The 112596-nt window shown below is 70.7% G+C and carries 104 protein-coding genes and 4 tRNA genes (1 of these 108 cut by a window edge); 42 read left to right on the top strand and 66 right to left on the bottom strand.

The window, feature by feature from the left end:
* Both ACZK5D_RS03760 and ACZK5D_RS03755 read left to right on the top strand, forming a co-directional pair.
* Positions 1–742, top strand: partial view of a LacI family DNA-binding transcriptional regulator gene (locus ACZK5D_RS03760; RefSeq protein ID WP_463664330.1) — the 3' portion only. It extends 284 nt beyond the left edge of the window; only the last 742 of its 1026 coding nucleotides appear in the window; its start codon lies off the left edge, out of view; the stop codon is at positions 740–742.
* A gap of 56 nt (positions 743–798) precedes the next feature.
* A complete protein-coding gene (locus ACZK5D_RS03755) occupies positions 799–1413 on the top strand; it encodes a dihydrofolate reductase family protein (RefSeq protein WP_463664329.1) in 615 nt (204 codons plus the stop codon).
* A gap of 25 nt (positions 1414–1438) precedes the next feature.
* Here the strand turns inward: ACZK5D_RS03755 and ACZK5D_RS03750 are convergent, their stop codons facing one another.
* On the bottom strand, positions 1439–1939 hold the full coding sequence (locus ACZK5D_RS03750) for a DUF427 domain-containing protein (protein WP_463664328.1): 501 nt from the start codon (positions 1937–1939) through the stop codon (positions 1439–1441).
* Between the two features lie 146 nt (positions 1940–2085).
* Here ACZK5D_RS03750 and ACZK5D_RS03745 point away from each other — a divergent pair, with 146 nt between their 5' ends.
* The 6 genes from ACZK5D_RS03745 to ACZK5D_RS03720 all read left to right on the top strand — a co-directional run bounded on the left by ACZK5D_RS03745 (position 2086) and on the right by ACZK5D_RS03720 (position 9031).
* The gene (locus ACZK5D_RS03745; RefSeq protein ID WP_463664327.1) at positions 2086–3588 is read left to right on the top strand and encodes an APC family permease; all 1503 of its coding nucleotides are present in this window, start codon (positions 2086–2088) and stop codon (positions 3586–3588) included.
* Between the two features lie 104 nt (positions 3589–3692).
* The gene (locus ACZK5D_RS03740; RefSeq protein ID WP_458996199.1) at positions 3693–4496 is read left to right on the top strand and encodes a DeoR/GlpR family DNA-binding transcription regulator; all 804 of its coding nucleotides are present in this window, start codon (positions 3693–3695) and stop codon (positions 4494–4496) included.
* Positions 4497–4505: 9 nt separating this feature from the next.
* Positions 4506–5954 (top strand): FGGY family carbohydrate kinase, encoded by a 1449-nt coding sequence (locus tag ACZK5D_RS03735; protein ID WP_463664326.1) that lies wholly within the window; start codon positions 4506–4508, stop codon positions 5952–5954.
* 17 nt (positions 5955–5971) lie between these two features.
* On the top strand, positions 5972–7372 hold the full coding sequence (locus tag ACZK5D_RS03730; protein ID WP_463664325.1) for an NAD(P)/FAD-dependent oxidoreductase: 1401 nt from the start codon (positions 5972–5974) through the stop codon (positions 7370–7372).
* Positions 7369–8625, top strand: coding sequence for an NAD(P)/FAD-dependent oxidoreductase (locus ACZK5D_RS03725; protein WP_458996196.1), 1257 nt, complete (start codon positions 7369–7371; stop codon positions 8623–8625). The genes ACZK5D_RS03730 and ACZK5D_RS03725 overlap by 4 nt, the downstream gene beginning before the upstream one ends.
* A gap of 28 nt (positions 8626–8653) precedes the next feature.
* Positions 8654–9031 carry a RidA family protein gene (locus tag ACZK5D_RS03720; RefSeq protein ID WP_458996195.1) on the top strand — a complete coding sequence of 126 codons (378 nt, stop codon included), beginning with the start codon at positions 8654–8656 and terminating at the stop codon, positions 9029–9031.
* Positions 9032–9065: 34 nt separating this feature from the next.
* Here the strand turns inward: ACZK5D_RS03720 and ACZK5D_RS03715 are convergent, their stop codons facing one another.
* Genes ACZK5D_RS03715 through ACZK5D_RS03705 form a run of 3 tightly spaced genes read right to left on the bottom strand, consistent with a single transcriptional unit; the run spans position 9066 to position 10688 of the window.
* Positions 9066–9407 (bottom strand): cupin domain-containing protein, encoded by a 342-nt coding sequence (locus tag ACZK5D_RS03715; protein WP_458996194.1) that lies wholly within the window; start codon positions 9405–9407, stop codon positions 9066–9068.
* A 52-nt stretch (positions 9408–9459) separates the two neighbouring features.
* Positions 9460–10134, bottom strand: coding sequence for a hypothetical protein (locus ACZK5D_RS03710; protein WP_463664324.1), 675 nt, complete (start codon positions 10132–10134; stop codon positions 9460–9462).
* A complete protein-coding gene (locus tag ACZK5D_RS03705) occupies positions 10131–10688 on the bottom strand; it encodes a GNAT family N-acetyltransferase (protein WP_463664323.1) in 558 nt (185 codons plus the stop codon). The genes ACZK5D_RS03710 and ACZK5D_RS03705 overlap by 4 nt, the downstream gene beginning before the upstream one ends.
* A 111-nt stretch (positions 10689–10799) precedes the next feature.
* On the opposite strand from ACZK5D_RS03705, the gene ACZK5D_RS03700 reads away from it, so the two are divergent.
* Complete coding sequence (locus ACZK5D_RS03700) at positions 10800–11426, top strand: hypothetical protein (protein ID WP_463664322.1); 627 nt, start codon at positions 10800–10802, stop codon at positions 11424–11426.
* On the opposite strand, the gene ACZK5D_RS03695 is transcribed toward ACZK5D_RS03700, so the two are convergent.
* Positions 11394–11472: transfer RNA gene (locus ACZK5D_RS03695), tRNA-Gln, on the bottom strand. The genes ACZK5D_RS03700 and ACZK5D_RS03695 overlap by 33 nt on opposite strands.
* 171 nt (positions 11473–11643) lie before the next feature.
* On the opposite strand from ACZK5D_RS03695, the gene ACZK5D_RS03690 reads away from it, so the two are divergent.
* The 4 genes from ACZK5D_RS03690 (at position 11644) to ACZK5D_RS03675 (ending at position 14990) form a co-directional block, all read left to right on the top strand.
* A complete protein-coding gene (locus ACZK5D_RS03690; protein ID WP_463664321.1) occupies positions 11644–13017 on the top strand; it encodes a hypothetical protein in 1374 nt (457 codons plus the stop codon).
* Positions 13018–13178: 161 nt separating this feature from the next.
* Positions 13179–13748 (top strand): DNA-3-methyladenine glycosylase I, encoded by a 570-nt coding sequence (locus ACZK5D_RS03685; protein WP_458996189.1) that lies wholly within the window; start codon positions 13179–13181, stop codon positions 13746–13748.
* A gap of 258 nt (positions 13749–14006) precedes the next feature.
* On the top strand, positions 14007–14219 hold the full coding sequence (locus ACZK5D_RS03680) for a hypothetical protein (protein ID WP_463664320.1): 213 nt from the start codon (positions 14007–14009) through the stop codon (positions 14217–14219).
* Between the two features lie 39 nt (positions 14220–14258).
* Positions 14259–14990, top strand: a complete 732-nt coding sequence (locus tag ACZK5D_RS03675; protein WP_458996187.1) for a TetR/AcrR family transcriptional regulator — start codon at positions 14259–14261, stop codon at positions 14988–14990.
* On the opposite strand, the gene ACZK5D_RS03670 is transcribed toward ACZK5D_RS03675, so the two are convergent.
* Genes ACZK5D_RS03670 through rsmI form a run of 5 tightly spaced genes read right to left on the bottom strand, consistent with a single transcriptional unit; the run spans position 14957 to position 18950 of the window.
* The gene (locus ACZK5D_RS03670) at positions 14957–15442 is read right to left on the bottom strand and encodes a MarR family winged helix-turn-helix transcriptional regulator (RefSeq protein ID WP_458996186.1); all 486 of its coding nucleotides are present in this window, start codon (positions 15440–15442) and stop codon (positions 14957–14959) included. The two genes, ACZK5D_RS03675 and ACZK5D_RS03670, sit on opposite strands and share 34 nt — an antisense overlap.
* Positions 15439–16338 carry a 4-(cytidine 5'-diphospho)-2-C-methyl-D-erythritol kinase gene (locus ACZK5D_RS03665; RefSeq protein ID WP_463664319.1) on the bottom strand — a complete coding sequence of 300 codons (900 nt, stop codon included), beginning with the start codon at positions 16336–16338 and terminating at the stop codon, positions 15439–15441. The genes ACZK5D_RS03670 and ACZK5D_RS03665 overlap by 4 nt, the downstream gene beginning before the upstream one ends.
* Positions 16339–16379: 41 nt before the next feature.
* Positions 16380–17243, bottom strand: coding sequence for a 16S rRNA (adenine(1518)-N(6)/adenine(1519)-N(6))-dimethyltransferase RsmA (gene rsmA / locus ACZK5D_RS03660; RefSeq protein WP_458996184.1), 864 nt, complete (start codon positions 17241–17243; stop codon positions 16380–16382).
* Positions 17236–18102 (bottom strand): TatD family hydrolase, encoded by an 867-nt coding sequence (locus ACZK5D_RS03655; RefSeq protein WP_458996183.1) that lies wholly within the window; start codon positions 18100–18102, stop codon positions 17236–17238. Before ACZK5D_RS03655 ends, rsmA begins: the two co-directional genes overlap by 8 nt.
* Positions 18099–18950, bottom strand: a complete 852-nt coding sequence (gene rsmI, locus ACZK5D_RS03650; RefSeq protein ID WP_458996182.1) for a 16S rRNA (cytidine(1402)-2'-O)-methyltransferase — start codon at positions 18948–18950, stop codon at positions 18099–18101. The genes ACZK5D_RS03655 and rsmI overlap by 4 nt, the downstream gene beginning before the upstream one ends.
* Positions 18951–18975: 25 nt before the next feature.
* Here rsmI and ACZK5D_RS03645 point away from each other — a divergent pair, with 25 nt between their 5' ends.
* On the top strand, positions 18976–20529 hold the full coding sequence (locus ACZK5D_RS03645) for a dolichyl-phosphate-mannose--protein mannosyltransferase (protein ID WP_458996490.1): 1554 nt from the start codon (positions 18976–18978) through the stop codon (positions 20527–20529).
* A 21-nt stretch (positions 20530–20550) separates the two neighbouring features.
* Here ACZK5D_RS03645 and ACZK5D_RS03640 read toward each other — a convergent pair whose 3' ends face one another.
* A complete protein-coding gene (locus tag ACZK5D_RS03640; RefSeq protein ID WP_463664318.1) occupies positions 20551–21633 on the bottom strand; it encodes an FAD-dependent oxidoreductase in 1083 nt (360 codons plus the stop codon).
* 86 nt (positions 21634–21719) lie between these two features.
* Here ACZK5D_RS03640 and ACZK5D_RS03635 point away from each other — a divergent pair, with 86 nt between their 5' ends.
* Both ACZK5D_RS03635 and ACZK5D_RS03630 read left to right on the top strand, forming a co-directional pair.
* A complete protein-coding gene (locus tag ACZK5D_RS03635) occupies positions 21720–23159 on the top strand; it encodes a uracil-xanthine permease family protein (RefSeq protein ID WP_458996180.1) in 1440 nt (479 codons plus the stop codon).
* 34 nt (positions 23160–23193) lie between these two features.
* Positions 23194–23679, top strand: coding sequence for a flavin reductase family protein (locus tag ACZK5D_RS03630; RefSeq protein WP_458996179.1), 486 nt, complete (start codon positions 23194–23196; stop codon positions 23677–23679).
* 15 nt (positions 23680–23694) lie between these two features.
* Here the strand turns inward: ACZK5D_RS03630 and nhaA are convergent, their stop codons facing one another.
* Together nhaA and ACZK5D_RS03620 are read right to left on the bottom strand one after the other, a co-directional pair.
* The gene (gene nhaA / locus ACZK5D_RS03625) at positions 23695–24969 is read right to left on the bottom strand and encodes a Na+/H+ antiporter NhaA (RefSeq protein WP_458996178.1); all 1275 of its coding nucleotides are present in this window, start codon (positions 24967–24969) and stop codon (positions 23695–23697) included.
* A gap of 218 nt (positions 24970–25187) precedes the next feature.
* Positions 25188–25784: a hypothetical protein gene (locus ACZK5D_RS03620; RefSeq protein ID WP_458996177.1), complete on the bottom strand. Its 597-nt coding sequence runs from the start codon at positions 25782–25784 to the stop codon at positions 25188–25190.
* Positions 25785–25850: 66 nt separating this feature from the next.
* Here ACZK5D_RS03620 and ACZK5D_RS03615 point away from each other — a divergent pair, with 66 nt between their 5' ends.
* Complete coding sequence (locus ACZK5D_RS03615; protein ID WP_458996176.1) at positions 25851–27041, top strand: MarP family serine protease; 1191 nt, start codon at positions 25851–25853, stop codon at positions 27039–27041.
* A 39-nt stretch (positions 27042–27080) separates the two neighbouring features.
* Here ACZK5D_RS03615 and ACZK5D_RS03610 read toward each other — a convergent pair.
* The 3 genes from ACZK5D_RS03610 to ACZK5D_RS03600 all read right to left on the bottom strand — a co-directional run bounded on the left by ACZK5D_RS03610 (position 27081) and on the right by ACZK5D_RS03600 (position 29360).
* Positions 27081–27153, bottom strand: a tRNA-Ala gene (locus tag ACZK5D_RS03610).
* An 80-nt stretch (positions 27154–27233) separates the two neighbouring features.
* Positions 27234–27980 (bottom strand): hypothetical protein, encoded by a 747-nt coding sequence (locus ACZK5D_RS03605; RefSeq protein WP_463664317.1) that lies wholly within the window; start codon positions 27978–27980, stop codon positions 27234–27236.
* Positions 27981–28064: 84 nt separating this feature from the next.
* Entirely contained in the window at positions 28065–29360 is a 1296-nt protein-coding gene (locus ACZK5D_RS03600; protein ID WP_463664316.1) for a molybdopterin molybdotransferase MoeA, read from the bottom strand.
* 18 nt (positions 29361–29378) lie between these two features.
* Here ACZK5D_RS03600 and ACZK5D_RS03595 point away from each other — a divergent pair, with 18 nt between their 5' ends.
* From ACZK5D_RS03595 to mscL, 4 genes are all read left to right on the top strand, one after another.
* The gene (locus tag ACZK5D_RS03595; protein WP_463664315.1) at positions 29379–29960 is read left to right on the top strand and encodes a 5-formyltetrahydrofolate cyclo-ligase; all 582 of its coding nucleotides are present in this window, start codon (positions 29379–29381) and stop codon (positions 29958–29960) included.
* 41 nt (positions 29961–30001) lie between these two features.
* On the top strand, positions 30002–30274 hold the full coding sequence (locus ACZK5D_RS03590; protein WP_463664314.1) for an FmdB family zinc ribbon protein: 273 nt from the start codon (positions 30002–30004) through the stop codon (positions 30272–30274).
* Positions 30275–30328: 54 nt separating this feature from the next.
* On the top strand, positions 30329–30949 hold the full coding sequence (locus ACZK5D_RS03585) for an SAF domain-containing protein (protein WP_463664313.1): 621 nt from the start codon (positions 30329–30331) through the stop codon (positions 30947–30949).
* A gap of 166 nt (positions 30950–31115) precedes the next feature.
* Entirely contained in the window at positions 31116–31484 is a 369-nt protein-coding gene (mscL, locus tag ACZK5D_RS03580) for a large conductance mechanosensitive channel protein MscL (protein ID WP_458996170.1), read from the top strand.
* Positions 31485–31543: 59 nt separating this feature from the next.
* On the opposite strand, the gene ACZK5D_RS03575 is transcribed toward mscL, so the two are convergent.
* The 13 genes from ACZK5D_RS03575 to ACZK5D_RS03515 form a co-directional block, all read right to left on the bottom strand.
* Positions 31544–31885 carry a hypothetical protein gene (locus tag ACZK5D_RS03575; RefSeq protein WP_458996169.1) on the bottom strand — a complete coding sequence of 114 codons (342 nt, stop codon included), beginning with the start codon at positions 31883–31885 and terminating at the stop codon, positions 31544–31546.
* Positions 31878–33257, bottom strand: a complete 1380-nt coding sequence (locus ACZK5D_RS03570) for a UTP--glucose-1-phosphate uridylyltransferase (RefSeq protein ID WP_463664312.1) — start codon at positions 33255–33257, stop codon at positions 31878–31880. Before ACZK5D_RS03570 ends, ACZK5D_RS03575 begins: the two co-directional genes overlap by 8 nt.
* 56 nt (positions 33258–33313) lie before the next feature.
* Positions 33314–35917, bottom strand: coding sequence for a multicopper oxidase domain-containing protein (locus ACZK5D_RS03565; protein ID WP_463664311.1), 2604 nt, complete (start codon positions 35915–35917; stop codon positions 33314–33316).
* Positions 35914–37017 (bottom strand): DUF8744 domain-containing protein, encoded by a 1104-nt coding sequence (locus ACZK5D_RS03560; RefSeq protein ID WP_463664310.1) that lies wholly within the window; start codon positions 37015–37017, stop codon positions 35914–35916. The genes ACZK5D_RS03565 and ACZK5D_RS03560 overlap by 4 nt, the downstream gene beginning before the upstream one ends.
* A complete protein-coding gene (locus tag ACZK5D_RS03555; RefSeq protein WP_463664309.1) occupies positions 36977–37387 on the bottom strand; it encodes a hemerythrin domain-containing protein in 411 nt (136 codons plus the stop codon). The genes ACZK5D_RS03560 and ACZK5D_RS03555 overlap by 41 nt, the downstream gene beginning before the upstream one ends.
* Positions 37388–37434: 47 nt before the next feature.
* Positions 37435–37716 carry a DUF2249 domain-containing protein gene (locus ACZK5D_RS03550; protein ID WP_463664308.1) on the bottom strand — a complete coding sequence of 94 codons (282 nt, stop codon included), beginning with the start codon at positions 37714–37716 and terminating at the stop codon, positions 37435–37437.
* 62 nt (positions 37717–37778) lie between these two features.
* Positions 37779–38468, bottom strand: coding sequence for a sirohydrochlorin chelatase (locus tag ACZK5D_RS03545; protein WP_463664307.1), 690 nt, complete (start codon positions 38466–38468; stop codon positions 37779–37781).
* Positions 38465–39610, bottom strand: a complete 1146-nt coding sequence (locus tag ACZK5D_RS03540) for a uroporphyrinogen-III synthase (protein ID WP_463664306.1) — start codon at positions 39608–39610, stop codon at positions 38465–38467. Before ACZK5D_RS03540 ends, ACZK5D_RS03545 begins: the two co-directional genes overlap by 4 nt.
* Positions 39611–40006 carry a nitrite reductase small subunit NirD gene (gene nirD, locus ACZK5D_RS03535; RefSeq protein WP_463664305.1) on the bottom strand — a complete coding sequence of 132 codons (396 nt, stop codon included), beginning with the start codon at positions 40004–40006 and terminating at the stop codon, positions 39611–39613.
* Complete coding sequence (nirB, locus tag ACZK5D_RS03530; RefSeq protein ID WP_463664304.1) at positions 40003–42603, bottom strand: nitrite reductase large subunit NirB; 2601 nt, start codon at positions 42601–42603, stop codon at positions 40003–40005. The genes nirD and nirB overlap by 4 nt, the downstream gene beginning before the upstream one ends.
* Before the next feature lie 107 nt (positions 42604–42710).
* On the bottom strand, positions 42711–44195 hold the full coding sequence (locus tag ACZK5D_RS03525) for an FAD-dependent oxidoreductase (protein WP_463664303.1): 1485 nt from the start codon (positions 44193–44195) through the stop codon (positions 42711–42713).
* A complete protein-coding gene (locus tag ACZK5D_RS03520; RefSeq protein ID WP_463664302.1) occupies positions 44192–46291 on the bottom strand; it encodes a molybdopterin oxidoreductase family protein in 2100 nt (699 codons plus the stop codon). Before ACZK5D_RS03520 ends, ACZK5D_RS03525 begins: the two co-directional genes overlap by 4 nt.
* Before the next feature lie 3 nt (positions 46292–46294).
* Entirely contained in the window at positions 46295–47701 is a 1407-nt protein-coding gene (locus tag ACZK5D_RS03515; RefSeq protein WP_463664301.1) for an MFS transporter, read from the bottom strand.
* A 225-nt stretch (positions 47702–47926) separates the two neighbouring features.
* Here ACZK5D_RS03515 and ACZK5D_RS03510 point away from each other — a divergent pair.
* Positions 47927–48002: transfer RNA gene (locus tag ACZK5D_RS03510), tRNA-Arg, on the top strand.
* A gap of 123 nt (positions 48003–48125) precedes the next feature.
* Here ACZK5D_RS03510 and ACZK5D_RS03505 read toward each other — a convergent pair.
* The 8 genes from ACZK5D_RS03505 to ACZK5D_RS03470 form a co-directional block, all read right to left on the bottom strand.
* Complete coding sequence (locus tag ACZK5D_RS03505; RefSeq protein ID WP_463664300.1) at positions 48126–49139, bottom strand: dihydroorotate dehydrogenase-like protein; 1014 nt, start codon at positions 49137–49139, stop codon at positions 48126–48128.
* Positions 49136–52711 (bottom strand): pyruvate:ferredoxin (flavodoxin) oxidoreductase, encoded by a 3576-nt coding sequence (gene nifJ, locus ACZK5D_RS03500; RefSeq protein WP_463664299.1) that lies wholly within the window; start codon positions 52709–52711, stop codon positions 49136–49138. The genes ACZK5D_RS03505 and nifJ overlap by 4 nt, the downstream gene beginning before the upstream one ends.
* The gene (locus ACZK5D_RS03495; RefSeq protein ID WP_463664298.1) at positions 52708–54345 is read right to left on the bottom strand and encodes an NAD(P)-binding protein; all 1638 of its coding nucleotides are present in this window, start codon (positions 54343–54345) and stop codon (positions 52708–52710) included. Before ACZK5D_RS03495 ends, nifJ begins: the two co-directional genes overlap by 4 nt.
* Positions 54346–54469: 124 nt before the next feature.
* Entirely contained in the window at positions 54470–54829 is a 360-nt protein-coding gene (gene trxA, locus ACZK5D_RS03490; protein ID WP_463664297.1) for a thioredoxin, read from the bottom strand.
* A gap of 116 nt (positions 54830–54945) precedes the next feature.
* Positions 54946–55701: a class I SAM-dependent methyltransferase gene (locus ACZK5D_RS03485; protein WP_463664296.1), complete on the bottom strand. Its 756-nt coding sequence runs from the start codon at positions 55699–55701 to the stop codon at positions 54946–54948.
* On the bottom strand, positions 55694–56383 hold the full coding sequence (locus ACZK5D_RS03480) for an iron-dependent transcriptional repressor DtxR (protein WP_463664295.1): 690 nt from the start codon (positions 56381–56383) through the stop codon (positions 55694–55696). Before ACZK5D_RS03480 ends, ACZK5D_RS03485 begins: the two co-directional genes overlap by 8 nt.
* A gap of 50 nt (positions 56384–56433) precedes the next feature.
* Complete coding sequence (locus ACZK5D_RS03475) at positions 56434–57570, bottom strand: N-acetylglucosamine-6-phosphate deacetylase (RefSeq protein ID WP_463664294.1); 1137 nt, start codon at positions 57568–57570, stop codon at positions 56434–56436.
* Between the two features lie 57 nt (positions 57571–57627).
* Positions 57628–58620, bottom strand: a complete 993-nt coding sequence (locus ACZK5D_RS03470) for a hypothetical protein (RefSeq protein WP_463664293.1) — start codon at positions 58618–58620, stop codon at positions 57628–57630.
* Between the two features lie 36 nt (positions 58621–58656).
* On the opposite strand from ACZK5D_RS03470, the gene ACZK5D_RS03465 reads away from it, so the two are divergent.
* Positions 58657–59277, top strand: coding sequence for a hypothetical protein (locus ACZK5D_RS03465; protein WP_463664292.1), 621 nt, complete (start codon positions 58657–58659; stop codon positions 59275–59277).
* 4 nt (positions 59278–59281) lie between these two features.
* Here the strand turns inward: ACZK5D_RS03465 and ACZK5D_RS03460 are convergent, their stop codons facing one another.
* The 5 genes from ACZK5D_RS03460 to nagB all read right to left on the bottom strand — a co-directional run bounded on the left by ACZK5D_RS03460 (position 59282) and on the right by nagB (position 66455).
* Positions 59282–62683 (bottom strand): pyruvate carboxylase, encoded by a 3402-nt coding sequence (locus ACZK5D_RS03460; protein WP_463664291.1) that lies wholly within the window; start codon positions 62681–62683, stop codon positions 59282–59284.
* A 139-nt stretch (positions 62684–62822) separates the two neighbouring features.
* Positions 62823–64364 carry an NCS2 family permease gene (locus ACZK5D_RS03455; RefSeq protein ID WP_463664290.1) on the bottom strand — a complete coding sequence of 514 codons (1542 nt, stop codon included), beginning with the start codon at positions 64362–64364 and terminating at the stop codon, positions 62823–62825.
* 62 nt (positions 64365–64426) lie between these two features.
* A complete protein-coding gene (locus ACZK5D_RS03450) occupies positions 64427–65197 on the bottom strand; it encodes a DUF3027 domain-containing protein (RefSeq protein ID WP_463664289.1) in 771 nt (256 codons plus the stop codon).
* Positions 65198–65581, bottom strand: a complete 384-nt coding sequence (locus ACZK5D_RS03445) for a cold-shock protein (protein WP_463664288.1) — start codon at positions 65579–65581, stop codon at positions 65198–65200.
* 82 nt (positions 65582–65663) lie between these two features.
* On the bottom strand, positions 65664–66455 hold the full coding sequence (nagB, locus tag ACZK5D_RS03440) for a glucosamine-6-phosphate deaminase (RefSeq protein WP_463664532.1): 792 nt from the start codon (positions 66453–66455) through the stop codon (positions 65664–65666).
* 173 nt (positions 66456–66628) lie between these two features.
* Between nagB and ACZK5D_RS03435 the strand changes: the two genes are divergently transcribed.
* Entirely contained in the window at positions 66629–67462 is an 834-nt protein-coding gene (locus ACZK5D_RS03435) for a hypothetical protein (protein ID WP_463664287.1), read from the top strand.
* Between the two features lie 6 nt (positions 67463–67468).
* On the opposite strand, the gene ACZK5D_RS03430 is transcribed toward ACZK5D_RS03435, so the two are convergent.
* From ACZK5D_RS03430 to groL, 3 genes are all read right to left on the bottom strand, one after another.
* On the bottom strand, positions 67469–67975 hold the full coding sequence (locus ACZK5D_RS03430) for an NUDIX hydrolase (protein ID WP_463664286.1): 507 nt from the start codon (positions 67973–67975) through the stop codon (positions 67469–67471).
* Positions 67968–68678 carry a copper homeostasis protein CutC gene (locus tag ACZK5D_RS03425; RefSeq protein WP_463664285.1) on the bottom strand — a complete coding sequence of 237 codons (711 nt, stop codon included), beginning with the start codon at positions 68676–68678 and terminating at the stop codon, positions 67968–67970. Before ACZK5D_RS03425 ends, ACZK5D_RS03430 begins: the two co-directional genes overlap by 8 nt.
* Before the next feature lie 165 nt (positions 68679–68843).
* Positions 68844–70475 carry a chaperonin GroEL gene (gene groL / locus ACZK5D_RS03420; protein ID WP_463664284.1) on the bottom strand — a complete coding sequence of 544 codons (1632 nt, stop codon included), beginning with the start codon at positions 70473–70475 and terminating at the stop codon, positions 68844–68846.
* Between the two features lie 244 nt (positions 70476–70719).
* Here groL and ACZK5D_RS03415 point away from each other — a divergent pair, with 244 nt between their 5' ends.
* Positions 70720–71187 (top strand): hypothetical protein, encoded by a 468-nt coding sequence (locus tag ACZK5D_RS03415; protein WP_463664283.1) that lies wholly within the window; start codon positions 70720–70722, stop codon positions 71185–71187.
* A gap of 3 nt (positions 71188–71190) precedes the next feature.
* On the opposite strand, the gene ACZK5D_RS03410 is transcribed toward ACZK5D_RS03415, so the two are convergent.
* Positions 71191–71466, bottom strand: coding sequence for a DUF3263 domain-containing protein (locus ACZK5D_RS03410; RefSeq protein ID WP_463664282.1), 276 nt, complete (start codon positions 71464–71466; stop codon positions 71191–71193).
* 127 nt (positions 71467–71593) lie between these two features.
* On the opposite strand from ACZK5D_RS03410, the gene manA reads away from it, so the two are divergent.
* The 3 genes from manA (at position 71594) to ACZK5D_RS03395 (ending at position 73540) form a co-directional block, all read left to right on the top strand.
* The gene (gene manA, locus ACZK5D_RS03405; RefSeq protein ID WP_463664281.1) at positions 71594–72772 is read left to right on the top strand and encodes a mannose-6-phosphate isomerase, class I; all 1179 of its coding nucleotides are present in this window, start codon (positions 71594–71596) and stop codon (positions 72770–72772) included.
* Between the two features lie 40 nt (positions 72773–72812).
* Positions 72813–72888 (top strand) — tRNA-Thr (locus ACZK5D_RS03400).
* Positions 72889–72934: 46 nt separating this feature from the next.
* Complete coding sequence (locus tag ACZK5D_RS03395) at positions 72935–73540, top strand: class I SAM-dependent methyltransferase (RefSeq protein WP_463664280.1); 606 nt, start codon at positions 72935–72937, stop codon at positions 73538–73540.
* Between the two features lie 6 nt (positions 73541–73546).
* Here the strand turns inward: ACZK5D_RS03395 and ACZK5D_RS03390 are convergent, their stop codons facing one another.
* A complete protein-coding gene (locus ACZK5D_RS03390; protein ID WP_463664279.1) occupies positions 73547–75637 on the bottom strand; it encodes a beta-galactosidase in 2091 nt (696 codons plus the stop codon).
* Positions 75634–76407, bottom strand: coding sequence for a DedA family protein (locus ACZK5D_RS03385; RefSeq protein WP_463664278.1), 774 nt, complete (start codon positions 76405–76407; stop codon positions 75634–75636). The genes ACZK5D_RS03390 and ACZK5D_RS03385 overlap by 4 nt, the downstream gene beginning before the upstream one ends.
* Positions 76408–76614: 207 nt before the next feature.
* Between ACZK5D_RS03385 and ACZK5D_RS03380 the strand changes: the two genes are divergently transcribed.
* From ACZK5D_RS03380 to ACZK5D_RS03370, 3 genes are all read left to right on the top strand, one after another.
* Positions 76615–77709 carry an ABC transporter ATP-binding protein gene (locus tag ACZK5D_RS03380; RefSeq protein ID WP_458996123.1) on the top strand — a complete coding sequence of 365 codons (1095 nt, stop codon included), beginning with the start codon at positions 76615–76617 and terminating at the stop codon, positions 77707–77709.
* A gap of 100 nt (positions 77710–77809) precedes the next feature.
* Positions 77810–78982, top strand: a complete 1173-nt coding sequence (gene metB, locus ACZK5D_RS03375) for a cystathionine gamma-synthase (RefSeq protein ID WP_463664277.1) — start codon at positions 77810–77812, stop codon at positions 78980–78982.
* 9 nt (positions 78983–78991) lie between these two features.
* Positions 78992–80377 (top strand): DUF4032 domain-containing protein, encoded by a 1386-nt coding sequence (locus tag ACZK5D_RS03370; protein ID WP_458996121.1) that lies wholly within the window; start codon positions 78992–78994, stop codon positions 80375–80377.
* 12 nt (positions 80378–80389) lie between these two features.
* On the opposite strand, the gene ACZK5D_RS03365 is transcribed toward ACZK5D_RS03370, so the two are convergent.
* Positions 80390–81112: a DsbA family oxidoreductase gene (locus ACZK5D_RS03365; RefSeq protein WP_463664276.1), complete on the bottom strand. Its 723-nt coding sequence runs from the start codon at positions 81110–81112 to the stop codon at positions 80390–80392.
* 77 nt (positions 81113–81189) lie between these two features.
* Here ACZK5D_RS03365 and cysS point away from each other — a divergent pair, with 77 nt between their 5' ends.
* The 3 genes from cysS to ACZK5D_RS03350 all read left to right on the top strand — a co-directional run bounded on the left by cysS (position 81190) and on the right by ACZK5D_RS03350 (position 85110).
* Positions 81190–82629 carry a cysteine--tRNA ligase gene (gene cysS, locus ACZK5D_RS03360; protein ID WP_463664275.1) on the top strand — a complete coding sequence of 480 codons (1440 nt, stop codon included), beginning with the start codon at positions 81190–81192 and terminating at the stop codon, positions 82627–82629.
* Positions 82630–83583, top strand: coding sequence for a 23S rRNA (guanosine(2251)-2'-O)-methyltransferase RlmB (rlmB, locus tag ACZK5D_RS03355; RefSeq protein WP_463664274.1), 954 nt, complete (start codon positions 82630–82632; stop codon positions 83581–83583).
* A gap of 90 nt (positions 83584–83673) precedes the next feature.
* Positions 83674–85110 carry a glycine hydroxymethyltransferase gene (locus tag ACZK5D_RS03350; protein WP_458996117.1) on the top strand — a complete coding sequence of 479 codons (1437 nt, stop codon included), beginning with the start codon at positions 83674–83676 and terminating at the stop codon, positions 85108–85110.
* 7 nt (positions 85111–85117) lie between these two features.
* Here ACZK5D_RS03350 and ACZK5D_RS03345 read toward each other — a convergent pair whose 3' ends face one another.
* Genes ACZK5D_RS03345 through ACZK5D_RS03330 form a run of 4 tightly spaced genes read right to left on the bottom strand, consistent with a single transcriptional unit; the run spans position 85118 to position 88528 of the window.
* Complete coding sequence (locus ACZK5D_RS03345) at positions 85118–86794, bottom strand: DUF2207 family protein (RefSeq protein WP_463664273.1); 1677 nt, start codon at positions 86792–86794, stop codon at positions 85118–85120.
* A gap of 42 nt (positions 86795–86836) precedes the next feature.
* On the bottom strand, positions 86837–87310 hold the full coding sequence (gene ispF, locus ACZK5D_RS03340; RefSeq protein WP_463664272.1) for a 2-C-methyl-D-erythritol 2,4-cyclodiphosphate synthase: 474 nt from the start codon (positions 87308–87310) through the stop codon (positions 86837–86839).
* Entirely contained in the window at positions 87307–88023 is a 717-nt protein-coding gene (ispD, locus tag ACZK5D_RS03335; protein ID WP_463664271.1) for a 2-C-methyl-D-erythritol 4-phosphate cytidylyltransferase, read from the bottom strand. The genes ispF and ispD overlap by 4 nt, the downstream gene beginning before the upstream one ends.
* Positions 88024–88042: 19 nt before the next feature.
* Positions 88043–88528 carry a CarD family transcriptional regulator gene (locus ACZK5D_RS03330; protein ID WP_458996113.1) on the bottom strand — a complete coding sequence of 162 codons (486 nt, stop codon included), beginning with the start codon at positions 88526–88528 and terminating at the stop codon, positions 88043–88045.
* 167 nt (positions 88529–88695) lie between these two features.
* Between ACZK5D_RS03330 and ACZK5D_RS03325 the strand changes: the two genes are divergently transcribed.
* A complete protein-coding gene (locus tag ACZK5D_RS03325) occupies positions 88696–89187 on the top strand; it encodes a hypothetical protein (RefSeq protein WP_458996112.1) in 492 nt (163 codons plus the stop codon).
* A 9-nt stretch (positions 89188–89196) separates the two neighbouring features.
* On the opposite strand, the gene ACZK5D_RS03320 is transcribed toward ACZK5D_RS03325, so the two are convergent.
* Positions 89197–89874, bottom strand: a complete 678-nt coding sequence (locus tag ACZK5D_RS03320) for a response regulator (protein WP_458996111.1) — start codon at positions 89872–89874, stop codon at positions 89197–89199.
* Positions 89875–91050: a sensor histidine kinase gene (locus tag ACZK5D_RS03315; RefSeq protein ID WP_463664270.1), complete on the bottom strand. Its 1176-nt coding sequence runs from the start codon at positions 91048–91050 to the stop codon at positions 89875–89877.
* Positions 91051–91247: 197 nt separating this feature from the next.
* Here ACZK5D_RS03315 and phoU point away from each other — a divergent pair, with 197 nt between their 5' ends.
* The 3 genes from phoU to ACZK5D_RS03300 all read left to right on the top strand — a co-directional run bounded on the left by phoU (position 91248) and on the right by ACZK5D_RS03300 (position 93586).
* Positions 91248–91913: a phosphate signaling complex protein PhoU gene (gene phoU, locus ACZK5D_RS03310; protein ID WP_458996109.1), complete on the top strand. Its 666-nt coding sequence runs from the start codon at positions 91248–91250 to the stop codon at positions 91911–91913.
* A gap of 97 nt (positions 91914–92010) precedes the next feature.
* Positions 92011–92760, top strand: coding sequence for a phosphoglyceromutase (locus tag ACZK5D_RS03305; RefSeq protein WP_458996108.1), 750 nt, complete (start codon positions 92011–92013; stop codon positions 92758–92760).
* A gap of 88 nt (positions 92761–92848) precedes the next feature.
* The gene (locus ACZK5D_RS03300) at positions 92849–93586 is read left to right on the top strand and encodes an SDR family NAD(P)-dependent oxidoreductase (protein WP_463664269.1); all 738 of its coding nucleotides are present in this window, start codon (positions 92849–92851) and stop codon (positions 93584–93586) included.
* Between the two features lie 7 nt (positions 93587–93593).
* On the opposite strand, the gene ACZK5D_RS03295 is transcribed toward ACZK5D_RS03300, so the two are convergent.
* From ACZK5D_RS03295 to ACZK5D_RS03265, 7 genes are all read right to left on the bottom strand, one after another.
* Positions 93594–95048, bottom strand: coding sequence for an AI-2E family transporter (locus ACZK5D_RS03295; protein WP_458996106.1), 1455 nt, complete (start codon positions 95046–95048; stop codon positions 93594–93596).
* Between the two features lie 76 nt (positions 95049–95124).
* Entirely contained in the window at positions 95125–96285 is a 1161-nt protein-coding gene (locus tag ACZK5D_RS03290; protein WP_463664268.1) for an iron-containing alcohol dehydrogenase, read from the bottom strand.
* A gap of 80 nt (positions 96286–96365) precedes the next feature.
* Positions 96366–97220, bottom strand: a complete 855-nt coding sequence (locus ACZK5D_RS03285) for an SGNH/GDSL hydrolase family protein (RefSeq protein WP_463664267.1) — start codon at positions 97218–97220, stop codon at positions 96366–96368.
* Between the two features lie 330 nt (positions 97221–97550).
* Positions 97551–97910 (bottom strand): biotin/lipoyl-containing protein, encoded by a 360-nt coding sequence (locus tag ACZK5D_RS03280; RefSeq protein WP_458996104.1) that lies wholly within the window; start codon positions 97908–97910, stop codon positions 97551–97553.
* A 19-nt stretch (positions 97911–97929) separates the two neighbouring features.
* On the bottom strand, positions 97930–98190 hold the full coding sequence (locus tag ACZK5D_RS03275; protein WP_463664266.1) for a hypothetical protein: 261 nt from the start codon (positions 98188–98190) through the stop codon (positions 97930–97932).
* Between the two features lie 13 nt (positions 98191–98203).
* Positions 98204–99760, bottom strand: a complete 1557-nt coding sequence (locus ACZK5D_RS03270) for an acyl-CoA carboxylase subunit beta (RefSeq protein WP_463664265.1) — start codon at positions 99758–99760, stop codon at positions 98204–98206.
* Positions 99761–99770: 10 nt separating this feature from the next.
* Positions 99771–101261 carry a methylmalonyl-CoA carboxytransferase subunit 5S gene (locus ACZK5D_RS03265; protein ID WP_463664264.1) on the bottom strand — a complete coding sequence of 497 codons (1491 nt, stop codon included), beginning with the start codon at positions 101259–101261 and terminating at the stop codon, positions 99771–99773.
* Positions 101262–101647: 386 nt separating this feature from the next.
* On the opposite strand from ACZK5D_RS03265, the gene ACZK5D_RS03260 reads away from it, so the two are divergent.
* The 3 genes from ACZK5D_RS03260 to ACZK5D_RS03250 are packed head-to-tail and all read left to right on the top strand — an operon-like array spanning position 101648 to position 105704.
* A complete protein-coding gene (locus ACZK5D_RS03260; protein WP_463664263.1) occupies positions 101648–104041 on the top strand; it encodes a glycoside hydrolase family 3 C-terminal domain-containing protein in 2394 nt (797 codons plus the stop codon).
* Positions 104042–104062: 21 nt separating this feature from the next.
* Positions 104063–104686, top strand: coding sequence for a hypothetical protein (locus tag ACZK5D_RS03255; protein ID WP_463664262.1), 624 nt, complete (start codon positions 104063–104065; stop codon positions 104684–104686).
* Positions 104687–104699: 13 nt separating this feature from the next.
* Positions 104700–105704, top strand: coding sequence for a glycosyltransferase family 2 protein (locus ACZK5D_RS03250; protein WP_463664261.1), 1005 nt, complete (start codon positions 104700–104702; stop codon positions 105702–105704).
* Here the strand turns inward: ACZK5D_RS03250 and ACZK5D_RS03245 are convergent.
* A complete protein-coding gene (locus ACZK5D_RS03245) occupies positions 105697–106998 on the bottom strand; it encodes a sensor histidine kinase (RefSeq protein WP_463664260.1) in 1302 nt (433 codons plus the stop codon). The two genes, ACZK5D_RS03250 and ACZK5D_RS03245, sit on opposite strands and share 8 nt — an antisense overlap.
* On the bottom strand, positions 106995–107708 hold the full coding sequence (locus ACZK5D_RS03240; RefSeq protein ID WP_463664259.1) for a LytR/AlgR family response regulator transcription factor: 714 nt from the start codon (positions 107706–107708) through the stop codon (positions 106995–106997). Before ACZK5D_RS03240 ends, ACZK5D_RS03245 begins: the two co-directional genes overlap by 4 nt.
* 89 nt (positions 107709–107797) lie before the next feature.
* Between ACZK5D_RS03240 and glf the strand changes: the two genes are divergently transcribed.
* Positions 107798–108937 (top strand): UDP-galactopyranose mutase, encoded by a 1140-nt coding sequence (glf, locus tag ACZK5D_RS03235; RefSeq protein ID WP_463664258.1) that lies wholly within the window; start codon positions 107798–107800, stop codon positions 108935–108937.
* Positions 108938–109054: 117 nt separating this feature from the next.
* Here the strand turns inward: glf and ACZK5D_RS03230 are convergent, their stop codons facing one another.
* The gene (locus ACZK5D_RS03230; protein ID WP_463664257.1) at positions 109055–112012 is read right to left on the bottom strand and encodes a glycoside hydrolase family 3 C-terminal domain-containing protein; all 2958 of its coding nucleotides are present in this window, start codon (positions 112010–112012) and stop codon (positions 109055–109057) included.
* A gap of 51 nt (positions 112013–112063) precedes the next feature.
* Positions 112064–112474, bottom strand: a complete 411-nt coding sequence (locus tag ACZK5D_RS03225) for a hypothetical protein (protein ID WP_463664256.1) — start codon at positions 112472–112474, stop codon at positions 112064–112066.
* Between the last annotated feature and the right edge of the window lie 122 nt (positions 112475–112596).

The raw sequence follows: 112596 nt of genomic DNA, 5'->3' as shown, positions 1-112596 counted from the left end.
CGCCGGCGGCCCGGGGCCCGACGCCCCCTTGCGCGCCATGCTCGACCTGTGCGACCGCCAGATCGACGGCCTGATCGTCGCGAGGGCGACCGCCGTGGGGCGGCTCGAGGAGTTGCGACGCAGGGGGGCGCACCAGTCAGTGGTGATCATCGACGCGGCGGCACCCCTCCCCGGCTACGCCACCGTCGGCCCTGAGTCCGCGCAGGGGATGGCGATGGCGGTGGGGCACCTCCTCGGCTCGCATCACCACAGGAGCGTCGCGCTGGTCATCGGCGACGACGTGGAGCCGGACGCCGACGGTCGCGAGGCCGGCTGGAAGCTGGCGCACGCCGAGCGAGGCCTCGTGCCGGGCCGGGTGTCGCGCACCGCCTTCACCCGCGACGGCGGCTACCGGGCAGGGCTCGAGCTTCTGCGGAGCGAGGATCCTCCCACCGCAGTGGTCACGAGCTCCGACCTGCAGGCGATCGGCCTGCTCACCGCCGCCGGCGAGCTCGGGCTCCGGGTGCCTGAGGATGTCGCCCTCGTGAGCTTCGACGGCACCGAGGAGACCCGGTTCTCGGCCCCGCCGCTCACCACGGTCCGCCAGCCCGTCGCCACCATGGCCGCCGCCGCCATCGACCTGGTGATCCACCAGCGGCCCCCCGCCCACGAGACGTTCCCGATGGAACTGGTGGTCCGCCGATCGTGCGGATGTGCGCCTCAACCCGCGATCTCGGGCGCGGAGACGAGGCGCCAGGGGTAGGCTCGGCCGGGTTCGACCGGGCATCCACCCACACCGCCGCAGAGGGGATCAACGACATGGCCAAGCTCATCTCCACCCTGTTCATTTCGGCCGACGGTGTCGCGGAGATCGACCCGGCCTGGCATTTCCCCTACTTCGACGACAACATGGGCCGCGCCGTCGGCGAGGACTACGACACCTCGGACGTCCTCCTCATCGGGCGCGTGACCTACGACAGCTTCGCGGGGGCCTGGCCGGATCGGGAAGCGGCGGGCGGAGACGACGCCCCCTTCGCGAGGCAGCTGGGCGACGTCAGGAAGGTGGTGGCGACGCGCCAGGCGCCGACCTTCACGTGGCGCAACTCCGAGGCGATCGGTGGGGACCTGATCGAGGCCGTGACGAGGCTCAAGTCTAACGAGTCGGTCCGCGGCATCCTCATCCCAGGCTCGATCTCGGTCGTCCAGCAGCTCCTCGCCGCGGGCCTCGTGGACGAGCTGCGGCTGCTGGTGCACCCTGTCGCGGCGCGCCAGGGGCGGAGGCTGTTCGACGACGGCGCTGAGCCCTACCACCTCAGGCTGCTGGCCACCGAGGTGTACCCGACAGGCGTGATCCGCGTCATCTACGCGCCCCAGACCGCTCCCGCCCCCGTCGGCTACGACGAGGTGACGGACAAGGTCCCCTCGGGCTCGTAGCGACGGCGCGGCGCGGAAGGCGTGGTCACCAGCCCCTGGATCCAGGCACACCCTTGAAGGGCCCGGTCACCGACGAGGTGATCCAGCCCCCGTAGAACCCGCCCGGCTGGGGCACGACACGCTCCCCTCCCACGTAACAGGCGTCCATCGCGCCGGCGTAGAGGGCGACATGGTCCGCCAGCTCCGCGAAGGGCTCGGCCGGCGTCGGGTAGAACCATGCCGCGGCGGGCGCGTTGCGCCCGCCCCCGGAGACGTCGAGGTACCGCGCCGCCCCCTTCCACTCGCAGAAGGATCCACCGGGGGCCGGGCGGAGCGATCCCTCGACGAAGCTGGACCGGGGCAGGTAGTACGTGGGCGGGTGGCTGGTCTCCAGCACCTGCCAGGACTCCGACGTCCGGCAGATCACCTCGCCTCCCAACACCACCTCGATCGGCAGGGTGCACCGACGCAGCAGTGGCGGGCGGGGGTAGTCCCACACCGACTCCTGCCCCGGGCCGATGGGATCGGGTCGTGGCCTGAACGACATGGATCGACGATAGCCGCGGCTCCAAGCCCGACTCTGCCCGCTGTTGACAGAACATGCCCACTTAGGTGACACTGAAGCCCGTAACGATCACTCTCGGGCATATTCGGGCGGTCGTGTCGTCAATGTTGATGGAAAGGAGCCACTCCGTGGCCAATGAAACGTCGAGCCCTCCGGGGCCGCCCCAACTCGCAGACGAGAACGTCTCCGAGTTCGGCTACAAGCAGGAGATGAAGCGCGAGCTGGGATGGTTCACATCCTTCTCGGTGGCGTTCGGGTTCGTGTCCATCGCCACGGGCATCTTCACCACCTACGCCGCGGTCATCCAGACCTCAGGGCCGCGGGGCATCTGGACCTGGGCTGTGGCTGCCCTCGGGCAGTTGGCGGTCGCATTCGTGTTCGGCGCACTCGCTGCCCGGATCCCCGTGAGCGGCTACTCCTACCAGTGGGTCTCGCGTCTGGCGAACCCGATCCTCGGCTGGATCATGGGCTGGGTCTCCTTCACCTTCCTGGGCGTCGTGGTCGTGGCGGTCGACTACACGATCGCTTCGGCCATCACCCCGGTCCTGTTCAACTACGAGGGCAACAACTGGAACGCCTGGCTCATCACGGCAGTGGTGATCCTCGTCCAGGCGGTCCTGGTGGCATGGTCAACGCGCGCCACGCAACGGGTCAACAACGTCGCAGTCACGATCCAGATCATCGCGATGATCACGCTGACGGTGCTCCTGCTGGGCGTGGGACTCGCGACGCGCAACTTCGACGTCGACCTGCTGTTCACCACTGGTCATGTTCCGGAAGAGGGCTACTTCTCGGTGGGCTCGCTCACGTCGGCGGGGCCGTGGGCACTCGGATTCCTCCTGGGCGCGTTCACCATCGTCGGCTTCGAATCGGCCGCGAACCTGGCCGAGGAGACCCGCGACCCGGCCCGCGTGGTGCCGAAGGCGATGTGGCAAGCAGTGCTGTCGCTCGGCGTCCTCGGCATGCTCTTCCTCATCGCGGTGACCGGCAACGGCGTGAGCGCCGAGGCCCTGGCAGGTTCGGGCCAGCCTGTGGCGGAGGTGATCACCAACGTCCTCGGTCCTGTCGTCGGCAAGGCGCTGCTGGTGATGGTCGTCATCTCCATCTTCTCGTGCGGCCTGGTGATCTCCATGAGTGGGGCGCGTCTCGTGTGGGCGATGTCCCGAGACCAGCGGTTCCCCGGGTGGCAGCTCATGAACTCGATCAACCACAGCAGCGGAACGCCCCTCAACGCGATGCTGTTCATGATGGTGATCGCCCAGGCGATCCTGGCGATCTTCTCCTTCACCTCAACCGACGCGATGTTCGCCCTCTTCTCGGCCGGCACTCTCCTTCCGGCGCTGATCTATGCGGGCACGGTGCTGCTCTACATCATCAAAAGGAAGACGCTGCCGCCGTCGATGGGCTTCACTCTCGGCAAGTGGGAGATCCCGGTTCTGCTCTCGGCCTCCGCCTGGCTGATCTACGAACTGCTCATCTTCCGCGATGAAGCCTTCCGGGAATCCTGGAGCTACGTCCTCATCATGTTCGCCGTCGGTGCCGTCTATCTCGCCTACCTGCTGCTGAGGCACGGGCGCCACGCGCTCAAGATGCCCGACATGCATGACATCGACAAGGAACTCGACACATGACACAACCGGGCAGGTCCGTTGACCGAATCTGACTGTTCCTACGTCAGACTGGGAACCAGTAGCCGCTGGCCGGATCGCTGGCCAGACCAGCCGAGAGGACCATCATGCTGCCCACGACACGACAGGCCAGGATTCTTGCCGAGCTCACCGAGGCCGGCGAGGTGCGCACCGAGCACCTCGCCGAGGCGCTGGACTGCTCGGTCGAGACAGTGCGCAGAGACCTGGCCGTACTTGAACGGCAACGACGAATCCGCCGTGTGCATGGCGGCGCCGTCCTCTTCACGGCAGATGCGGTCCAGGAACCGACCTTCGACGAGCGCAAGGACATCGCCGCAGACGAGAAGCGCGCGATAGCCCACTACCTCGTCTCGCAGATCGACTCGACGGCCCTGGTGTTCCTTGACCTGGGCACCACCGTCGCTGCTGTGGTGGACGCCTTCCCGGCATCCTTCCGGGGCACGGTGGTCACCACCTCGCTGCGCGTCGCCTATGAGCTGGCCCGCCTGGAGCATGCACGGGTGCTCCTCACGGGGGGGCAGTTGCGGCGAGGGGACCTGTCGCTGTCGGGCAGCAAGGCCGCCCGCTTCCTCCGGGACCTGAACCCGGATGTGGGGATCGTGTCGGCGGGGGGCGTCTCCGTCGAGAAGGGCATCACCGACTTCGAGATGGAGGAGACCGAGCTCAAGCGCATCGTCCTGGGCAACGCCCGCCGCAGCTACCTCGCCGTGGACTCCTCCAAATTCGGCCAGGTGGCACCCTACGCCGTCGCCCAGATCACTACCCCCACAAGCATCGTCACCGGCGAAGGAATCCCAGCGGCCGTAGCCGCCCGTCTCCGCTCGCTGGGCGTCGACCTCCGCATCGCCACCGGCAGCGGCGCCGATTCCAGACCAGAACCAGAAAGGTAGACCACAGACATGGCCATCCTCGCGCTCGACCAGGGCACCTCAGGATCAAAGGCGATCGTCGTCGACGAGGACGGCGTCCGCGCCGTCGTCGAGAAGCCCATACATCCCAGCTACCTGGGTGACGGCGGTGTCGAACAGGACCCGCTCGAACTCCTGGACTCGATCATCGAGGTCGGCCGCCAGGCCATCGAACAGGCCAACGCACCGATCGAGGCCGTGTGCCTTGCCAACCAGGGGGAGAGCATCCTCGCCTGGGACCCTGAGACAGGCCGGCCGCTGACGCCCATCCTGGTCTGGCAGGACTCCAGGGCGGCCTCCATCTGCGCCGAGCTGTCGATGCACGCCGACGAGGTGCACGAGTTGACCGCCCTGGTCCTGGATCCCTACTTCACGGCTCCGAAGATGGCCTGGCTCCGGAGAAACCTCACCACCGAGGGCGTGGTCACGACGACTGACACGTGGATCGTCCACCGACTCACCGGCGAGTTCGTCACCGACACCTCCACCGCCTCCCGCTCCCTCCTTCTCAACGTGGACACGCTCCAATGGGAGCCCCGCCTCCTGGACATCTTCGGGCTGGCGGACGAGCAGCTGCCACGCCTGGTGGCATCCGACGAGATCGTCGGCACCACCTCAGTCTTCGGGCCGCAGGTACCCGTCACGGGACTCATCGTGGACCAGCAGGCCGCCCTGCTCGCGCAGAGCTGCCTGACCCCCGGATCCGCGAAGTGCACGTACGGCACGGGCGCGTTCCTCCTCGCCAACATCGGCGAGCGGCCAGTGCGCTTCGACAACGGACTCACCACATCCGTCGCTTGGACGCTACGAGGGGCCACGACCTACTGCGTGGACGGGCAGGTCTACACCGCGGCCTCCGGCGTGCGGTGGATGCAGCGCCTGGGGCTCTTCGACACGCCGGACCAGATGGACAGCATCGCAGCGCCGTCGTCCGAGGGAGTGTTCTGCGCCCCTTCGCTGGCGGGACTCGCCGCACCGTGGTGGCAGCCGAACGCGACCGGCTTCGTGTCCGGCCTCAAGCTCTCCACCGGCAAACCCCACATCATCCGGGCATTCCTGGAGGGCATCGCGGCCCAGATCGCCGAACTCTCCGACCTTGTCTTCGGCAGCATTGACGCCGATCTGGTCGCCATGCGCGCCGACGGCGGCCTGACGCGCAGCTCCGTGCTCATGCAGGCCCAGGCCGACCTGCTCCGCGTGCCCGTCGAGATCTATCCCTCCGCGCATGCCACACCCATGGGCGCCGCAGCCGCGGCGCGGATGGCGCTCGATCCGCGGCTGACCCTCGCAGAGGCGCCCTTCCCCTGGAAGGCCTCTGCCACCTACCAGCCCCAGATGCCCGACAACGACGCCGAGCGCTTCAGGAAGCACTGGCGCGCGTCCGTCGACGCCCAACTCGCCCTGGACCAGGCCTGGGCCGCCTCGAACGCACCCGAGTGAGACAGGAGCAAGGAACCATGACAACCACACCACACGACTCCGTCTTCGACTTCGCTGTGATCGGCGGAGGCGTGGTCGGCGCCGCCATCGCGCGAGAGCTGGCAGGAACGAGCCGATCCGTGGCGATCGTCGAGGCCCGCGACGACGTGTGCGAAGGCACCTCGAAGGCGAACACCGCGATCCTCCACACCGGCTACGACGCCAGCCCCGGCACCCTCGAATCAAGGCTCGTGGCGGAGGGTTACCACCTCACGCTCGACTACGCCCGGGCCACCGGGGTGGGGGTGGACGTCACCGGCGCCGTGCTTGTGGCATGGGACGACGAGCAGGAAGCAGCCCTGCCCAGTCTCAAAGAGAAGGCCGTGCGGAACGGCTACACCCTGACCGAGATCATCGACGCCGCGCGAGTCTACGAGCTCCTACCCCACCTCGGCGAGGGCGCGCGAGGAGGCTTGACCGTACCCGACGAGTCGATCATCGACGCATGGTCGCTGCCGCTGGCACTGGCCACCGACGCCGTGAACCGCGGCGCGGTCCTACTCCTCAACAGGGCCCTCACCGGAGTGACCCACACCCCCGAGCTCACCCTCCTCGCCACCACCGGAGGCGAGGTCCGGGCCCGTTGGGTGATCAACGCCGCCGGCCTGGGGGGTGACACCATCGACCAGCTCTTCGGGTACGACCGCATCCACATCCACCCCAGGAAGGGCGAGCTGCTGGTCTTCGACAAGCTCTCGGCTCCACTGGTCGACCGGATCGTCCTGGCCGTCCCGTCGGCCAAGGGCAAGGGTGTGCTCGTCAGCCCGACCGCCTTCGGCAACGTCATGCTCGGCCCCACCGCAGACGACATGGAGGACCGGACGGATACGTCGACCACCGAGGACGGGTTCGCCTTCCTGCGGGAGAAGGGGGCCCACATCTTCCCCGAACTGCTCAGCGAGGAGGTGACCGCCTCCTACGCCGGGCTGCGTGCCGCGCACGACCTCAAGGACTACCTCATCGACCTCGACGCCGAGCATCGATACGTCATTGCCAGCGGCATTCGGTCAACCGGGCTGACCTCCGCCATGGCGGTGGCGAAGCACATCGTGGCGATGCTGAGCGGCGCGGGTGAAGAGCTCGTGCCGCGTGCGGACCTGCCCGAGCCACCCTCCATGGCGCCGCTCGGGCAGAGCCAGCTACGCCCCTTCGAGAACGACACGCTCATCCGCCGAGACCCGGAGTACGGCAAGGTCGTCTGCTTCTGTGAGCGGGTCACCAGGGGCGAGATCCGTGATGCCTTCGCCACCCCCATTCCGCCCACGGGCATCAACGGGCTCCGGCGCCGGACCCGCGTCATGAACGGACGCTGCCAGGGCTTTTTCTGCGGCGCCGAAGCCACCGCCCTGGTCGAGCAGCACAAGGAGACGAACCGATGACCACCTACTCCCGCACTGTCACCCCCAGGGTCGCGATCGTGGGCGCCGGCCCCGCAGGTCTCACCTGCGCCGCGGAGTTGGGCCGCCGCTACGGCTCGAACGTGCTCCTCATCGACCGCGAGAAGGATCTGGGCGGCATCCCGAGACACTCCGACCACCCGGGCTACGGGATCCGGGACCTGCACCGCTTCATGTCCGGACCGGCCTATGCGCGCCGATTGGCCGCCGATGCACGCGCCGCCGGCGTCACCGTCATGACCGAGACCCAGGTCACCGGCTGGACCGACGACGGCCTCGGCCTGGCCGCCACCTCCGCCTCCGGCAGGATCCTCATCAAACCGGACGCCGTCGTTCTGGCGACGGGGGCACGGGAGCGGCCCCGCACAGCCCGGCTCATCCCCGGAGACCGTCCCGCGGGCATCCTGACCACCGGCCAACTGCAGAACCTCGTCCACCTCCACCACCAGAAGGTGGGCACCAGGGCAGTGATCGTGGGCGCCGAGCTGGTCAGCTGGTCGGCTGCTCTCACACTCAAGGAGGCGGGGTGCGCCACCGTCGCCTTGGTCTCGCAGTACGCCAGTCCCGAGTCCTACGCCCTCTTCACCCACCCCGGCAAGCTCTTCTTCGGAACCAAGGTCATCACCGACTCCAAGGTCGTGCTCGTTGAGGGCCGGGGTCGGGTCCGGGCTGTCGTCATCGAGAACCAGGCAACCGGCGAGCGCCGGAGCATCGAGTGCGACACCGTCGTCTTCACCGGCGACTGGGTGCCCGACCACGAGATCGCCAGGCTCGGCGGACTCGACATGGATCCCGCCAGCAAGTCCCCAGTCGTCGACTCGTCACTTCGCACCTCGCGCGACGGGGTCTTCGCCATCGGCAATCTCCTCCACCCCGTTGAGACCGCCGACTGCGCCGCCCTGGACGGACGGCACGTCGCCGAGCAGGTCACGCGCTACATCGACGGGCAAAGGCCTCGAGAGAGCGCGGTGCGCCTGCTCGTGGACAAGCCTCTCCGCTGGGTGGCGCCGAATCTGCTGCGCGAAGGCGACCCCCTCCCCGCCCGGAATCGGCTGGTCCTCTGGACCGACGAGTTCAAGAGAAGCCCCGTCGTCGAAGTGAGGCAGGGCGGGCAACTACTCAGCAGGACGCGGCTCTCCTGGCCGGCCGCCCCGGGTCGAGCCTTCCGCATCCCCAGCAGCGTGCTCGAACATGTGGACCGTCGCGCCGACGACGTCCGCATCAGCATCGTCTGATCCGCCCAAACCGAAAGGACCACCGACCATGACCCACCGACAGAACATCCCCTCAGGCTCGCCCCGCGAGCCCGTCCTCGGCTACTCCCGCGCAGTGAGGGTGGGCAGCCTCGTGTTCGTCGCCGGGACCACCTCCGGTGGCGTCGGCGAGACAGCTGCCGACCAGACCCGTGAGATCTTCAACCGAATCGAGAAGGCGCTCGCAACCGCCGGCGCCACCTTGAACGACGTCGTGCGCACCCGGGTCTTCCTCACCGACATGGCCGACTTCGACGCCGTCGGGGCGGTGCACGGGGAACTCTTCCGCGACATTCTCCCTGTCACGTCCACCATCGGGACGACCGCGCTCGCATCGCCCGACCTCCTCGTCGAGATCGAAGTTGATGCGGTCCTCGACCCTGTGTAGCACGGATCGGCGTGCGGCCTCGGAGAAGGTGGGGTCAGGCGGCGGTGTCCACCATGACGAGCGTCATGCGGCAGGCAGTCTCCGCGACCAACGCGTGCGAGGCTCCCGGCGCAAGATAGACGATGTCGCCCTCCCCCATCGCGTGCTCGGCGCCGTCGACGGTGAACCGCATCCGGCCGCTCACGAGTTGGACCACGACAGCCCGTGGGGACGTGTGCTCCGTCAACATCTCCCCCGCGTCGAACGTGAACTGGACCACACGCATCAGGTCGTTGTTGACCAGCACGCGCGACGTCGTCGATTCAGCCACCACAGGTAGGGCGCCGGCCAGGGCCAGGTGGGCGGAGGATTCGGTGACAGGTGTCGGTTTAGCCATGCGTCGAGCCTACGCCGCTGGACTCCACCGATGAGTGGTCAGACGGCAGGCCTCACCGCTGCGGCCGGGTTCTGGTGAAGACGTTGGCGAGCAGGACGAAGACGAGAGGTCCCGCGACGCCCCAGCCGAGGATGCCGATCAGGATGCCTTGGTCCGGCGAGACCGCCAGCCACGCCAGACCGGCCAGGCACAGGGCGCCGCTGAGCCCCATGACGACCCGGAGCACCCGCTGAAGCGGGTCACCGCCGAAGATCGGCGCGGCTAGCAGCATCGACACCCCGAAGAACCAGTCCCACACGAAGTTGTCCAGCACGAACGCCGGCGCAGGCCACCGATAGGGAAGGAACAGCGCACGCCACGACTCGTCGAACAACTCCGGCGAGCTGCTCACCAACAGAAGCAGAACGTTCACACACGAGGTGACCGTGACGCACGCGACCATCAGGCACAGAGCAGCGAGCCCGTAGATCCTGCGCTCCGGGTCCGCGACATCGTGCACCACCACCATCGTCAGCACGAGGGAGGGCCCCATCAGCACGACCAACAGGGCCATGACGGCCAGGAAGGGCCCACTCTCGACGACCCTTCCCCCCTGCAGAAACGCGATGCCCGACGCGACGGCATAGACCTGGTAGATCGCGAACGTCGTCCAGGCGGCCGCGGCACCGAGGACTCGCGCCCGGGGTCCTTGTCGACGTTGAGAAGCAGATCCGGGCCGTGCGGTCATGTCGCGGTCCGGCCGGCGCGCCACTCCGCATCGCTCATGGCATAGACGAGGTTGTCGTCCCAGGCCCCGCGGCACCAGTACGACCTGGGCGCGAACGACTCGACGTGCATCCCTAACCGGTCGAGCAGCTTGGCCGAGCGGACGTTGTCCGGCGAGAGCTGACCGATAACACGATGGCACCCGAGCCGCTCGATGAGGTCGGCCACCACGGCGGAGGCGGCCTCGAACGCGTACCCCTTCCGCTGGTGCTCGGCCCGCAGCGTGAAACCGATCTCCGCGACACCGCCGTGCCCATCCAGCGAGACGTACAGGTCTCCGACGAGTTCTCCGTCGTGCTCAAGTCCGATCTGACGGGGCTCGCCGGGGATGATGTCCGTCCAGGTCGACTGGGCGGCGACGAGACGCTCCACGTGTTCCCGCGACACCGGAAGGTCCCAGTCCTGCAGCGCCGCCACCTCGGGGTGGTTGCGGTAGGCGAGGATGACGTCCACGTCGTCCTCCCGCAGCGGTCGAAGAACCAGGCGCTCGGTGCGGAGGGGGTAGGGGGAGCTCACGCCTCCAGCATCGCCAACGGCGGGCGCCTGGGCAAGGGGGCTGCGGCTCCCCCGCGGACGCGCCTGGGGAATCCGGGTGTCCAACGGTGGACGGCGTGCGACGATCGGGGCATGACCATCCAGGTCGCGTTCTTCCGGAACATGAACCTCGGCCAGGCGCGGAGCCGATCGCCACGCAGTTCCGAGCTGCTGGACGCGTTCGCGGCCGCCGGCGCCACCAGCGCAGTGAACTTCCAGACCAACGGCACCGTGATCTTCTCCGGCCCCGAACCGACGGCACTCGCGCGGGCCGTCGTCACCCGACTCACCCCATCCACCGGCTACGCCGACCTCGTCGTCGTCCGTCCCGCCGACTGGCTGATTGACACGGTCAGGCACCTCGACCCCGGCCTCCCCGCCGGGGAGGTGGCCCTCTTCGACGCCCCCAGCCTCCCAGAGCTGGTCCTCCCCCACCGCGAAAGCGTCCCCACCGGCGAGCTCATCGTGCACGCACTCGCCTCCGGCCACGCGGTCACGAGCACCACCGGCAACGGAATTTCCGCCGGACCGGTGCTCACCAGGCTGATCGGCGTCCCGGTCACCTGCCGGGGGATCCCCACGATGCTGCGACTCGTCGCCCGGCTGAAGACCCTGGCCGCGCACGACGAGGAGGCCCAGCAACCACCAGAGGATGCGATGGGAATGCCGGTCCAGGACGGGTCTACGCTCCCCGGGCAGGAGTCGAACCTGCTGCGCTAATCCTGATTCAAAGTCAGGCGGGCCCTACCGAAAGACCAACCGGGGAACGGCCCCGAAGGGCCTTGGCCGAGTCTATACAGCCGCGGCCCGGGGCGCCCACCCGTTGGGCGCCTGGCCGCCGCAGACCGGCTCCGTCCTCGGAAAGACCTCCGAAGAAAGTGTTGTCCGAGGTCCTCGATCTCTCGAGATTGTCGTTCGCATGTTCTATTATTGAGCCATGAACACAGCCGAGGCCAAGCACATCGCGGACCAGCTCCGGTCCATCCGGATGGCCAAGCGCCGCACCGAAGCCGAAGAGCTCAGACTCATCACCCAACTCGCCGTCGGCTACCACCTCGAGGCGGAGTCGGACACACACGAAGCGCTGTACGAGCAGGATCTCCAGGTCGGCGGCGCGGGCTGCCCGCTGATCTCCGAGTGGTTCGGCCTCGAACTGGCGGGGCTGCTCGGCTGCACGTCCAGGCAGGCGGTGGGGCTGGTCGGGCGGGCGTTGAACCTCCGCTACCGGCATCCCACCTTGTGGACGGCGGTTCAACAGCTGCAGGTGGATCCCCACCGCGCCGCCGCGGCGGCCGGGCGCTGCGAGGGCCTGCCCGCCGAGACCGCCGAGACGGTGGGCACGCGGTGGCTCAAGCTTCAGCACCGGCTCAGCTGGACCGCGTCGATGAACCTCATCGACCGCCTGATCGTCGAGGTGGCTCCCCACATCGCGGCCGAGGAGGAGCGCCGCGCACTGGAGGCCAGGCACGTGTCGATCTACGCCTACCGCGACGGGTCCATGCAGGTCTCCGCCCAGCTGGACGTGCTGGACGCGAAGTACCTCGACGCCGCCGTCGAGCAGATCTCAGACATCCTCGCAGAGAACCCGGAGGGCGCCCGGGTCACGAAGACCGAGCTCCGCGCCAGGGCCCTCGGCGTGCTGGCCCATCCCGCCTACGCGCTGGCACTCCAGCAGCGGCACGCCCAGCAGCCGGCGCTCCTCGACGGCGGCCTCCCCACCTGCGTCCCGGCAGACACGACGGCGGAAGCGGACGCCGAGCGGCACCGGCCGAACCCCGCCGCGTGCGCGGGGCACGTCTGCGGCGCCATCACCGTCCCCCTCGACGAGCTGCGCCCCCGGACGGAGGTGTTCGTCCACATCCCGGCCGCCGCAGTGGCCGGCCTGACCGGGGCGGCGCGGGTGGAGCGGGCCGGCTCGCTCACCGTCGCGACGCTGGGCCTCCTGCTGGGGGACAAGCGGGTGGCGGTCCGGCCCCTCATCGACCTCCCCGAGATCCGTGCGGAGGACCAGTATCGGCCCACCGCGAAACTCCGGGAGGCGGTCATCCAGATCTTCCCCACGGAGGCGTTCCCCTACTCCCAGACCCACTCCCGCGGCCTGGAGCAGGACCACACCGCCGCGTATCGCGCCTCCGGGCCCGGCGGCCAGACCAGGGTGGGCAACCTCGCGCCCTTGGGCACTCGAGTCCACCGGGTCAAGACGGCCGGCCACTGGCGCGGGGACCAACCCACCCCGGGTTGCCTCATCTGGCGCAGCCCGCTCGGCTACCGCTACCGAGTCACCCCCACCGGCACCTCCCCGCTCAACTAGCCGCTCGCCCAAGGCCCCGAGCCCGCCACCGCACCGGTGAGCGGGCCGGTGGAGCGCGCCTGAACGACCCTGGTTATCCCCAGCCCCGCAGGCATCTGGGAACTCGGCACCCGTCCTGCCCAGAGTGGGGGCAGACTCAACCACTGAGAAGGAGAACAACCATGGACAAGGTGCGGTGCTTCGGGGCGGCCGACGAGCTCTACCGGGCTTACCACGACGAGGAGTGGGGGCGCCCGGTCGAGGACACGCCGGATGAGCGGGCGCTGTTCGAGCGGGTCTGCCTCGAAGGCTTCCAGGCGGGCCTGTCCTGGCTCACCATCCTCCGCAAGCGCGAGGCGTTCAGGGCCGCGTTCGCGGGTTTCGCTCCCGCCGACGTGGCGGGCTTCGGAGACGAGGACGTCGAGCGGCTCATGGCGGACGCGGGGATCGTGCGCAATCGCGCCAAGATCCACGCCGCCGTCGGTAACGCCCGCTCCCTGTTGGAGCTGCACGACGAGGGCCTACGCCTGCATCAACTCATCTCCGCGCACGCCCCGGAGCCGCGGGAGCGGCCGCCGCTCAGCTTCGCCGACGTCCCTGCCCAGACGCCTGGCACCGTCGCACTGAGCAAGGAGCTCAAGAAGCGAGGCTTCCGATTCGTGGGGCCCACCACTCTCTACGCCTTGATGCAGGCGGTGGGGATGGTCGACGACCACATCCAGGGCTGCTGGCTGGCCAGGCCCACGACCTGACCCCTACCAAAGCCGGGCCCGGACGCGCCGAAGGCCGGCCCCTTGACGGGGCCGGCCTTCACGGTGGGGTTGGAGTCACTTCTTGGACTTCTTGGACTTCTTCGACTTCTTGTCCTTCTTGTCCTTCTTGGACTTCTTATCCTTCTTCGCCATGGTGTCACCTCCTGTGCGTCAATGTCTCGTTGACACCAGAGTCAACCATCGCTTGACGCTTCTGTCAAGTACCCATTGACGCGTGTCGCGGGATACGATGCCACCATGGCGGAGAAGAGTCAGGGAGACGCGCGGGCCGCGGCGCTCGGCGCCCTGGACGCCGCCCGCCTCGCGAGGGAAGCCGCGGACATCGCCGAGTCCCTCGCCGTCCGCGAGGCACGCAGAGCAGGGGCGTCCTGGTCCCGGATCGGCGAGCTCTACGGCTTGACCAAGCAGGGCGCCCAGCAGCGGTTCAAGCGGGCCACGGACCCGGACTGACCCCTCGGCAAACCGCGCCCACTGGGCGGTCGTGCGAGAATGGCACCCGTGTCCACCCGCCAGCCCGCCCGCGCACGCCGATCCCGCACCCGGATGACGGCCTCCCAGCGCCGCGAACAGCTGCTGGAGATCGCCCGCGAGCTCTTCGCCGAGCGCGGGTACGAGGGCACGTCGGTCGAGGAGATCGCCGCGCGCGCGGGGGTGTCCAAGCCCGTGGTCTACGAGCACTTCGGCGGCAAGGAGGGCGCGTACGCCGTGGTGGTGGACCGCGAGACCCAGGTGCTCCACACCTCCATCCGGAGCGCGCTCACCACGCCGGGCGCCGGCTCCCGCGAGCTGCTGGAGCGCGGCGCGATGGCGCTGCTGGACTACATCGACGGCTGCCCCGACGGGTTCAGGATCCTCTCGCGGGACTCGTCGACGGGGCAGCCCAGCGGCTCGTTCGCCTCCATCCTCAGCGACATCGCGGCCCAGGTGGAGGACATCCTGGCGGGCGAGTTCGAGCGCACCGGCCACGACCCCCAGTTCGCCGGCCTCTACGCCCAGGCCCTCGTCGGGCTCGTGGCGCAGACCGGTCAGCAGTGGCTGGAGAACCGTGAGCCGTCGAGGCAGGTGGTGGCGAGCCACCTCATCAACCTGGCGTGGAACGGCATGGCGCACCTCCAGACGGAGCCCCGCCTCATCATGGAGGCCAAGGACCGCCGCAAGGGTGAGGCCGAGGACGGCGACGAGCGGCCTCAGGCGGAGCCGAGCAGCAGCCGCCTCAAGTAGTCGGTCATCTCCGCGCGGTCCGCGGGATCCCACTCGGCCAGCAGAGCCTCCTCGAGCAGGACGAGCGAGACCAGCGCTGCGTCCACCAGCTCCAGGCCCGCAGGGGTGAGGGTGACGAGCATCCCGCGCCCGTCGTCGGGATCCGGGATCCTGGTCACCGCGCCGCGGGCCACCAGCCGGTCCACCCGGTTGGTCATGGTCCCGGACGTGACGTGCGTCTCCCGCAACAGCTGACCCGGGGAGAGCCGGTAGGGCCTGCCTGCGCGGCGGAGCGCCGCCAGCACGTCGAACTCCCACCCCTCGATGCCGTGCGCCGAGAACGCGCGCTTGCGATGCCCGGCGAGGATGCCCGCGAGCCTGTCGATCCTCGACCAGATGTGCATGGGCTCGAGCACCAGATCCCCACGCTCACGCTCCCAGGCCGCGACGACCTGATCGACCTCGTCGCTCATCCGAGCACCTGGGCGCCCGCCACGGGCCCGTAGGCGCGGCGGACCGCGCGCACCCCGCTGAACACGCTGAGCGTCTCCGCCAGTTCGTGGCTGTGGGCATCGGAGCCGGCAAGGAAGGCGCACGTGGGCCCGGACCCGCTGACGATCGCCCCCAGCGCGCCGGCCGCCAGGCCGATCTCGAGCGTGCGGGCGAGGGTGGGCTGGAGGGAGATGGCCGCGGGCTCGAGGTCGTTGACCAGCGCCGCCCCCACCCCCTCGGCATCACCGGCGCGGAGGGCCTCCAGCAGCGCGACGGGGATGGCCGTGTCCTGCGGGCTGCTGATCCGGTCGAACTCCTTGAAGACCGCCGGGGTGGACAGGCCCGCGTGTGAGAGGGCGAGCGTCCAGTGGAACGTTCCGCTGGACATCACCGGGGCCAGCAGGTCCCCCCGCCCGGTGCCTATCGCGGTCCCTCCCATGAGGAGAAACGGCACGTCCGAGCCGATCGCGGCGGCCAGCTCGTGCAGCTCCTCCCGGCTGGCCCCCACCTCCCACAGCGCGTTGCAGGCCACCAGCACGGCCGCGGCGTCCGCCGAACCGCCTGCCATGCCGCCGGCCACGGGGATGCGCTTGCGGACCAGGAGGGTGACGCCGACGTCGCGCCGGCCGAACCGCTCGGCGAGCAGCTTCGCCGAACGCATGGCGAGGTTGGTGTCGTCGACGGGGAGGAAAGCGGCCCCCTCACCCTGGAAGGACAACCGGAAGACCCCGGCGGGGGCGGCCTCGGCCGTCACCTCGTCGCCGAGCGACACAGCCTGGAAGACGGTGCCCAGCGCGTGATAGCCCTGCTCGTCGGTCCCGCCGACCCGCAGGGCGAGGTTCACTTTCGCCGGCACGCGAACCCTGACCGCCGTCACGTCTTGAACCTAGCGCATCGCGCGGCGCCCCCAGACGTTGTTCAGCGCGGCCCGGCCGACAGCTGCTCCGCGATGGCCGCGAACGCGGCGACGTCCAGCATCTCCCCGCGCAGCTGCGGGTCGATGCCGGCCGCCTCGATCGCCGCCGAGGCCGCGGCCGACGACCCGGCCAGCCCCGCCAGGGCGGCCCTCAGCATCTTGCGCCGCTGCGAGAAGGCCGCGTCGATCACTGTGAACGTGTCCTCACGGGTGGCGGTGGTCGCGGGCGCCGGCCGCCGCGTGATCCGGACCAGCCCGGAGTCGACGTTCGGGACTGGCCAGAACACCTTCGGCGGCACCGTCCCGACGCGCGCGGCCTCTGCGTACCAGGCCACCTTCGCGCTGGGCACGCCGTAGACCTTGCTGCCGGGTGGCGCCACCAGGCGGTCGGCCACCTCCAGCTGCACCATCACCAGCCCGTTGCTCCATCCGGGGAACAGCTCGAGCATCCTCAGCAGCACGGGCACGGACACGTTGTACGGGAGGTTGGCCACCAGCGCCGACGGGGCCGGTCCTGGGAGGGCGTCCACCTGCAGCGCGTCGGCGCCCACCACCTCCAGGCGCGAGGCCGCCTCGTCGCCCATCCGCTCCGCCACCGTGCGCCGAAGCCTTTCGGCGAGCCGGTCCTCGATCTCGACGGCCACCACCCGCGCCCCCTGCTCGAGCAGCCCGAGCGTGAGCGACCCGAGCCCGGGCCCGATCTCCAGCACCACGTCGGCGGAGGTCACACCGGAGAGGGCCACGATCCTGCGGACCGTGTTGGGGTCGACGACGAAGTTCTGGCCCCGCTGCTTGGTGGGGCGCAGGTCCAGCTCCGCGGCGATGCGGCGCACCGAGGCCGGATCCAGCAGGCCGAGCTCAGGCATGGGTGCCCCACCGCCCGTAGGCCGCGTCGGTGTTCGCGACGATCTGATCACAGAAGGTGCCCAGCTCGACCCCGAGCAGGTCGGCCAGGAACCGGACGGCGTGCGGCAGCAGGTAGGGGGCGTTCGCCTTGCCGCGCTGGGGCGCAGGGGTGAGGTAAGGCGCGTCGGTCTCGACGAGGATCCGGTCCAGCGGCGTGGCCAGCGCGGCCTCCCGCAGCGCGCCCGCCGAGCCGAACGTGACCACCCCGGGGAAGGACAGGAACGCGCCGCGCTCCAGGCAGCGCCCGGCGAACTCCGCATCGCCGGAGAAGCAGTGCATCACCACGCGCTCCGGGAGGCCCTCGTCGTCCAGCACCCGCAGGATGTCGTCGTGCGCGTCGCGGTCGTGGATCATCAGCGTCCGGCCGTAGGCCTTCGCCCATCCGATGTGCGCCCGGAACGAGACCTCCTGCGCCTCCCGCCCCTCGGCCTCCCTGGTGCGGTAGTAGTCCAGTCCCGTCTCCCCCACGGCCACCACCTCGGGAGCCGCCACGAGCGGCTCCAGGTCGGCCAGCACGGCGAAGAGGCCCGCCGCGCCGTCGCGGAGCAGGACGCGGGCCGCGTCGTTGGGGTGCAGCGCCACCGCGGCCCGCACCGTCGGCTCCCGCTCGGCAAGCTCGATCGCCGCCCGCGACGACTCCACGTCGCAGCCCACCTCGATCAGCCGCGACACCCCCACCTGGGCGGCCAGCCGCAGGGAGTCCACAACCGGCAACCCGGAGTACTCGTGCGTGGACCACAGGTGGGTGTGATTGTCGACGACGGGGCGCGGCAGCGCCTCCGGCAGGGGTGGCAGGCCGAGCGTCTCGAGGGGACTCACCTGGGGCTCTCCTTATCGGCCAACGCCGCTGCGTACAGTTCCTTGCGGTTCGCGCCCGTGAGCTTCGCCACGTCCGCCACCGCCTCCGACAGTCTCGCACCACCCGCCCGCGCGCGCCGAACGAGCTCGAGGGCGTCGTCGGCCGAGGCGGTCGCGGCCTCGGCTCCCGCGATCACCACCGTCACCTCGCCGCGCACCCCGTCGGCCGCCCACCGCGACAGTTCGGCCAGCGGACCCCGGACCACCTCCTCGAACGGCTTGGTGAGCTCCCGGCAGACGGCCCCGCGGCGCTCGTCGCCCAGCTCGCGGGCGGCGTCGCGGAGGAAGTCCTCCAGCCGGTGGGGCGCCTCGAAGAACACCATCGTGCGCTCCTCGCCAGCCAGCGCGGCCAGCCGCCGCCCCCGCTCCCCCGCCTTCCGCGGCAGGAACCCCTCGAAGCAGAAGCGGTCCACCGGGAGGCCGGAGACCGCCAGGGCGGTCAGCACCGCCGACGGCCCGGGCACGGCCGTGACCCTCAGGCCGGCCTCGATACAGGCCACCACCACGCGGTAGCCGGGGTCGCTCACCGAGGGCATCCCGGCGTCGGTCACCAGCACCACGCGCTGCCCCGCCGCGACCGCGTCGACCAGCTCGACGGTGCGCGTGGCCTCGTTCCCCTCGAAGTAGCTGACCACCCGCGCCGACGGCGCAATGCCCAGGCGTTTGGTGAGCAGCACGAAGCGCCGGGTGTCCTCGGCCGCGATGACATCCGCCGAAGCCAGGGCGTCACGGAGGGTCTGGCTGGCGTCGTCGGAGGACCCGATGGGTGTCGCAGCCAGGATGAGGGCGCCGTCGGGGAGGGGGTGCATGAGGTCAGCCTATGATGCATGAGTGCTGACGACGCTCCAGGCTCTCGACGACGGCCGGTTGCGTGACCGCACAGCCGGCTGGATCGTGACGCTCAGCATCACGCTGCTGGCGTTCCTGCTGCGCTTCCACAACCTGGCGAAGCCGCACGGGATCATGTTCGACGAGACCTACTACGCCAAGGACGCGTGGGGCATCCTGCAGTCCGGCTTCGAGCGGCAGTGGGTCGACGGCGCCAACGACATGATCCTGCGCGGGGACCTGTCGGGCATGAAGGAGCAGGCCGCCTACATCGTCCACCCGCCGGTGGGCAAGCTGCTGATCGCCGCCGGCGAGGCCATGTTCGGGATGAACCCGTTCGGGTGGCGGTTCATGGCGCTGATCTTCGGCACGCTGCTGGTGTTCTTCACCATCCGGATGGCCAGGCGACTCTCACGCTCCACGCTGATCGGCGGGGTGGCGGGGCTGCTGCTCACCTTCGACGGACTGGCCTTCATCATGAGCCGGATCGCCCTGCTCGACATCTTCCAGGCGACGTTCGCGGTGGCGGGCGTCGCCGCGCTGGTGGCGGACCGCGACTGGTTCCGGCACAAGCTGGCGGACCACCTGCGCGCCAAGGGCCTGCCGGATCTCGACGGCTCCTTCGGCCCCCTGATGCTGTGGCGGCCCTGGCGCGTCGCCGCGGGCGTGATGTTCGCCCTGTCGGTGTCGACGAAGTGGAACTCGCTGTTTCTCATCGCGGTGTTCGGGGTCGCGGTGGTGTTCTGGGACCTGGGCGCGCGCCGCCTGGCCGGGGCGGGCCGCGCGCAGTGGTGGTCGCTGGCCGTGGACGCGCCCATGGCGTTCGTCAACCTCGTCGTCGTGGTGGTCCCCATCTACATCGGCTCCTGGTTCCGGTGGCTGGGCACAGAGGGCGGCTACTACCGCGACTGGGGCGCGGACCACCCGGACGATCCGATCGTGCAGCGCTTCGGGGAGGCCCTCGGCGCACTCTGGCACTACCACGTCGAGATGTACCGCTTCCACACCGGCGACGGGATGATGGTCGACGCCACGCACTCCTACGAGGCCCACCCCGCCGGCTGGCTCTTCCTGCAGCGCCCCATCGCGATCTGGGCCGTCAACGACATCGAGCCCGGCACCGACGGCTGCGAGGCCGTGGGCACCACCTGCGTGAGCATCGTCAACGGCATCGGCACACCCCTGCTGTGGTGGGCGGCGGCGCTGGCCCTCGGTGCCGGCCTGGTCTGGTGGCTGATGGGCCGCGACTGGCGCTTCGCGGTGCCGCTGCTGGCCGTGGCCGCCACCTACCTGCCGTGGTTCCGCTATGCGGGACGACCCCTGTTCTTCTTCTACGCCATCATGATCATCCCGTTCAGCGCCACGGTGCTCGCGATGGCCCTGGGCAAGATCCTCGGCCCGGCGCACCACCCCCGACGGCGGGTGCGGGCCATGACGGTGGGCGTGTTCCTGGCGCTGGTCATCCTGAACTTCGCGTTCTTCTACCCGGTGCTGACCGGCGAGGTGATCACCCGCCCCGCCTGGCTGATGCGGATGTGGTTCGGCAACGCCTGGATCTGAGCGGCCCGGACCTGACGCGTCCTACGGCCTGTGCGGCCTGAGCATCCGGGACCCGTAGGCCCTCATCCGGCTCAACCGGGGCAGCGCGATGGCGGAGGACCCGTCGCCGAGGAGCAGGCCGGCCAGGTAGTAGCCGCTCGCGGTCCCGTTCATCAGCTCACCGCGGCCGTTGCCGCGGGCGTAGTAGCCGCCGGGGATCGCCGAGGCGCCGACGACGGGGCGCCCGTGGTCGCTCGGATCGATGGCCATCCGGGCGGTCTCCACGTCCGTCGCGCCGAGGGTGTCGGCCGCCCACCGGCGCAGGCCGGCCGTGGCGCCGTCGATGGCGGAGAGGCCGGCCTTCTGGCCCACAACCAGGGCCGACTCCCCGACGGGGCGGATCATCCAGGCCGGGCCCGTGGCAAGCAGGCTGATCTCGGCCAGTGGCCTCGAGGGCGTGCAGCGCACGATGGGCACCCACTGCGCGGGCCCGATGCGGGCGGCCCTGCCCCAGGGGCTGACCCCCAACGTGTCGACCACCGCCACGCCGCCCACCACCCCGACGTCGCGGACCCAGGCCAGGTTGTTGCGGAACCCGATGCGGGTGACGCCCTCCTTGCGCGTCAGGTGCGTGACGGTGACGCTGTGCACCACCTGCGCGCCGGCGGCCACCGCCGCCGACCGCAGAGACTCGGCGTAGGCCAGCGGGTCCACCGCGAGCGCGTCGGTCAGCAGCGCCGCGCCGTCGGGACCGATGAGGACCTGCGCCTCCATGCCGGCCGCCCGGAAGTGGCCGGCCACCTCGCGGGTATCCCGCTCGTCGCCGCCCGGCAGCGAGCGGTCCCGGAGCGGCAACGTGAGCGCCGCCGGATGGATCTGCCTGATCTCGGCCATCGCGGCCACGTTGCGCCGCGCATGCTCGAGCACCGCCGCCGGCCCGTACGCGTGCCCCATCGCCGCCACCGTCGACGCGTGGCCCACCGCGGCCACACCGTGACCGATGGCCGCGCTGCGGAACTCCAGGTTGGGATCGAGCACCAGGACGTCGTAGCCCTCCGCGGCGAGGCGTCTGGCGACCGTCAGACCTGCGACGCTCGCCCCCAGCACCACCACGTCGTGCGACATGGAACCACCCTAACCCGTGGGCGGGACCGGTGGCCGGGGCACGCGGCGCAGGCAGTAAAGTCTGGCCGACGAAAGGAATGCGCCCCATGTGGAAGCTGCACAACAACGGAATCCTCGCCCCGGACGCGGTGGTCAAGCCGACAGAGAGGCTCACCTGGGGCCGGACGATCGGGCTCGGCGCGCAACACGTGGTGGCCATGTTCGGCGCCACCTTCGTGTTCCCCCTGCTCATGGGCCTCAACCCGCAGCTCGCGGTGATGATGTCCGGCGTCGCGACGCTGGTGTTCCTGTTCGCCGTCAAGCACCGGGTGCCGAGCTACCTGGGTTCGTCGGCCTCCTTCGTGGGCGTCGCCACCGCCGTCTACACCGCCGGCGGTGACCCGGCGGACCTCACGGGGGCTCTGTTCGTCGTGGGCCTGACGCTGTTCATGGTGGGCCTGATCATCCACTTCGCCGGGGCACGCGTGATCCACAAGGCCCTGCCGCCGGTGGTCACCGGCGCGGTCGTCATGCTGATCGGGTTCAACCTGGCCCCCGTCGTCGCGTCGGTGTACTGGCCCGTCGATCCGTGGCTGGCGTTCACCGTGATGCTCATCGTCATCGCGCTCAGCATCGGGTTGCGGGGCTTCATGGGCCGCATCGCCATCTTCCTGTCCCTGGTCATCGGCTACCTGTTGAGCTGGGTGTTCGACGCGGTCCTCGGGCCGTTGCAGAAGGTCGCGGCAGACGGCACGGTCACCGAGCAGCTGCGGGTGGACTGGAGCGGCGTTGCCGACGCCAGCTGGTTCGGGCTCCCGCCCGTCTCGGACCTCGCCAACTGGAGCTACGGCGCCACCACCAACGTCGTCGGCTTCCACCTGCCGAGCTTCTCCTTCGCCGCGATCATCGTGGCGCTGCCCGTGGTGATCGCGCTCATCGCCGAGAACACCGGCCACGTCAAGGCCGTCGCCGAGATGACGGGTGAGGACCTCGATCCGGTCATGGGCCGGGCCATCGCGGCCGACGGCGCGGGCTCGATGATCGCCACCCTGGTCGGCGCCGGACCCACCACCACCTACGCCGAGAACATCGGCGTCATGGCGGCCACCCGCGTCTACTCCACCGCGGCCTACGTCGTCGCTGCTCTGGTGGCCATCCTGTTCGGCTTCTCCCCGAAGTTCGGCGCCGTGATCTCGGCCACCCCCGGCGCCGTCCTGGGCGGCATCACCGTGGTGCTCTACGGCATGATCGGCCTGCTCGGCGCGAAGATCTGGAAGGAGAACCGGGTGGACTTCGGCAACCCGCTCAACCTGATCCCGGCGGCCGCGGGCATCATCATCGGCGTCGGCAACGTCTCCCTGCCCTTCGGCGGCGGCTTCGAGCTCGGCGGCATCGCGCTGGGCACCATCGTCACCATCGGCATCTACCACCTGGCGCGGGTCATCGCGCCGCGCGAGATGCGCGAGTCCGCCGACGGCGCCTCCCTCATCTACGACGCCCCCGGCATCTACGTCGACGAGGACGACGCGGCGGATCCGCGCAGCTGAGCCGCACTTGCCCCGTGGCGATACGGTGGGGCCCGTGGATGACCTGCTGACCTCGTTCCGCGACGCCATGGCGCGCGTGGCGGCTCCCGTCACCGTCGTCACCACCGCCATCGGCGGTGCGCCCACGGGCACCACCGTCTCGGCGTTCGCCTCCCTGTCGATCACCCCGCCCATGGTCCTGTTCGCGCTGGACAACCGGGGCGGGATGATCGAGCGGGTGCGCGCGTCGGGCCGGATCGGGATCAACATCCTCGCCGCCGATCAGGCCGAGGTGGCCGTGAGGTTCGCGCGCCAGGACCTGCCGGACCGGTTCTCCGGCCTGGCCTGGCGCGAGGACCACGGCCTCCCCCGCATCGAGGGGGTGGCGGCCTGGGTGCGGTGCGACGAGCTGACGTTCGAGCCGGGCGGTGACCACACGATCATCCTGGGCACGGTGGCCGCGGCCGAGGTCACCGGTGACGAGTCCCTGGCCTACCACATGCGGCGGTTCCAGGGCCTCTCGCCCGCGCCCCGCGACTGACGCCCCGTCGGGGCCTCAGTGGTCGGAGACGTCCCGCGCGTCGCGGATGGGCGCGCTGTCCATGTCCGGGACGCCGTCCTCGTTCATGTCGCGGCTGCGGAGCTTCCGCGCGTCCCAGCGCAGGAAGACCGCGGCCAAGGCGGCGGCCAGGAGCGAGGCGAGGAGGATGGCCAGTTTCGCCCCTGCCGTGTGCCCGGCGTCCGGGAAGGACAGCTCGGCGATGAGCAGCGACACGGTGAACCCGATGCCGGTGAGGAACCCCACCGGCAGCAGGTCCCGCAGGCCGATGCTGTCCGGCAGGCGAAGCGGCGTGAGCCGGGTCACCAGAGCGGTCACGCCCAGCACCCCCACCAGCTTTCCCACGACCAGGCCCACGATGATGGCCGGCACCACCGGCTGCGCCAGCACGCTCGCCGGCCCGTCACCGTCGACCAGCGAGACGCCGGCCGAGAAGAACGCGAACAGCGGCAGGGCGATGCCGGAGGAGAACGGCCGCACGGCATGCTCGTAGTGATGCGTGCGGGTCTCAGTCTCCCCGTGTACGGCGATGGCGGGCACCATGAAGCCGAGAAGCACGCCGGCGATCGTGGCGTGCACGCCCGACGCGTGCATCAGCCCCCACGCAGCCAGCGCCAACGCCAGGAGGAGCCAGGGAGCCGGCTTGCGCGAGCGCACCACCACCGCGAACAGGGCGACGGCCACCAGAGAGGCGCCGAGCCAGATGAGGTCCAGGCCCGCGGTGTAGAACACGGCGATCACGATGATCGCGAGGAGGTCGTCGACGACCGCCAGTGTGAGCAGGAACGTGCGCAGGGCACGCGGCAGGCCACGCCCGAAGATGGCCAGCACCGCGATGGCGAAGGCGATGTCCGTGGCGGTGGGGATTGCCCACCCCTGCAGCGCGGCCGGGTCCCGGAGCGCGGTGACGACGGCCACATAGATGAGGGCAGGCACGATCATGCCGCCCACGGCGGCCAGGACCGGCACGGCGGCCTCCCTGGGCCTGCGCAGGCTGCCCGCGACGATCTCGTGCTTGAGCTCCACGCCCACGATGAAGAAAAACACGGCCAGGAGACCGTCCGCCGCCCACTTGGCGAGCGAGAGGTCGAGATGCAGGGCCTCGGGCCCGATGACGAAGTTCGAGAGCGACTGGTAGGCCTCGCGCCACGGCGAGTTCGCCCAGACGAGCGCCAGCACAGCGGCGATCAGGAGCAGTACGCCGCTCGTGGTCTCCAGCGTCACCCAGCGGCGCAGCCGGTCCCGGCGGGTCAGCTCGGACGGAGTGGTCATGGCTCTCCTTCGGTCATAGCCGTGGCGGCACGCGCCGACCACGACGTCGACCAGGCTTCCCGACACACCGAGGGCCAAACATACCCGAGAAAGAGTGGTGTGCCGAGCCGGGAGCGCCTCTCGGCGCGGGGCCGCTCTGAGCGGCTAAGTTTGGAGCCCGGGGCTACCGCGGCTCGGCACGCGACGAGAATACCCGTCGACGGCCGAGGGTCAAACACCTACTCCAATTCGCCGCTGCGCCAGAGGCGGGCGCTCCACGCCAGGTCCTCGGCGAGGTGCATGAGCCGATCGGTGGCCACGTCGTCGCCGGCCTGAAGGTTGCCGCGGCCGGCCGACACCACCCGGGCGAACGCCGCCGCCCGCTCCAACGCCAGGCCGAAGTCGCCGTCGAACACACCCCGGAGGATGTCGTCGGCCACGCGGCGCACTTCGTCGGGCCCGGTGGGATCCGCACCCGCGACGGCGTGGTTGGGCTCGGAGAGATGGGTCCCGGCGGAGTACTGGCGGGCCGCGCCGTCGGGATCACGCTGCACCCACTCCCGCAGCACGTACAGCCGGTAGAGCACCCCCGGCAGGGACCGCGCCGGGCGGGTGGACCACAGGTCTGCCAGGGTGGTGATCCCCACCTCGTCGACCACGTTGATCAGCCGACGGGTGACCTCCGGGTCCGTGCTGTGGCGGCCGGCGCCGAGCAGGGCCGCGGCGGACTCGTGGGCCGCGTGGAGGTCGGCGACGGGATCGACGCCCTCCCCCATCGCGTCGATGACCGACGGCTCCCGGAAGGCGGGGCGGCGAGGCTTGCGGGGCTCTGACACGTTCCCCAGGCTACGCGGCCGTGAAGGTGGCACTCTGGGAAGCGCCACGACCACACGGGAGCCCCCATGCACTGGATCCTCGACGCAGTCATCGTCCTGATGCTCGTCACGTACGCCGTGCGCGGGTGGCGCAGCGGCCTGGTCGCCGGCGCCTTCTCGCTCGCCGGCACCGTCCTCGGCATCCTCGGGGGCCTCTGGGCCGGCCCACGGATCGTCGCCGCCTGGGGCACCGGATGGCCGGTGCTGGCGCAGTCGCTGGCCCTCATCGGCGCGGCCTTCGTGGGCGCGGGCATCGGTGAGGGCGTCGTCGGCTCCATCGGGCGTCGGATCCGCGGCCACCGCCGGCCCCACGCCGTCGACGCCACCCTCGGCGCGGCCGGTGCGGTTCTGGTGTCCGCCCTGGTGATCGGCATCCTGGCCGCCGCCATCAAACCCATCGCCCCGCCCACCTGGGCGCGCACCATCGACGACTCGGTGGCGCTCGGCGTCATCAGACGGGCCCTTCCCGCGGAGGCGGCTCGACAGGCGTCGCGGCTGACGGAGGTGCTGCACGCCGCCGGCCTCCCCCGCGCGTTCAGCGGCCTCTTCCCCGAGCCCGAGCTCCCCGTCCCGGCCCCCGACGACGCCACCGCCCAGTCGGCCGGCGTGCAGGCCGCGGCGGGCAGCGTCCTGCTGATCTCCGCCGCGGTGCCCGAGTGTCGCGGCCCGCTCGCCGGCAACAGCGGCAGCGGCTGGGTGAGCGCCCCCGAGCGGGTGGTCACCAACGCCCACGTCGTGGCCGGCTCGGACGCGGTGGCCGTACAGGTGGCCGGCCAGGCCCTGCGGGCAACGGTGGTGGCGTTCTCCCCCGACCTGGACCTGGCGGTCCTGCACGTCCCGGGCCTCACCGCACCGCCGCTCGAACGGTCGGCGCCGTTGGCCCCCCAGGACCCGGTCGCGGTCGCGGGCTTCCCCGGGGGCGGCCCCTACACGGTCACCTCCGGCCGCGTGCGCGGCACCGTCGAGGCGCGCGGCGACGACATCTACGGGGCCTCCGTCGTGGACCGGGAGATCTACGCACTGCGCGCGCACGCTGAGCCGGGCAACTCAGGGGGCCCTGTGCTCAACGAGGCCGGCCAGGTGGCCGGGACGGTGTTCGCCATCTCGCTGGTGGACGCCGAGACCACGTACGCGCTGACCAACGCCCAGGCGGCCGCTGTCATCGACGGCGCCGCCTCGGCCACCGCCGAGGTCAGCACCCAGGGCTGCACCCCCTGACAGGGCATGAAAAAAGCCGGTCAGGTGACCGGCCCTAAGTGGAGCTAGGGGGATTCGAACCCCCGGCCTTCTCATTGCGAACGAGACGCGCTACCAACTGCGCCATAGCCCCTCAAAGCATCACGAATGCTAGCACCGAGCCGAGCCGGGGGCCAAGTCAGCCCCGTGGGAGGCGGCACCCAAGGGGCGGCGCTACTCGCCGATCGCGCGCGGGCGGAACGGGGCCTCCTCGGCCTCCGCCAACGCCGGCGCCGACGGGTTGTCCGCCGTCGGGATGACGGGCGAGGACGGGCTCAGGGGCGCCGACAGGTCGATGGTGCGGACCGTCCGCGGGAGGAGGGGCTGCTGCACGTAGGTGGGCGGCGCCACCGGGATGGGGTCCCACAGCGCGCTGAGCGTGGTGGGCATCGAGAGGTCGATGGAGATCTCGATGTTCTCGGTGGCCTCCCGGTCCGACAGGTCGATCGTGACCGTGTCCTCGTCCTCGGAGAAGCCGGCCTTGACGGCCGCGGACCGGGCGTCGAGGCTGCGGTGCATCGCCACCACCGAGATCCTGGCCACGGCCAGGAAGGCCCCGATGAGGCCCGCCGGGACGAGCAGGGTCCACCACGGTGCAGCACCGAGCGCCGCCAGGACTCCGGCGACCGCCAACGCGGCCACGAGCACGGCCACCACCGCGAGACGACGGCGCGCCGCCTGGCGGGAGATGAGTCGGAGCTCGAGCAGGTCCGCCCGCCGGGTGAGAGGCGTGGACACCTCGACGCCGGTCTCGCTCTGCGTGTCGGTCGCCTCCCGGTGGAGGATCCGGACCGAGTCCGAGAAGCGCTCCGTGGGATCCCCCTCCAGCTCCGCCTCCGCCGCCTGGGCGTTCATGACCCAGGGCAGGCCGAGAGCCAGGCCGACGACGACGACGATGGCGATGAGGATTCCGGCGAGCACGGGACCCACGTTAAACAACAACGCTGTGATTTACTCCCGCCGTCGCGGCGAGTCGGCGGATCACCCGTCAGGAAGTTCCGGGCGTCACTCCTCGTCGAAGAGCCATACCTTGACGGCTTCGCCCGCCCTGACCTGCTCCACATGCTCGTCCAGAACGATCAGGGCGTTCGACTGCGCCAACTCGGACAGCGCGTAGGTCTCGGTGACCTGCGAGACGTGGCGGATGCTCCCCTCCGTGGTGACCCGCCCTCGGAGCAGGTGCAGCTGGCCGCGGTGCGAGCGCAGGCCGGTCGACGCGAGGGCCCGCACCGCACGGTGACCGGTGCGCGCTCCCATCAGCTGCATGATCAGCGGCCGTGCGAAGGCATGGAAGGAGACGTACGCGCTGACGGGATTGCCGGGGAGCATCAGCATCGGCACCCGGTCCTCACCGATGACCCCGAACGTCTGCGTGCGCCCCGGGGACATCGCGACGTTGACCGAGTCCACCATCCCCAGCTCCTCCATCACCGTCACCACTGCCTCGTAGTCCTCGCGGCGGCCGCCGGTGGTGGAGATCACCAGGTCTGCCCGGATCAGCTGATCCGTGACGGCCTCGCGGATGGCCTCGGGGTCGTTGGAGTGGACGGCGACGCGGAACACCGTCGCACCGGCGGCCTTGGCGGCGGCCGCGATCATGAAGGAGTTGGCGTCGGTCACCTCCCCGTGCTGCACGCTGCTCGTGGGATCGATGAGATGTTCGCCGGAGCTCACCACCACCACGCGGGGGCGGGGGCGCACCATCACCTTGTCGATGCCCGCGCTGGCCAGCAGCCCGATGGCGCGGTCGTCGAGCACGTCGCCCTCGCTGAGCAGCCGGGTGCCGAGGCGCAGATGCTCGCCCGCGGCCCGCACGTACTCCCCCTCGTTGACCCGTTCGATGAGCCGCACGCGCCCGTGCTCGACGGTGCCGAACGTCGCCGGCAGCACGGCGGTTGCCCCCCGCGGCAGGACGTCGCCGGGGGCAACGGAGGCGGCGCCCCCCTCAGGGAGGCGACCCACACCCAGATCCACGATCTCGAGCGGAGGCGCCAGGTGGCCCTCGTCGTCGAGGAGTTCCTTGGCGCGCACGGCGTAGCCGGCCACCTTCGCGGTGCTGTTGGGCGGGACGGCGATCATCGAGTCGATGTCCTCGCACAGCACCTGGTCCCACGCCTCAAGCAGCGACATCCCGAAGGGGCGCAACGGCTCGACGAGGCTCAGCAGGTAGTCCGTGTGGTCCGAGACGCTGCGCAGCCCGGAGGCGTCGAGCGTTGGCGGGTCCGGAAGCCGTGGCTCCTCCACCACCGCTTCCTCCTCACCGGGGACGGGCTCCTGCTTCTTCCGGGCGAACCAAGCCATGGCGCCTACGATAGGCCAATGACCCTCTCGGCCCGCAAGGACGCGCTGCGCGCGAGGATCTCCGCCGCCCGGGCGCGGGTCACCCCCGAGCAGTGGCACTCTGACAACGCCCTACGCACCACGCACCTCCTCGAGATGGCCGATCGGCTACCCACGACGACGGCGTCGGTCTACGCGTCCCGGGCCGGCGAGCCGGGCACGCGCGCGCTCATCGACGAGCTCGTCACGCGCGGTTGGGCGGTCCTGATCCCGAAGCTCACCCCCGGGGTCGCATGGGCGAGATTCGACGGATGGGACTCGACCGTCCCGGGCTGGGGAGGCATCCCCAGCCCCGTGGCAGCGCCCCTGGCACCCGAGGTGCTCGGCGAGGCCGGGCTGATCGTCGTCCCCTGCCTGGCGGTGGGCCCGGACGGGTCGCGGCTGGGGACCGGCGGCGGGTGGTACGACCGCGCGCTGCTGCACCGGGCGCCGGACACCCGTGTGGTCGCGGTGGCGCGCCACGTGGAGGTGCTCGACGATCTCGCGGCCTTGACCCTCCCCCACGACATCCCGGTGGATGGATACGTCACAGAGCGCGTTTCGGTCCGGTTGCCGCGCTGATCTACCATGGAGCGAGTCGTCTCCCACCGGAGGATCCCTGTATGCCCACTTACCAGTACCGTTGCACCGATTGCGGCACCGATCACGAGGCCGTGCAGAAGTTCACCGACCCCGCGCTGACGGACTGCCCGGCGTGCGAAGGCGACCTGCGCAAGGTGTACAGCGCCGTGGGCGTGGTGTTCAAGGGCTCCGGCTTCTACGCCACTGATTCCAGGGCCGCCAAGTCCGCGGCCTCCGGCCCCGCCAAGGCCAGCCCGAAGCCTGAGCCGGTCAAGGCGGCGTCGGCCCCGAAGGCCGAAGCCAAGTCCGCCTGATCCCTCCCCTGTGGACAGCGGGAGATCGGCCCCTCCGCTGACGATCAAGGGGGCATGAAGCCCCTCCTCGCCCGCATCGCGGCGTTCGTCTCCTGGCACCGGCGCGCCGTCGCGGCGCTGCTCGCCGCACTGTCCGTCGTGTTGGTCGCCGGCTGGCTCGCCGAGCCGGACGGCCCAGGCGTGCCCGTGCCGGTCACCGCCGTCGAGCTCGCGGCCGGCCACACGATCTCCTCCACCGACGTCACGGTGAAGGAGCTGCCCGCCCACCTCCTGCCCACTGGAACGACGCCCACGCTGGATCAGGTGGTCGGCCAGGTCACGGCCGTGGGGCTCGCGCCGGGCACGCTGCTCCAGGCCGGGCTTCTCGCCACCGGTCAGGGAGTGGCGCCCGGACGTGCCGTGGTGCCCATCTCGCTCCCGGACGATCAGCTGCGCTCGCTGCTCCGCCCCGGGGATCCGGTCACGCTGGTGGTCACCTCCGCCGAGTCGGCTGAGGTGCTGACGCGCGATGCCCGGGTGGCGGCCCTGCCCGCCGCCCCGGGCGGCTCGGCGTTGGCGGTCGCGGGCTCCGGATCGGACGGTTTGGTCCTCGTCGACGTCCCCGCCGGCGAGGCCCCCATGGTCGCGGCCCTCGGGCAGAGCGGACAGCTGAGCGTCGTGCTCGGCGCGCTCTAGGGGTATCCGGTTGCCCCTCTCCGGATGACCGGCTAGAGTTCCTCACGGCCTCTTGGCCCTGATCGGGCGACCCCCAGCGCGGTCTGCCAACTACGGATCCCCCGTCGTCACCACCTCGTCGACGGGACATCTCCGCCCTGCGGACAACGAAGAGAAGGAGCACCTCGTGAAGGGCTTCAAGGAATTCCTGCTGCGCGGCAACCTCGTCGAGCTTGCCGTCGCATTCGTCATCGGCGCGTCGTTCGCCACCGTCGTCACCGCCTTCACCACCATGTTCATGGACGTGCTGGGCAAGCTCGGCGGAACCCCGGACTTCTCGTCCTGGAACCCCGGCGGCGTGTCCGTCGGCCCGTTCCTCACCGCCCTGGTGGCGTTCGTCATCGTGGCCGCCGTCGTCTACTTCGGCGTCGTCCTGCCCTACACCAAGGCCAAGGAGCACTTCGCCAAGGCCGAGGCTGAGGCGGCCCCGGCGCTGACCAAGTCCGAGGTACTCCTCGAGGAGATCCGCGACGCCCTGGTGACCCACCGCAGCTGAGTCACACCCTGCACGCACAGGGGCGCCGTCCGCATGGACGGCGCCCCTGTTGCATTCCCTCACCAGTGGGGCGGGCGGTCCTGGACGAGGCGGCGCTCATCGGGGTCGAGGGGGCGTCGCGCCGACGCGGACGGGGTGAGCCCAGTGAGGCCCAGCGCCCGACGGGCCTCCGCGAGGGCTGCGTCGAAGCGGGCGAACCCGAGGGCGCGCCGTGCTTCGAGGGGCACCGGGAACGGCCAGGGCTCGCGACGCTCCTGGCGCTCGGCGCGCACCGTGGCGAGCACCTCGGGGCTGTAGCCGAGGCCGGCCAGCTCGGCGGAAAGCGCGAGGGGGGAGCTCAGCTCCAGTTCCCGGCCGGTCAGCGCTAGGCCGATCGCCCGGGCAAGGGCCGCGTCACCCACCGAGGGTGGCGCCGTCCGGCACCGTCTGCGGCGAGCCCTCGTCCGCCAGCACCGCGCTGCCCACCACGGTGACGCCGGCGCCGAAGGTCCAGTCGCCGTCGACCCTGAGCGAGGTGGCCCGTCGCAGCGACGGCGCCACGGGGATCCGGGCCAGGAACTTGTCCACCTTCTTGTAGAACCGGGAGTCCAGGCTGATCTCCGGCGAGGCGGACGTGGTGGCCACGAGGCGGCCCTCGTCGGTCAGGTCGTAGACGTCCGAGCGCAGCAGCAGCAGCTCGTTGGTGGTCTTGACCGGGAGGAAGCGGTCGCGGCCCACGCAGATGGCCGTGGCCCCCTCGAACACCTCGATGGCGGCGCCCATGGCGGACTCCACCTGGATCACCGGCGTGGAGTCGCCGTCGGAGGGGTCAACGGTCTTCTCGTTGCGGATGAGGGGAAGGCCCAGGACGGAGTTGCGCTCGGTGAGGGTGTCGCGGAGGACCTGCAGGTCGAACCAGAGGTTGTTGGTGTGGAAGAACGGGTGACGGTGCTCGTCGGTGAAGAAGTCCATCTCCTCGGGCGCGGTCTGGGCGGTGTCGCGGAGGATGAGCTGGTTGTCCGCCTTGCGGACGGCCAAGTGGCCGCCCTTCTTGTCGTTGATGGTGCGCCGGCACACCTCGGCGGCGTAGGGGGCTCCGGACCGGGCGAACCAGCCGGCGATGGTCGCGTTGGGTGCGGCGCCGAGATTGTCGCCGTTGGACACGCAGGCGTAGCGGAAGCCGTGCTCCAGCAGCTGGTCCAGCACCCCGGAGCCTTCGAGCGCCGGGTAGAGGTCCCCGTGTCCGGGCGGGCACCACTCGAGCGTAGGGTCCGCCGGCCACTCGACGGGGGTGAGGTCGTCGGCGCGCAGCTTCGGCTCCTGGTTCTGCATGAAGCTCAGCGGCAGGCCCTCGACGGGGAGCTCCGGGTAGCGCTCCAGGTGCTCCAGGGTGTCGGCCTCGGTGCGGAAGGAGTTCATCAGCAGCAGCGGCAGCCGGGCGTGGTAGCGCTCGCGGGCGGCCAGCACCTGCTGGGTGATGAGATCGAGGAAGTTGAGGCCGTCGCGCACCTCGAGCAGGGTCTTGGCCTGGTCCAGACCCATCGACGTGCCGAGGCCGCCGTTGAGCTTGATGATCACCGTCTGGCCGATCGCCTCGCGGGCCTCGGCCTCGGTGATGTCCACGTCCGCCAGCATGGGCGGGTCGAGGAGGGGCTCGATGGTGTCCTCCCGGATCACGCCGGTGGCGCCCGATTCCAGGAGCTCGTAGAAGCGGGAGAAGACCTCGATCGCCGGGGCCGCGACCCCTGCGTCGATCATCTTCCTGCGGGCGGCGTTCAGGCCGGCTTCGGACACAGCTGTTCCCTTCGTAGCGGTTCGTGATCGATCCTAGGCCAGCACCCGCACCCCGGCTATGACACCTCGACGATCCCGTGCGCCCCGCGCTCGGCGTCCACCATCACGTGGCTGACCACGGGGTAGCGCCCGGGCTCCGGGAACTCCAGCTCGACGAAGCCCCCCTCGGCAGGAGCCAGCGCCAGCGCCTGGGCGCCCCCTCCGGCGCCGCCGAAGGCATCCATGCCGTCCTTGAGCAGGTAGCCGCCCTCGCGGTAGACGGTGTCGAACTGCCCGCCCACGATGTGGAAGCTGGTGGCCCGGTTGGGCCCGGCGTCCAGCACCCAGAAGCGCACCCGCTCCCCCACCCGCGCGACGAAGGGCTCCTGGTCGTACTGGTTGGCCACGCCGTTGAACACCACCCGGTCCGGCTGCTCGGCGGAGACGGCATCCGCGTCCACCTCGGTGGCGGCCTCGGCCGTGGCGGCGTCGTCGGCGACGAAGACCTCGGACTGGACCACCACGTACTCGCGATCCACCTCCGGCAGCCCGCCCTCCGGCTCGACGATCACCGCCCCGTGCATGCCGGCCGCGATGTGGGCGCTCATCGGCATGGTGGAGCAGTGGTACATCCACACGCCGGCCCGCTGGGCGGTGAACCGGTAGGTCAGCCGCTCCCCCGGGGCGATCGTGCGCATGGGGCCCTCGGGGTTGAGCGCGGAGGCGTGGAAGTCGATCGAGTGCCCCATCGATCCGTCGTTGATCAGCGTGATCTCGAAGGTGTCGCCCACCCGGCCCCGCAGCGTCGGGCCGACGCCCTGGCCGTTGAAGGTCCACCGCCGCTGCCACACCCCGGGGGCCACCTCGAGGGGTACCTCGGTGACGCGGAACTCGTAGCGCCGCACGGTCTCCTCCGTCAGTGGCGGGGCCACGGGGTCCACCACGGCGCCGAGCTCGGCGTCCGGATCGACGGCGTCGTGGCCGTGGTCCGCGGCGTCCGTCGAGGGGGCCGGTTCCGCGGCCGGGGATCCCGCCACCACCACGTCGAACGTCATGCCCATCTGGCGGTGCCCCACGACGGTGCACCAGCCGGCCATGCTCTGCCCCACCACGCCGAGATCCAGCTCGGCGGACTCCCCGGGCGCGAGCCTGTCCGTTCGGGCGGGGCCGATCATGAGGTCGTGGACGGTGGTGGGGTCCTCGTTGACGAGCTCGATGATCACCCGGTCCCCCGGCTGAGCCTCGACGCGGGAGGGCACGAACACCATGTCGCGGGCCGCGACCCTCACCCGCACCGTCTCGCCGGTGGCGGCGACGGCCGACGAAGGCGAAGCCGCCGTCCCCAGGGTGGCCACGCCCGCGGCGGCAGGGTCGAGGCCGACGCCCACGCTGAGCGCAATGGCCAACGCGGCGACCCCTGCCACGAGTCCGTCGCCGGTGAAGGCGCTGCGGCGCTCCATCAGCTCGGGGGCGGGTTCGCCGGCCGCGGCCCTGCGCCGTTCGGCGACGGAGGCCCGGATCCCGCGCACCATCAGCGGGAGGAAGGCGGCGAGGGCCACGAGCACCAGCAGCGAGACGGTCACCTTCACCCACCCGGGCAACGGCGCCACCCAGGCGAGCAGACCCCCGTTGATGACGACGAGCCGCACCGTGGCGAAGCGGTCGAACTCCGCGGCCCCCGCCCGAACCACGCGCGGGCCGCCGCCGATGACCGACGGCAGCAGGTACGACAGCGCGCCGGTGACCAGTTGGAGCAGGAAGCCCACCACCCACAGGGATGCGAGCATCGGGTACCCGGACGCCAGCTCCACGTCGTCGGAGCCGCCCACGTGGACCGCCGTGGCCAGAATGGCGACGCAGGCCCAGACCGCCCCCGCCAGGATCGACGCCGAGGCGAACTCGCGCGGCGGCTTCGCCCTGAGCGGCCTGACCAGGCAGCGCCCCCACCAGATCAGCGCCCCGGCGTACAGCACCAGCCCGGCCACCGACACGGCCCGCACGCCGGTCAGGGAGCCTAGGATCACCACGCCGATAGCTGCGAGCAGCGCCGGCAATGCCTGCCTGGCCAGCCGCTCCGCCCGGTCGTCCATCCGCGTGCGCAGCACCGTCGGCCAGAACGTGACGAGGGTGCCCACCACGGTCAGCCCGATCCAGCCGAGCAGCATCGTCATGGTGTGTGCCACCAGCAGGGCGGCGTGCCAGCGATCGTCAAGGCCCCAGGCCAGCGTCGCGCCGAACCCGGCGCCGACGGGAAGGCAGGCCGCGGCCGCGATGTAGTAGCGGATGCAGACCCGGAAGCGTCCAGGCAGGGCGCGCCGGAGGTCGCGCACCAGGATTGCGCCGTGCCACAGCACCGCCGCCGACACGACGGTTGCCCCGGCCGCCGCGAGCCACCACTGCGCCGTCGGCACGCCGACGAACACCAGCAGCGCACCGGCCGCCAACGCGCCGAGCCGAGTGTCGGCCAGGCGTCGGGCGGCGTCGTCGTCGCGGGTCTTCAGCAGCGCGGCGGTGAAGTGCGCGCTCCACACCATCACCGAGTGGGTCATGGCGCCCAGCGCCACGAGGTGCACCATGAGCCAGGTGGACTCCGGGATCCACCGGTGGGTCACGGCCACCACGACGGCGGCGAGCAGCCAGACCACCAGCAGGTAGTCCCTGAGTGACCGGCGCCGCCTCACCCCCGCACCGCCGATGCCACGACGGTCAGCGCGAACGCCAGCAGCGCGAGCACGGTCACGGTTCCTCCGGTTCGGTACAGGGCTCCGACGGCGAGGAGATCGCCGGCGATCCGCGCGCCCATGCCCAGGTGCAGCAGCCCGAGCGGCAGCCACATGCTGGGACGGTACGGCAGGGGACGGCCGATCACGGCCGGGAAGATGGTGGGGGCGTGCGCCATGATCATGGACACGCCGAAGCCGAGGAACACGCCGTGGATGGTGGCGTCGTAGTGGCCGCTCGCCACGGGACGCCCCACGACGAGCCAGATCAGGCCTGCCACGCCCAGCCACACGTTGCCGGCCAGCAGCGCGGCGGCGTTGAAGCGGCGGAACCCGTCGGCCCGGATCATCCTGCGGCCCACGTCGTCGCGGATCAGCCAGGCCGCCGTGAGGACGCACCCCAGCCCCAGCACGCGGAAGCCGACGCTCGGGAGCGCGACTGCCAGCGCGGCGCCGAGGGCCACCGCCGTCGCGAGCGCCAGCAGGGTGGGAATGGCGCTGGCGCCCATGGTGAGCTGCGCCAACTCTGCCCGCTCGGCCGCGATGGTGAGCACCACGAAGGCCACCAGCAGCGGCAGGGCGGCCGCGACGTCGGCCAGCACCAGCGCGGCAGCGGCCAGCGGTACGAACAGGGCCCCCAGCGCCTGCGCGGCGACCAGCGGGAGCGGTGCGCGCAGCCACAGCGCGACGGCGACGCCGAGGAACGCCAGCCCGCCGTCGAGGAGGAGCAGCCGGCCGAGCATGGGTGGCGCCCCCACGATCAGGGCCAGCGATCCCGCCGCGAGCAGCGCCGGGGCGAGGTAGGCCACCGGCCGGCGCAGCGCCTGCGCACGCTCGAGCGAGATGAGGCTGCCCATGAAGCCGAGCGTCATGGCCGGGCCGTGCAGGTCGGCCAGGCGTTCGGACTCGACGGGGGCCCAGAGGCCGAGCCTGAGCAGCGCGGCGTTGAGGCCCGCCAGCAGCGACACCCCGGCGAGCGCGATGATCGCGATGCGGAGCCTGGTGGTGGCCGTCGGGGCCTCAGTGGCTGTGCGCGGTGCCGGTGGCGTGGTCGTGGTCATGCGTGGTGGTGTCGATCTCGGCCCACTCGGCGCCGTCGAGGCCCAGCGCGGCCGCCGGGAAGAGGCCGTTGTCCTCCTTGTCGATGTGGGCGCGGAGGGCATCCTCGAAGGTGTCCATGAGCGAGTGCTCGCCGTCGGCGATGGCGGCCAGGAGCTCGTCGAGGGAGCGGTGCTCGCCGCAGAGCGCGTTCACGTGGTCGGAGAACTCGTCGCGGCGCTTCATCACGCTGAAAAGGCCCACCTCCTCGGACCGGGTGTGCGGACCGAGGAGGAGGGCGAGGTCGCGGGCGCGGGCGGGCACGTCCCCGCCGTCGGCGACTGCGCGGCGGAGCCCGCCGCACGCGTTGACGATCTCGACGTGTTCGTTCATGAACCGGCCGATGACCGTGATCGAGTCACACCCGCAGTAGCTGCACATCAGACGCGCGCTAGCTTCAACTTCCAGGCCTCGGGGCCCTCCTCGACGTAGCTGACCTTGATCGCGTCGCCGTGGCGGTCGGCGATCTGGTTGAGCAGCGGCACGGGGTTGTGCGGGGCCACCAGGACGAAGGCGGCACCGGGCTGGAGGCCGTCGACGACGCCGTGGATGGCGGCGTGGCGCACGGCGTGCGGGATGGCGCGGGCGTCGAGCTCGGGGAGGGACTCGTCATGACCGCCGCAACCGCAGCCTGACTTGGGGGTGAGGGAGATCTCTGTCATGGCCTACAGATTACTACAAAGACTTTGTATCAAATAACCCGGGGCCGCGATCCGGACGAGCATCAGCCCTCGAGACAGAGGCACCCTGAGAGGTAGCGATCCACCACCACAGACACCAGTCCCGGATGCGCGCCGAGCGGCTGCGCCACCACGTCTCCCCCCGCCCGGGAGAGCTTCCGTTGGAAGAACCCGGGACCGATCAGGTAGGACGCCACCGCCACAGGTCCAGACGCACGGGCGGCCTCGACTGCCTCCGGCACCCTCGGCTCCGCCGCCGACAGGAACCCGACCGTCACCGGCCCGGCCCAAAGCTCCTGCACCCCGCGACCCACCCCGTGGCCCACCTCCGCGGCCTCGGGGCGCGACGAGCCGGCCACGGCCACCACGACCGCGCCCCCCTCCGGGGCGCCGGCCTCGCGGAGCCGGTCCACCAGCGCGGCCTCCAGGCGCGGGTCCGGCCCGAGGGGGCCGGTGGAGAGCACCAGGCCGGGGTGGCCCGCGACCGCCTCGGCCACGTCCACCTCGGTGTGGAAGCCCAGCGTCAGCAGCACGGGCACCACCACCACGCGGTGGCCCGCCGCGACGAGGCGGTCCACCACCACGTCGAGCTTCGGGTCCTGCACGTCCACGTAGGCCACCTCGACGGTGACGTCCGGCAGCCTCTCGGCGGCGGCCGCGGCGATGGCCAGCACGACGGCCTGGCCGTCCGGGTCGTCGGTGCCGTGCGCGCAGACCACGAGGGCCGGTCTCATGCGCTCACCTCCAGCCGGTATCCCCGCCGCGGCACGGTGCGCACGAGCGAGCGGTCTCCCATACTGTCACGCAGCCGGGCCACCGCGACCTCCGCGGCGTGCGGGTCGTTGGAGCTGCCCGGCAGCACGGCCAGGATCTCCTCCCGCGAGACCACTCCGCCCTTGGCCTCGACCAGCGAGCGGAGCACCGCGAACTGCACCTGGCTCAGCGGCAGCGCGCGCCCACCCAGGCTCGCGGCCGACCGCCGCAGCCACAGCACGCCCGCCGGCGTGGCCACCTCCGCGACGCCGCGGGCCGACAGCGCGGCGGTGAGCTCACGCACCAGCGCGCCGAGCCGGAACCGGTCCGGGATCAGCGGGTCCAGGCCGAGTTCGACGAGGGGCGCCGCCGTGACGGGCCCGACGGTCGCGGGGAGGACGGGTCCCGCCATCGCCTCGATCACGGCATCCCTCAGCCCCTGCCGCTCGCAGGCGGCAAAGAACTCGAGCACTCCGTGCGCGGACGTGAACGCCACCGCGTCCACCTCGGCCGCCGCCACCAGGGAGACGGCCCGGGTCACGGCCTCGGGGTCCGGCGAGGGCCCCCACCGGTACACCACCAGGGACGTGACGCGGGCGCCCAGCGCGTGGAGGAGCTCGTCGATGCCGTCGCTGCCCGCGCCGTGGTGCTGCACGGCCACGTGCAGGCCCGCGACCCCCTCGCTCTCGAAGAGTTCCTTGATCTCGGCGGCCGTCTCCGAGTCCGCGACCCAGTCCGCGGTCAGCCCCGCGCCGTGCACCGCGCCCTGCGCCTTGGGCCCCCGCGCGATGATCCTCGCGCCCCTGAGCACCTCCAGCAGCTCCTCGGCGCACCCGGCGGCGTCGGCGGCCTCCATCCAGCCGCGGAACCCCACGCCCGTGGTGGCCACCACCGCGTCCGGGGGATCGGCGATCAGCGCCCGGGTGTGCGCGATCAGCTGCTCGTCGTCGGCGTGCGGCACGATCGACAGGATGGGCGCCCGGATGATCTCCACCCCTCGGCGCTCGAGGGCCGAGGCCAGTTCGGAGGCGCGCCGCTTCGCCGTGAGGACGACGCGGCAGCCGGCGAGCGGGTGCACGCCGGCTGCAGCCGTGGAACCGATGGCGGTCACCGTGGCGTCCATTCAGCCCGCCCTGGCCAGGCCCTCGGCGGGCCGGCGGAGCGGGGCCTCCTCGGTGACCTGCGACCCGACGAACACCCGGCCGTCGAGCACCGCCACCGCCCAGGTGCCCAGCGCCTTCGTCGGATCGGACAGGCACACGCCCGTGCGGAGGTCGAAGGCCTGCTTGTACATGGGAGAGAAGAGTACGGGCACGTCCTCGCCGTCCACCAGGGACGAGCCCACCAGTCCACGGGCCATGACGTTGGCGCGGGCGAAGGGGTCCCACATGCCGACTGCGGCCACGCGGTCGTCGTGGAGCCGGACGATGGCCACCTGGCGGCCGTCGATCAGGGCGGCGACGGGCCTCTCCGGGAGCAGGTCGTCGAGGCGGCAGACGGGTTCGGTAGTGGTGATCATCGCGCTCCTCCAATGGGGATGGTGGGTCCGGCGACCAGGACCGGCCGCCGCTCGGAATCGACCAGCTCGACGCCGGACTCGCGGTCCGCGTCGGTGGCGGGGCGGACCTGGCCGCGCTCGCCGACGTACTGCAGGTTGTCGTCGACGGCGTCCGCCGCGTTGACGAAGCCCGCGAACCGGGCGAGCTTGACCGGGTCCTCCAGGACGTCACGCCACTCGTCGCGGTAGCCGTCGACGTGGCCGGCCATGGCGGCGTCGAGGTCCGCGGCGATGCCGAGGGAGTCCTCCATGATGACCTTGCGGACGTGGTCCAGGCCGCCCTCGATCGACTCCAGCCACACGGCAGTGCGCTGCAGCCGGTCCGCGGTCCGCACGTAGTACATGAGGAAGCGGTCGATGGTGCGCACGAGCTCCTCGGTGGTGAGGTCCTCGGCCAGGAGGACGGCGTGGCGCGGGGTGAAGCCTCCGTTGCCACCCACGTAGACGTTCCACCCCTTGTCCGTGGCGATGATGCCCACGTCCTTGCCGCGGGCCTCGGCGCACTCACGGGCGCAGCCGGAGACGCCGAGCTTGAGCTTGTGCGGCGAGCGGAGCCCTCGGTACCGCAGCTCCAGGTCGATCGCGAGGCCGACGGAGTCCTGGACGCCGAAGCGGCACCACGTGGAGCCCACGCAGGACTTCACGGTGCGCAGCGACTTGCCGTAGGCGTGGCCGGACTCGAAGCCGGCGTCGACGAGCCGGCGCCAGATGTCGGGCAGCTGGTCGATCCGCGCGCCGAACATGTCGATGCGCTGGCCGCCGGTGATCTTGGTGTAGAGCCCGAAGTCTCGGGCGATCTGGCCGATCACGATGAGTCCGTCCGGGGTGATCTCGCCGCCGGGGACGCGGGGCACCACCGAGTAGGTGCCGTCCTTCTGGATGTTGGCCAGCACGTGGTCGTTCGTGTCCTGGATGGCGGCCTGCTCGCCGGCGAGGATGTGCCCGTTGCCGAGGCTGGCGAGGATCGACGCGACGACCGGCTTGCAGATGTCGCAGCCGCGGCCCCGGCCGTGGCGCCCGATGATCTCGGAGAAGGTGGTGAGCCCGGTGATCCGGACCACGTCGAACAGCTGGGCCCGCGACAGCTCGAAGTGCTCGCACAGTGCGTTGCTGACGACCGTGCCGGACTTCTCGAGCTCCGCCACCATCAGCTTGCGGACCAGCGGCAGGCAGGAGCCGCAGCTGGTGCCGGCCTTGGTGCAGGCCTTGACGCCGGCCAGGTCGGTGCAGCCCTCTCCGGTGACGGCGCAGCGGATGGCGCCCGCGGTCACGTTGTTACAGGAGCAGACGGGGGCGTCGTCGGGCAGCTCGCCCTGGACCGGGGCGCCCTCCGCCCCGGCGGGCACCAGGTAGGCGGCCGGGTCGACGCCGAGGGGCCGGCCCAGCAGGGGACGGAGGCCAGCGTAGGCCGAGGCGTCGCCCACCAGGATGCCGCCCAGCAGGGTGCGGGCGTCGTCGGAGAGCACCAGCTTCTTGTAGACGCCGGCGATCGGGTCGGTGTAGACCACCGACAGGGCGCCCTCGGTGGTGCCGAAGGCGTCGCCGAAGCTGGCCACGTCCACCCCGAGGAGCTTGAGCTTGGTGGAGAGGTCGCCGCCGGTGAAGGTGCCGGAGCGGCCGAGCATCTGATCGACCGCCACCTCCGCCATGGTGTATCCGGGGCCGACAAGGCCCCAGACGCGGCCCTGGATGCAGGCCACCTCGCCGATGGCGTAGATGTCGGGGTCCGCGGTGCGGCAGGTGTCGTCGACGACGATGCCGCCGCGCTCCCCCACCTCCAGGCCTGCGTCGCGGGCGAGCTCGTCGCGGGGGCGGACGCCGGTGGCGAAGATCACCACGTCGACGTCGATGGAGGAGCCGTCGTTGAAGACCATCTTCTCCACGGCGATGCGGCCCTTGATGGCCGAGGTGGCGGTGCCGACGCGGACGTCCACATCCATGGCCTCGATGAGGCGCTTGAGCGACTCGCCGCCGCCCTCGTCCACCTGTAGGGGCATCAGCCTGGGCGCGAACTCGACCACGGTGGTGTCGGCGCCGAGCTTCTTCAGCGCGCCGGCGGCCTCGAGGCCCAGCAGGCCGCCGCCGATGACGGCGCCCCGGACGCGACGCTTCGGGTTGCGCTCCTGCAGGGTCTCGACGTAGCCGCGGAGCGCCGCGACGTCGTCGATGGTGCGGTACACGAAGCAGCCGGGCAGCTCACGGCCGGGCACCGGCGGCATGAACGCGTAGGAGCCTGTGGCGAGCACCAGTGAGTCGTAGGCGTGCGACATGCCGTTCTCGGTGATGACGGTGTGCGCCGCCGGGTCCACGGAGACCACCTTGGCGCCGCGGCGCAGCTTGACGTTCGGGTCCTGCCACAGGTGCGCCTCGCCGAGGTTCAACAGCTCGGGGTCGCGGTTCTCGAAGTAGCTCGTCAGCGCCACCCGGTCGTACGGGGGGCGCGGCTCCTCGGCCAGCACGGTGACGCGCCACTCGCCGGCCTCGTCGCGGGAACGCAGCGCCTCGACGAATCGGTGGGCGACCATGCCACCCCCGACCACCACACACAGCTTGCTCATATCGGCCTCCAGGGGTCTTGTCAGGATGTGTTCCTCGGTGTCTACGACGCTAGGCGTCGAACTTTCCGGGGCTGGATCAGTCACGTTTCGGCTGTGCAACAAGCCACTCACGCGACGGTGACCCGCTCGAGTGAGGTTCGCGGGGTGCCTGCGGCGCCGAGGGCGGCGACCAGGCTGCAGACGTCGGAGGTGCAGCTTCCGCAGCCGGTGGAGGCGCGGGTCGCCGTCGCGACGGCCTCGGGGGTGTCGGCTCCGGCCCTGACGGCGTCGGTGATGGCCGCCTTGGTCACGGCGTTGCAGCGGCACACGAGCGCGGCATCGGGCAGGTCGGCCACGGACATCGCCGGGGCCGCGCCGGCGAGCGGGCGGGCCAGCAGTGCGGCCGGGTCGTCGGGGACGGGTGTGCGGGAGTCGAACGCCACGGTCAGGTCCGCCGCGACCTGGGGATCTCCGACGCACGTGGCGCCCACCAGGAGTCCGTCCGCGACGGCGACCCGCACGCGTCGCCGCCCGACCGGGTCTGTGAGGGAGAGCACCCGCGGTGCGCCGGGCGCGAACTCGTCGGCCGGGAACTCGCCCATGGTGACCGCCTCGAGGCCCTCGGCCTTGACCCGGAACACGCCGGAGTCGGCGCCCAGCACTGGGCGGGGCCCGGACCGTCCGCTGATCTTCTCGGCGAGGTGGTGCGCGAGGACGCGCGCCTGCTCCCAACCGGGGCCGACCAGACCCGGGCAGCCCTGCGGGGTGCGGGCGCAGTCGCCGATGGCGTAGATGGCGGGGTCGTCGGTGCGGCAGGTGTCGTTGACGAGGATGCCGTTGCGCACCCACAGCTCGGCCGCCTCCGCCAGGCGGGTGCGAGGCCTGACCCCGATCGCCACCAGCAGGAGGTCGGCGGGGATGTGCTTGCCGCTGGTCAGCCTGACCGAGGCGAGGCTGTGGTCGCGGCGGCGCTCCATCCCGGCGACGCGCACGTCGACCAGGGTGGTGATCCCACGGTCCATCAGCCCGGCGCGGACGACGGCGCCGCTGGCGGGGTCGAACTGGCGGTCCAGCGGGGCCGAGCCGCGGTGCACGATGGTGGCGTCGCTGCCGGCCTCGGCGAGCGCGACGGCGGCCTCGATGCCGAGGACGCCTCCCCCCATGACCACCACCCTGGCGCCGGCGGCCGCGGCCGCGCGGACCCGGTCCGCGTCGTCCCAGGTGCGGAGCGCCGCCACGCCCGGCATGGGGGTGCCGTCGGCGCGGACCACGCCGTCGACGGTGGGGAACACGGGCTCGGCGCCGGTGGCCAGCACCAGCGTGTCGAACGGGTGCTCCTCCCCCGCGGAGTCGACCACGACGCGGTTGCGGCGGTCGATCCCGGTGGCCTTGCGGTCGCGCAGCATCCGCACGCCCCGACTCTCGGGCAGAGTCAGCCCGGGCAGGTCGGCCCGGCCCATGATCACATCGGGCAGGAGGATCCGGTTGTAGGCGGCGTGCCCCTCCTCGCCGAGGACGGTGACCTCGACGTCGTCGAGGCGGTGGGAGGCCAGGTCGGCGAGGAAGCGGTGCCCCACCATGCCGTGGCCGACGACGACGATCCGGTGACTCATGCCGCCTCTCCGATCCGTGTCAGCCGCACTGCCGCGACCTTCAACTCGGGCATGCCCGAGATGGGGTCGGTGGCGGCGTTGGTGACCCGGTTCACCGCGCCGGCGTCCGGGTAGTGGAACGGCATGAACACCGTGTCGTGACGGATGCCCTCGGTGAGCCGGGCCACGGCCTCGCAGCTGCCGCGGCGGGAGTGGACGGCCACGCGGTCACCCGCCGCGACACCCAACCTCTGCGCCAGCAGCGGGTGCAGCTCGACGTAGGCCTCCGGCTCCACGCTGTTGAGCGCGGGCACGCGGCGCGTCTGGGCGCCGGACTGGTAGTGCTGCAGGACGCGGCCGGTCACCAGGTACAGCGGCAGCTCCGGGGTCAGCTCGTCGTCGGGCGGGGTCTGGTCCACCGGGTGGAGGACCGCACGCCCGTCAGGGGTCTCGAAGCGCTCGAGGAACACCCGCGGGGTGCCCTCGTGGTCCGGGGCGGGGCAGGGCCAGTAGAGGGCGTCACCGTCTCGGAGGCGCTGGTGGCTGAAGCCGGCGTAGTCCGCCACTCCGCCGGCGCTGGCGCGGGTCAGTTCCTCGAACACGACGGCGGGGTCCGGGCTGAACGGCACCGGGCTGCCCAGGCGCTCGGCCAGCTCGCTCCACACCTCCAGCTCGGTGCGCACGCCGACGGGGGGCAGCGCGGCCCGGGCGCGCAGCAGCAGGCGCCCCTCGAGGTTGGTCATGGTGCCGGTCTCCTCCGCCCACTGCGTGACGGGCAGCACCACGTCGGCCAGGGCCGCGGTCTCGGAGAGCACGAAGTCACTGACCACCAGCAGGTCGAGGTCGCCCAACCGCTCAGTGAGGCGCAGCACGTCGGGCAAGCTGACGACGGGGTTGGCGCCGTGGATGAGCATGGCGCGCGGGCCGCCGGGAGTCGCCAGGGACTCGAACAGCGCGACCGCCGGCTTCCCGGGGCCGGGCAGGGAGTCAGGGTCCACGCCCCAGACTGCCGCGACGTGCGCGCGGGCCACAGGATCGCTGATCGAGCGGTAGCCGGGCAGCTGGTCCGCCTTGAGCCCGTGCTCGCGGCCGCCCTGGCCGTTGCCCTGGCCGGTGAGGCAGCCGTAGCCGGAGCCCACCCTCCCGGGGAGCCCCAGGCAGAGGGCAAGGTTCACGGCGGCCGTCACGGTGTCGGTGCCGTGGGCGTGCTGCTCGGCCCCGCGGCCAGTCAGCACGTAGGCCCCCCTGCCGCCCCTGGCGGGGCTTGCATCCGCCAGGATCCTTGCGGCGGCGCGCAGCTGCGTCACCGGCACCCCCGTGACGCGCTCCACGCGCTCCGGCCACCACGCGGCCAGGCTGGCGCGCAGCTCGTCGACGCCGTTGACCCGCTCCTCGAGGTAGCCCAGGTCGACGAGCCCCTCGCTCCACAGGATCTGGGTGAGGCCCAGCAGCAGCACGAGGTCGGTGCCGGGCAGCGGGCTGAGATGCAGGCCGCGCCCGTCGCCCGTCAGGGCCGCCGTCGGCGTGCGGCGGGGGTCGACGACGATCAGCCCGCCCGCCTCCTGCGCCCCGGACAGGTGGGTGCAGAACGGCGGCATCGTCTCGGCGGGATTGGACCCCACCAGCAGGATGGCGCCCGCCCCGTCGAGATCGGCGAGCGGGAACGGCAGCCCGCGGTCCAGACCGAAGGCCCGGCGCCCACCTGCGGCGGCCGAGGACATGCAGAAGCGGCCGTTGTAGTCGATGTTCGGCGTCGCGAGCGCCACCCGGGCGAACTTGCCGAGCGTGTAGGCCTTTTCGTTCGTGAGCCCGCCACCCCCGAACACCGCCACCGACTCCGGCCCGTGCTCCGCCCGCAGGCGAAGCAGCGTGTCGGCGACCAGCGTCAGCGCGGTGTCCCAGTCCGTGGGCACAAGTTCCCCGTCGCGGCGCACCAGGGGGCTGGTGAGCCGGTCAGGGGTGGTAAGCACCTCGGCGGAGGTCCACCCCTTCTGGCAGAGCCGTCCCCGGTTGGTGGGGAACTCCAGCGGGGTGACCGTCGGGGTCACCCCCGGTTCCGCGGGCGCCACGTTCATGGCGCACTGGAGCGCGCAGTAGGGGCAGTGGGTGGCGGTCATGCGTCAGACCTTCAGCGCGGCCAGGCGTGACCCCCGGCGGAGGTACACGAACCAGGTGACGCCCAGCATGAGGAGGTACACGGCCACCATCACGCCGAGCGCGGCCTGCAGGTCGCCGGTGATGGTGCGGGAGAGCGCGAAGCCCTGCGGGATGAGGAAGCCGCCGAACGCGCCCACCGCGCCGGCGATGCCGATGCAGCCGGCGGCTGCCCGGCCGGCCGCGGTCAGCGAGACCGGGTCCCCCCCGGCGGTGCCGGAGAAGACCGCCGGGATCATCCGGTACACCGAACCGTTGCCGATGCCGGTGAACACGAACAGCCACAGGAAGGAGAGGAAAAAGATCGGGAAGGACTGCGCCTGCAGGCCCACGATGCCACCCACGGCCCCGATGGCCATGGCGACGAACGAGGCGCAGGTGACCACCGCGCCGCCGATGCGGTCGGAGAGGTATCCGCCGAACGGACGTGCCAGGGAGCCCACGAGCGCACCCATGAAGGCCAACGAGATGGTCACGGCGGGGAACAGGTTCTTGAGCAGAGTCGGGAAGGTCGCGGAGTAGCCGATGAACGAGCCGAAGGTGCCGATGTAGATGAACGACAGGATCCAGGTGTGCGGGTGGCGCAGTGCAGCGGCGTAGGCGCGGGGGTCGGACTTGGCGTTGGACAGGTTGTCCATGCTGCGCCAGGCGAGCACGGCTGCCAGGAGCGCCAGCGGGATGAACATCAGCCCGGCGCGGTCCAGGCTGACCCCGGCGCCGATGGTGATGACGATCGGGACGGCGAGCTGCACGGCCGCGGTGCCGAGGTTGCCACCGGCGGCGTTGAGGCCCAATGCCGCACCCTTCTCCTTCGCGGGGAAGAAGAAGGAGATGTTGGCCATGGACGAGGCGAAGTTGCCGCCGCCCACGCCCGCGAGGGCGGCGATGCCCACCAAGGCCACGAACGGCAGCTCCGGGTGGTTGACGGCCCAGGCGAGCGCCGCGGTGGGTAGCAGCAGGAGCAGCGCGGACACGATGGTCCAGTTGCGGCCTCCGAAGCGGGGCACCGCGAAGGTGTAGGGGATCCGGAGGGTGGCGCCCACCAGCGCCGGCGTCGACACGAGCCAGAACATCTCGTTGACGCTCAGGTCGAAGCCCACTCCGTTGAGCTGGGGGACGACGATGCTCCACAGGGCCCAGACCGCGAAGCCCAGGAACTCCGCGAAGATGGACAGCCACAGGTTGCGGCGCGCGATGGGCCGGCCCACGCTCCCCCACTGCTCGGGGTTCTCGGGGTCCCAGCCGTCGATCCAGCGGCCGGGACGATGTGTCAGCCCACCGTCGGAGATCTGCGCCCGTGCGGCGGGCGGGGAGGTGAGGACGTCGACTGCCTCGTCCGGCTCGCTGGACGGGGGGATGCGAGTGGTGGTCATGGTCGCTCCTTCGGGTCTTGGGTGTACATGTCCGTGAGCGACGCTGCTCAGGCATGAACCTAGGTTCCGGGTGTTGCGACCGGTCACCCGCGGCGTAACGGAACTGTCAACAGTTCCTCACGCAAGCCTTCCAGGCCGTGTGAGGGACGGGGACGCGCCGAGAGCCGGTCTGCAGCATCGGCTGCGGCCCGGTATCCTGTGCGTGGCCCTGGGATCGGGGCCGTTGGCCCCGTAGCTCAGGGGATAGAGCAGAGGTTTCCTAAACCTTGTGTCGGAAGTTCGAATCTTCCCGGGGTCGCCACCGTCCGTTGGTCGTGGCGAGGGGTACGGTCACGATCAGCAATGGCAGCACGAACGCCACCCTCACCAGCGAGAATCCGCGCAGCGCGTCGTGCTGAAGGAGGCCAGCAGAGGTGGTAGCACGTCAGCGCAGCGATCCGTAGGTGGACTTGGCCTTCTCCAGCGCCGACACGTAGCCCTCCCGCTCGTAGGCGTCGGGCGCCGCCTCCGCCGGCACGGCCAAGAGGCCGCGTGCCTTGGCCAGCGACAGGCCCTTGGAGGTGAGCCACTGCCCCAGTCCCTCGACGAGCACCTGTGCGTACGCGGGGCCTCGGCGGATGAGCGACGAGGTGGTCATCACCACGTCGGCGCCGGCGAGGATGTACTTGACCACGTCCTCGGAGGTGTCGACCCCCGTGGTGGCCGCCAGAGAGGCATCCACCTTGCCGCGCAGCACCGAGATCCACGTCCGCGGCAGCCGGGCGTCCACCGGCGACGACAGCGTCACCCCGGACTCCACCGTCATCCGGTCCAGGTCGATGTCCGGCTGCAGGAACCTGTTGAACAGCACCAGGCCGTCGGCCCCCGAGGCGTCCAGGCGCACCGCCATGTTGCCCACCGACGAGAAGAAGGGGCTCAGCTTGACGGCCACCGGGATGCCGACGGCGCCCTTGACGGCCGCGAGGATGGCCAGGTGCCGCTCCTCGACCGCGTGCCCCGACATCATCACGTCGCCGGGCACGAAGTAGATGTTGAGCTCGATGGCCGCGGCCCCGGCCTCCTCCAGGCGTCGTGCCGTCTGCGTCCAGCCGCCCAGCGACGCCCCGTTGAGCGAGGCGATGAGTGGCACGTCGACAGCCTTCGCCGCCTGCTCGACCAGCGTGAGATACGCGTGGCTGGCGTCGTGGGCCGCCCTCGGCACCGTGGGGAAGTAGGACAGCGCCTCGGCGTGCGAGTCCTCGTACATCTCCTCCAGCGCAGCCATCGCCTCGGCCTCGCGGCGCAGCTGCTCCTCGAACAGGGAGTAGAGCACCACCGCGCCCACTCCCCCGTCGGCGAGCGACCGCACCCCCGCGACCGTCTGCGAGAGCGGGCCCGCCGACGCGACGACGGGGTTGCGCAGGGTGAGTCCCAGGTACTGGGTGGTGAGGTCTGTCATGACCGGCTCCTCGGATCTGCTGCGAACTGCTCGGCGCCGCGGCCGGCCAGCTCCTCGTACTCGGACCACTTCCGGTCCACCTGTTCCTGCGCGAGGGCCAGGAGACGGTCCGCCTCGTCGGGATCGGCCGCGCGCAGCACCTTGTAGCGCAGCTCCGCCGACTGGTACTTCTGAAGCGACATGCGCGGCCGCGGCGAGTCGAGCAGGAAGGGGTTGCCGCCTGCGTCGCGGATGACCGGGTTGTAGCGCATCAGGGGCCAGTGGCCGGAGTTGACGGCCCGGTACTGCTGCTCGAGGCCCTTGCGGATGTCGTAGCCGTGCGCGATGCAGTGGCTGTAGGCGATGATCAGGCTCGGCCCGTCGTAGGCCTCCGCCTCGCGGAACGCCTTCAGTGTCTGCTGCGGATCGGCGCCCATCGCGACGCGCGCCACGTACACCGAGCCGTAGGCCATCGCCTGCATGGCGAGGTCCTTCTTGTTGGTGAGCTTGCCTCCGGAGGCGAACTTCGCGACGGCGCCCAAGGGGGTCGACTTCGAGGCCTGGCCGCCGGTGTTGGAGTACACCTCGGTGTCCAGCACCAGGATGTTGACGTTGCGGCCGGAGGCGAGCACGTGGTCAACGCCGGAGGAGCCGATGTCGTAGGCCCATCCGTCGCCGCCGACGATCCACACCGAGCGCCGCATGAGGTGGTCCGCCACGCTGCGCAGGTCCTCTGCCGCGATGCCATTGAGCCCGACGAGCCTCTCCTTGAGCCGGTTGACCCGGTCCAGCTGCGCCGTGAGCTCGGATCCCTGCCGCTGGGGGGCCCCGAGGATGCCGTCGACCAGCGCGTCGTCGCCGATCTCCGTGCGCAGTTCCGCGAGGCGCGTCCGCGCCAGGTTCTCGTGCAGGTCCGCCGCCAGGCGGATGCCCAGGCCGAACTCGGCGTTGTCCTCGAACAGCGAGTTGGACCACGCGGGCCCGCGGCCCATGGCGTTCTTCGCCCACGGCGTGGTGGGCAGGTTGCCGCCGTAGATCGACGAGCATCCGGTGGCGTTGGCGATGGTGGCGCGGTCACCGAACAGCTGGCTCAGCAGCTTGAGGTAGGGCGTCTCGCCGCAGCCGGAGCACGCGCCGGAGAACTCGAAGAGCGGCTCGAGGAACTGGGTGCCGCGGATGGTGCCGAAGTCCACCCGGGAGCGGTCGTTCTGGGGGATGGCCTCGAAGTAGTCGACCGCCGCCTTCTCCTTCTCGCGGTCCAGGATCGGCACCAGGTTGATCGCGCGCCGCGACGGCTGGTCCACGGGCTTGACCGGGCAGGCCTCCACGCACAGCCCGCAGCCGGTGCAGTCCTCCACGTAGACCTGCAGGGTGTAACGGGTCTGCGGCAGGCCGGCGGCGTTGAGCGGCGCCGAGAGGAAACCCTCAGGGGCGTCGCCGATGGCATCGGCGGGGTAGCTCTTGGCGCGCAGCACGGAGTGCGGGCAGACGAACGCGCAGTTGCCGCACTGGATGCAGGACTCGGCGTCCCATTCGGCCACGATCTCCGAGATGTTGCGCTTCTCGAACTTGGTGGTGCCCGACGGGTAGGTGCCGTCCACCGGCAACGACGACACCGGAAGGTCGTCGCCGCGACCCTTGAGCATGCTCGCCGTCACCGTCCGCACGAATCTCGGCGCGTCCTCGGGGACCGGCGGGATGAACCCGTGATCCGACGACGTGTTCGCAGGCACGTGCACCTCGTGCAGCTCGGCCAGCGCGGAGTCGACCGCCTCGTGATTCTTGCGCACCACCTCCGCGGATTTGCGGGCGTAGGTCTTGGTGATGGCGTCCTTGATCTTCTCGATCGCCTTGTCGCGGGGCAGGACCCCGGAGATGGCGAAGAAGCAGGTCTGCAGGATGGTGTTGGTCCGGCTGCCCAGGCCGGCGGCGCGCGCCACCTTGCCCGCGTCGATGACGTAGACCTTCAGGTTCAGTTCGATGATCCGGCGCTGGACCGGCTCGGGCAGCTGGTCCCAGGTGCCGTCGGGGCCGTAGGGCGCGTTGAGCAGCAGCACCGTGCCGGGGCGGGCGAACTCCAAAACGTCGACCCGCTCCAGGATGGACCAATGGTGGCAGCCGATGAAGCCGGCCTGGTTGATCAGATACGGCGCGTGGATGGGGTGCGGCCCGAAGCGCAGGTGCGACACCGTCCGTGACCCGGACTTCTTCGAGTCATAGACGAAGTAGCCCTGAGCGAAGGTGTCCTCGGCGGAGCCGAGGATCTTGATGGTGTTCTTGTTGGCACCGACGGTGCCGTCGGAGCCGAGACCGTAGAACACGGCGCGCAGCGTCTCGGGGTGCTCCAGGTCCAGGGTGGGGTCGTACTCGAGCGAGAGGTTGGTCACGTCGTCGTGGATGCCGACGGTGAACCTCGGCTTCGGCTTGTCCGCGGCCAGCTCGTCGAAGATGGCCTGTGCCATGGCAGGCGTGAACTCCTTCGACGACAGGCCGTAGCGGCCGCCGATGGTGATCGGAAGCGCGTCGCGGAGCCCGCCCGCGACAGCCTCAGCCAGCGTGGACGTCACGTCCAGGAACATGGGCTCGCCGGAGGCTCCCGGCTCCTTCGTGCGGTCCAGCACCGCGACCCGGGTGGCGCTGGCGGGCAGCGCGGCCAGGAAGGCGTCTGTGGGGAACGGGCGGTACAGGCGGATCTGGATCACACCCACCCGGCCGCCGGATTCGTTGATCCGGTCCACCACGGGGGTGACGGCCTCGATGCCCGAGCCCATGATCACGACGACGCGGTCCGCGTCCGGCGCGCCGTGGTACTCGACGAGCCTGTAGCGGCGGCCCGTCAGCTCGGCGAACTTGTCCATCTCGTTGGCGATGACCTTCGGCGCCCACTGGTAGTAGAGGTTGGACGTCTCGCGGGACTGGAAGTACGTGTCGGGGTTCTGGGCGGTGCCCCGGATGAAGGGGTTGGCCGGGCTGAGCGCCCGCGCGCGGTGCTCCATCACCAGCTCCCGCGGGATGAACCGAGTCAGTTCGTCGTCGGTGAGCTTGATGAGCGTGTTGAGCTCGTGCGAGGTGCGGAAGCCGTCGAAGAAGTGCACGATCGGCAGCCTGGTCCGCAGCGTCGCCGAGTGCGCGACGGCGGCCATGTCGTGGGCCTCCTGCACGGAGGCCGAACTGAGCAGGCACACGCCCGTCTGCCGGACGGCCATGACGTCCTGGTGGTCGCCGAAGATGGACAGGCCCTGCGTGGCGAGGGAGCGGGCGGCCACGTGGAACACCGTCGAGGTGAGCTCGCCGGCGATCCGGTACATGTTGGGGATCATCAGCAGCAGACCCTGCGAGGCCGTGAACGTGGTGGACAGCGCACCGCCCTGCAGCGCGCCATGCATGGCACCGGCGGCGCCGCCCTCGGACTGCATCTCGATCACGGTGGGCACCTGGCCGTAGATGTTGGGTCGGCCGTGGGCCGCCCATTCGTCGGCCAGCTCCGCCATCGTCGACGACGGCGTGATCGGGTAGATCGAGCACAGCTCGCTCACGCGGTAGGCCACGTCGGCCGCGGCCTCGTTGCCATCGATGATCGCCTTGGTGCTCATCGGGTCCCCTCCTGGATCATCTCGATGGCATGCACCGGGCATTGTTCGTAGCACGTGGCGCAGCCCGTGCACTTCTCGTAGTCGAAGCGGTACCGGTTGCCCTTGCCGAGCTTGATCACCGCGTCCTCGGGGCAGGCGCCGAAGCAGCCGTCGCACTCAAAGCAGTTGCCGCAGCTGAGGCAGCGGTCCGCCTCGTAGGCGGCCTCGGCGTCCGTGAGGCCGGCCACCACCTCGCCGAAGCCCTCGAGGCGTTCCTCGACGTCGGTCTCCTCCTGGACGCGACGCTCGTGGTCGCCGAAGTACCACACGTTCATCATCGGCAACGTCACGACGGGGTGCTTCTCCACCGGCACCCACTCCTCCCGGTTCAGCCACGCGTCGATCCGCCGGGCCGCCTTCTTGCCGTGGCCGACGCCGATGGTGACGGTTCGGTCCGACGGCACGGCGTCGCCGCCGGCGAAGATGCCCGGCACCGCGGTCATCAGGCTGTGCGGGTCCACCTCCACCACGTCGTCGTTGAAACTCATGCCGGGGATGGCGCGCAGGAAGTGGGTGTCGGCCCGCTGGCCGAGCGCCAGGATGACGGTGTCGGCCGCGAGCTTCTCGAAGCGGCCGGTGCCGCGGGCCTTGCCGTGCTCGTCGAGCTCCATGATCTCGACGGTCAGGTCCTCCTCGTCCACGGACGTGATGGTCCGCAGCCAGTTCATCTGGACCCCCTCGGCCTGGGCCCCCTCGAGTTCCTCCGCGTGCGCGGGCATCTCGGCCAGCGTCCGGCGGTAGACGATGACCGACTCCTCGGCGCCGAGCCGGCGTGCGACCCGGGCGGCGTCCATGGCCGTGTTGCCGCCGCCGTAGACCGCGACCTTGCGGCCGATGACCGGACGCTCCCCCGAGGCGACGTCGCGCAGGAAGCTGACCGCGTCGACCACCCGGGTGGCGTCAGCGGCGGGAATGTCGACCCGCTTGGAGATGTGGGCGCCGACGGCCACGAACACCGCGTCGAACGCGCCGTCGCGCTGCGTGGCCAGTAGGTCCTTGATGGGCGTGTTCTGTCGGAACACGACGCCCAGCGCCACGAGGCGCTGGAGCTCGGCGTCGAGCACGTCGCGCGGGAGCCGGTACTCGGGGATGCCGTAGCGCATCATGCCGCCGGGCTTGTCGCCGGCGTCGAAGATCTCGACGGCGTGGCCCAGGCGTGCCAGGTGGTAGGCGGCCGAGAGCCCGGCGGGGCCGGAGCCCACCACCATGACACGCCTCCCGGACCGACGGCGGGGCTGCGGAACCTGCCAGCCCTTCTCGATGGCGAGGTCTCCCAGGTAGCGCTCGACGGAGTGGATCGAGACCGCCTCGTCGAGGTCCTTGCGGTTGCAGTCCGTCTCACACGGGTGGTAGCAAACCCGGCCGTGGATGGCCGGGAAAGGGTTGTCCGCGACGAGCTGGCGCCATGCGGCCTCCGCCTCGCCGGCCTTGATCAGACGCAGCCACTCCTGGATGTTCTCCCCCGCGGGGCAGCCCGCGTTGCACGGCGGCAGCATGTCGAGGTAGATCGGCTTGCGGGATCTGACCGGGGCCACGCGGCCCGCGGTGTGACTCAGGTCCGGCTGGACGGTCATGTCCCTGCGCTCGGCGGCCATCGTTGCCCCTTCTCGTAGCTACTACCAAGCATCGTAGGGGGGCGGGGTATGCCAGAAGTGCCCGGGGGCAGACAAAAGGCCCGCTCGTGAAAGCGGGCCTCCCGTCCGTCAGCTCATCGGATGCTCACTGCTTGGCCTGAGCCTCCTTGACGAGTTCCTCGATGTCGAGGGCCTTCACCTGCTCGATGAGCGAGTCCACCTGCTTGCCGTTGAGCAGGCCGGCCTGGCGGAACACCAGGTTGCCGCGGCGGAAAGCCATGATGGTGGGGATCGACTGGATCTCCCATGCGGCCGCCACGTCGCGCGCGTCCTCGGTGTCGAGCTTGCCGAACACGACGTCCTCGTGACGGGTGGAGGCGTCCTCGTAAATGGGCGCGAAGCGCTTGCAGGGGCCACACCAGTCGGCCCAGAAGTCGACGAGGACCACCTCGTTGTCGTTGACGGTGGCGTTGAAGTTCTCAGTGGTCAGGGTTGTGGTCGCCATGGGCGATTCCCTCTCTTCCTTGTGTCGATCGTCGCGAGGTACAACACGCGACCCCTCTGGGGTATTCCCGCGACACCCCGTGGGGTATCCCAGGGTAGCCGACGGACGGCCGGGGGCTACTTGATGGCGATGAGGCGGCGCATGGGCAGCGGGACCTTGACCGGGCCCGACTCGGCGGCGCGCGCTGCCAGGAAGTCGACGGCGGCCATCGTGCGTGCCCGGTCCGTCGCCCCCCGGAGGCCGGCCAGCAGCCGCTCCGCGTCGTCGCGGTCAGAGACCAGGACGTAGTACTTGGCCCGCCGGTCCTCCGCCTTGGTCAGGCCGGCGGCCAGGAACGCGTCGCGGGCCCGGAACTCGGTGATCCCCGGCAGGAGTGGCGACACCCTCAGGAGATGGGCCAGGCGGGTGATGAGCCGCAGATCCTTGGTGTTGGCGGGGCGCAGCGACGGGGTGAGCGCCGCGAACACGCCGCCCGGCCGGAGCACCCGAGACACCTCGGACAGCAGCCGGGGCCGGTCCGCCACGACGGCGATGCCCAGCGACGAGACCACCGCGTCGAAGCTGCCGTCGGCGAACGGCAGGTACGAGGCGTGACCCAGGACGAGGGGGCCGCGCTGCCTGTGCTGCGCCTCCACCAGCTCCGCCTCCGAGCGGTCCAGCCCGATCACCGTGCGCCCGGGCCGGGCCAGCCTGTCGATCATGGCGCCCGCGCCGCAGGCCAGATCCAGCACCGTCGTCGCCGACGCCGAGACGGACCGGGCCAGCCACTCGTACGGGGTGCGGTCGCCGCCGTAGGCGCGGCTCAACACGTCCTCCACGGCGCCCGGGCCGCGGCTGCCGAACCACCTCAGCGCCTCGTGGTTCTCACTCATCACGGCTCACGAACAACAGCTCGGAGGCGAACAGTCCCACCTCCGACGACGCGCCGTCGACGGTGACTCGGACCACATCCACGTCGCGGTGAGCCTCGAACCCCACGCCGGGACGCAGGCCCGCCGCCGCCAGCAGCGGCAGCATGGCCGGGTCCGCCTGCAGGTTCTCGCTCATCCGCTGCAGGACGAAGCGTTGCGGGACGTCCGTGACAAGGTCCGCCAACGGATCTGCGTGATCCCGGAAGGGCGTGTGCTCGACGTCCACGCCGAGTTCCTTGAGGCCGGGGATGGGGTTGCCGTAGGGCGACCGGGTGGGCGAGTCCAGGATGGCGACGAGCCGCTTCTCGACGTCCACCGAGATGACGTGCTCCCACCTGCACGCCTCGTCGTGCACCTTCTCCCATTCGAGCCCGATCACCTCCGTGAGCAGGCACTCGGCGAGCCGGTGCTTGCGCATGACGTCGCGGGCGAGCGTGGCGCCGGTGCGGGTGAGGCGGATGGTGCGGTCGGTGTCCACATGGAGGAGGCCGTCGCGCTCCATGCGGGCCACGGTCTGCGACACGGTGGGCCCGGACTGGTGCAGGCGCTCGGCGATCCGTGCACGGAGGGGCTGCACCCCCTCCTCCAGCAGCTCGTAGACGGTGCGGAGGTACATCTCCGTGGTGTCGATCAGGTCGCTCATTACCAACTACCCCCTTCACCGCTCATCCTAGTGTCGCGGCGATGCGCCCATCAGGGCCGAGGCTGGACCACCCACTGGCCGCGACGCATCACGCCGTGGAGCCGGCCGTCGTCGTCGACGAGGCACACGTCCGCCCGGCAGCCGGGCGCCAGCCGGCCCACGTCCTCAAGGCGGTGCCAGGTGGCGGGCGTCGTCGCCGCCATGAGCGCCGCATCCGGAATGCTCACGCCCACCTCCTGCACCACGAACTCGAAGGCCTTGTCCATGGTCAGTGTCGAGCCCGCGATCGCGCCGGGCGACCCGTCGGCGGTGACGAGGCGGGCCGTGCCGTCGGTCACCTCCACCTCGAGCTCGCCCAGGATGTAGCGCCCGTCGCCCTTGCCGGTGGCGGACATGGCGTCGGTGACCAGGGCGACGCGACGGGGGGTCGCGGCGTCGATGCTCATGGCGGCGATGACGGGCCGGTGGTGGACGCCGTCACAGATCAGTTCCACCATCACCCGCTCGTCGGCCAGCAGCACGGGCACCGGCCCCGGCTCGCGGTGGTGGATCGACCGCATGGCGGAGAACAGGTGCGTGGCCACCGTGGCGCCCCACTCGATGGACTCGGCGGTCTGCACGTCGTCGGCGTCCGAGTGCCCGAACGCGACGGCGACGCCCGCCCCGACGAATCGCCGGGTCGCTCCCTCGGCGTGCGCGCGCTCGACGGCGAGGGTGATCATCTTCAGCGCAGGGCCCCCCGCGGCGATGAGGCGCTCGACGGATGCGGGATCGGGGTCGCGGAGGAGTGACTCATCGTGGGCGCCCTTCCGCTCGGGCGCCAGGAACGGGCCCTCCAGGTGGATGCCTTCGAGGTGGCCCTCCTCGTGCAGGGAGCGCAACACGGCCAACTGCGCCTCCAACTTCTCCAGCGGTTCGGTCACGGTGCTGGCGAAGATGGTCGTGGTGCCGTGGCGGCGGTGATGCTCGATGGCCGCGAGGTTGCGCGACGGGTCGGGGTCGCCGAAGCTGACGCCGACCGCCCCGTGGCAGTGGGTGTCGACGAAGCCTGGCACGGCCCACAGCCGGCCTCCTCCCCCGCCGGGGAGGACGGAGACGATCCGCCCGTCCTCGATGAGGATGGTGGCACCGTCGATCACCCCCTCAGGCGTGACGGCGTGGGCGACGACGAGCTGTTCGGTGGCCATGCCCATCATCCAAGCACCGCCGCACCCGATGGGTCACCTGTCGAGCAACCGGGCTGCTCAGGTGCGCACGAGGAAGGTGACGGCGCCGGCGATCAGGGCGACGACGCCGGCCAGGAGCAGCGCGATCGTCGTGCCGGTGCGTGCGGGTGCATCGCCCGATGCCGGGTCCTCGGGCGCCGCGCTCGGCGACGCCGACGGCGACACCGACGGCTCCGCGGACCCCGAAGGGTCGGGCGAAGATGAGGCCGAGGGCTCCACCGTCGGTGCCACGGTGGTGGTGACGTCCGAGGACGGCACGCCGACCTCGCGGATCAGCGGGTTCCCGCCCACGAGGATCTGGTCGTTGGGCCCGACCGCCAGCGACTCCCCCTCCGGCGCGCCGACGATCGTGTCGGTGGCCAACGGCTCCCACGTGAGCGCGTCGATGTACTCGATGCCCACGGCGCTGCGCAGCGCCATGGTGGTGCCGTCCGACAGGAAGGCGCCGTCGGTCACCCCCTCTGGGGCGTCCGCCACGCGGGTGAGCGTGTTCTTCTCCTGCCGCGACGGCTCCAGCTCCGCGCGGTAGATGCCCGGGTCCTCCCCAGTGCTGACCACGTAGATCCGGCCCCGGCCGGAGATCATCATGGCCTGCGCATCGCGCGGCCCGTCCTCGTAGACGAAGTCGTAGGCGTGATACGTGAGGTTGCTGTCGCTGAAGGAACCGAGCCGGTAGACGACGACGAACTCCCGCGAGGCGGACTCGTCGCCGATGTCGCCCACCCACAGCCGGTCCCCGCGCCACGCCAGCGCCTGCACCGAGACGGGGTCACCCCCGAACGCCACCTCCGTACCGTCCTCCGCGGAGACCACCACCCCGTCGTCCGCGTTCGGCCCCGCGAGCCACAGCGTCGAGGAGCCGGAGCCGTAGGCCATTCCGACGACGGGCGTAGAGCCCTCAGGAGGCGTGCGATCCTCCGCGAACGCGGGCGCGATGGCGCCGAACACCGCCAGGATGACGAGCGCCACCAGGACGCCCGTGACGATGAAACGGCGAGTTCTCGGATTCACGGTGCTGATGCTACGCCCACGGTTACCGTAGGTCCCATGCACCAGCTCGTCGCGTGTGCCATCGCGATCGACGATGTCCGCGACATCTTCGGCGCCTCCCCCGCCCTGGCCGAGCGGCTACGCGCCTCGGCTGCCGCACATTTCGCGCACCCGGCGCCCGAGCGGCGCACCTGGCTGAGGCCCCTGATGCGGCGGGATCCCGCCTTTGCGGTCGACCCGGCGGCGCCGTCGACCCCGGACGTCGACGCTCTGCTGGCCGGGGGCTACATCGCCCCGGACAGGGTGGCGCCGTCCTGGCGGATCCTCATCGCGTGGCTCGAGGAACTGGCCGACGCCACGCGCCGCGTGCCGTGGGACGCGGCGGCCTTCGAGCGCATCGAGTGGAACCTCGCCCGCGCCGGCCTGAACAGCGACTACTCGCTGCGCAGCCTCACCGACCGCGACCTCGGCATCCCGCTCCGCCCGCTGCCCGGGCACGCGGCCGGCTACGCCAAGCACGTGCACGCCGTGGAGACCCTCGCCGGGATCCGGGCGGCGTTCGGGCATCCGGAGCTGACTGACGAGGACCGCGCCTTCCTCGCCCCGATCATCGAGGTGCTCGAGGTGGCGGCAGGGCAGCCGCGCCTCGACGTGGTGGTCGTGGGCGCGGCCGCCTGACGGATCACTCGGGATCGATCACCAGCACCAGGTCGCCCCCCTCGAGCTGCGTGGTGCCGGGGAGCACCACCCGCCTGACCACGCCTGCGACGGGGGCATTGATGGCCGCCTCCATCTTCATGGCCTCGATGGTGGCCACCTGGTCACCCACCGCGACCCGCGCACCCTCAACGGCCGTCGGCGTCACCGCCCCGCTGAAGGGGGCCGCGACATGGCCCTTGTTCTTCGCGTCGGCGCGCTCCGCGGCCGCGACCTCGGATTTGATCTTGAGGTCGCGCACGCGGACCGGGCGGATCTGTCCGTTGAGCAGGCACATGACGGAGCGCTTGCCGCGCTTGTCCGGCTCGGAGATGGCCTCGATGCCGGCCAGGAGCGTGACGCCCTTCTCCAGCGTGATGGCGTACTCCCGGCCGCGCTCCATGCCGTACAGGTACGGCACCGTGGGCAGGACGGAGATGTCGCCGAAGTCCTCGCGCTGCTGCTCGAAGTCCTTCGTGGGGCCGGGGAACAGCAGCCTGTTGAGCGTCTCCTGGCGGGTCCGGCCCGGCTGGCCGAGGAGGGCGAGGTCCGCCTCCGCCACCTCCGTGACGCGCGACGGCGTGCGCCGCCCCTCGATGGCCCTGCTGCGGAACGGCTCGGGCCAGCCGCCGGCGGGCTCGCCGAGCTCCCCGTTGAGGAAGCCGATGACCGAGTCCGGGATGTCGAAGCGCTGCGGGTCCGCCTCGAAGTCCGCCGGGTCCGCGCCCACCGCGACGAGGTGCAGGGCGAGGTCGCCCACCACCTTCGACGACGGGGTCACCTTCGTGGGCCGGCCCAGGATCTTGTCCGCGGCCTCGTACATGTCCTCGATGGCCTCGAACTTCTCCCCCAGGCCCAGAGCGATCGCCTGCTGCCGCAGGTTCGAGAGCTGACCGCCGGGGATCTCGTGGCTGTACACGCGGCCGGTGGGCGCCGGGAGCCCGGACTCGAACGGCCGGTACATCTTCCGCACGGCCTCCCAGTAGGGCTCCAGGTTCAACACCGCGTCGGGGTCCAGCTCGGACTGACGCTCCGTCTGGTCCAGCGCTGCCACCAGCGCCGACATCGGCGGCTGCGACGTCGTCGAGCTCATCGCGGAGTTGGCCACGTCCACGGCGTCCACGCCCGCGTTGATGGCGGCCAGGAGGGTGGCCAGCTGCCCGCCGGTGGTGTCGTGGGTGTGGAGGTGCACAGGGAGGTCGAAGCGCTCACGAAGCGCAGCCACCAGCCGGCGGGCGGCCTCGGGCCGGAGCAGTCCGGCCATGTCCTTGATGGCCAGGATGTGCGCGCCCGCGTCGACGATCTGCTCCGCGAGGCGCAGGTAGTAGTCGAGCGTGTAGATCCTCTCGGCGGGATCGAGGAGATTGGAGGTGTAGCAGAGCGCAACCTCGGCCACCGACGGCGTCTCGCGCACCGCGTCGATCGCGGGGCGCATCTGCTCCACGTCGTTGAGGGCGTCGAAGATCCGGAAGATGTCCACGCCGGTTGCGGCGGCCTCCGCGACGAACGCGTGCGTCACCTCGGTCGGGTACGGGGTGTAACCCACGGTGTTTCGGCCGCGCAGCAGCATCTGCAGGTTCTGGTTGGGCATCGCCTCCCGCAGCGACGCGAGCCGCTCCCACGGGTCCTCGCCGAGGAAGCGCAGCGCCACGTCGTAGGTGGCCCCGCCCCAGCACTCGACGGAGAACATCTGGGGCAGCAGCCGGGCCTGAACCGGAGCCACCGCGAGGAGGTCCCGGGTGCGGACGCGCGTGGCCAGCAGCGACTGGTGGGCGTCGCGGTAGGTGGTGTCGGTGATCCCTACCGGCACCGCGGCACGCAGCTCCCGCGCGAACCCCTCCGCACCGAGCGCCAGGAGCCGCTGGCGCGACCCGTCCGGCACGGCGGACAGGAGGTCCACCGTCGGCAGCTTGACCGCCGGGTCCAGCGTGGTGGGTGCCTCCCCGTTGGGCTTGTTGACCGTCACCTCGGCGAGATGGCGCAGCAGCTTCGTGGCCCGGTCCGCCGGGGTGCGGGCGTGCAGGAGGTAGGGCCGCTGGTCGATGAATGCGGTGGTCACTTCGCCCGAGGCGAAGTCCGGGTCGTCCAGGACCGCGCGCAGGAACGGGATGTTGGTGGCCACTCCGCGAACCCGGAACTCCGCCAGCGCGCGCCGGGCGCGGGCCACCGCCATCGGGAAGTCGCGGCCGCGGGCGGTGAGCTTGACCAGAAGCGAGTCGAAGTGGGGGCTGATCTCGACTCCCGTGCCGGTGGTGCCGCCGTCGAGGCGGATGCCCGCGCCGGATGCGGAACGGTAGGCCGTGATCAGCCCGGTGTCCGGGCGGAACGAGTTCTGCGGATCCTCGGTGGTGATCCGGCACTGCAACGCGGCGCCCCTGATCTGCAACTCCTCCTGGCGCACCCCGATGTCCTCCAGGGACTCGCCGGCGGCGATGCGCATCTGCGCCTGCACGAGGTCGACGTCGGTGATCTCCTCGGTGACGGTGTGCTCCACCTGGATGCGCGGGTTCATCTCGATGAACACGTGCTGGCCAGCGCGCTCCCCCTCGGTCTCGACGAGGAACTCCACCGTGCCCGCGCAGGTGTAGTTGATGGCACGGGCGAACTTCACCGCGTCGGCGGTCAGCGCGTCGCGCAGCTCCTGCGAGATGTGCGGGGCCGGGGCGATCTCGATGACCTTCTGGTGGCGGCGCTGGATGGAGCAGTCGCGCTCGAACAGGTGCACCACGTTGCCCTGCGTGTCGGCGAGGATCTGCACCTCGATGTGCCTGGGCGCGCCCACGGCCTGCTCGATGAACACGGTGGGGTCGCCGAAGGCGGCCTCGGCCTCGCGCATCGCGGCGCCCAGCTCGTCGGCCAGCCTCGCGGGATCGTCGACACGGCGCATGCCGCGGCCCCCGCCGCCGGCCACGGCCTTGACGAAGACAGGGAACCCGATCTCCTCGGCGGCCCTGATCAGTTCGTCGGGATCCGTCGACGGGGGGCACGAGGCCAGCGTCGGCACGCCCACCCGCCGGGCCTCGTGGAGCGCGCGCACCTTGTTGCCGGCCAGGGTCAGCACGTCCGAGGAGGGTCCGATGAACGTGATCCCGTTCGCGGCGCAGGCGGCGGCCAGGTCCGGGTTCTCCGAGAGGAAGCCGTAGCCGGGGTAGATGGCGTCCGAGCCCGACTCCTTGGCGGCCCTGATGATCTCGTCGATGTCCAGGTAGGCACGGACCGGGTGGCCCTCCTCGCCGATCAGGTAGGACTCCTGCGCCTTGATCCGGTGGTCCGCGTTGCGGTCCTCGTACGGGAAGACGGCGACGGTGCGGAAGCCGAGTTCGTAGGCGGCGCGAAATGCGCGGACGGCGATCTCGCCTCGGTTGGCGACCAATACCTTCTGGAACATGGGCGCCAGACTACCGGCCGCGTCGGACGCGCCCTCCCTGCTTCCACCGCCGCCCCCGGCCCCTTGACTGATCAGGCGGCGTCGTGCGCGGGCACGACGAGGGGCCGGGCGATTCCCGCCCGGCCCCTCGTGGAGGATGTCAGCTGATCAGGCCGATCAGCGCGCCCTGGACGAAGTAGATGACGAACAGCGCCGCCACGACGTACATGAGCGGGTGCACCTGCTTGGCGTGCCCCTTGACGATCTTGATGAAGACGTAGGCCAGGAAGCCCGCGCCGATACCGGTGGTGATCGAGTAGGAGAACGGCATCAGGATGATGGTGAGGAATGCCGGGATGCCCACCTCGGGGTCGTTCCAGTCCACGTCCACCACCTGGGCGATCATGAGGAAACCGACGAAGACCAGCACCGGGGCCGCCGCCTCGGACGGCACCATGTTGATCAGCGGAGCCAGGAAGATCGCCAGCAGGAACGCCGCTCCGGTGACCACCGACGCGAGGCCGGTGCGGGCACCCTCGCCGACGCCCGCCGTCGACTCGATGTAGCAGGTGTTCGACGAGACCGAGCCCAGGCCACCCGCGGCTGCGGCCACGGAGTCCACGAGGAGGATCTCGGTGGTCCGCGGGGGCATGCCGTGCTCGTCGAGCAGGCCGCCCTCGCTACCCACGGCCACGACGGTGCCCATGGTGTCGAAGAAGTCGGCCAGCAGGAGCGAGAACACCAGCACCGCGAGCGCCAGGAAGTTGGTGATCGAGAACGCGCCGTCCGGGAAGAAGGCGCCCACCATGTCGACCCGGCCGATGAGGCCGAGGTCCGGCAGGGTGAAGCTGCTCAGCGCGGGCACGTTGAGCGCCCAGCCGAGCGGGTTGGAGCCGTCGGGGAGCTGCGCCCCGATGCCGCCGATGGCCTCGATGATGACCGCCGCGATGGTGGCGACGAGGATCGAGATGAGCATGGCGCCCTTGACCTTGAGCACGTGGAGCGTGATCAGCACCATGATGCCCAGGAAGAACACGGCGATGGGCCAGCCCATGAGGGAGCCGTTCACGCCCAGCTCCACCGGCGGTGCGCCTGCGGGCTTGCGCACGATGCCGGCGTTGATGAGGCCGACGAAGGCGATGAAGAGGCCGATGCCCACCGAGATCGCGGTGCGCAGGGTCTTGGGGATGGCGCGGAAGACGGCGGTGCGGAACCCGGTCAGCACCAGGATGAAGATGAGGATGCCCTCCCAGACCACCAGGCCCATGGCCTGTGGCCACGTCATCTGGGGAGCCAGGACGTAGGCGACCAGCGCGTTGAGGCCGAGTCCGGTGGCCAGGCCCATCGGGAACCGGCCGACGATGCCCATGGCGAGGGTGAGGAGTCCCGCGATCAGCGCGGTTGCGGCGGCCACCATGCCGATCGACTGGCCCACGGCCGCGTCGTTGACGATGGTCATCGCGGCGTCGGTGAACTTCGGCTGGCCCGAGACGAGGTTGCCGTCACGGTCCGCGGCCGTACCGATGATGAGGGGGTTGAGGGCGATGATGTAGGCCATCGCGAAGAACGTCACCAGGCCGCCACGGATCTCCCGCCCGACGGTGGAGTGACGTTTGGTGATCTCGAAGAAGCCATCGAGTCCGGACCGTTGATGCTCCGACTCTGGGTGCAGCCGTGCTGCCTTGGGAGTATTGGTAACCACGGACCGCTATCGTACGGGCTCCCGGCGGGGTGGTTCCACCGGGGTCCGAACGAGCCGAACCGTCAGTCGAAGAGTCCCTCGTCCAGGGAGATGGTGTCGAACGACGGGGCCGGCAGGTCCCGGGCGCGCTCGGCGTCCATGACGTCCGAGTGGCCGCCGCAGCCGTGATCCAGCGACACGACCCGGCCGTCCCACGGCGAGTACTGGTTGGTGCAGGCCCCGAAGAGGGTGCCCAACGACCCGCGCAGCGCCACGAAGTAGCCGCAGGTCTTGCAGGGGGCGGGCGCCTCGCGCGACCCGTCGTCAGCCGGTCCGGGCGGGCCCTCGAGCCAACGCTCGGCCGCCTCGTCCCGACCGAACCTGCTCAGCACGCGTGGGCGGCCGAGGCCCAGCTCGGCGACGGTGGTGCGCAGCTGCACCCACTCCGAGGTGTCGGCGTCCGCGGGCAGATCCGTGGCCGAGAACCCCGGCTCCAGCCGCGGATCGTCGTCCGGGGTGGGCATGAGCGTGCCGGGGGCGATGTCGCCGGGGCCGATGCGGTCGGCCCACGGCACCCAGGTGGGCGCCAGGAGCGCGCCGGGAAGTGGGAGCAGCACGGCCTCGTTGACCGTGGGTTCCTTCGCGCGGGACGCCCGGACGAGCGTCACCGCCCAGTGCCAGTCCTGGTAGCCGGGGCGGACGCTCGCGAACGAGTGCGTCACCACCCTGTCGCCGTCCTCCGCCACGACGCCCAGGTGCTCACCGACGGAGTCCTCGCCACCCATCTCGACGGCGGCGGCACGGGCCAGTTCGACGGCGGCCGCCGCGACGGTGTCCAGCTTGGGTTTGGCCATTCACAACTCCAGTTCGTCGGCGACCCGGCGCAGCAACTCGGCCACCCGCGTGGCGTGCTTGCTGTCCGGGTGCCTGCGGTGACGGTAGTCGTTGCCGATCCCGTCCAGCATCTTGATCAGGTCCTCGACGATCACGGCCATCTGCTCAGGGTCCTTGCGGGAGGCCTTCGACAGCGACGGCGGCGTCTCGAGCACGTGCAGGCTCAGTGCCTGCTCGCCGCGACGGCCCTCGATGACGCCGAACTCCACGCGCTGCCCCGCCTTGAGCGCCGCAACGCCGGCGGGAAGCGCGTTGGCGCGCACGTAGACGTCGCCGCCGTCGTCCTTGGTGATGAACCCAAAGCCCTTCTCCGCGTCGAAGAATCGCACTTTTCCGGTAGGCACGTCGCCCTCGCTTGCACTAGTAGTCAGTCTGACAGGGCAGTCTATCCGCTCCGGCGCGCCGACCCCAATACGCGCTACGCGGTCAGCGGAGGGCGAGTCCCGGGAGCGCCCGCTCGGTCTCGGCGATCTCCCGGAAGTAGTCGGCGTAGGCGAGCTTGGAGCCAGCCGCCTCGTCGACGATGATCACGGCGCGCGGGTGGAACTGGAGGATCGAGGCCGGGCACGACGCGGAGACCGGGCCCTCGACCATCGCGGCCACGGCGTCGGCCTTGTGCTCCCCGGTCACCACCATGAGCGCCACCCTGGCCTCCATGATGGTGCCGAGCCCCTGCGTGACGCAGTGCGAGGGGACCTCCTCGCCCTCGGCGAAGAAGCGGGCGTTGTCGCGGCGGGTCTCGGGAGTGAGGGTCTTGATGCGCGTGCGCGAGGCGAAGGAGGAGAACGGCTCGTTGAAGCCGATGTGTCCGTTGGTGCCGATGCCGAGGATCTGGACGTCCACGCCACCGACCGCGGCGATGGCCTCGTCGTAGCGGTCGGCCGCCGCCTGGAGGTCCGCGGCCGTCCCGTCGGGCACGCTGACGCGCGCGGGGTCCATCCCCAGGGGCTCGACGACGGTGCGGGTGATCACGCTGCGGTAGCTCTCCGGGTGGCTGGGATCGAGGCCCACGTACTCGTCCAAGGCGAAGCCCAGCCCGTGCGAGACATCGAGGAGACCGGCAGCGACCCTCCTGGCGAGCTCCCCGTACAGGCGCAGCGGGGAGCTGCCCGTCGCGAGACCGAGCACCGGGGTCGGGACGCCCCGCAGGTATTCGGTCACCCGGTCCGCAGCCAGTTCACCCACGGCTTGCGCGTCCGCGCACAGCACCACTTCCATCGTCGATACCTCCATGACCACCGATGGCGCCCCGACGGCCGCCCATGACTCGACACTAGGGTTGGCCACGGGCGGAACGCGCATTTCCTGATCATATGACCCGAAAGTAAGCATCATCGCTGCGCGTTTCTTCCTGGCCGACGGGGCGTCTGGCCGTCGGTAGCATTGGGGGCATGGCGAGTTGGAAGGACGGCGCGGCCTACGCGCCGACGGAGCGGCCCGACGGCTTCGCGACCCCGCGAGCCGAGCCGCTGTCCGCGGGCGAGCCGTGGCGGGCACCCACGCCTGGGCCGATCGCGGCGCCCGAGGGGTTCGACGCCGCCGCCCAGCCCCCCCTCGCGCAGCTGGCCTCCGGGGCCAGGCAGGGCCGGGACCCACGCGAGTCCTTCGCCGTCACCGGCTCGGTGCTCACTCCAGGCCCGGTCGCCGGGGCCAAGCGTGACCCACGCGCGCCCATCCTGACCTCAGCCCCCCAGCCGGTGGGGCGTGAGTGGGTGAGCGCGGCCGGCAGTCAGCTGCCGGCCCCCACCGGGCCGGCGCTCCCACCTCCGCCCGGGGAACTGCTCGACGCCGCACCCGTACCGATGCGGCCCACCCCCGCTGCCGGTCCCATGCCCGCCCCTGTCGCCGCTCCCCCGCCGGGGTTCCCCCCGGCCCGCCGTGCGCAGGCACCGGGCGCCCCGCCGCCGCAGTGGCCTCAGCCTGCCGGGCTCCCCCAACGTCCGCCTGCCCAGCAGAGGCAGCTGGTCTTCATCGCTGGTGGGCTGTGCTTCCTCGGACTCATCCTGACGCCGTTGTCGCCCTTCGTGCTGACCGCCGCCGGCGCCCTGGGAATGCGCACCGAGGCGCTGACCGGCCGGGCCGGGAGATCGGCGTTGGCGATCGGGCTGGCCCTCCTGGGGTGGCAGCTGATCACCGACAGGCTCGGCAGCGACTCGGCGGTGGGCATGATCGCTTCGCTCGTGTTCACCATCGTGTTCGTCACGGGCGGGCTGCGCTCCCGCTAGGTCTCCCTAGATGTCGCCGTCGGCGATGGGGACGGTGGACTCCTCCACGTCACCCAGATCGACGGGGTCAGCCCCCTCCCAGCGGGCCAGGACCGCCATCTCGCCCGGCCACGTGTTCTCCGGCAGGGCGTCGAGGTCGAACCACCGGCTCGCCACGTGGCGGCTGCGCTCGCGCTCGGTGAGCCCCGCGACCACGGGCTCGAAGGGTTGGGTATGGAGGCGGAAGAACGTCTCGTTCTGGACCAGGATCCGGTCCGAGTAGCCGCGGAACAGGCGGCGCACGGCGACGGGACCTGCCAGCAGGTCCTCGTCCAGCACGAGGCCGGTCTCCTCCTCGAGCTCGCGGGCAGCAGCCGAGCGGATGTCCTCGTCGGCCTCCACGCCCCCACCTGGTGCCTGCCAGAACCGCGATCCAGGAACCCCAGGGTCCGTGTCGCCCATGAGCAGCACCTCGTCACCCGCGAGGACGATCACGCGGGCGGCGAGCCGTCGATGAACCGGGCGCTCACCCATGCGGATGCCTGGTGTGGGCCACCTCGTCGTCGATGAGATCGCGCCAGCTGGCCACCAGTTCCGAGTCGACATACGCCTTGAACGAGCGCCCCGGGCGCGCCGGGGAGCCGATGTGGAAGGACCGCACCCCCGCGCGCACGAGCCACGGCACGTGCTCGGGCGCAAGGCCGCCGCCGGCCATGATGAGGCGCGCCACCTCGGCGTCCGCCCGCGCGCGCCGGACCAGCTCGTCCAGGCCCTGTTCGACGCCTCGGGCTGACCCGGCGGTGAGCACCTGGTCCAGGCGGGGAAGCGTGCGCAGGTCCGCCCAGGCCCGGTTGGGGTCCAGGCAGTGGTCGACGGCTCGGTGGAAGGTCCAGGGGAACGCGCCGTCCCCGACGAGCTCGTTGACCACCTCCGTGTCGATCCGGTTGAGGCCGTTGAGGAAGCCGAGGACCACGCCGTCGGCGCCCGCGTCCAGGTAGCCGGCGATGAGTCCCTTGAGCCGGGTGGCCTCCCCGCCGTCGGTCCCGAAGCCCGCACGGAGACGCACCATCGGCCGGATCTGGATCGACGTGGCCCGGCGCACCTTCTCGACCAGCCTCGGCTCCGGTGAGAGCCCGTCGTCGTCCATGGTGCCGAGCAGCTCGATCCGGTCCGCCCCGCCCGCCTCGGCGCGCTCGGCGTCCGCCGCGTGCAGTGCGATGACCTCCAGCAGACTCATGCCCCCATCTTGCCAACGCCCGGCCCTTGGTGTGCGGAGGCGCGCACGTCGACCCCGCCGCCACGCGCCCTGGTGGGCGTCCACGTAGTCATCGACCTCGCGGAAGACACGAAGGGCGGTCCCCCAACGGGGACCGCCCTTCCTGAGCGTCAGGCGACGGGTGGCTCAGAAGCCGCCCATTCCGCCCATCTCGTCCATGCCGCCGCCGGCGCCGCCCGCGGGGGCCTTCTCCGGCTTGTCGGCGATGACGGCCTCGGTGGTGAGGAACAGCGCCGCGATGGACGCCGCGTTCTGCAGCGCCGAGCGGGTGACCTTGGCGGGATCGATGATCCCGGCGGCCACCATGTCGACGTACTCACCGGTGGCCGCGTCGAGGCCCTGGCCGACGGGAAGGTGCGAGACCTTCTCCGCGACCACGCCGCCCTCGAGGCCGGCGTTGGCGGCGATCTGCTTCAGCGGGGCCGAGGCCGCGGTGAAGACGATCTGCGCGCCGACGGCCTCGTCGCCCTCCAGGCCCTCGACCTTGGCGGCCTTCGACGCCTGCAGCAGCGCGACGCCACCACCGGGGACGATGCCCTCCTCGACGGCGGCCTTCGCGTTGCGGACGGCGTCCTCGATGCGGTGCTTGCGCTCCTTGAGCTCCACCTCGGTGGCCGCGCCGACCTTGATGACGGCCACGCCGCCGGCCAGCTTGGCGAGGCGCTCCTGCAGCTTCTCGCGGTCGTACTCGGAGTCCGAGTTCTCGATCTCGCGACGGATCTGCGTGACGCGACCCTCGATCTGGGCGGACTCGCCGGCGCCCTCGATGATCGTGCACTCGTCCTTGGTGACCAGGACGGAGCGGGCGGAGCCGAGCAGGTCCAGGGTGACCGTGTCGAGCGACAGGCCCACCTCTTCGCTGATGACCTGCGCACCGGTGAGGATGGCGATGTCGGTCAGCATGGCCTTGCGGCGGTCGCCGAAGCCGGGCGCCTTGACGGCGATCGACTTGAAGGTGCCGCGGATCTTGTTGACGATCAGGCCGGCGAGCGCCTCACCCTCGACGTCCTCGGCGATGACCAGCAGCGGCTTGCCCGACTGCATGACCTTCTCGAGCACCGGGAGGAGGTCCTTGAGCGAGGAGATCTTGGAGTTGACCAGCAGGATGTAGGGATCATCCAGCGAGGCCTCCATGCGCTCGGCGTCGGTGACGAAGTAGGGCGAGATGTAGCCCTTGTCGAAGCGCATGCCCTCGGTGAGCTCAAGGTCCAGCCCGAAGGTGTTGGACTCCTCGACCGTGATCACGCCCTCCTTGCCGACCTTGTCCATCGCCTCGGCGATGATCTCGCCGACGGTGGTGTCAGCGGCGGAGATCGAGGCGGTGGCCGCGATCTGCTCCTTGGTCTCCACGTCGATGGCCATCTCCGCCAGCTTCTCGACGATGGCCGCGACGGCGGCCTCGATGCCCTTCTTCAGGCTCATCGGGTTGGCGCCGGCCGACACGTTGCGCAGGCCCTCACGGACCATCGCCTGTGCCACGACGGTGGCGGTGGTGGTGCCGTCGCCCGCGACGTCGTCGGTCTTCTTGGCGACCTCCTTGACGAGCTCGGCGCCGATGCGCTCGTAGGGGTCCTCCAGGTCGATCTCCTTGGCGATGGACACGCCATCGTTGGTGATCGTGGGGGCGCCCCACTTCTTCTCCAGGACGACGTTGCGGCCCTTGGGGCCGAGCGTCACCTTCACCGCGTCGGCGAGGGTGTTCATGCCCCGCTCGAGGCCGCGGCGTGCTTCCTCATTGAACTCAATCAGCTTTGCCATGGTGTTTCGGGAGTCCTCCCGTCAAGTGGGGCGTGGGCCCCGGGATGTGCAGTGTCTGGTGAACCGCGGTGCCCGCGACGGACGGCTGAGCCTCACCGGCAGTTCGGTAGCACTCAAAGCGTGAGAGTGCTAACCCCATTATTAGCACTCGACACAAGAGAGTGCAAAGACTTTCGCGGGCCACGTGCCTGCCCAGGCACTAATCTCGACGGGGACGCACCCCTTCGCCTGATCGGAGCCGACGATGGACCTCCCACGACTGCTGCGCAACCTCGCCAACGTGGCCAACCTGTCGACACCCCTCGGCCTCGTCGTGGCGGTCGCGGGGCGCTCACGGCTGCGCCGCCGTGGACACCTCGTCGTCGCGGACCGGGCGAGGCTGCCGATCCGCAACGCCGGCGCGGTGACCATCGGCTCGGTGGTGGTGGTGCCCCGTCGCAGCGTGGAGGAACTGGAGGCCGTGAACCCTGCGCTCATCGAACACGAGGACTCACACGCGTGGCAGTACGCCTACTGCCTCGGCCTGCCGTTTCTGCCCCTGTACGGCCTGGCCACAGCCTGGTCCTTGATCCGGACGGGCGACCGGGCCAGCGCCAACCACTTCGAGGTCCAGGCCGGCCTGCTCAAGGGTGGGTACCAGAGAAACCCGACGATGCCCGTCGGCGTGGGGCTCCGGAGGCTGGTGGGGATGCGCAGCCGGTCGGCGTTCTGACGCTCAGCCGTGGAGGCGGCGGGCCGAGCGGGCCGCCTGCCGCTGAGAGCGCATCCGGCGCAGCCGCTTCACCAGCAGCGGCTTGTACGCGAGAGCCTCCGGCGTGTCGATCAGGAGGTTGAGGTGCTGGTAGTACCGCGCCGAGGACAGCGAGAAGTGCTCCATGATGGCCTGGTCCTTCGGCACCGTCGAGGTGAACCAGCTGTCCTCGAAGTCGAGGATGGCGGCGTCACGGTCAGCCAGCGCGGCCGGCTCGATCACGGTGAGGGCTTCAGACATGCCGCCCAGTCTAAACCCGAATCACACGAGTGTCATTCGGGACGCCGACCGCGAGCCGGCACCGCCGTCCGCGGGGCGCGGTAGAGTCGAAGTCGCCCTGGCCCCACACCTTGAGGACTCGACAACCATGCGCCGACTGACCGGCCACGTCCAGCATTTCGCCTGGGGAAGTCACACGGAGATCCCGTCGATCCTCCGCCGTGACCCGGACGGCCGGCCCTGGGCCGAGTACTGGCTGGGGACCCACCCGGGCGGGCACGCCTTCCTCGAGGACGGGCGGGCGCTGGCGGACCTCATCCATGACCAGCCGCATGTCCTGGGCGCCGCCACGGAGACCCAGTTCGGGGCGAGGCTGCCGTTCCTCATGAAGATCCTCTCGGCGTCCTCGCCGCTCAGCCTCCAGGCCCACCCGTCGCGCGAACAGGCCGAGGTGGGTTATGCCAGGGAGTCACTGCTCGGCCTGCACCCGAGCGATCCGGCGCGTTCCTTCAAGGACGACTGGCCGAAGCCGGAGGCCATCGTGGCGCTCACGCCGTTCGAGGGCCTGTTGGGCTTCCGGGACCCCGTCCAGACCGCCGGCCTGTTCGAGGGCCTGGGCGTGGCGGACGAACTCGCCTCGGTGATCGGCCCGCTGAGGGACCGCCGCGATGCACCCGCCCTCCAGGAGGTGTTCCTCGACGTCCTGTCGCTGGACGAGCGGCGCTACCTCGTCGACCTGGTGCTGGCGGCCTCCGTCGAGCGCCTGCACGCGCCGGGCAGCCTCGGCGAGTTCGCCCGCACCGCCGTCGAGCTGGACGAGCACTTCCCCGGTGACCCCGGGATACTGGCGGCGCTGCTGATGAACCGCTTCGCCCTCCAGCCCGGGGAGGCCGTCGCGCTCGAGGCCGGTGTCATGCACGCGTATCTGCGCGGCACCGGGGTGGAGATCATGGCGAACTCGGACAACGTCATGCGCGGCGGCCTCACCAGCAAGCACATCGACGTCGACGGCCTGCTGCAGGTGGTGGGCTTCGAGCCCATGACTCCGCAGGTGCTCCTCGCCGCCGGTGCGGACGGGGTCTACGTCTACCCCACCTCGTTCCCCGAGTTCGAGCTGTGGCTGGTCTCCCCGTGCGACGACGGCACCCTCACCCTCCCACGGCAGGACTCCGGCCGGATCGCGCTGGCCACGGACGGGTCCTTCACGCTGCACGGCGACGGCTCCCCACAGCACCTGGAGTCAGGTGACGCGGTGTTCGTCCCGGCGCACGAGCAGGTGATGGTCCGAGGCCACGGCCGCCTCTTCGTGGCCGCTTCGGGAGCGTAAGTTTTGCGTCGGGCAAGCGTCCGGCACAATAGGGGCGCCCGCCTCCTTAGCTCAGCGGCCAGAGCGCTCGCCTTGTAAGCGAGTGGTCGAGGGTTCGACTCCCTCAGGAGGCTCCATCCGGGCGGGTTTGTGGGCCCGGGTCGCGGCCACCAGAATGGCCCCATGACCGAACCCAGCAAGTGGGCGCGCATGATCGCCGCCGACCCAGACCACTCCCAGCGCTACATCGAGCGCTTCAAGATCATGGAGGCGGCCGGCCACGACCTGGGCGGGGAGGCGCGCACCGTCGACGCGATGGTGCCCCGCGGGTCACGCATCCTCGACGCCGGCTGCGGGCCGGGCCGCGTCGGCGGTCGGCTGCACGCGCTGGGTCACGTGGTGGTCGGCGTGGACGTGGATCCGGCCCTCATCCAGGCCGCCGAGATCGACCATCCCGGCCCCACCTGGCTGGTGGGCGACCTCGCGGAGCTCGACCTCGCCGCCGAAGGCGTCGAGGGGGACTTCGACGTGATCATCTCGGCCGGCAACGTGATGGGCTTCCTCGCCCCCTCCACCCGGGTGGAGGTCCTGCGGCGCTTCGGGACCCACCTGGCCGAGGACGGCCGGGCCATCATCGGCTTCGGCGCCGGCCGCGGCTACGAGTTCGCGGACTTCTTCGCCGACCTCGACGCCGCCGGCCTGCGGCTGGATCTGGCGCTGTCCACGTGGGACCTGCGCCCCTTCACCGCGCAGTCGGACTTCCTCGTCGCGCTCTGCTGCCGCGCCTGAGGCCCGTCAGGCCGGATCCGCGAGCACCAGGCAGGACCAGGGCTCCAGCTCGAGGGCCGCTCCTGCCGGGTGCTCCGCGCCGCTGACGAGATCCTCCACCGCGTGCGGAACCGTGGCGGCTGCCGGGTCCTCGCTCCAGTTGTGCAGGAACCAGATCCGTCGCCCGTCCGACTCCCCGGACATGACGGTGACCGGTTCGTCGCGCGCCCACGCCCCTGACTTCGGCGACGGCACGAGCATCCGGAACAGGTCCTCGGCCAGGGCCGGGTTGGGCACGGTGCCCACGCTCACGACGCGTCCGTCGCCGTGTCGACGGCGGGTGACGGCCGCGAAATCCCCGAAGCGGCGGTGGTCGTAACGGACCAGCACCTCGGCCTCAGTGGGCCGGTAGCCGTCCAGCCACATCGTCGCGCGGGCGCCCTCGGAGAGTTCCATCCCCTCGCCGATCAGCGCGAGCGGGGCGTCGAGATTGGAGAACTCCTCGTAGGTGAGCCCGGCCGCGTCGTGCAGCCTGTAGGGCGCGACGGCGTACCTGGCCCTGGCCTCAAGGTCCCCGTAGCCGGTGCGCGGGCCGATCACGAGGGTGCCGCCGTGCTCTGAGTAGCGGGCCATCCGGGCGAGATCGTGGCCGCTCGCGACGAACTGCGACGCCGCAACCAGCACGGGATACCGCTCGGCCAGTTCCTCCGCGGACATGGACCGGAACTGCTCCGTGTGGAGGAACCGCACCTGCGCGCCCGCGTCGACGGCGCCGCGCTGGAAGGCGCCGACGATGTCATGGTAGGCCGTCCGGCGTGGCGTGCCGCCCCCGTCGTTGAGCGGCGGGGTGAACTCGTAGTGCTGCTTGGTGGGCGTGTCCCAGAGGATGGCGACGTCCGCGTCCGGCACGTAAGCGTCCAACCGCGGGCCGATGGCGGCCAGCACCTCACCGAGCTGTGACACCTCGTCGTAGACGCGGCCCGGCACCTGCGAGTGCGGCAGCACACCGCCCCAGTAGGTCTCGGTGCCGAAGTGCAGGGTGTGCCAGTGCCAGTACTCGACCATCGCCGCGCCGCGGGCGACGAGGGCCAGACCCGCCTGGATCAGCTGGCCGGGGTAGGCCGGGTAGTTGGCCGAGGCCCACTGGATGGCCTGCGCGTTCGTCTCGGTGACCAGGAAGCGACGCTGCTGCAGCGCGTACGACCGGTCGGCCAGCTCCAGCAGCCCGTGGACGCCGGTGCGCACCCACGGCTCCGGGCGCTCTAGAGCAGATCCCCAGGCAAGGTGATCCTGCATCGCGTAGTAGGCGTTGGCGGCCGCGACATCCAGGCCCGCGCTGACCTGGCCCTCGTCGACGGTGGGCCGGTCGAAGGCCACGCAGGTGGTGACGAACTGGTCGTCGCGGGCGTACTCACGCACGATGTCGCGCTGCCAGTGGATGAACTCCGTGGTGCACTCGTTCTGGAAGGTCCGCCACGCAAGGTCGTACTGGGGCTGGGCGTTGCCGTCGGGGCGCCAGAGCTCGGACCACTGATTGATGCGGTGGGACCAGTAGGTGAGCCCCCACTCCTCGTTCAGCCGGTCGACGGTGTGGTACCGCTTCTCGAGCCACCCCAGGAAGCGCACGAAGGTGCCGTGGTTGTGCAGCGGGATGACGCCTGGCTCGTTGTCCACCTGGTACCCGATGACCGCCGGATGGTTCGCGTAGCGGGCGACGACCTTACGGATGATCCGCTCCGCGTGGAACAGGAACGCGGGGTGGGTGATGTCGATCTCCTGGCGCGCACCCCAGGGGTGACGCTGCCCGGTCTGCGGCTCGCCCGCGATCTCCGGGTAGGCGTGCGCCAGCCACGGCGGGGCCGCGTAGGTGGGGGTGCCCAGAATCACGCCGATGCCACGCTGGTGGGCCCCGTCGAGGACGGGCTGGAGCCAGTCGAGGTTGAACTCCCCGTTGCTCGGCTCCCAGGTGCTCCACGTGGACTCGCCCACCCGGATCACGGTGAAGTGGGCGGCCTGCATGAGGTCGAGATCCCTGGTGGGGTCATCCGTGGGCTGGTACTCGAGGTAGTAAGCGGCGCCGAAGCGCACCCCGGACGGGCGGTAGGGCTGAGGCGTCATTGCTGCTCACGCGCCTTTCGGCTCTGGTTGATGACGGTGGTCACGATGATGAAGATGATCAGGCCGATGGCCACGTAGCCGGCGATCCGGGCGTAGGCGTCGAGCACGGCGACCGCAGAGTCCCCGAGGCGCCAGCCCATGAGGAAGAAAGCGACCAGCCACAGCGTCGAGGCGATGTAGTCGTAGACGAGGAACCGCCTCAGGCTCATGCCCGACGCGCCGGCCAGCACGAACACCACCTGCATGAGCGGGAGCGGCATGGGGATGTACGCCACGAGGAAGCCGAGCGGGCCGGCCTTCTCCGCCCAGCGTTCCGCCCTCGCGTAGGCGCGGGCCGCACGCTTGGACTGCCCGGACCAGACCTCGATCATTCCGCGCCCCCACAGCTTGCCCGCCCACCAGTAGATCCAGTCGAACTTGAGGCTGAGGATCGATGCGACGATCAGCACGACGGGCCAGTGGGGCATCTCGCCCGTCGACGCGATGGCCCCGCTGGCCGCGACCGCGGTGCGGCCGCCGGTGAGCATGGCCAGCCAGTCAGGGGCGGTGGCGAGCAGCCAGGCGCGGGTGGGCAGCAGGATCAGGCCGAACACGCCGACGACGCCGAACCAGGCCAGGCAGGCGATGTCCTGGCGGCCCGGCTCCTTGCGCCAGGGCATGCCGTCGGCCTCCCACCAGGCGGGTTCCGCGTCCTCGGACGCCGTCGCTTCAGGGGCGACGGGGCTCGTAGGCCCCACCGCGGCGTCGTCTCGGCGCTGCTCATCGGTCACGGTTGAATGGTACTTCGACAGCGGCCGACGCCCCTGGGCGCCGTCCGGGGCCGACCCAACCCTGAAGCTGCCCTTCGATTCTTCGGACCCCCGGTGTGGAATCCGCGGGCCCGACGTGTAAAGTTCGGTCCCAGGAACACCTGAATACAGGTTCCTATCCACTACGGATCGTCGGGCACGTACCTGCCCGTGGAAAGGAATATGGCTATGGCCACAGTTAGCTACCGCGACGCCTCCCGGGTCTACCCCGGCACCGATCGCCCCGCCGTCGACAAGCTGAACCTCGAGATCGAGGACGGCGAGTTCATGGTTCTCGTCGGCCCCTCGGGTTGCGGCAAGTCCACCTCCCTGCGCATGCTGGCAGGCCTCGAAGAGGTCAACTCCGGCTCGATCTTCATCGGGGACCGCGATGTCACCGACCTTCCCCCGAAGGACCGAGACATCGCCATGGTCTTCCAGAACTACGCGCTCTACCCGCACATGACCGTCGCTGACAACATGGGCTTCGCGCTCAAGATGCAGAACGTGCCCAAGGCGGACCGCGAGCGTCGCGTCCAGGAGGCCGCGAAGCTCCTCGGCCTCGAGGACTTCCTCACCCGCAAGCCGAAGGCCCTCTCCGGTGGCCAGCGTCAGCGCGTCGCCATGGGCCGCGCCATCGTCCGCCAGCCGCAGGTCTTCCTCATGGACGAGCCGCTGTCGAACCTCGACGCCAAGCTCCGCGTCTCCACCCGCACCCAGATCGCCGCGCTGCAGCAGCGCCTCGGCGTCACCACCGTCTACGTGACCCACGACCAGGTCGAGGCCATGACGATGGGTGACCGCGTCGCGGTGATGAAGGACGGCATCCTCCAGCAGGTCGACACCCCGCTGGCGCTCTACGACGCGCCGAAGAACCTGTTCGTCGCCGGCTTCATCGGCTCGCCCGCCATGAACCTGATCTCCGGCAAGCGCGTCGAGGACGGCGTGCAGGTCGGCGACTACGTCGTTCGCGTTCCCCGCGAGACCCTGGCCAAGGCCGCCAACGGCGAGGACACCCTCACCATCGGCATCCGTCCCGAGGCGTTCCGCGTCGCGGACGAGGGCATCGGCCTCCACATCGCGGTCGTCGAGGAGCTCGGCGCCGACTCGTTCCTGTACGGCACCCTCGCCTCCTCGCACGAGGACGAGATCGTCAGCGAGCAGCAGTTCGTCGCCCGTGTCGGCGCCCGCACCGCACCCCACAAGGGTGAGGTCGTCCGCCTCGCGGCCGCGCCTGAGGCTGTGCACGTGTTCAGCAACAAGACGGAGGAGCGCCTCTCCTGAGCGCGCGGTCGCTCTCCTGAGAGCGAAATCCAGCTGTAGTGGAGCCCCGGTCCGCCGGGGCTCCACTATTTTTTCCAGGGTCTGCACAGAGGAGCGAGAGATGGCTGAGCTTGGACGCTGGACGCGTGGCATGCGCGCCGGGCTGGGGGTGGACCCCACCTACGGGGCGGTGGTCCCGCCGCTCTACCTGAGCACGAACTTCACCTTCCACGGCTTCGACGAGCCCCGGGAGTACGACTACACCCGCTCGGGCAACCCCACCAGGGACGTCCTCAACGACGCCCTGGCGGCGCTCGAGGGCGGGGCCGGCGCGACGAGCGTCGCCACCGGCCTGGCGGCCATCACGCTGGTGGCCGAGGCCTTCGTGCCCGCAGGGGGCCGGGTGGTGGTCCAGCACGACGCGTACGGCGGCACCTGGCGGCTGTTCACGTTCCTGGCCTCGCAGGGGCGGTTCGAGGTGGACTTCGTCGACTTCAACGACGGCGCGGCCCTGGACGAGGCGCTGGACCGCTCCCCCGCACTGGTGTGGATCGAGACGCCGTCGAACCCGCTGCTGCGGATCACCGACATCGCGGCGACGACCGCCCGGGCGCACGCCGTCGGCGCCCTCGTCGCGGCGGACAACACGTTCCTCTCGCCGCTGCTCCAGCGCCCGCTGGAGCACGGGGTGGACATCGTCATCCACTCCACCACCAAGTTCATCAACGGGCACTCGGACGTGGTGGGGGGCGTCGCTGTCGCGGCGGATCCCGAGGTGCACGCCAAGCTGCGGCTGTGGGCCAACGCGCTGGGCCTCACGTCGAGCCCCTTCGACGCCTACCTCACCCTCCGCGGGCTGCGCACGCTCGACGCGCGGCTGCGTGTGCACGAGTCCAACACCGAGGCCCTCGTGCGCCTGCTGGACGGGCACCCCGCGGTCGCGGCGCTGCACTACCCGGGCCTGGCCTCACACGCCGGCCACGACGTCGCCGCCCGCCAGCAGAGCGGCTTCGGCTCGCTCGTCTCGCTGGATCTGGCCGGCGGCGTCGACGCGGTGCACCGGTTCCTCGACGGCCTGCAGGTGTTCCACCTCGCCGAGTCGCTCGGGGGCGTCGAGTCGCTGGTGTGTCACCCGGAGACCATGACGCACGCCGGGATGACGCCCGAGGCCCGGCAGATCGCCGGCATCGGCGGCGGGCTGCTGCGGCTGAGCGTCGGCATCGAGTCCGAGGAGGACCTGGTCGCCGTGGTGGCTGAGGCGCTCGAGCGAGCAGCCGGGGCGGGCGCGCACTAGACTCGGGCCGTGCCCCGGTTCCTCGCTGCCAAGCCCGATGCGGACCTCCTCCAGTTGCCCTGGCAGGTCCCGCTGCTGGACTGGCCTGCGCGCCACCTCGTCGCCCTCCCCCGCGGCATTTCGCGTCACGTCGTGCGCTTCCTCGCCGTCGGGGAGGAGATCTTCGCGGCGAAGGAGATCCTCGAGGAGGTGGCGGTGCAGGAGTACCGCATGCTCACCGAGCTCAAGCGGCTCGGGGTGCCCTCGGTGGACCCCGTCGGCGTGGTCCTGGGCCGCGTGGACTCCGACGGTGACCCGCTGGATCCCATCCTGCTGACCCGGCACCTGCCCTTCTCCCTGCCCTACCGCTCCCTGTTCTATCCGGGCGTCAAGCACGAGACGGTCAACCGGCTGCTGGACGCCATGGTCGCCCTGTTCGCCCGGCTCCACCTCACCGGCTTCTACTGGGGTGATGTCTCGCTGTCGAACATTCTGTTCCGCCGCGACGCCGGCGAGTTCGCGGCCTACCTGGTGGACGCGGAGACCGGCGAGCTGCACGACACGCTGACCCCCGGCCAGCGCGCGCACGACCTGCAGATCGCGCGCACCAACCTGTTCGGCGAGTTCCTGGACCTGGAGGCCGGCGGCATCCTCGACGCGTCGCTGGATCCCCAGTGGCTCGTGAGCACCATCGAGGACCGTTACCAGCAGCTGTGGGCCGAGCTCACCGGCGAGGAGGAGTTCGACGGCTCCGAGCTGTACCGGCTGGAGGGTCGAGTGCGGCGCCTCAACGCGCTCGGCTTCGACGTGGCGGAGATCGACGTCGACGCGTCCCCCGACGGGCGCACCATCCGGATGCGGCCCAAGGTCGTGGAGGCGGGCCACCACACCCGGCGCCTGATGCGCCTCACCGGGCTGGACGCAGAGGAGCACCAGGCCCGACGGCTGCTCAACGACATGGACACCTTCCGGGCCAAGAACGCGCCCCACGCGGCGGAATCGGTCGCGGCCCACAAGTGGCTGGTGGAGGTGTTCGAGCCCGCCGTCACCCGCATCCCGGCGGATCTGCGGGCCAAGCGCGACGCCGCCCAGTTCTTCCACGAGGTGCTGGACTACCGCTGGTACCAGTCGCAGCGCGAGAACCGTGAGGTCCCCACCGAGGAGGCCGCGGCCGGGTACATCCACGAGGTGCTGACGCAGCTGCCGGACGAGGAGATGATGAACGTCGAGCCCGTCGGAAGCGAGCTGGCCAACAAGTACGACCCCTCACACGGCTACGCGGACGACAACGACGAGAAGCCGTACGACCCCTGGGAGGACGGCGCCAACGATCCGGACATCCCGGTCATGGCGGGCTTCGACATCAACGCCCTGCGCGCCAAGGCGGAGAAGAAGGCGAAGAAGAAGAAGGGCTGACGCCGGGACGGGTCAGGCGCAGCCGTCGGGGCCGCAGGCCTCGCCCGCGCCTCCGTCGATCGTGATGAGCGACGGCGTCCGCTCGGACCAGGACACCTCGAGCGCCTGGAGGAACACCTCGGGGGGCTGCGCGCCGGAGACCCCGTACTTGTCGTCGAAGACGAAGAATGGCACTCCGCGCACGCCGATGGCCGCGGCCTCGGCGATGTCGCGCTCGACGGCGGCCTCCAGGTCCTCGGAGTCGACGGCGCCGCGGGCCTCGTCGGCCGGCAGCCCGGCGGCGTCCGCCAACTCGGTGAGCACCCCGACGTCGCCGATGTTGCGTCCGCCCTCGAAGTGGGCCGACAGGAGCGCCTCCTTCAGCCGGTCCGTCCGGCCGCCCCCGTCGGCGGCATCGGCCCGCTTGGCGGCCTGCAGGACGCGGTGCGCGCGGCGCGAGTTGGCGACCACCAACGCATCGAAGTCGTAGTCAAGGCCCTCGCCCGCGGCCTGCTGCGTGACGTGGGCGATCATCCCTTGGACCGCGTGGGCCGGCATGCCCTTGGCCGCCACCAGGTATTCAACCTCGCTGCGATGGTCGTGGTCCGGCAGCGACGGGTCCAGCTGGTAGCTGCGCCACTGAACCTTCACCTCCTCGCGTTGGGGGAACCGGGCCAGGGCGCTCTCGAAGCGGCGCTTCCCGATGTAGCACCAGGGGCAGGCGATGTCGGACCAGATCGATACGTTGAGGCTCACGACACCAGGATAGTACACATTTCAACCAGTCCCCAGCCGGCGGCTTCCCGGCCCCCCGCCCAGTAGACTCACCTGTTGTGACGCTCAAGCTCTATGACACCGCAACCCGCACCGTCCGGGACTTCGTCCCGATGACGGCAGGCAAGGTGTCGATCTACCACTGCGGGCTCACCGTTCAGGCGTCGCCGCACCTCGGCCACATCCGCAAGGAGGTGGTCTTCGACGTCCTCCGCCGCTGGCTGGAGCACCAGGGCCTCATGGTCTCGGTCGTGGCCAACGTCACCGACATCGACGACAAGATCCTCGCGAAGTCGGCCGAGGCCGGGGTCGAGTGGTTCGCCCACGCCTACCACTTCGAGCGCGAGCTGCACGACGCCTACGCCTCGCTCGGCTGCAAGCCCCCCACCTACGAGCCGCGCGCCACCGGCCACATCCCCGAGATGATCGAGCTCACCGAGGCGCTCATCGAGCGGGGCCACGCCTACCCGGCGCCCGACGGATCCGGTGACGTCTACTTCGACGTCAAGAGCTGGCCGCGGTACGGGGAGCTCTCGGGCATGAAGGTCGACGAGATGGAGGCCGCCGCTGACGCCGACCCCCGCGGCAAGCGCGACCCCAGGGACTTCGCGCTCTGGAAGGGGCACAAGGAGGGCGAGCCGGCGACGGCGTCGTGGCCCTCGCCGTGGGGCCGTGGCCGGCCCGGCTGGCACCTCGAGTGCTCCGCCATGGCCGGCAAGTACCTCGGCGACACCTTCGACATCCACGGCGGCGGCGTGGACCTGCGATTCCCGCACCACGAGAACGAGCTGGCGCAGTCCGCCGCGGCCGGCAAGGGCTTTGCGCGCTACTGGATGCACAACGCGTGGGTCACCATGGCCGGGGAGAAGATGAGCAAGTCGCTCGGCAACACCGCGCTGGTCTCGGAGGTCACGAAGACCTACAACCCGCGCGCCGTCCGGTTCTTCCTGCTCGCGCCCCACTACCGCTCCACCATCGAGTTCTCCCCCGCAGACGACGGCACCCGCGGCTCGCTGACCGAGGCGGAGAAGGCCATCGAGCGGATCGACTCCTTCGTCGCGCGCGCCGCCGAGAGCGTCGGCGGCCCCGCCGCGGAACCGACCGGCGTCCCGCAGTTGACCGCGTTCGAGCGCGCCATGAACGACGACCTGGGCACCCCCGGAGCCGTCGCCGCGCTCTTCGACGCCATCCGCGCCGGCAACCAGGCGCTGGCCGACGGCGACGGCCCGCGCGTCGCCGCCCTCGCGGCCGCGGTGGGCGCGATGCTGCGGGTGTTCGGGCTCCATCCCGACGCCCCCGAATGGTCGGCCACGGCCGCCGGCACCGATCTGACCCCCGTCGTCGACGGGCTCGTCGCCGCGCTCCTGGACCAACGCGCCGCGGCGCGCCAGGCCAAGGACTGGGCGGCGGCAGACGCCATCCGCGACACCCTCGCAGGCCTCGGCCTCGAGATCACAGACACCCCCACCGGCCCCCGGTGGAGCTTGGAGAAGAAGTAGATGGCAGGCAACTCATCGCGCCGCGGCGCGACCAGCAAGGGCAAGAACAAGGCGGCAGGCTCCGGCGGCCGCATCAGGCGCTCCCTCCAGGGCCGCGGGCCCACCCCCAAGGCGGAGGACCGGACCTACCACAAGGCGTACAAGTCGAAGCAGGCCGCCGAACGCAAGCAGCAGGGCCGGCCCCGCTCGACGAAGACCCCTGCCGGGGCGGACTGGGTGGTGGGACGCAACCCCGTCTACGAGGCCCTGACGGCCGGCCTGCCCATCAAGCAGGCCTACGTGGCCGAGGGCGCAGAGCGCGACGACCGCCTCCGCGACATCCTCAAGTTCACCGCCGAGCACAGCGTGCCGCTGCTCCAGGTGACCCGCGCCGAGCTCGACCGGGTGACCGGCGGGCTGGTGCACCAGGGCGTCGCGGTCCAGCTCCCGGCCTACGAGTACGCCGACGCGGAGGACGTGCTGGCGGACGCGCTGGACGTCGACGGCATCGTCGTGGCCCTCGACGGCGTCACCGACCCCCGCAACCTCGGCGCCATCGTGCGCTCCGCGGCGGCCTTCGGGGCCCAGGGCGTGATCATCCCGTCGCGGCGCTCCGCGTCGATGACCGCCGCCGCCTGGAAGACGTCGGCCGGCGCCGCGGCGCGCCTGCCCATCGCGATGGCGACCAACCTCAACCGCGCGCTCGAGCAGGCGTCGAAGATGGGCTTCACCGTCATCGGCCTGGCCGGCGAGGGCGAGGTGCCGGTCTCCGGCGCCCCCGGCGTGGACGGGCCGCTGGTCATCGTCGTCGGCTCGGAGGACGAGGGCCTGGCCCGCCTGGTGCGCGAGCACTGCGACGCGCTGGTCTCCATCCCCATCGTCAGCGGGATCGAGTCGCTCAACGCCTCCGTCGCGGCGGCGGTGGCCCTGTACGAGGTGAGCCAGCAACGCTCCGGGATCACGCCGTCGGAGTGACCTGGCGCCGTCCAGCCGCCAGCCCCGGGAGTGCCCCGGGGCCGCGGGAGGACTAGATTTGGTCCCACACCCGTGAACCCAAGGAGAACTGTGAGCGATCTCGAGTCGATCTCGTCGGCCTACCGGACCCTGCTCGGCATGATCGAGCAGGTCGAGCCCCGCATCGCGCAGGCGACGCGGCAGGAGCTCACCGATCAGCGCGCGTCGCTGAAGCTCATCGCGTCCGAGAACTACGCCAGCCTCCCGGTGCTCGCCACCATGGGCACCTGGCTGAGCGACAAGTACGCCGAGGGCACCGTGGGGCACCGGTTCTACGCGGGATGCCAGAACGTCGACACGGTCGAGGCCGTGGCCGCCGAGCACGCGCGTGAGCTGTTCGGCGCCGAGTACGCCTACGTGCAGCCCCACTCGGGCATCGACGCGAACCTCACCGCATACTGGGCCATCCTCGCCCACAAGGTGGAGTCCCCCGCCCTCGCCGAGTTCGGCGCCAAGGGCGTGGCCGAGCTGTCCGAGGCGGACTGGGAGACGCTGCGCCGCCGCTTCGGCGACCAGCGGCTGCTGGGCATGTCGCTCGACGCCGGCGGCCACCTCACGCACGGCTTCCGCCCCAACGTGTCGGGCAAGATGTTCCACCAGCGCTCCTACGGCACCGATCCCGAGACGCAGCTGCTGGACTACGACGCCCTCGCCGCCCAGGCACGCGAGTTCAAGCCTCTGATCCTGGTGGCGGGCTACTCCGCCTACCCGCGCCGGGTGAACTTCGCCAAGATGCGCGAGATCGCCGACGAGGTGGGCGCCGTGCTGATGGTGGACATGGCCCACTTCGCGGGCCTGGTGGCCGGCAAGGTGTTCACCGGGGACGAGGACCCGGTGCCCCACGCCCACGTCGTCACCACCACCACCCACAAGTCCCTGCGCGGCCCGCGCGGCGGCATGGTCCTGGCCACCGCCGAGTTCGCGCCCTCCGTGGATCGCGGCTGCCCGCTGGTGCTCGGCGGCCCCCTGTCCCACGTCATGGCCGCCAAGGCCGTGGCACTGGCGGAGGCCCGCACGGCGGAGTTCCGCACCTATGCGCAGCAGGTGGCCGACAACGCGAAGGCGCTCGCCGAGGGCCTGATGCGCCGAGGCGTGAAGCTTGTCACGGACGGCACCGACAACCACATCGTGCTGATGGACGTGCGCTCGTTCGGGCTCACGGGCCGGCAGGCGGAGGCAGCGCTGCTCGAGTCCGGCATCGTCACCAACCGCAACGCGGTCCCCCACGACCCGAACGGCGCCTGGTACACCACCGGTGTCCGCCTCGGCACTCCTGCGCTCACGTCGCGCGGATTCACCGAGTCGGACATGGATGCGGTCGCGGACATGATCTCCGGAGTCCTCACCGCCACCACGCCCACGACGACGAGCGCCGGGACCCCCAGCAAGGCCAAGTACGAGCTCACCGACGACGCCCGCCAGGGCTCGCTGGCGGAGGCGGACCGGCTGCTGAGCATGCACCCCCTGTACCCCGGCTTCGAGGTCTGAGGACGGGTCAGCGGGAGTAGAGCGCGCCCTGCACGGTGTTGATGAACTGCGTCATCGACGCCGGCAGGTCCTGCAGGTGCCACGTCTCCGGCGCGTGGTACCAGTCGAGCACGGCGGGATCGGGGACCGTGTCGTCATCGTCGGCGGCCACCATGGCCGCCAGCCAGCGGTCCCTCCCGCCCAGCACGACGGTGTAGCCGAGCAGCCGCGAGATCTCCTCGAGCTCGCGGCCGCGCGGCATCTCCGTGGTCGCGTGGGTGGCCAGGAGCGCGGACAAGGCCCCCAGGCCGCCGAGCAGCGCCGCCCCAGCGGCCGTCCGGCGCGGCATACGGTCGGCGACCCACACCACCGCGGCGCCCACGGCCAGGAGCACCAGCGCCACGAGCCCCAGCGTGGTGAACGCGACCAGCAGGGCGGCCGCCATCGCCGCGAGGCCGAGGACCACGTACCCCCTGGTCCGCCAGGAGGAGCGGGTCGAGTCCGGGCGTCGCTCGAACCAGCCGCGCGCCACCACGTCGTCGTACAGGGCGTCCTGGATCCGTTCGATGCGATCCTCGAGTCGTTCGGCCAGCCGCGACACCAGCGTGGGCTCCCCCGCCGGGGCGACCGCCGCCAGCAGCTCCTTCTCGAACACCGCCAGGTCGTCGACGGGGGCGCCCGTCGGCTCGAGCGTCCAGTCGAGGAGCCCGTGGCTCGGCCGCGGCAGCTCGGTGATCCGCAGGTGCCCGCGCACGGCGAGATCCACCAGGGTGGCGGTCACGTCGACGGGGTCCACCCGCTCGTCGGCGACCGTGCCGACGTGGCCGGGGCGCACCCCCTCCGGCACACGGAACACCGACTCGCCATGACCGACGGGGGTGAACGAGCCGACGGCCCGCGCCTCGGCCGGCGGCGAGTCCCGGCCTGCACGACGATGGAGGAGGTAGACCGCGGCGGCTCCGAGGAGCGCCGTCCCCAGGGCCGCCAGCACCGACGGCCAGGACACCTCGAAGGCGCGGTCCAGGCTCCACCGCACCTGCACGTCATCAGTGGCCGCGACCTCGGCGGCGGGGTAGGCCACCGTCAGGACCACCTCGTCGCCCGGGCCGCGGGGACCGTCTTGGAAGGCCACGCCGGGTTGGTCGAAGGTGCCGCCGAGGAGCGCCGCGCACCGGCCCACCGTGCCGGGCGGGCCGGCCGCGCAGTCCATCATCTCCGGGGTGCTGGGCCCCTCGACGCTGCCCTCGACGAGGGTGAGGCCGACGGGAAGGCCCTGGACGAGGGGCCACTCCATGACGGTGAGCTCGCCGTCCTGCCCCTGCGCGAGGCGCGTGGCGCCGTCGACCACGTACGTCAGAGTCACGGGGCCCACCCCGTCGACGCCCACCCTGACCTCGACGTGCGTTTCAGTGGTGGCGGTGGCGAGGTCTGCGCTCTGCCCGTCGACGGTGGCCGCGACGTCGGTGATGCGGAACCGGTGGTAGCTGGAGGCGTCGATGTCGCGGTGGAGCGCGAGGACCTGGGTGATCTCGTCGCGGGGGGCGTCGAAGGTGAGCGTCTGCGTCACGCGCACGCTTCCGTCCTCCTGCACGCGGGCGACGACCTCAGCGGTGCCCGAGCCCTCCTGCGCGACGGCCGCGGACGGCCACGCCAGCAGCGTCAGGGCGGCGGCGACCAGCATCCAGCAACGCGCACGACGGCTCATCGCGGGCCCTCCTCTCGGGTAGCAGCAACCTATCGCACGCCGTCAGGCCTCGACGGACACCATCGCCACGGCGATGGCCGCGACCCCCTCGCCGCGACCCGTGAGCCCCAGCCCGTCGGTGGTGGTGGCGCTCACCGTGACCGGGGCGTCGACGGCGGCGCTCAGCAGCCGCTCCGCCTCCGAGCGCCGGGGCGCGAGCTTGGGCCGGTTGCCGATCACCTGGATGGACACGTTGCCGATCCGGTAGCCGGCGGCGCGGACGCGCCTGGCCGTCTCGGTCAGGAACGCCACGCCACTGGCGCCGGCCCATTCGGGCTCAGCGGTCCCGTAGTTGCTGCCCAGGTCCCCCAGGCCCGCCGCGCCGAGCAGGGCGTCGCAGGCCGCGTGGGCGGCGACGTCGCCGTCGGAGTGGCCGGCGAGGCCGGCGGGCTCGTGCGGGAAGTGCAGGCCGGCCACCCACAGCTCGACGCCCGGTTCGAGCCGGTGGACGTCCGTGCCGATGCCTACCCGGGTCATGGCTGCTCCTCTGTGTGTGTGCGCCGCCGCTCGGCCAGGACGGCCCGGGCCAGCACCAGGTCTATCGGTTCGGTGACCTTCAACGAGTCGCGGTGCCCCGCGACGAGGGTGACGCGCAGCCCCGCGTGCTCGCAGGCGGCCGCGTCGTCGGTGACCGCGATCCCCTCGGCCGCGACCCGCGCGTGCGCGGCCCGCAGTGCGTCGAGGCGCGCCGCCTGGGGCGTCTGCACCGCGCGCAGGTGGGCGCGGTCGACGACGTGTGAGCCGTGCTGCTCAACCCGCCGGATCGAATCCACCACCGGCACCACGGGGATGACCACCTCGGCACCCTCCGCGACCGCGACCGCGACCGCCCGGACCACGCCCGGCGGCACCAGCGCGCGGGCCGCGTCGTGCACGAGCGCCACCGCGTGGTCCGGCGCGTCGAGCGCGGCCAGGCCGATCCGTACGGAGTCCTGCCGGGTGGCCCCGCCCACGACGCACGTCACGGGGAGCGCGGCGCCCTCGAGGGCGCGCCCGAACGGCTCGGCCATGCCGTCGGGAATTGTGACGACGACCTGCGTCACGCCGCCGTCTGCCAGTGCGTCGACGGCGCGGCGGACGAGGGGGACGCCGTCGAGTTCGACCAGCGCCTTCGGCAGGGCGGCGCCGAGCCGGGAACCAGAACCGGCCGCCACCACAACGGCGACGACCGGCTTATCAAGCTGTGACACTACGATGTCTGGTTTTGTATCAGGAGGCGAGGACCTCGTCGAGCATGATCTCGGCCTTGTCCTCTGCTGTCTGCTCGGCGAGCGCGAGCTCGGCGATCAGGATGGCGCGGGCCTTGGCCAGCATCCGCTTCTCACCTGCGGAGAGGCCCTTGTCGCGGTCACGGCGCCAGAGGTCGCGGACGACCTCGGAGACCTTGATCACGTTGCCGGAGTGCAGCTTCTCCATGTTGGCCTTGAACCGGCGGGACCAGTTTGCCGGCTCCTCGGTGTGCTCAGCGCGGAGCACCGAGAACACCTTCTCCAGTCCGTCTGCATCCACGACGTCCCGCACGCCGACCAGGTCCAGGTTGCACGCTGGAACGCTGATCACCAGGTCGTTCTGTCCGATGACGCGAAGGACAAGGTAGAGCCTGTCCTCGCCTTTGATGGTCTTGTTCTCGATGTCTTCAATGACAGCCGTCCCATGATTGGGGTAGACCACCGTTTCACCGATCGAAAAAGTCATTCTCACTGACCCCTTTCCCAGCCTCGATTCTAGCAGCCCGCGCCACAACGGCCCAGACCGCGCGTCTTAGGCCACCCCAGGGGCCCACCGGTGGAGGCTTCGTGGTACACGCAGCGCCGATCCGGTTAGGATGTGCCTAGCCGCACGCCCCCACAGCCGGAGGACCCATGAGCAAGACCCTGCGCCGCACCGCGGCCCTCGTCGCCACCGTTGCGCTCGCCGCCTCGCTGAGCGGCTGCACGGCCGGCCAGTGGGAGTACGGCGCGCCGCCCGCCGCAGGGGTCCAGACCGACCAGGGCGGCCTCAAGCTGCGCAATTTCGTGGTCCTCACCGACGGCGAGGGCGCCGGCATGATCGTCGGCGGCATCGCCTCCCGCGACGAGCCCGCCCAGGTGGTCGGCCTCGGCTACGCCGCCGAGTTGGAGGACGGCTCCTTCGGCGAGCTCAACGCCGTCCCGTTCGAGGCCGAGATCCCCAAGGGCAGGACCATCATCCTCGACGGCTCGGAGACCTCGTTCAACACCTCGGAGCTGATCGTGGGACGTCTCGCCCAGGTGTCCGTGCAGTTCGACGGCGGGCAGAGCGTCCAGCTCAGCGTGCCCGTGGTGTCGGCCGATCATCCCGACTTCGCCGAGGCATGGGAGCAGGCCAACGCCTGAGGCGGGCCCTCACCCCTCGAACTTGTAGCCCAACCCGCGCACGGTGACGAGGCGCTCGGGGTTCGACGGATCACGCTCGATCTTCGAACGGAGCCGCTTGATGTGCACGTCGAGGGTCTTGGTGTCGCCCACGTAGTCGCTCCCCCAGATCCTGTCGATCAGCTGCCCCCGCGTCATCACCCGTCCGGCGTTGCGCAGCAGCAGCTCCAGGAGCTCGAATTCGCGTAGCGCGAGGCGCACGTCCTGCCCGTCGACGTTGACCTGGTGACGCTCCACGTCGATCCGCACGCCGCTCACCTCGACCACATCCGGGAGCAGCACCATGTCCTGGCCGCGGCGCAGGACGGCCCGGATGCGGGCCACCAGCTCGCGGTGGCTGAACGGCTTGGTGACGTAGTCGTCGGCCCCCAGCTCCAGGCCCACCACCTTGTCGACCTCGGAGTCCCGGGCGGTGACCATGACGATCGCGACGTTCCCACGCGCACGCAGCTGGCGGCACACCTCCACCCCGGGGATGCCGGGCATCATCAGGTCCAGCAGGACCAGGTCTGCCCCCACCTTGTCGAACTCCGCGAGGCCCTCCGCGCCGTCGGCCGCCGTGACCACGTCGAATCCCTCCTTGCGGAGCATGAAGCTGGTCGCGTCGCGGTAGGAATCCTCGTCCTCGATGATCAGGATGCGGGTCATCTAGGCCTCCTCGTCTGTGTCCGGGTCGGTGTCTGTGGGCTCCGGGCCCAGGTAGGCGGGCAGCCGCACGGTGAACGTGGACCCCTGGCCCGGGCGGGACCACACCCGAACCGTGCCGCCGTGCGCGTTGGCGATGTGCCGCACGATGGACAGGCCGAGCCCGGTGCCGCCGCTCTGCCGCGACCTCCCGTAGTCCACGCGGTAGAAGCGCTCAAACACGCGCTCCTGGTCCTCGGGCTTGATGCCTATGCCGTTGTCGGAGACCTTGATCTCGACGAACTCGTCCCCGTCCGCGGTGACGGGAAGGATGCTGAGGGTGACGCGCGCCTTCTCGTCGGAGTAGTTGATGGCGTTCTGCACCAGGTTCGTGACCGCGTCCGCGAGCTGCCACCGGTCCCCCATCACGCTGGCATGCGTGGTGCGCGCGAGGATGAGCGAGACGCCGCGCTGGTTCGCCCTCTCCTGGGAGCGGGAGATCGCCTCGGCGACCACCTCTGCCACGTCCACCACCTCACGGCTCAGCAGGGGGTCGGTGGATTGGAGCCTCGAGAGGTCGATGATCTGGTTGACCAGTTCCGCGAGGCGGGCGGTCTCCAGCTGCATGCGCGCCACGAACCGCTCCACACTCTCCGGGTCATCTTTGGCCGCGTCGATGGCCTCGGCCAGAACCGAGATCGCCCCGATGGGGGTCTTCAACTCGTGGGAGATGTTGGCGACGAAGTCCCGCCGCACCGCTTCGACCCGCTTCTGGGAGGACTCGTCCTCGGCGATCACGAGCACGTTGTCGTCGATCATCGGGGCGATGCGGGTGGTCAGTTCGAGCCGCTCCGCGCCCGGGTGCAGATCCCTCACCACGGGGCCGCGGTAGGGCAACTGCGAGGAGCGGACCTGGCGGACCAGCTCGAGCAGTTCGGGGAAACCGACCCGGCTGCCGCGCGCGAGATTGAGCGCTACCCCGGTCTCGTTGACGATGAGGATCTCGTCGTGGGGCCCCACCAGCACCGCCCCCGAGGCGATGGTGTCCAGCACGTCGCGCAACTCGAGCGAGGCCTTGGCGGCCATGCGCTGGGCCTCCAGCTGCCGCCAGTCCTGGCGCCCGCGCAGGAGCAGGTACGCGAACAGGCACACCAGGAACATCACACCCGCCCCGATGAGTCCGGCGAGGGCTGGGTGCATGCCTTCATCATATGGGGCCACGCGCGGGCCGTCCGGTCCATGATGGGCCGGCGACGGGCGTCGTCGTGCAGACTTCACCGGCTGTTCACCGTGGGTTCATCGGGGGGAAACGCCCTGCTACCCGGGGCCAATAGCGTTCGGGTGGGTCTCCGCCACGGCTAGACTCACTCTTGATTTGAGACACAAGGAGCCCGCACATGCGCACCAGCTACCACGAGGAGCTCGACTCCATCATCGACAACCTCGTTTCCATGGCGGAACTGGTTGAGGTGGCCATCCGCGAGGGCGCAGAGTCGCTGCTGACGGCAGACCTGACGCGGGCCGAGGCAGTCATCACCAACGACGCCGAGCTGGACCGGATGCACGAGGAGATGGAGTACAAGTGCCTCTCCCTCCTGGCCCTCCAGGCCCCCGTGGCCGGGGAGCTGCGCACCATCGTCTCGGCCATCCGGGTGGTCTTCGAGCTGGCCCGCATGGGTGATCTCGCCGCGCACGTGGCGAAGATCGCCCGGCTGCGCTACCCGGCCAACGCGGTGCCGGACGAGTTCACCGGCAGCTTCCGGGAGATGGCGCAGATCGCGATCGAGATCGTCGGGCTGGCGCGCGAGTCGCTGCAGAAGCGCGACGCCGTCGCCGCCCAGCGCCTGGTCGAGATCGACGAGCGGATGGACGTCCTGCGGCGCGAGCAGTTCACGCTCATGCTGGGTGAGAACTCCGGCATCTCGGTGGAGGGGGCAGTCGACGTGGCCCTGCTGGGCCGCTACTTCGAGCGGTTCGCGGACCACGCCGTCGCCGTCGGCCGGCGCGTCATCTACATCACCACCGGAGACGTGCCGGAGGGCGAGGACTGGCCCAACGCCTGAATCAACGTGACGGGCCGGCGTGCTTCCCTGGGGGGCGCGCCGGCCTTTCGCATCCCTGCCCGACAGCGGCGGCGTCATCGCCTGTAGGGTTTGCGGCATGACCGCGAAGTTGATCCTGCTCCGCCACGGCGAGAGCGAGTGGAACGCCAAGAACCTGTTCACCGGCTGGGTGGACGTGGACATCAACGAGAAGGGCATCGCGGAGGGCAAGGCTGCGGCCGGCCTCCTCAAGGCCGAAGGCCTGCTGCCCGACATCCTGCACACCTCCCTGCTGCGCCGCGCCATCCACACCGCCTACCTGGCGCTGGACGGCTGCGACCGTCACTGGATCCCCGTGAAGCGCAGCTGGCGCCTGAACGAGCGCCACTACGGGGCGCTGCAGGGCAAGGACAAGGCGCAGACCCTGGCGCAGTACGGCGAGGAGCAGTTCATGCTGTGGCGCCGCAGCTACGACACCCCGCCGCCGCTCATCGACGTCGACGACGAGTTCTCACAGCACCACGACCCGCGCTACTCGGACATCCCCGAGGCGGACCGGCCCCGCACCGAGTGCCTGAAGGACGTCGTGCACCGCATGCTGCCGTACTGGGAGGCGCACATCGTCCCGGACCTGGCCGAGGGCAAGACCGTTCTGGTGACGGCGCACGGCAACTCGCTGCGCGCGCTCGTCAAGCACCTGGACGGCATCTCGGACGAGGCGATCGCGGGGCTGAACATCCCCACCGGCATCCCGCTGTTCTACGAGCTCGACGAGGACTTCAAGCCGGTCACCCCCGGCGGCCGGTACCTCGATCCCGAGGCCGCCGCCGCTTCGATCGAGGCAGTGAAGAACCAGGGCAAGCGCTGACCTGAATTCCATCGATGGGCGCTCGGGTGACCGGGCGCCCATCGCCGCGTCCGGGCGCGGGCCATCCCTCGTGGCTAGAGTGACGAGCATGAAGACAGCTGTGGTGACAGGCGCCAGTTCAGGGATCGGCGCGGCCAGCGCGCGCATGCTGGCCCGTGAGGGATACCGGGTGGTCTGCGCCGCGCGCCGGGCCGATCGCATCGAGGCGCTCGCCGCGGAGATCGGCGGGCTGGCCGTCGAGTGCGACATCACCGTCGACGACGACGTGGCCCGCCTGGCGACGGCGGTCGGGGACAGCCTGGACGTGCTGGTCAACAACGCCGGAGGGGCCCTGGGGCTGGAGCCCGTGAGCGACGCGGATCTCGACGCGTGGTCCGCCATGATCCAGACCAACCTGATCGGCACCACCCGCGTCACCAAGGCGCTCCTCCCGGCGCTGGTCGCGGCGGAGGGCGTCATCGTGTTCGTCACGTCGACGGCGGCCGACTCCGGGTACGAGGGCGGCGCCGGCTACTGCGCCGCGAAGGCGGGCGAGCGCGCCGTCGTCGAGTCCATGCGCCTGGAGCTCTACGACGTGCCGGTGCGCATCACGGAGATCTGCCCTGGAATGGTGCGCACCGAGGGCTTCTCCGTAACGCGCTTCGGGGGCGACGAGGAGCGCGCCGCCGCGGTCTACGAGGGCGTGGCGGAGCCGCTGACCGCCGAGGACGTGGCGGACGCGATCACGTGGATGGCCACCCGCCCGTCGCACGTCAACGTCGATCGGCTGACGATCCGCCCCCGGGCCCAGGCGGCGCAGCACAAGGTGTACCGCCAGCCGCGGTGACCCCGCGTCAGGTGCGCCGTCGCCGCATCCTGTCGATCCACGACGCGTGGGCGCCGTCGGCGTGCTCGTCCCCGGGAGCCGCGTCCCCGGGGGCCGCGGCCGCCACCTCCTCGGCGTGCCGGGTGCGCCGCAGTTTCACCAGAGCGTTGAAGAACTGGGCGGCCCGCACGGACTCGCTGGCCACCACGTGGCCGTCGGCCGTGGCCCACTGGATCTCGTCGGCTGACCTCTCGCCCGTCCGCAGGTCGATGAGATCTCCCAGATAGCGGAACACGACGGCGAGTGCCGCGGCCACGGGGACCGACAGGAAGGCTCCGATGATGCCGAACCACACGCTGCCGAGCACCACGGCGAGCAGCACCACCACCGGGTGCAGCTGCATGACCCTGGACTGGAGCATGGGTTGGAGGACGTTGCCCTCGAGCTGCTGGACCAGGAGGATCAGGCCCAGCACCAGCAGTGCCGTGGTGAACCCGTTGGAGACCAGGGCCACCAGCACGGCGAAGGCGCCGGCCGTCACAGCCCCGACCATCGGGATGAAGCCGGCCATGAAGGTGATGACGGCGAGCGGGAAGGCCAGTGGCACGCCGAGCAGGGCCAGCCCGAGCCCGATGAAGAATGCGTCGACGAAGCTGACGATCGCCTGGGTGCGGATGTAGCCCGAGACGGTGCCCCAGAGCCTCGTCAGGAGCTCGGTGGCGTGGAAGCCGGCCCGGCGCCCCACAACCTTCCGGGTCCAGCCCAGGAAGCTGGCGCCGTCCTTGAGGAAGAAGAAGGTGAGCACCAGCATGAGCACCAGGGTGACCAGCACGTTGCCGACGCTGCCCCCCAGGCTGAGCGCCTGCGAGAAGATCTGCCCGGCCCGGGACTGGAGGTAGTCCAGCCCCTGCGTGATCCAGTCGTTGAGCTGCTCGTCGCGCAGGTTGAGCGGCGGTCCAGCCGCCCATTCCTGCAGCCGGCGGACTCCCTCCACCGCCTGCGAGGACAGCTCGGGCCACTGCTTGGCCACGCTCGGAGCGATGCTCGCGATCAGGCCGGCGATGATGGCGACGCCGCCGAGCAGGGAGATCGCGGCGCCCAGCGCGTACGGGACACCTGCGCGCTTGAGGGCCGCCGTCGCAGGCCAGAGGACGGAGGTGAGCAGGAGGGCGAGGAGGACGGGCAGGATGCCGTCCCAGAACTGCCCGAACGCCCAGCCCAGCGCGGCGAGTGCCAGCGCGATGAGCAGGAAGCGCCCCGCCCACAGCGCGAGCCAGCGGCCGCCCTGTCCGATGACGTCGGCGCGGTCGACGGGCTCCAGCGGGTCCGGCCCGGGCAGCGCGTCGCTGGGGCGGCCCGGCCGGGGATCAGGGATCGACGCCGCGGTGGCGGCCGGATCGGCCTCCGGGCCGCTGGCCACTGGTGGGGCCTGCTCACCTGACGTGAGTGATGGGTCCGCCTGCTGAGCGTCGTCGTGGTCCACCCATCCTCCTTGAGTTCGCGCCAGGGCCGGAAGCCGCAGTGTGTCGTTCAGCGTACCGGGCCGCAAGGCCCACCCGTCATGCCGCGTCGCGGAGGATCGCCAGGAGTTCGTCGCGGGTCAGCGTGATCGGGTTGCCCTTCATCGAGCTGCCCTTCATGGCCGCGTCGACGACGGCGTCGTGGTCCGACTCGGCAAGCCCCAACTCGGCCAGCCCGGGGAGTTGCAGGCTCTCCTCGAGGTCCTCGAGCCAGGCGTCCAGGGTCTCACCGACGCGCCCGGGATCCGCGTCCTGTGGTCGGCCGGTGAGCGCCTCCGCGGCCACGACGTACTTCTGCAGGGCGGGGTTCCCGGGTTCGCGCGTGCTCATCGCGTGGATGTTGGTGCGGGTGACCACCCGCAGAAGCGCCGCGCAGACGGCCCCGTGCGGGGCTCCGGTGACTCCTCCCAGGGGCCCCGCGAAGCCGTGGACCGCGCCGAGCTTGGCGTTGGCCAGCGAGAGCCCGCCCATGAGCGAGCAGTACGCCATGTCGGTGCGGGCCTCCATGTCCTCACCCTCCGCGACCGCGCGGGCGAGCCCCCGGGCCGCCGCACGGAGCCCGGACGTGGCCAGCGCATCGACCATGGGGTTGGCGAAGCGGGAGGTGAGGGGCTCCAGGCACTGGGTCAGCGCGTCCATGCCCGACTGCGCCGTGACCAGAGGGGGGCATGAGACGGTGAGGGCCGGGTCCACCAGCGCCACCGTCGCGAGCATCGAGGGGCCACGCAACGACACCTTCACCCGGTGCTCGACGGAGGTGAGCACCGCGTTGGCCGTCACCTCCGAACCGGTGCCGGACGTGGTGGGCAGGGCGAGGAACGGCAGCGAGGCGTGTGGGAGCGGGTGGCCGCTGCCGATCACCTCGGCGTGGTCCATCGGGTCCGTGTCGCCCGCGGCCAGCGCGGCCACCACCTTCGCCAGGTCCACCACCGCTCCCCCGCCGATGCCGATGATGTGGTCCGCCCCTGCCTCGCGCGCGGCGCCGACCGCCGCGCGGGCGTCATCGAAGCTGGGCTCGCCGCTCAGGGCGAAGGAGCCGACGTCGGAGATGTCGCGGAGCACCTCCGCGTGGCGGTGGGTGTTGCGGCCGGTGAGGACGAACGGCCGCTCGCCGAGGCGGCGGCTGTGGTGCGGCAACTCAGCCGCGACCCCCACCCCGAACCGGATCGACGTGGCGGTGGCGAAGGTGAACTCGGTCATTGCTCCAGCCTGCCAGAACGGGCGCGCCCGGTCACCGAAACGGCCGGGCGCGCCCGCCTGTGGGGGCAGTAGGGCGGGGCTCAGCCGGTGACGAACCCGGCGTCCTCGACGGCCGCGGCGTAGGCCTCCTGACCAGCGGCGGTCGGGTGCAGGCTCGCCGGAGCGAACTCACCCGGAGAGGCAGAAATCGGCGGGTTGATGAGGGAACCCGGGGCGGTGCACAACCCGAATCCCTCGAACTCGGCGGTCACATCGACGTATACGGCGCCATTCTCGGCCGCCTCCGCGGCGATGGTCGCGTTGAGCGCCAAGACGGCGCTATCGGCCAAAGCGAGGTTCGCCGGGTCAACACCCGGAAGAACGGCCGAGAGCGCGGGACAGACGAACACCGAAGGGGCGGGGTTGAGGGGCTGGAAGAGCTTCGGGTATCCCGTGACGTAGATGGTCGCGTTGGGGGCCTTGGCCTGCAGGGCCTCGATGAGGGACTCGAGTCCGGCCCGCATTGGCACCAACGCCGCAGCAGAGCCTGCGAGGGCCGTCGAACATGCAGCGGGTGTGGTCGCGCAGGTGATGGCGACGGTACCGAAGCCCACGTCGTTGCCACCGACCGTGAGCGTGATCTGCCGCGCGCCGCCCGGGACCATCGGCACCTGCTCCTGCAGGACGCTGACCGTGGTGGCGCCGCTCTCGGCGAGGAAGGTCACCTTGTTGGCGGCTCCGGCCAGGAGAACCGGGTACGCCTCGGACGAACGGCCCGAGTCACCCGAGCGGGGCAGGGGCGTGTTGCCCACCCCTGCTGCGTAGGAGTCGCCCAGCGCGGCGTAGCGCCCACGGTTGGGCGTGGTCGGTCCAGCGGCGGCCGGGGCCACCGCCGAGACGGCGAGGGTGAGGGCTGCGGCGCCTGCCAGCAGTCCGGTGAGGAGGCGGTGCTTCATGCGGGTGCCTTTCTGGCGTTCTGGTGACGGCTGGGCCCCCGTCAGGGATCAACCGGAGCGGTGTGCACGGACTCTGTGCCGCCGCCGTCGCCGGCCCCCACGCGATGGTCCCCCGTAGCTCGGACTCTACGCCCCTCGCACCGGCTCCGGGCCCACCGGGAGGTACACGACACGCCGTCTCATCTGCGCCCCGACGTCGCCACGGTGCACGACGCTGACTCGCGACGGCGTTTCGTGCACACGAGGTGAGCGCGGCCGGGACGACGCGCGGGGAAAGCGACGGGCCCCGGGTGCGGCTGCACCCGGGGCCCGTCTTAGATCTGCGGTTGGTCAGAGCTCGATGAGCGCCTGCCCGCCCTGGACCGCGTCGCCGGGGGCGACGAGGATGGCCGAGACGACGCCCGCGGCGGGGGCGGTGATCTCGGTCTCCATCTTCATGGCCTCGAGGAGGAGCAGGACCTGCCCTGCCTCGATCTCGTCGCCGACCTTCACCAGCACCCGCGCGACCGACCCGGCCAGCGGGGCCACGACGGCGTTGGAGCTGACCGCGGACACGGAGGCCTTGGTCGGGATGGGGTTGGCACCGGCGTTGACGCCGATGATCACCGGCCCCATGCCCTGGCGCTCCTCCTCCTCGACCTCGACGTCGATCTCGTATTCCGTCTCGTTGACGGTGACCTTCAGTTTCATTGGTTCTCCTGTGGCTGTGTCAGCGGACGTGGGGGACGGAGCGGTCGTGGACGCGGGCGCGGCTGGCCGCGGCCCACCTGGTCTGCGACCCGTAGCGGATGGCCCGCACCTTGGCCTTGTGGCCGAAGTACGCGGCCACTGCGGCGCCGATGGCGACGAGGTCGGCCTCCGGGATCTGGCGGCAGTCCTCGAGAGACTCGACCCGAGCCTCGAGGGCGGCCACCTTCTCCGTCAGAGCCGCGACGGCGTCGCGCAACTCCTGCAGTGTGGTGTCTTCCATGACGATCCCCCGATCAGGCCGGGCCGAGGCCGTGCTTCTTGGCGGGACGCACTTCGCGCTTCCCGACGAGCAGCTCGAGCGCCATGGCGATCTCGCGACGGGTGTCGGCGGGATCGATGATGTCGTCCACCAGGCCACGGCTCGCGGCCATGTACGGGGTGGAGAACGTCTCGCGGTACTCCTCGACCAGCTCGGCGCGACGTGCGGCCTTGTCCTCGGCGGCGTCGATCTCGCGGCGGAACACGACGTTGGCCGCGCCCTCCGCGCCCATCACCGCGATCTCCGCGGTGGGCCATGCGAGCACCTTGTCCGCGCCCAGGTCCTTCGAGCACATCGCCAGGTACGCGCCGCCGTAGGCCTTGCGCATGACGACGGTGATCTTCGGGACGGTGGCCGCGGAGTAGGCGTACAGCATCTTCGCGCCGTGGCGGATGATGCCGTTGTGCTCCTGGGCGACGCCGGGCAGGAAGCCCGGGACGTCGACGAGGTTCACCACAGGGATGTTGAACGCGTTGCAGAAGCGGACGAACTTGCTCGCCTTGTCCGAGGAGTCGATGTCGAGCACGCCGGACATGACGCTGGGCTGGTTGGCGATGATGCCGATGGTGCGGCCCACGATCCGGCCGAAGCCAACCACGATGTTCTTCGCCCAGCCGGCCTGGACCTCGAGGAAGTCCGCGTGGTCCACGATCTCGGTGATGACCTCGCGCACGTCGTAGCCCTTGTTGGACTGGACGGGCAGGATGTCGCGGAGCTTCGGGTTGGGCTCCACCACGTCGTCGGGATCGACGATGGGGGCGTCCTCGGTGTTGTTCTGCGGCAGGAAGCTCAGCAGCTTCTTGGCGATGAGGATGGCCTGCTCGTCGTCGTCGGCCACGAAGTGGACCACGCCGGAGCGTGCCATGTGCGCATCGGCGCCACCCAGCTCGTCCTGCGACACGTCCTCGCCGGTGACCTGCTTGATCACGCCGGGGCCCGTGATGAACATGTGGGCCTTGCGGGTCTGGATGATGAAGTCCGTCAGCGCAGGCGAGTAGGCGGCACCGCCGGCGCAGGGGCCGGAGATGATGGAGATCTGCGGCACGGCACCCGAGAGGAGGACGTTGGCGTAGAACACCTTGCCGTAGCCCGAGAGCGAGTCGATGCCCTCCTGCACGCGGGCGCCGCCCGAGTCGTTGATGAAGACGAAGGGCGTACCGGTGGTCAGCGAGGCCTTGAGGCTCTCGGTGACCTTGATCGAGTGCGCCTCGCCGGCGGAGCCGCCCATGACGGTGAAGTCCTGGCTCGCCAGGTGCACCGGGCGGCCCAGCACGTAGGCCGAACCGGTGACCACGCCGTCGGCGGGCATGTCGGCCGTGTCCATCCCGAAGGTGGTGGTGCGGTTCGTGCGGAAGGCGCCGGTCTCCTGGAAGGAGCCGTCGTCGACGAGCGCGCTGATCCGCTCGCGGGCCGTCAGCTTGCCCTTGTCGCGGTGCTTCTGCAGCTTGGCTTCGCCGCCGCCCGCGTAGACGTGGGCGCGCTTCTCGGCGAGCTGCTCGAGGCGCTCGGCCATGGTGTGTTCCTTAGGCATTCGTGGCTCCTCAGACTGGCTCGACGGCGACGTGGTGCTCGCGGCCGGCGAGCGTCACCTTGTACTTGATGGGACCGGTGATGCCCTGGTGCGACGCGGCGGCGACCTTTTCGGTGTTGAGCTGCTCGGTGGTCTTGGCGACGCTCTTGGGGCCCTGATCGCGGGTCTTGAAGAACGCAGGCGCGACACCGGGGAACATCGCGTTGGTGAGGACGTCCTCCTCGGATCCGTCGAAGCCCTCGAGGGCCGCGGCCTGGGTGTTCAGCTCATCCCATTCGGGCTTGAGGTAGTCCGCGGGGCGGCCCGTGATGATGTCCTTCTTGGTCTGCTTCTGCGCCAGCTCGATGACCTCGGGGTTGCGCTCCCCCAGGCACTCGCCGTAATAGCCGAGCATGAGGTCGGCGAACTCGCCGGTCATGACCTTGTAGCGGCCCATGAGCACGTTGAACACGGCCTGCGAGCCCACGATCTGCGACGACGGGGTGACCAGTGGCGGGTGACCGGCGTCGGCCTTGACCCGCGGGACCTCCTCCATCACCTCGCGGATGCGGTCCCCCGCGCCCTGCGCCTTGAGCTGGGACTCCATGTTCGACAGCATGCCGCCGGGGATCTGCGAGGAGAAGATGTCGGTGTCCACCAGGGTGGCCGACTCGAACTCCTTGTACTTCGGGCGGACGCCGGCGAAGTGGTCGCGGATCTTGAGGAGGCGGTCCATGTCCAGGTCCGTGGTGTACCCGGTGCCCTCGAGCATCGCGACGAGCGACTCGGTGGGGTTGTGGCCGGGGCCGAGCGACATCGACGAGATCGCGGTGTCCACGACGTCCGCGCCGGCCTCGATGGCCTTCATCAGCGACACGAGCGTGACGCCGGTGGTGGAGTGGCAGTGGACGTTGATCTGAACGTCGCCGTAGGTCTCCTTGATGCCGCGGATGATGTCGTAGGCGGGCTGCGGCTGCAGGAGCGCGGCCATGTCCTTCAGCGCGATGGACTCGGCACCCATGTCCAGCAGCTGGCCGGCGAGCTTGATGTAGCCCTCGACGGTGTGCACCGGTGAGATGGTGTAGCAGATGGTGCCCTGGGCGTGCTTGCCCACCTTCTTCACGGCCGCCATGGCGTGGGCCATGTTGCGGGGGTCGTTGAGGGCGTCGAAGACCCGGAAGACGTCCATGCCGTTCTCGGCGGACTTCTCCACGAACTTCTCGACGACCATGTCCTCGTAGTGGCGGTAACCGAGGAGGTTCTGGCCGCGCAGCAGCATCTGCAGGCGCGAGTTGGGCATCAACTCGCGGAAGGTGCGCAGACGCTTCCAGGGGTCCTCGTTCAGGAATCGGATGCACGCGTCGAACGTCGCGCCACCCCAGCATTCGACTGACCAGTAACCAGCCTGGTCGATGTCCTCGCAGGCGCCGACCATGTCCTCCATGGCCATGCGGGTCGCCATCAAACTCTGATGCGCGTCTCGGAGTACAAGCTCCGTCACGCCGATCTTTCGGGCTGTCATGGGGTAATACAACCATGCTGCCCCGCCCCCCGGAACGGCACCCCCGAGATAGTCGGTCCGACCAACCTGAGATACCCTGGGGAACTACCCCTGTTCGCCCGTCGCCCCTTGTCCAGTGGGCAGTGGGGCGGTCAACGGGAGGACCGCCGGCACGGCGTGATCGCGGCGTCCGCGATCGACGTGAGGCGCCTCAGCCTGGGCCCGGACACCGACCCTGATGGGCCTGCCTCCCGTGGCCTACCTCACGCCGCACGCGACGGATCGTGCCGGTGATCGTGCCGGTTGTGCAGCGGCCACGGGGGCACCGCGGGTGGTCGTGATTGATTGTGCGGTATCCCCTCCCGGGTCGCCGCCGCGGCCCCGGGACGCCCATCACCGGAGATGCCATGATCGAAAACCTGACGACGCTGGAGAAGGCTGCCGTGCTCAGCGGCAAGAACGTCTGGGAGTCCCGCGACCTTCCCCGCCACGGCGTCCCCTCGTTCTTCATGGCCGACGGCCCGCACGGCGTCCGCAAGCAGATGGGGTCGGGCGATCACCTCGGGCTGAACGCCTCCGAGCCCGCCACCTGCTTCCCCACCTCGGCCACCGTGGCCTGCAGCTGGGACCCCGGGCTGGCCGAGGAGGTGGGGCACGCGCTGGGCCGCGAGGCGCGCGCCCTCGACGTCGACGTCCTGCTCGGCCCCGGCCTCAACCTCAAGCGGAGCCCGCTGGGCGGCCGCAACTTCGAGTACTTCTCGGAGGACCCGTACCTGAGCGGCAAGCTGGCCGCCGCCTACGTCCGCGGAATCCAGGCCGAGGGCGTGGCCGCGACACCGAAGCACTTCGCCGTCAACAGCCAGGAGCTGCGCCGCATGTCGTCGGACTCCGTCGTCGACGAGCGGACGCTGCGCGAGCTGTACCTCACGGCCTTCGAGATCGTGGTCCGCGAGGCCGCGCCCCGCGCGCTCATGAGCTCGTACAACCTCGTCAACGGCACCTACGCCCACGAGAGCCGGCACCTGCTGACCGACATCCTCCGCGACGAGTGGGGCTTCGACGGCGTGGTCATCAGCGACTGGGGCGGCAGCAACGACGCCGTCGCGGCCGTGGCCGCGGGAGCCAACCTTGAAATGCCCGCGCCGGGTCTCGACTCGGTGCGCCAACTGGTGGAGGCCGTCCGCGACGGCCGCCTCGCCGAGGCCGACCTGACCGCCAGGTCGGCCGAGGTGGTGCGGCTGGCGCTCGGCGCCCGTCAGACCCCTCGACCGGAGATCGACCGGGACGCCCACCACGGCATCGCCCGGCGCGCCGCCGAGGAGTCTATGGTCCTGCTGCGCAACGAGGGCACGCTCCTCCCCTTGGCCCCCGGGACCCGCGTGGCGCTCATCGGCGACATGGCCGACACGCCGCGGTACCAGGGCGCGGGCTCCTCCGCCGTCAACCCCACCCGACTCACCAGCGCCCGCGAGGCAATCACAGCCAGTGGGCTGGACCTCGTCGCCTACGCCCAGGGCTACCGTCGGCACTCCCCCGCCGACGCCGAGCTGGAGCGGGAGGCCGTGGCCAAGGCCAAGGCCGCCGACGTGGTGGTGCTGTACCTCGGCCTGGACGAGATCAGCGAGTCCGAGGGCGTGGACCGCCGTCACATCGACCTGCCCGACGCGCAGCTCTCCCTGCTGCGCGCGGTGTCCGCCGCCAACCCGGACGTCGTGGTGGTGCTGAGCGCGGGCTCCGTCGTCGACATGGGCTGGGTCGAACAGACCCGCGCGGTCCTGCACGGATACCTCTCCGGCCAGGCCGGCGCGGAGGCCTCGATCCGGCTGCTGACCGGGCAGGCCACCCCATCAGGCAAGCTCTGCGAGACCTACCCGATGGCGCTGAGCGACACTCCCACCTTCGGCCGCTTCCCGGCCGAAGGCCGCACCAGCGTCTACCGCGAGGGCCTCTTCGTCGGCTACCGCCACGCGGAGGCCGCAGGGCGGGCCGTCCGCTACCCGTTCGGCCACGGGCTCAGCTACACCACCTTCAGCTACTCGGACCTCCAGCTCAGCGAGGCCGGGGCCGAGTTCACCGTCACCAACACCGGTGAGGTGGCCGGCTCGGAGGTCGCGCAGCTGTACGTTTCGACGCCCGGCAGCGCCGTGGTGCGCGCCGACAAGGAGCTCAAGGGCTTCGTCAAGGTCAGGCTGGCGCCCGGCGAGTCCCGCCGTGTCAGCATCGCCTTCGACGCCTACACGTGGCGCCACTTCGACGCCGCCGCCGACGCCTGGGTGACCGAGGACGCGACCCGTCGCGTCCACGTCGGGGCCAGCTCGGCAGACATCCGGCTGAGCGGCGAACTGCACGTCCCCGGCGTGACCCTCAGCCCCGCCGTCGCGCCCGCCACGCTGCGCACCGCCATGCTCCGCGGCCTCACCGACGACGAGTTCAGCGACCTGCTGGGCGTCACCGTGCCGCAGGAGAGCGTCTCGGCCGGCCTCGACCGCAACGATCCGCTCGGGGATATGCGCCGCGCCCGCAGCCCGCTCGCGAGGTTCGCGCATTGGGTCCTCAACACCCTCCGCCTCCGGAGCGAGGCCAAGGGAGAGCCGGATCTCAACATCGCGTTCCTGTACAACATGCCCTTCAGGGCGCTGGGAAAGATGACCAATGGCATGGTCAGCGACGAGATGGTCGACGGCATCGTCACCCTCGCCAACGGCCACCACCTCCGCGGACTGCGGGCCATCATCGGCGGATTCCTCCGCAACCGGCGCACCGCCAAAGACCTCACGCGCGCGCTCACCGAAGCCCGCTGACCAGCCAAGGAGTAGACCCTCATGTTCTCGAAGATCCGCACGATGTGGGGTGGCTTCAGCGAGCGCCACCCGGAGATGTCGAAGTTCCTCATGTTCTTCATCCTCAGCAACGGCGTGACCGTGCTGCAGATCGTCGTCATGCCGGTGTTCAAGGCGCTCTTCGGCCAGACCGCGCTGATCGACACCAACTTCCAGGTGTGGCCGATCGGCTCCAACCTCGACGGCTCCCAGTACTTCGTCTTCGACTACGCCGCGGGCCCGCTGCCCGAGGGCGGCGGCGGCCTGGCCTACTTCCTGGCCGTGCAGCTGGCCATCCTCATCGCGCAGGTGATCAACTTCTTCGCCCAGCGCAACATCACGTTCAAGTCGAACACCTCCATCTGGCGCGCCGCCTTCTGGTACCTGGTGGCCTACATCGTCATCACGCTGGTGGCGGCCGCCGCCCAGGGCTTCTACAAGGTGCCGATCTACACCTTCTTCATGGACACCCTCGGCTGGGGCGGGACCGGAGAGGCCACCGCCGACGTCATCACGATGATCATCAACGCGGCCATCTCGTTCTGGGTCTTCTACCCCATCTTCAAGGTCATCTTCAAGCAGGTGCCGATGGCCGACGAGGCCCAGCCCGCGCAGCACTCCGCCTGAGAGGATCACCACCGTGACCACCCTGACGCTGGCAGTGCCGAGCTACAACTCGGCCGCCTACCTGGACCGCTGCCTGGACTCCATGCTGCCGTTCGACGAGGACCTCGAGGTGATCGTCGTCAACGACGGCTCCTCGGATGACACCTCGGCCATCGCCCATCGCTGGGCCCAGGCCCACCCTGGTCGGGTCCGCGTCGTCGACAAGCCGAACGGGGGCCACGGCTCTGCCGTCAACGCGGGTCTGGACGCCGCGACGGGCCGCTACTTCAGGGTGGTCGACAGCGACGACTGGCTGGACCGCGGCGCCCTCACCGCCCTGCTCGGGGTGCTGCGCGGCCAGGACCGGCTGGACGCGGTGGTCACCAACTTCGTCTACGAGAAGGAGGGGCGTGAGCGGCGGCACACCATGCGCTACCGCAGGTCGCTCCCGCTGGGCCGCGAGTTCAGCTGGGAGGAGGTGGGCCGGTTCCGGGCAGACCAGGGGATGCTCATGCACTCGCTCACGTACCGCACCGCGGTGCTGCGCAACTCCGGCATGCGACTCCCCGAGCACACGTTCTACGTCGACAACCTGTATGCCTTCCTGCCGCTGCCCTACGTCCGGCGGATGCGCTACCTCGACGTCGACCTGTACCGCTATCACATCGGCCGCTCGGACCAGTCGGTGCACGAGAGCGTCATGCTCAAGCGCCTGGACCAGCAGCTGAGGGTCAACCGGCTGATGATCGACGCGCTGCCCTCGCCCGGCACGACGCCGAAGGCGCTCCACCGCTACCAGGTGCACTACCTCGGGCTGGTGTGCGGGGTCTCCTCCATCATGCTGATCCGCTCCGGCGCGCCGGAGCACCTGCGCATGAAGCGCGACCTCTGGAGGGAACTGCGCGCTGCGCACGCCCCCGCCCATCGACGGCTCCGCCGGAGCAGCGTCGGCGCGCTGGTGAACCTGCCCGGAAGTGCCGGGCGCAAGGTCTCGGTCTGGGCGTACCTGGCGGCGCAGCGGGTCGTCGGCTTCAACTGAGCGGCAGCAGAACCGTCAGGGTGAACCAGTTGTCCTTGTCGGCGACGGTGGCCTGCCCGCCGTACTTCTCGGCGGCGAAGCGGATGCTCTTCAGCCCGAGGCCGTGGGCTCCGCCCACCTTGCGCGTGGCCAGCTCCCCTTCTTCGTAGCGCAGCTTGCCGTCGAAGTAGTTCTCGAACTTGAACACGACGAAGCGGGCCTGGTTGAACACCGCTACCCGGATGATCCGGTGTTCCGGGTCCTTCAGCCGCTGCACCGACTCGATCGCGTTGTCGAGTGCGTTGCCGAGGATGCTGGCCAGGTCCATCGCGTCCACGAAGCCGAGCGCCGTGCCGTCGGCCACGCACGTGAAGTTGATGTTGCGGGAGCGGCAGTAGCGCGCCTTCGAGGTCAGCAGCGTGTCGAGGACGGGGTTGCCGGTGTCGAAGGCGGCGCCGAACTGGTCCAGCGATTCCTCCAGCGCGTCGAGCTGGAGCCCGCGCTTGTCCGGATCCGGCTCGGTGCGGATGACCGCGAGATGGTGCTTGAGGTCGTGCGAGGCGCGGCTGACCTGTTCGATGTCGCGCTTGGCGGCGAGGTACTGGTCATGCTGCGTGCGCAGGATGGCGTCCATGGCCGCGAGCTCGAGGTCCGCGCGCTGCTTGCGCAGCTGCTCGTGCTGGGCGTAGAGGGCGATGTAGCCCGCGAGGTCCACCAGCGTGCGGATGTAGAACACCTCGATGGAGATTTCGCCGCTGAAGGGGGTGTTCGGCGTGATGAAGCTGAGGTTGCTGAGCGCGAAGGTGGTCACCGCCATGGCGACGGCGATGCTGAGCATGCGAGGCCCGACGGCGGGCGCCGTGCCGTCGAAGTGCCGCCGCTCCAGCATGTGGGCCGCCCCGAACGCCGCGGCGTACAGGGCGAGCAGCACGATGGTCGGGACCAGGCCGGTGACCCCGGGCTCCGGGTGGAAGTAGAAGGCGTGGATCTGCCACTCAAGGGAGGCGACGAGCTCGGCGAGCACGAACGCGCGGGCGGTGACATACCCCACGTCACGGAAGCCGACGGACGTGGCGGCGGCGATGAGGCCCACCATGCCGGCCACCGCTAGCGCCATTCCCACGGTCCACAGGTGGAGGGGCAGCGTCCCGGCGAACAGCTGGATGCCGACCAGCGCGGCCAGGCCGACGACGAGCGTGGCGACGGTGCCCACCACGCCCCAGCGCCTCGGCAGCACGAGGATGTAGACCACGCAGGCCAGCCACTCCGCCAGCCCCGTGATCTCGCGGGGGATGTTCGGCAGAACCTCGGTCACGCCGGGTTCCCGCCGAAGTAGCCCGTGAGCGCCTCGAGGAAAGGCTTCTTCCGTGCCCGGCTGACCGGCAGCGAGATCCCCCCGGTGAGCCGGGACTCACCGTTGCTGAAGCCCTCCACGTGCCGGAGGTTGACCAGGAGGAAGCTGTTGGAGCGGTAGAAGCCTCGGGGCTCGAGCTGAGCGGCCATCTCCTTGAGGGTGCCGATCATGGACAGCTTCCCATCGGCGGTATGGAACACCAGGCGGTGCTTGATGCTCTCGACGTAGATCACGTCCGCCAGGTTGACCCTCAGCACCTCGCCGCCCACGCTGAGCACGATGTGATCGTCCCGGGAGCGCTCGAGCCGTTCCAGGGACCGCTTGAGCTCCTGGGAGAACGCGAAGTACGGGACGGGCTTCAGGAGGTAGCTCATGGCGTCCACCTCGTAGCCCTTGATGGCGAACTGGGCCATGTTGGTAACGAAGATGAGGATCACCCCGGGGTCCACCTCGCGGATCAGCCGGGCGGTGGCGAAGCCGTCGAGGTTCTCCATCTGGACGTCGAGGAAGATGATGTCGAATCGCGGGCGGTAGGCGGCCGTCAGCTCGGACCCGTCGGCGAACTCCTCGACGGCGAACTGCATGCCGTGCTCATGCTCGTAGCGCGCCAGGTACGACTGCAGGAGGTTGCGGCTCTCCTGCTGGTCGTCCACCACTCCGATGCGGATCATGCACGCTCCTTCCGGGTGCCACACAGTATCAATCGGCGCCGGGCCCGTCGCTGGTAGCCTCGCCACTGAGCTGCCTGCCGGGAGGAACAATGGATCTGTTGGTCGTGGGCTCCGGCCTGTTCGGGCTGACCATCGCGGAGCGGGCTGCAACCGAGCTGGGGTTGCGGGTCACGGTTGTCGAGGCCCGGGACCACATCGGCGGCAACGCCTGGAGCACCGTGGACGAGGCCACCGGCATCGAGGAGCATCTGTACGGGGCGCACATCTTCCACACCTCCAACGAGGCGGTGTGGGCCTACGTCAACAGGTTCACCGAGTTCACCGGCTACGAGCACCGCGTCTACGCCCGGCATCGCGGCGAGGTGTTCCCCCTGCCGATCAACCTCGGCACCATCAACCAGTTCTTCCGCACCGGCCTCAGCCCGGACGAGGCGCGCCGGCTCATCGACGGGCAGGCGGGCGAGCTGGCCGGCCGCGAGCCGGGCAACCTCGAGGACAAGGCCATCTCGCTCATCGGGCGGCCGCTCTACGAGGCCTTCATCCGCGGATACACGGCCAAGCAGTGGCAGACCGACCCCAGGGACCTCCCCGCGGGGATCATCACCCGCCTGCCGGTGCGGTTCACCTACGACAACCGGTACTTCTCCGACACCCATCAGGGGATGCCGCGCGACGGTTACGCCGCCTGGTTGCAGCGGATGGCCGACCATCCGCTCATCGACGTGCGTCTCGGGGTGGACTTCCTCGACGGCGGGCACGAGCTCAGCCGTGCGGCCGCCGTCGGTCAGGTGCCGATCGTCTACACCGGGCCCCTGGACCGCTACTTCGGCCACCGCTTCGGGCCGCTCGGCTGGCGGACGCTCGACTTCGACCGCCAGGTCCTCGACGTCGACGACCACCAGGGCACCGCCGTCATCAACGAGTGCGACGAGGACGTCGCGTACACCCGGACGCTGGAGTTCAAGCACTTCCACCCGGAGCGGACGCACCGGTCCGGCACCGTCGTCGTGCGGGAGTACTCGCGCTTCGCAGAGGGCGGGGACGAGCCGTTCTACCCCGTCGCCACGCCCGAGGACCGGGCGCGGCTGGAGCGCTACCGCGAGGCGTCGGCACAGGAGCCGCGGGTGCTGTTCGGCGGGCGCCTGGGCACCTACCAGTACCTTGACATGCACATGGCGATCGGCTCGGCCCTCAGCCGCTTCGACAACACGGTGCGCGGCTGGTTCTGACCCCCGGCCTGGGACCCGCGGCGGGCAGCAGGCCGCCGGGAACGCACAACGGTGCGGGGCCCGCGCATCGCGGACCCCGCACCGGGTGGACCTGGACCGTGTGGTCAGGGTGTGGCCTCAGGCGGTCTCGGTGGCTCCGCTGTGGCGACGCACCCGGCGCCACACCAGGAAGCCTCCGAGGAGGACCAGCGCACCCACGACGGCCGAGGCCGCGTACTGGATGTAGACCCAGGTGGGCGGCGTGTAGTCCACCGTCGCGCCGGGGGCGAGCCCGTTCATGGCGTTGGAGTTGGACACGGTGAACAGGATGTTCTGGGTCGCGTTGCGGATGTCGGTGACCGCCTTGGCCGACGAGGTGTCGTTGAACGACTTCGACGGCTGGAAGGTCAGCGTGAGGTCCGTGCCTGCATGGATGGACTGGTTGGGGTTCATGTAGGGGTAGAGGTTGAAGTCCGAGATCGCGAAGCCCTCGAATCCCCACTCGCCACGCAGCACGTTGGTCATGAGCGCCTCCGAGCCACCGGCCCAGGTGGTGCCGATGCGGTTGAACGAGCTCATGATGCCCGCAGCCCCGATCGTCGTCTCCTCGATGGTGCCGTCCTGGTCGGCGATGTAGGTGACGTCCATCGTGATGTCCTTGACGGCCATCTCGAACGGCTTCAGGTAGAGCTCGCGGATCGTCTGCTCGTTGGCCCACGTCGCGATGCCGTTGTTGACGCGGTTGGTCTCCTGCTCGTTGAGCGCGAAGTGCTTGAGCATCGTGTAGACGCCCTTCTCCGCGACCCCGTTGGCCACCGAGGTGAGCAGCGCGCCCGACAGGACCGGGTCCTCCGAGTAGTACTCGAAGTTGCGGCCGCCGAACGGCGAGCGGTGCAGGTTGGCCGCGGGCGCGTACCAGCCGTTGATCCCCTTCTGAAGCGCCTCGTTGCCGAGCATCCGGCCCATCTCGGTGCCGAGATCGACGTCCCAGGTCTGCGCGATGAGGAACTGCGACGGGTAGGCCACGCCGTTGATGGACGAGTTGATGAAGGAGGAGAAGCCCGCCGGGCCGTCAGGTTCGAGGGTCTGCGGCTTGGCGATCGACCCGATGCCGGCGGTCTGGTAGGCGCCGTTGAGCAGCAGGTCGGTCATCTCGCTCACTGTGAGCGAGTCCATGATCTCGTCCCACTTGGGGTCGTCCTTCGCCAGCCCGCGCATGTCGATCAGCGTGAGGTCGGAGTCGTCGCCGGTCGCCGGCTTCTCGCCGTCGAACCCCGCCGCAGCGGCCTCGTGGTCCCAGGGCGCGAAGCCCGCCACCACGGCGTCGTCGGCCACGAACTGGTCGGCGGTCGGCGCGGTCGGGAAGGTGCCGGCGAAGTCAGCGCGCGACATCGAGAGGATCTTGCCCTCCTGCGGCTCAGACACGAACTGCGCGGAGACGTCGTCGAACTGGTTGGTCACCTCGCTGAGGTCGGTCGAGCGTTGGTTGTCGCCGGAGTACACCACCTCGTCGGCCACGGTGTAGGTGATGGGCTCGGTGCCGGCCGCGACGGTGTGCGAGTCGGTCCGCAGGCTGATCTCGTAATCGCCGGCCTCGAGGACGTAGGCGCGGCTGTCGAGGTGGTCGTAGGACGCCATGTCCTCCACCGCGACCTCGAGGGTGAGGGTCTCGGAGGCGCCGGGCTCGAGGAGGCCGGTCTTGTCGAAGGCCCCGAGCACGACCTCGGACTTCTCGATCCCGCCCTCGGTGTAGGGCGCGGTGTAGTAGAGCTCCACGACGTCCTTGCCCGCGGAGTCACCGGTGTTGGTGACCTCCACCTGGACCGACACCGTGCCGTCGACGTCCCCCGCCTCGGTCGAGACGATCTCCCAGGTGAAGTCGGTGTAGCTGAGGCCGTAACCGAAGGGGTAGACGACGGCCTCGTCGTAGTCGATGAAGCCCTCGGCCGCCGCGGTCTCGTAGTACCGGTAGCCGATGTAGATGCCCTCGGCGTAGTTGACGAACGGGGCGTCGGAGGTCAGCGTCGCGTTGGACGTGGCCTGCTCGACGGCGGAGACCGGGAAGGACGCCTCGATGTTGTCGTAGATGAAGTCGCCGAAGTTGACGAAGGTCGGGTCGGCGGTGAAGTCGGCGGCCCACACGTCGGCCGTGCGCCCCGACGGGTTCACGTCGCCGGTCAGGACGCCGCCCAGGGCGCTGAAGCCGCTGGCGCCGGGGGAACCGGCAAGCAGGACCGCGTCCACCCCGGGATCGTCCTGGACGTCGCCCATCTCGATGGTCGTGGACGCGTTGACCACCACGACCACGGTCTCGAAGGACTCCTTCGCGAGCTGGATGAGGTCGCGCTCGTCCTGGTTGAGCTCAAGCTGGTGCTGGCCTTCGGCCGCGTTGTCGTCCCAGTCCGCCATGTCGCGGGTCAGGTCGCCGCCCTCGCCGCCCGGGCGGCCGATGAAGACCACCGCCGCGTCGGAGTAGTCGGCGAACGAGGCCTGCAGGGCCTCGTACTGCCCGACGGGCAGCTCCCCGATGTTGTAGCTCGACGCCCCGGGGTTGTCCATCTCGATGTGGCCGCGGCGGTTCTCCGCCGCGAACGCCTCGATGGCCGCGTACACCTGGTCGTTGACCTCGAAGCCCGCGCCCTCGAGGCCCGCCCGCGCGGTCACCGCGGACCGCGTGTCCACGGAGCCCGAGCCGGCGCCACCGAAGACCGGGTCTGCAGCGGCTCGACCCAGCATGGTCACCTTCGAGGCCGACGCGAGCGGCAGGGCGCCCGCCTCGTTCTTCGCCAGGACGATGCCGCCCGCGGCGATGTCCTCGACGAGGCCCTTGGCCGCCTCGTCGACCTCATCCATGCTGGCGAAGTCCGAGGTGTAGTACTCGGTGTCCCACTCCGCCGATTCCTCGGAGTTGGTGAAGGTGTAGGTGCCGGACCCGAGCTGGGACGCGACCCATCCGCCTCCGGCGACGAGCGCCACGTTCACGGCGACGAGCAGCGCGGTCACCGTGGCGAGCACGGGGATCCAGATCCACAGGAACTTCTTGTTCGACATGGGCGCCTTCTGGCGACCGGTGTCCTTCTTGGGTCGGGCGTTCACTTCTTCTCTCCTTCGAGTACTGGCGTCGTGGGTGTCCTCCTTGTCGGGGGACTACTCGGTGACCTCGGTGATGGTGCCGTCCTGGTCGATCTGCCAGGTCTTGCCGGTCTCGGCGGAATCGGCCTCGATGGTGAACTTGCCACCGTCGATCTCGATCGTGCCCTGGACGCGCTCGGTGGCCTCCGAGTAGGTGTAAGGCATCACGAGGAGCCCGTACTTGACGGTGGGAGCGTCGACATCGCTGGCCAGCATGACCTGGGCCCAGTCGTCGTCCTCGAGTGCCTCGAGGACGGTCTGGCGGGCGGTCTCCAGGTCCGCGGCCACGTCGATGTTCTGGGTGGCCTGGCTGCTCTGAGCGGCAGTGCCGGCGCCGTTGTCGCCGGAGCAGGCGGTGACGCCGAGGGCGCCGGTGAGGGCGATCAGCAGGCCGAGTCCGGTGGTCAGGATCTTGTTGGTCTTCACAGTGTCTCCTTGTGGTCTCTGGCCTCGGGCTGGTCCCTAAGGCCGGTGGTGGGGGGGGGGGGGGGGGGGGTTGTTTGTCACCCCCCCCGTTGGTGGGGTTCGCCCTAGAGGGGGGGGAGAGG

Source organism: Tessaracoccus yangjingae (genome assembly GCF_055326235.1).
This window is presented reverse-complemented; position numbering and strand designations above follow the sequence as displayed.

Excerpts from the sequence above, each read along its gene's own strand:
- ACZK5D_RS03755 (WP_463664329.1), top strand. The coding sequence starts at position 799 with ATGGCCAAGCTCATCTCCACCCTGTTCATTTCGGCCGACGGTGTCGCG.
- ACZK5D_RS03750 (WP_463664328.1), bottom strand. The coding sequence starts at position 1,939 with ATGTCGTTCAGGCCACGACCCGATCCCATCGGCCCGGGGCAGGAGTCG.
- ACZK5D_RS03740 (WP_458996199.1), top strand. The coding sequence starts at position 3,693 with ATGCTGCCCACGACACGACAGGCCAGGATTCTTGCCGAGCTCACCGAG.
- ACZK5D_RS03735 (WP_463664326.1), top strand. The coding sequence starts at position 4,506 with ATGGCCATCCTCGCGCTCGACCAGGGCACCTCAGGATCAAAGGCGATC.
- ACZK5D_RS03730 (WP_463664325.1), top strand. The coding sequence starts at position 5,972 with ATGACAACCACACCACACGACTCCGTCTTCGACTTCGCTGTGATCGGC.
- ACZK5D_RS03725 (WP_458996196.1), top strand. The coding sequence starts at position 7,369 with ATGACCACCTACTCCCGCACTGTCACCCCCAGGGTCGCGATCGTGGGC.
- ACZK5D_RS03720 (WP_458996195.1), top strand. The coding sequence starts at position 8,654 with ATGACCCACCGACAGAACATCCCCTCAGGCTCGCCCCGCGAGCCCGTC.
- ACZK5D_RS03715 (WP_458996194.1), bottom strand. The coding sequence starts at position 9,407 with ATGGCTAAACCGACACCTGTCACCGAATCCTCCGCCCACCTGGCCCTG.
- ACZK5D_RS03710 (WP_463664324.1), bottom strand. The coding sequence starts at position 10,134 with ATGACCGCACGGCCCGGATCTGCTTCTCAACGTCGACAAGGACCCCGG.
- ACZK5D_RS03700 (WP_463664322.1), top strand. The coding sequence starts at position 10,800 with ATGACCATCCAGGTCGCGTTCTTCCGGAACATGAACCTCGGCCAGGCG.
- ACZK5D_RS03690 (WP_463664321.1), top strand. The coding sequence starts at position 11,644 with ATGAACACAGCCGAGGCCAAGCACATCGCGGACCAGCTCCGGTCCATC.
- ACZK5D_RS03685 (WP_458996189.1), top strand. The coding sequence starts at position 13,179 with ATGGACAAGGTGCGGTGCTTCGGGGCGGCCGACGAGCTCTACCGGGCT.
- ACZK5D_RS03680 (WP_463664320.1), top strand. The coding sequence starts at position 14,007 with ATGGCGGAGAAGAGTCAGGGAGACGCGCGGGCCGCGGCGCTCGGCGCC.
- ACZK5D_RS03675 (WP_458996187.1), top strand. The coding sequence starts at position 14,259 with ATGGCACCCGTGTCCACCCGCCAGCCCGCCCGCGCACGCCGATCCCGC.
- ACZK5D_RS03670 (WP_458996186.1), bottom strand. The coding sequence starts at position 15,442 with ATGAGCGACGAGGTCGATCAGGTCGTCGCGGCCTGGGAGCGTGAGCGT.
- rsmA (WP_458996184.1), bottom strand. The coding sequence starts at position 17,243 with ATGCCTGAGCTCGGCCTGCTGGATCCGGCCTCGGTGCGCCGCATCGCC.
- rsmI (WP_458996182.1), bottom strand. The coding sequence starts at position 18,950 with ATGCACCCCCTCCCCGACGGCGCCCTCATCCTGGCTGCGACACCCATC.
- ACZK5D_RS03640 (WP_463664318.1), bottom strand. The coding sequence starts at position 21,633 with ATGTCGCACGACGTGGTGGTGCTGGGGGCGAGCGTCGCAGGTCTGACG.
- ACZK5D_RS03635 (WP_458996180.1), top strand. The coding sequence starts at position 21,720 with ATGTGGAAGCTGCACAACAACGGAATCCTCGCCCCGGACGCGGTGGTC.
- nhaA (WP_458996178.1), bottom strand. The coding sequence starts at position 24,969 with ATGACCACTCCGTCCGAGCTGACCCGCCGGGACCGGCTGCGCCGCTGG.
- ACZK5D_RS03615 (WP_458996176.1), top strand. The coding sequence starts at position 25,851 with ATGCACTGGATCCTCGACGCAGTCATCGTCCTGATGCTCGTCACGTAC.
- ACZK5D_RS03600 (WP_463664316.1), bottom strand. The coding sequence starts at position 29,360 with ATGGCTTGGTTCGCCCGGAAGAAGCAGGAGCCCGTCCCCGGTGAGGAG.
- ACZK5D_RS03595 (WP_463664315.1), top strand. The coding sequence starts at position 29,379 with ATGACCCTCTCGGCCCGCAAGGACGCGCTGCGCGCGAGGATCTCCGCC.
- ACZK5D_RS03590 (WP_463664314.1), top strand. The coding sequence starts at position 30,002 with ATGCCCACTTACCAGTACCGTTGCACCGATTGCGGCACCGATCACGAG.
- ACZK5D_RS03585 (WP_463664313.1), top strand. The coding sequence starts at position 30,329 with ATGAAGCCCCTCCTCGCCCGCATCGCGGCGTTCGTCTCCTGGCACCGG.
- ACZK5D_RS03560 (WP_463664310.1), bottom strand. The coding sequence starts at position 37,017 with ATGACCACGACCACGCCACCGGCACCGCGCACAGCCACTGAGGCCCCG.
- ACZK5D_RS03555 (WP_463664309.1), bottom strand. The coding sequence starts at position 37,387 with ATGAACGAACACGTCGAGATCGTCAACGCGTGCGGCGGGCTCCGCCGC.
- ACZK5D_RS03550 (WP_463664308.1), bottom strand. The coding sequence starts at position 37,716 with ATGACAGAGATCTCCCTCACCCCCAAGTCAGGCTGCGGTTGCGGCGGT.
- ACZK5D_RS03545 (WP_463664307.1), bottom strand. The coding sequence starts at position 38,468 with ATGAGACCGGCCCTCGTGGTCTGCGCGCACGGCACCGACGACCCGGAC.
- ACZK5D_RS03540 (WP_463664306.1), bottom strand. The coding sequence starts at position 39,610 with ATGGACGCCACGGTGACCGCCATCGGTTCCACGGCTGCAGCCGGCGTG.
- nirD (WP_463664305.1), bottom strand. The coding sequence starts at position 40,006 with ATGATCACCACTACCGAACCCGTCTGCCGCCTCGACGACCTGCTCCCG.
- nirB (WP_463664304.1), bottom strand. The coding sequence starts at position 42,603 with ATGAGCAAGCTGTGTGTGGTGGTCGGGGGTGGCATGGTCGCCCACCGA.
- ACZK5D_RS03525 (WP_463664303.1), bottom strand. The coding sequence starts at position 44,195 with ATGAGTCACCGGATCGTCGTCGTCGGCCACGGCATGGTGGGGCACCGC.
- ACZK5D_RS03520 (WP_463664302.1), bottom strand. The coding sequence starts at position 46,291 with ATGACCGCCACCCACTGCCCCTACTGCGCGCTCCAGTGCGCCATGAAC.
- ACZK5D_RS03515 (WP_463664301.1), bottom strand. The coding sequence starts at position 47,701 with ATGACCACCACTCGCATCCCCCCGTCCAGCGAGCCGGACGAGGCAGTC.
- ACZK5D_RS03505 (WP_463664300.1), bottom strand. The coding sequence starts at position 49,139 with ATGACAGACCTCACCACCCAGTACCTGGGACTCACCCTGCGCAACCCC.
- nifJ (WP_463664299.1), bottom strand. The coding sequence starts at position 52,711 with ATGAGCACCAAGGCGATCATCGATGGCAACGAGGCCGCGGCCGACGTG.
- ACZK5D_RS03495 (WP_463664298.1), bottom strand. The coding sequence starts at position 54,345 with ATGGCCGCCGAGCGCAGGGACATGACCGTCCAGCCGGACCTGAGTCAC.
- trxA (WP_463664297.1), bottom strand. The coding sequence starts at position 54,829 with ATGGCGACCACAACCCTGACCACTGAGAACTTCAACGCCACCGTCAAC.
- ACZK5D_RS03485 (WP_463664296.1), bottom strand. The coding sequence starts at position 55,701 with ATGAGTGAGAACCACGAGGCGCTGAGGTGGTTCGGCAGCCGCGGCCCG.
- ACZK5D_RS03480 (WP_463664295.1), bottom strand. The coding sequence starts at position 56,383 with ATGAGCGACCTGATCGACACCACGGAGATGTACCTCCGCACCGTCTAC.
- ACZK5D_RS03475 (WP_463664294.1), bottom strand. The coding sequence starts at position 57,570 with ATGGCCACCGAACAGCTCGTCGTCGCCCACGCCGTCACGCCTGAGGGG.
- ACZK5D_RS03465 (WP_463664292.1), top strand. The coding sequence starts at position 58,657 with ATGCACCAGCTCGTCGCGTGTGCCATCGCGATCGACGATGTCCGCGAC.
- ACZK5D_RS03460 (WP_463664291.1), bottom strand. The coding sequence starts at position 62,683 with ATGTTCCAGAAGGTATTGGTCGCCAACCGAGGCGAGATCGCCGTCCGC.
- ACZK5D_RS03450 (WP_463664289.1), bottom strand. The coding sequence starts at position 65,197 with ATGGCCAAACCCAAGCTGGACACCGTCGCGGCGGCCGCCGTCGAACTG.
- nagB (WP_463664532.1), bottom strand. The coding sequence starts at position 66,455 with ATGGAAGTGGTGCTGTGCGCGGACGCGCAAGCCGTGGGTGAACTGGCT.
- ACZK5D_RS03435 (WP_463664287.1), top strand. The coding sequence starts at position 66,629 with ATGGCGAGTTGGAAGGACGGCGCGGCCTACGCGCCGACGGAGCGGCCC.
- ACZK5D_RS03430 (WP_463664286.1), bottom strand. The coding sequence starts at position 67,975 with ATGGGTGAGCGCCCGGTTCATCGACGGCTCGCCGCCCGCGTGATCGTC.
- ACZK5D_RS03425 (WP_463664285.1), bottom strand. The coding sequence starts at position 68,678 with ATGAGTCTGCTGGAGGTCATCGCACTGCACGCGGCGGACGCCGAGCGC.
- groL (WP_463664284.1), bottom strand. The coding sequence starts at position 70,475 with ATGGCAAAGCTGATTGAGTTCAATGAGGAAGCACGCCGCGGCCTCGAG.
- ACZK5D_RS03415 (WP_463664283.1), top strand. The coding sequence starts at position 70,720 with ATGGACCTCCCACGACTGCTGCGCAACCTCGCCAACGTGGCCAACCTG.
- ACZK5D_RS03410 (WP_463664282.1), bottom strand. The coding sequence starts at position 71,466 with ATGTCTGAAGCCCTCACCGTGATCGAGCCGGCCGCGCTGGCTGACCGT.
- manA (WP_463664281.1), top strand. The coding sequence starts at position 71,594 with ATGCGCCGACTGACCGGCCACGTCCAGCATTTCGCCTGGGGAAGTCAC.
- ACZK5D_RS03395 (WP_463664280.1), top strand. The coding sequence starts at position 72,935 with ATGACCGAACCCAGCAAGTGGGCGCGCATGATCGCCGCCGACCCAGAC.
- ACZK5D_RS03390 (WP_463664279.1), bottom strand. The coding sequence starts at position 75,637 with ATGACGCCTCAGCCCTACCGCCCGTCCGGGGTGCGCTTCGGCGCCGCT.
- ACZK5D_RS03380 (WP_458996123.1), top strand. The coding sequence starts at position 76,615 with ATGGCCACAGTTAGCTACCGCGACGCCTCCCGGGTCTACCCCGGCACC.
- metB (WP_463664277.1), top strand. The coding sequence starts at position 77,810 with ATGGCTGAGCTTGGACGCTGGACGCGTGGCATGCGCGCCGGGCTGGGG.
- rlmB (WP_463664274.1), top strand. The coding sequence starts at position 82,630 with ATGGCAGGCAACTCATCGCGCCGCGGCGCGACCAGCAAGGGCAAGAAC.
- ACZK5D_RS03345 (WP_463664273.1), bottom strand. The coding sequence starts at position 86,794 with ATGAGCCGTCGTGCGCGTTGCTGGATGCTGGTCGCCGCCGCCCTGACG.
- ispF (WP_463664272.1), bottom strand. The coding sequence starts at position 87,310 with ATGACCCGGGTAGGCATCGGCACGGACGTCCACCGGCTCGAACCGGGC.
- ACZK5D_RS03330 (WP_458996113.1), bottom strand. The coding sequence starts at position 88,528 with ATGACTTTTTCGATCGGTGAAACGGTGGTCTACCCCAATCATGGGACG.
- ACZK5D_RS03325 (WP_458996112.1), top strand. The coding sequence starts at position 88,696 with ATGAGCAAGACCCTGCGCCGCACCGCGGCCCTCGTCGCCACCGTTGCG.
- ACZK5D_RS03320 (WP_458996111.1), bottom strand. The coding sequence starts at position 89,874 with ATGACCCGCATCCTGATCATCGAGGACGAGGATTCCTACCGCGACGCG.
- ACZK5D_RS03315 (WP_463664270.1), bottom strand. The coding sequence starts at position 91,050 with ATGCACCCAGCCCTCGCCGGACTCATCGGGGCGGGTGTGATGTTCCTG.
- phoU (WP_458996109.1), top strand. The coding sequence starts at position 91,248 with ATGCGCACCAGCTACCACGAGGAGCTCGACTCCATCATCGACAACCTC.
- ACZK5D_RS03305 (WP_458996108.1), top strand. The coding sequence starts at position 92,011 with ATGACCGCGAAGTTGATCCTGCTCCGCCACGGCGAGAGCGAGTGGAAC.
- ACZK5D_RS03300 (WP_463664269.1), top strand. The coding sequence starts at position 92,849 with ATGAAGACAGCTGTGGTGACAGGCGCCAGTTCAGGGATCGGCGCGGCC.
- ACZK5D_RS03290 (WP_463664268.1), bottom strand. The coding sequence starts at position 96,285 with ATGACCGAGTTCACCTTCGCCACCGCCACGTCGATCCGGTTCGGGGTG.
- ACZK5D_RS03285 (WP_463664267.1), bottom strand. The coding sequence starts at position 97,220 with ATGAAGCACCGCCTCCTCACCGGACTGCTGGCAGGCGCCGCAGCCCTC.
- ACZK5D_RS03280 (WP_458996104.1), bottom strand. The coding sequence starts at position 97,910 with ATGAAACTGAAGGTCACCGTCAACGAGACGGAATACGAGATCGACGTC.
- ACZK5D_RS03275 (WP_463664266.1), bottom strand. The coding sequence starts at position 98,190 with ATGGAAGACACCACACTGCAGGAGTTGCGCGACGCCGTCGCGGCTCTG.
- ACZK5D_RS03270 (WP_463664265.1), bottom strand. The coding sequence starts at position 99,760 with ATGCCTAAGGAACACACCATGGCCGAGCGCCTCGAGCAGCTCGCCGAG.
- ACZK5D_RS03265 (WP_463664264.1), bottom strand. The coding sequence starts at position 101,261 with ATGACAGCCCGAAAGATCGGCGTGACGGAGCTTGTACTCCGAGACGCG.
- ACZK5D_RS03260 (WP_463664263.1), top strand. The coding sequence starts at position 101,648 with ATGATCGAAAACCTGACGACGCTGGAGAAGGCTGCCGTGCTCAGCGGC.
- ACZK5D_RS03255 (WP_463664262.1), top strand. The coding sequence starts at position 104,063 with ATGTTCTCGAAGATCCGCACGATGTGGGGTGGCTTCAGCGAGCGCCAC.
- ACZK5D_RS03240 (WP_463664259.1), bottom strand. The coding sequence starts at position 107,708 with ATGATCCGCATCGGAGTGGTGGACGACCAGCAGGAGAGCCGCAACCTC.
- glf (WP_463664258.1), top strand. The coding sequence starts at position 107,798 with ATGGATCTGTTGGTCGTGGGCTCCGGCCTGTTCGGGCTGACCATCGCG.